We start from the raw sequence: 115343 nt of genomic DNA, 5'->3' as shown, positions 1-115343 counted from the left end.
ATTTCTCTCCCAGATGCTGAAGGGCGTTTCAATGCCGGAAGCTGCGCGGTACGCCAATGCTGCTGCGGCCATTTCGACAACGGGGTATGGGGCAGTGGCGCCGATCCCTGATCAAGAGACTGTTGAAGCATTTCTAATGAAACAGCAATAGAAGAAGAAAAGGGACGAGCTGATTGATTGCTCTGTCCCTTTATTTTTGGATGCGCCCACAGATGCAAGCTCTCACTCTTCTTCTGCTTCTACAGCGAGCCGGGCCATTTTCATTATGTTCTCGAATGATCGAGCTCCCGCAATAAACCGTCCCGTGAAGCAGAAGGTTGCATCATGAATGCCTGTGATTTCGCTAAGTTCCTCGTCTTGCTTACCCGCCCAGGCTTATGGTAAAGCCTTTCTTGCCTGAAAACCTCCTTTTTGAATTGTAAGTTCTTTCCATGTCGTTTTGGAATATGTATTGTTTTGATTTATTAGCAATATCAATAAAGAATGCGGGACAGATAACGTGCCTGCGGCCCGTTATGAGACAGTCTTTGCGAGTGTGAGAGCTGTTAGCGGGCGCCAGGCCCGTTAAACAATTGCTCAGGGTGCGGCGGTCATACAGAAAGACTGAGAACGTTAATATTAACGGTCTCAGTCTTTCTTGCTCAGCATGCTGGCTGCTAACGGATCGATGCTGACTCGTCAACCGTTTGCCGCAGCTCGTTGTTCAATCTATCAACAACAGTAAAGTCAGTGGCTTCCGTATAGAACCGTTTGATCCGTCCGTCCAACTGCCGAGCCTCTTCCAAATAGGCAATAGCCTCTTTCATTTTTTGCGAGTACCGTTGTTTGATCGGCTCCAGTTCTTCAGCGAACCGTTCATCGGTTCCGGGTACGATTAGACGTTCGTACATATCCAGAATTTCGTCACTGTCCCTCTTGGGGAAATATTCGTGAGGGGCGGTGCTGTCGAAGATGGCGGAACCGATTTCCGGGAAAATCAGCATGTCAAGACTGTTCGGATCAAAGCCGCAGTGAAACACTTCGACATCGAAGCCCCGGGCCTCGGCTGCAGCGGCCAGACGTTTGAGCAGCGTCGATTTTCCGGAACCGGGACGTCCCTTAAGCAAAATCCTTCTGCCGAGGTCTGCTGTAAGATTCTGAATATGATCGACAGAGCCTCTTGGTGTCGCTGCTCCGAAAAAGAGATGGCGTACGGATGCTTTCTGGCTTACCGTCCGGCTTCCGAATAAGGAGTCAACCAGCTCGTGCACCAGTTCATCCGCCTTATCGAAATCCATTGCCTCAATGTAAAATTTCTCCCATTCATCGTGTACCCGCAATGCTGACAAGAACGATTCATAAGCTTTACCATAGTAGGTTTGCAGCTGTTCCTGAAGCGTCTCAACTTGTTCCACAGTCTCCTCGGACAGAAGACTCCGGTTCAACGCGTTCCCAAATTCAAGATACACAGTTTCCACGCTGCTTGAAGATGGAAGTCCTTCGCATACGGTTCCATCCGCGACTCCGATCTTCAGCCCGGGAATGATCAAGGCGTCAAGTTCATCCGGATTTAACGGGGAATGGAATAATTCCACGCTCCATCCTTGGTTTATCGCGGCGTCCGCTAACCCGCGAATTGCCGTCGACTTACCCGTTCCCGGCCAACCAGTAAGGACAACCATTTTAGACAGCCCTTGAAATGCGGAATGGTATAGATAATGGACACCGTGTGCCGTATTGCCTCGGGCAAAAAAATGACGGGCGGTTCCGGTCATATGGCAACACTCCCTTGAAATCGATGTATCGCATTATATGCATGCCGCCGTTTTGGGTGTTTGCCCACTCCTGTTAACGCCTATTGGAGCTGTCAGGCCACGACCACTAACGGCCTGCTTTTGTCCTCTTGTTCATGCGCTGTCTCGGGAAATGGATGTTCTCTTTCTTTCACCCATCTGTCAAAATGATTCGTTCGATCGAAGTGAAACGCCCATAAGTGCTGCTTGTTTGTCTCCATATCCAAATACCATTCACAGACTTGTTTATAGTAGAGGTGATGTTCGAGCGTGTACATCGGGATGGGAACAAGATCGCAATACAGCTGCATGTCATATCTCCTCTCTGGGTCTTTATTCATATTGTATGGCACAACGCCCATACGGTCCGGGCATTAGCCCGTATGATACAATTAATAAAAACTTACGAGGCGGTTCGCAGATGAAGACAAGAATAGGCTGTTTGCATGCTCATTATTCAAATATCGGGTATATAGAAAAAGAATTGACCGACGAAAATGTGGAGCTGGTTCACTTTGTGGATCCCGGACTGATGTTCCGCATATCCTCGGCCGGAAATCAACATTTTACGGGAATTCAAGAGAGGGTTGCCTCCCAGCTGGAGTGGATTTCGCAGTCTGATGTGGATGCCGTTCTTATTACCTGCACGAATTACATCGCACTGTTACAAGGTGTACAGCTTCCATTGACCGTTCCCGTCATCAAGATCGACGAGCCGTTCTTTGGCGGCGTTTGCGATGTGGAAGAACCGCAAATCCTCCTGTTCACGAATCCTGCCACTGTTGCCGGCACGATGGAAAGGCTTGATGAATATGCGCGTCGACATGGGAAATCCATTAAAGTGGAGGTGCGTGTCATTGAAAATACTTTCGATCTGATCATGCAGGGCAACAAGGAAGCGTACGATACGGAGATTTCAAAATACATACAAGGTCTAACGCTTACGAACCCGAACCAAGTTATTTCCGTCGCTCAATTGTCCATGGTGGACGCAGCGCGACACGTAGAAGCCGAAATGAATGTAAGGATTCTGAATCCTTTGACCGCTCTAGTCACTCATATGCAAAGTACAGTTTTGGAAAAGAACAAATAAATGTGTGAAAGGGTGTAATCCATGAACAATGCAGCTGTGTGGGGCGGTGTATTTATCGTACTGTGTTTTGTACCTATGTTTTATAGAATTCACAGGAGATTGGCTAAAATAGAGGAGAGACTGGACCGGCTCGAAAGGCAAAAAAGGTGACAGCCAAGAAATCAGGAAAGCTGGGATCTGAAATTGTGCCTCATATTGTTTGCTTATCACGCGCATAAGAAATTCAAGCTTATTGTTGCTGCCAATCGCGATGAATTTTACAACCGACCGACCGAACCCGTTCATTATTGGGAGGATCATCCGCACATTCTTGCCGGCAGAGACTTACTCAAGATGGGTACATGGATGGGAATCACGACAACCGGGCGTTTCGCATTTCTAACTAACTACCGGAATCCTCAGGAAATAACGGAGGGGCAGCGTTCCCGCGGTGAGTTGGTCGCAGATTTTTTGAAGAAAGAAGAGACTCCCGGCTCTTACATGAATGAAGCGGCAAAAAAACGTCATTTATATCCGGGTTACAATTTACTGGCAGGCGATACAGAGGAGCTATACTACTACTCCAATATCGAGAATAAGGTTCAACAGCTGGAAAAAGGGATTTTTGGGGTGAGCAATCACCTGTTAAACTCCGAGTGGCCGAAGGTAAAGGCAGGAAAAGAGGAGCTTTCATGGATTGTAGATCGGAATGATGACTCTATCATCGATCAACTGTTAGCCCTTCTGCGAAGGGATGATCCGGTCTCTGACGAAATGCTTCCGAAAACAGGTGTGACTCTGGAATGGGAGCGCATCCTGTCTCCAATTTTTATTGCGAGTGATCGATATGGAACGAGGAGCTCGTCCGTTTTATTGATGAGCGATGAAGAAATGATCTTTACGGAACGGGTGTACTCTAAGGATGGGCTGAATGATCAGCAATATAAAATAAAATTATAACTCTGCCGCTGACTGTGAAGCCCGCCGCTCCAAGATCGCTGCGCCGACCAGAGATAGATCAGGTAACCGAGCACGAGCATCGTGCCGGTAAGTATGAACGGCGTACTGTAATCGGATTCCGCCAGAATCAAGCCGGCAGCATACGCCGCCAATGAGTTGCCTGCGCTTCGGGAGATGTTGCGCATGCCCGCAAACAGATTGCGGTCTGCTTCCGGCACTGCGGACATCGCTTCGCTGTCGAGTACGTTGCTCAACATGGAGAACAATCCGCCTCGAAGCAGCAGTAGGACAGAAAAGACGGGTGCCGGCATGGCAAGCGCGAGAAGGAAAGCGAACAAAGCATTGCACAGAAACAGGAGGCCGAATGCTCGCCGGATGCCGGCTTTTTCGAGTAAGTATGGCACAAGCAGAGAGCCCAGAAACAAGAAGAACCCCGACAGTGTCAACACGAGCGAGATGGCGCTGTCGCTCAAATCATACCGGTACTTGAGTATTACGTTCAAATAAGGGTTGAGCAAGCCGAACAATACCCCGGACATAAATATGATGGCACATAGGACGAACAGAGTGGAGTATGATTTCTTTGTCCCCGCAGCGCCGCGTGTCAGTCTTGCACTTGTCGACTTCTTTGCCGCTGTTTTTGCATCGGAAGCTTTTCCCGCAGGAAGCAGCACGCCTCTAAGTATGGAACCCAACGCAAAACATGCGGCAGCTGCAAAAAAAGGAATACTGATATACAGTTGTGGTTCCCCCGAGCCAATTCGGAAGCAAACCGCCTAACAGTGTGCCGATCCCGGTAAATAATGTGAAAACCGCGAAGAGCAGAGAATAGGCTGTGGTCTCCTCTCTCTTGTCCCGGCAATATTCGAAAATCAATTGAATTTCCGAGGTGACGATGGCAGTCATCCCTAGCGACCACACGAGTTGGCAGACTGTCACCCCGAGCGTCGAAGCGGCTGTTCCGAATCCGATCAAGCTGAGGGCGGCTGCGGCCATCCCGAACACCAGCATGGGTTTCCGCCCTGTCACTCGGATCAGAAATCCTGCCGGCAAGCTTAAAAGTCCCGTAGCCAGCGCTCCGAGGGAGGTGATTTGTCCAATCTCTTTCTCGTTAAAGCCTAGCTGCAGGAGATGCAGATTCAGAATCAACGCCAGAATGCCGGCACCTATGCCGAACAAACTCTCAGTACCTATAAAACGGCGAACTCCCGGAGATAAGTCCCCTATCATCGATTGCATATAATTGCGCATTTTCCGCCGATGCCCCTATCAAAGTCTATTAAGCCTGCCTATCATTATAACTTCTGGAAGGGGGTATGAAAATGACAACGGCAATTCACGATCCTTTCATCCGTACCCCGGAGGAAAAGAATATTGCGGCGCGTGCTGAGCGTATGGCCGCGGCGTTCGCAGAGAAAGCGGCGAAGCACGATATCGAAGGATCATTCCCGTTCGAAAATTTCGAGCTCATGAGGAAAGAAGGATATCTCAAGCTCACCGTTCCGGCGGAATTCGGAGGCGATGGACGCTCTCTCTATGAGATGCTGCTCGCGCAAGAACGGATTGCTCGCGGAGATGGCTCCACGGCCCTCGCCGCAGGCTGGCATGTCGGGCTGATCCTGCATTGGCGCACGGTACGTTCTTGGCCGCCCGCATTGTTTAAGCGGCTCTGCCATGATGTCGTGCACCATGGGGCTATGATCAACAGCTTCGCCAGCGAGCCGGCGACGGGAAGCCCCAGCCGGGGCGGCAAACCGCACACGACCGCCGTCAAGACGGATGGAGGCTGGTTCATTACCGGCAGGAAAACGTTCAGTACATTGAGTCCGATCCTTGACCAATTTATCGTCACTGCAAGTATGGAGGACACCGACTTCGTCGCTGAATTTCTGGTAAGGAAAGACGAAAGGGTGCGAATCGAAGAAACGTGGAACACGCTGGGAATGCGAGCAACCGGCAGTCATGACGTGATTTTAGAAAAGGTGTTTGTACCAAGCGATCATTTGATTACAAGTTTCGGGCAGGGACAGAGCCGGACGGCTGTCGATGACGGGGCGGGCTGGCTGCTGCATATTCCCGCGTGTTACCTGGGTATCGCTTACGCTGCGCGCGAGTATGCAATACGGTTTGCCGGCGGCTACAGACCGAACAGTTTACCGGGTCCTATAGCCGAGCTTCCCCACATCCGGCAGCTAATCGGGGAAATGGAGGAACAGCTGATCGTCGCACGAACCTACCTATATTCGCTGGCAGATCGCTGGGACAGAGTTCCGGAGGGACGGTCTCTGCTGAGAGCCGAGCTGGGTATAGCCAAGAAACTGGCGACCAATTCCGCTCTTTCAATTGTCGATAAAGCGATGAGAATCGTCGGGGGAGCCAGCTTATCCCGTTCCCTGCCGCTCGAACGGTATTACCGGGATGTTCGTGCGGGTCTGCATAATCCTCCTATGGAAGACACCGTGATTCGTTCATTGGCCGAGCGGGCCATTCAGGAAGTAATGGGCACGAACGAATAACGGATAGGAAAGCATCGGACCCTTGAGCCCATCAAGGGTCTTCTCATGTTCGATTTGGAATATATTTTGGTAGACGAGACAGGAGGTGTCTGATTGTCGATTAACAAATCCCCCTCAACGAACAAAATCAAAGTTCATTAAACGCAAATGAGATGCTTGAATATAAAGGGTATTTAAAACGGATTGCTGAAGCCACAACAGTAATAGAGGTAAATAACTATCAACAAAGAGTTATGAAGCTATTGAGAAATGCTAGTTCCGAAAGAAAGAAAGGCGTACGCCCGCTATGAAAAATGTGGTAAAATGTCAAAGCTAAGCATCTGATATACGGGTTGATTAAGCCGCTTGTGCTCGGTGTGATTGCAGGCCCAATCGCGGTGTTCAACATGTATGAAAGCTTGGCTTGGTACCAAATCTCATACCTTTCCATTGTATCCGGTATCGCTGGCGGAGCGACTCTTACTTCACTTGCCAACAGGGTTGTGAGCAGCGCCAAAAGAAATGCTGAAGCTGAGCAAGATCAGTTTGACGTTCAGCAAAAAACTGGGTAATATAGGGACAAGGAGGGGTTTTATATGAAGAATGACATCAAAACTACTGTCTTCTTGACTCCGGAAGAAATGGAGCAATATAAGGACCTCAAAGAGAAATTTGAAGCTGCCTCCAGCCGAATCGAGGTAAAGACCTATCACCGGCTGCTAGATAATCGAACGGCGAACAGAGAGCAATCTGATGATTGCTTTTTTTTATTGGCCGCTTATGCAAACAGGCTGCCCCTGACGGATTATTTCCGCCGGAGCAGCCTGTGATGGCTATATTATTCTCGCATCTTCACCCGTTGTGGGTCGAGTATAATGAAGGCATAACCATTTACTGGAGGAGTAATATGTTCAGCTATAAAAATACAACATCCGAACTCTCGGAAAGCGGAACCGAAACCGCTATTATTCCAGTAGGGGCTACCGAGCAATTCGGTCCGTTTCTTCCTATGCATTTAGATTCACTTATTGCAGAAAAATATGCCGAAGCCTACGGAAAAGCGCTTAACGCCTATGTCCTTCCCGTTCTGCCATTCAACACTTCTGAAGAACACGCCGGGTTCAAGGGTACTGTAACTGTAAGTCCTAATGTGCTTACCGCGATGCTCGAGGAGATTATGATTAATCTATCAAGGCAAGGATTTAAGAAATTTGTTCTATGCAGCGGTCACGGCGGTTCATATTGGGAAGCGGCATTTATCAAACATTTCAACTACAAATACTCCGATCTTCTGCTTATACACGCTCACCATAATCATCAAGCTTGGGAGAAAGCAATGGCCGCTGCTCAGTTTGACGAACTTAATGAACTGCATGGCGGTCTGCTGTCCGTATGTACTGCACTATGGTTATGTCCGGAGCTTGTTCACCTTGAGCCGATGGGGTCTGACATACCGATTGAGAGCCGTAAATACGCCGATTTCATGGGTTGGGAAAAGCTCACCTCTGACGGGTGCTGGGGCCATTACGAGCCGGGAATACATACTCCAGAAGAGTTGGCTGAAAAGGGGAAGATTTTTTGGACGAGCTTTATCGATAATAAATGTGCAGGACTGAAAGAAGTGCTTGAAGAGTCGTATCGTCTCAAAAATTTGACAAGGAAAAGGAACCCATACCATGAGTAAAGCAACTCTATTACGTGAACCCGCACAACGCAGATTGCTATTCAGCGCCGGACTCAGCTGGCTATTCGATGCCATGGAAGTGGGAATGGTGGCATTCGTCATTGCCGCTGTCGCTGCCGACTGGAACCTAGGCCCACAGCAAGTGGGGCTGATCTCAGCCATTAATTCGCTTGGCATGGCTGCAGGGGCAGCTTTTGCCGGCGCTTTCGCGGACAAGTACGGGCGCCGGTCCGTTCTCATCTGGACGCTTCTGATTTTCTGTGCGGCAAGCGGTTTGTCTGCGCTGGCAACGAGTTTCTTTGTCTTATGCCTGCTGCGCTTTGTGGCCGGCTTCGGACTTGGCGGGGAGCTGCCGGTGGCTTCCACATTGGTATCCGAGTCGGTACCTGTTAAAGATCGCGGGCGGGCAGTTGTCCTCCTGGAAAGCTTCTGGGCCGGCGGTTGGATCGTTTCGGCGGTGATCGCCTACTTCGTCATACCCGAATATGGCTGGAGGATGGCACTAGTGATCGGTGCGCTGCCGGCATTGTATGCCTTATATCTGCGAAGAGCCATCCAGGAATCTCCGAGGTACCGAACATCTGCGGCAAAGTTATCTTTTAGGCAGCGGCTTGCAGCCGTGTGGTCAACGAACTTCCGTAAATCCACGATAACGTTATGGGTATTGTGGTTCACTGTCGTCTTTTCCTACTACGGCATGTTCTTATGGCTGCCTTCAGTCATCATGATTTATAAAGACTTTGACCTCGTGAAGAGCTTCCAATACGTTCTCATTATGTCCATCGCCCAGCTTCCCGGATATTTTACCGCCGCCTACCTGGTTGAGAAGTTCGGACGCAAGTTTGTTCTCGTCACTTACCTGCTGTTGACTGCAGCCAGCGCCATATGGTTCGGCAACGCCGACACGTCAGGTATGCTTATTGCCGCGGGATGCTGCTTATCCTTTTTCAACCTCGGTGCATGGGGAGCCATGTATGCTTATTCCCCGGAGCTTTACCCGACGTCGGTGCGATCCACCGGTGTGGGGCTTGCCGCTTCGGTCGGACGCATCGGCGGTGTGATCGGACCCTATCTTGTGGGTATTCTAGTCGCCCAAGACACGCCGATGACAACCATTTTTACGATATTTTTCGTCACTATTATCATTGGAGCTATCACTGTCTTGTTCTTCGGTAAAGAAACAAAAGGAATCGATCCGGACAGTGTAGACATCCGGTTAAATCTGTAATAAACTCCATTATGTAACTACTTAAATTATTTTAGATGGTTACATCAAAATTATGGAGATCGGAGGGGAACGTCAACGATATGATGACCGTTCATCCTATTCAGCCAAGTCAATTGGAGCAGTTTATCCATATCGGAAGTGACACCGGCCATTGTGATGACACTAGACGATACCTTGAACAGATGCTTGCTGCCGGATCGATCCGCACCGAATGGTGTTATGTTGTGGAAGAAAATGATCATATGCTTGGCCGGGTCGCTTTTTGGTCACTGCCGAAATCAAGGACACCACAGGCGATCGTCCTGTTGGATCTGCCTTGGGAGAAGAGCAGTTACATGTCTGTCGGCACCGCGTTGCTTCAGCGCTGCTTTGCAGATATGCGTGATCTTGGTACGGCGAATGCAGAGTATGTGTTAGACGGCCCCGCTATGGCGCCGCAATGGCAGAACAACGCCGAAGAACGGATTAAATTGCTGGAACACGTCGGTTTCCGGCTATTACGTAAGACTTATCGTTTTGAATACAAGCATCAAGAACTTCCATTAGCTTTAGAGAAAGACTGCATATTCAAATCTTTACAAGAGACAGGCGAAGCGGCATTTATTGAGGCCATCGAACGAGTGGGCATCAATATCCTGGACCAGAGAGAGCAAGATGAGCAGCATCGATTAGGCCATGCGGCGCATGCCCTGGACTTATTTAGGGATCTGCAGCAGATGGATGTTGAATCTCACTGGTGGCAGTTGGCCTATACTCCGGAAGGAAACCTGATTGGCTTAGTAATGCCGGCGAAAAATCCGACTTACGCTACAATCGCATACATCGGAGTGGTGCCGGAGCAGCGGGGTAAAGGCTATATTGATGTGCTGCTCGACCGGGGAACAAGAACTCTGTTCGAGTCCGGAGCAAATATCATTCGCGCGGACACCGACCTTAACAACTTTCCGATGGCAAACGCATTCATAAGATATGGCTACGAGCAGTTCGCAATACGACATGAATACCGCTGTCTGCTGGATTAATCGACACGAAGGCGGAAACTATCGAACGATATCGTTTACAAAATTTGCTTTATTATCTAGAATTGATAGGTAAACGATTGATAATCCTCTCGCTTAGGATGGGTGTACGCTCACCATGGAAATACAATCCACGCTAGGTGGCCAATTGCAAGATGTGTCTATGTTTATGGCGTTCCAGCACGCTCCGATCGGGATAGCCATTGTGGATTGTAACGGTAAGATAAGCAAGTCCAATCGTGCTCTGGACGAACTAACCGGCCGCTCGAATGACAATGGCGACAACTATCCGCTATTCGAGGAGCTTCTGGATCCGGCGGATCGGAACGTCTATCGTCACTTGCAGACGCAGGTTATTGAGACTGCTTCCGCTGTTCCGATTTTGGTCCATATCCTCGGACAGGACGGCACCACTGTCAAAGTGGAATTATCGGCTCAACTGATACGCGGCTCCTCGGCGGAGCCGTTATTTCTGCTTATATACGCCCGGGAGACAAGCGTGGAAGAAGCGGCACAGCGTTCTGAACGTACGAACAATGAGCGGAACCAATCTCTTATTTTACATAACCCTGCGATGATTCTTACCGTATGTTTGAACGGCTTTATCTTAACCGCGAATCCTGCAGCGGAACAATTGACGGGGTATAGCTGCGAGGAACTTATCGGGCGTGACAGCCGCACCTTATTGGCAACAGGTCAGGCTGATAAGTTGTGGGAGCTGTACTCGGAAACCCCATTGGAATCTCCGGTGGCTTATGAGGCATGTATGCGCAATAAAGACGGTATCGTGGTGGAATTGGGCGTGAAGAACGTCCCCATCATTACCGACGGGTCCGTGGTCGGCCTATATATCATTGCTCGTGATATCACGGATATTAAGCGTCAATCTGAGTGGAAACACGAAGCGGAACTAGAGCTGCGGGAAACGGTGCGAAACCAGCAAGGCTTCACTTTTAAATACAAACGAATTAATGGTGCATTTATTCATACTTTATGCGATGGCGAACTGCTGTATCGAATGGGGCTTTCCCCCGACAGAATTATCGGCCGAACGCTGTACGATTTTATGCCCGCCGATCGGGCCAAGGAGAAAGAGAGCTATTACCAAAGGGCGTGGGAGGGAGAAGATCTTGTCTACGAGGGACGCAGCGGAAGCCTCTGGTATATGGCATCTCTGCGCTCGATCAAGAAGGATGGAATCATCCACGAAGTTATAGCCTCCTGCGTTGATATAACAGAGTGGAAGAAAGCCGAGCGCGAGCTGGTTGAAGCCAAAGAACAGTTCGAATCTCTCTTCATCAGCTCACCGACCGCCATCGATTTGCTTGATACGAATGGCAACGTCATTCGGGTGAATCCCGCACATGAGGCTTTATACGGATGGACGAACGATGAGCTGCAGGGTAAGCCTATGCCTATATTTCCGGATCATGTGAGGGACGAATCACGGCATCTGAGAGAGCAGCTGCTGGCTGGCCGGACTGTCGTAGATTTGGAAACGGAGCGCTTGCGGAAGGATGGGAAGCTGCTTACAGTCTGTTTAACTTTGGCAACGGTAAGAGATAAGGAAGGGCGCGTATTCGGTTTCACCGGACTTACAAGGGATATTACAGAGAGTAAGAAGGCCGAAGAAATATTGCGCAAAGCGGACAAGTTGAACGTCGTCGGCCATCTGGCGGCAGGGCTGGCTCATGAGATCCGCAATCCGCTCACATCGCTGCGCGGCTTTCTTCAGCTGCTTCGCGGCGGGCACCGGGAAAAGGACAGCTTCTACGATCTTATGCTCTCGGAGCTGGACCGCATCAATAACATTCTGGGTGAGTTGCTCATTATTGCGAAACCTCAAGTCAGCCATTTTCAAAGAAAAAATCTCAGGCAAATGCTCGTCGATGTTCTGATCCTGCTGGAGCCGCAGGCGCTTCTGCAAAAAGTCGAATATCTGACTATTTTCGACGCGGCTGAGATGCCGGTGCATTGTTCGGAAACCGAGCTTAAGCAAGTGTTCATCAATATCATCAAAAACGGAATGGAAGCGATGCCTCAAGGCGGTATTCTAACTGTCGAGCTGACGGCTTCCTGGCATGATGAGATCATCATTCGCATTTCCGACCAAGGTGTCGGGATACCCGAAGATCGGATTCCCCGCTTGGGAGAGCCTTTCTATACGACCAAGGAGAAAGGTACCGGGCTTGGGCTGATGATGTGCTACAAAATCATTGAGGCTCATAACGGAACGATTTCATTCACGAACAGGGAGAGCGGGGGAACGACCGTTAACGTAAGTCTGCCGCTCGTCCGCGATCAACTTAAAACCGATAACCTAAGCCGCAATCAATTTTAAAGCACACAACAAAGACTGCCAATCGGCAGTCTTTTTGGTATAAAGATGATCTTCTTAGGAACAATATTGGAAAAACGTGGTGTACATAAAACGATTACATTAATCTCCAACAACCTTTGCGTCAGCGAAGTACGTAACATCTATGGAGTTAGTGCCGCCCGGAATATCTTGATCCGGTTTTTCCGATGCCGCTTCCCAACCTATATGAACGACCGTCTGCTCATCATCCGTTAATAACAAATGTTCATGAGTATAAATCAATGAAAAAACCTCCTTTAACGAGATCTTCCTTAGACCAAAAATTACCCGCAGGCATTGTTTGCCAACCAGCAAAACCGATTAGAAATTTCTTATATACGACATTCCCAATCATAAAACCTTGCCGTTTGAGTTGGAGAATGGGTATCATAAATAAACGAACGTAGGAAAGGAAGGTTGCATAGTATGAATGTTACCGAAAACCCGATCGTCGTAGCTTTGGAACCTGAATATGAAACCGAATATTTGAAACTGATGTACGAATACTTTACGGCCTCTGAGCGAAACAGCCGGGCTTCCTCCATACAAGAGAAAAAGCAAGTGATGGCTATAAAAGATAAAATGGCTATGCTTTGCAACCAGAATCCGCAGAAGTTGAACATGCTGAAATCGATTATCAAGCAGGTACGCGAGGCCAGGGAAAAAGCGATTGTCATCTCGAAATCGAATGCTGTGGTCTCCCAACTGTTAGAGGAGCTTACGAAGGACGAGGAATTGAAAGGCGTCCTCATGATCAGCACACAGCTGTCCATCCATGAAGCCAATCAGATGATCGACCGTTTCAACAAGGTGCCGGAATCCACTGCTCTGCTTCTCACGGACGCGGTCAATACGGGGCTGGATGTGACAGCGGCCAACCACTTGATTCACTATGATTACCCCGCCAGATATCCTGAAATCCTGCAGCGCAATAACCGTATAGCGAGACAGACTTCGCAGCATAGAGACGCAGGCATCTACTATCTGATGACAGCCGGCAAAATCGACGAATTCGATTACCGGGAATGCATGGAGCAGAACCAACCCATAAAAGGTGCGATGTCGACAGTGTAACGCTGTCGACCTTTTTTTCAGCGCGGTGGAAGCGATTGCTCGCGCTCAGTAATTTATTAAAAAGGAAGTGGCGAGGTGCAAAATCCATCCCTCATAACCGTTGAAGAAATGATGACGGAGATCGAATTGTTCCAATCCGTATACCCGGTTTTTATAGGCGAGATTGAAAGGGTCGAGAAAGCACGCGGCAAATTGAATGATTTTCAGCTCATGCTCGCTGTATCGTACGCCAAGAATGGACTCGGTGTGCTAAGCTTTGAACGGCGTCAAACGATAAACGCTATATTCACAGCATTCACAAACCTTTATCGGAAGGAGGGCTTGAGGGCCGCCGACCGATGGGCGAATGAGCATTTCGGCTGTCAATCGGACGACTTGTACATAGAAGACACACAGACCCTCGAGGACAGTGTTGAAGCAGGAATAGAAGAGTCGACGCTGAATAATGAAGATGTGCAAGAAGCTTCAGCTCGGATTGAGGAGCTTTCCTCCATCATCAGGGAAAAGGAAACGGAGCTGCTTGAATTCTACCGTGAGCTATTTATGTGGCAAACTTATTTAGGCGGAGATCAGAGTTCGGATGGGGAGACAAATAATGATAGAAAAACCGTTAGAAATTGAGGAATGGATAGTAGAAAAGGATATTTCAGCGCTGCAGACGGCTATGCAAGAGGGAATTGTGAGCTCGGAAGATTTAGTCCAAGCCTGCTTACAGAGGATTCGCAAATATGATCGGAAGATCAACTCTGTGCTGGAGATCAATCCGGATGCAATTGAAATGGCAAGAAGCTTGGATGAGGAACGGCAAGCGAAAGGCAGCCGCGGCCCGCTTCATGGCATTCCTATTCTTCTGAAGGACAATATCGACACGCATGACAAAATGCATACGAGCGCCGGCTCCCTGGCCTTGGCGGAATCGATTGCTCCGGAGGACTCTTTTGTTGCTGCACAGCTCCGGGCGGCAGGTGCCGTTTTACTCGGTAAGGCGAACATGACGGAATGGGCCAATTACATGTCGAGCACAATGTGGTCGGGGTATAGCTCAAGAGGCGGACTTGTTCTAAATCCATACGGCCCGGGAGAGCTGTTCATCGGCGGCTCCAGCTCCGGATCCGGCGCTTCGATCGCCGCCAACTTGGCAGTCGCTGCGATCGGGACGGAAACATCGGGATCCATCATCAGCCCGGCCAGCCAGAACTTTCTTGTGGGCATCAAGCCTACTATTGGGTTGGTCAGTCGATCAGGCATTATTCCCATAACTCATAGTCAAGATTCTGCGGGACCGATGGCGAGAACAGTCGCAGACGCAGCGATTATTTTAGGCGCATTAACCGGTGTGGATGAGCGTGATCCTGCGACATTATCAAGTGTGGGTCGTTCTTATCGCGATTACTCGCAATTTTTAGATGCAAGTTTTTTACAGCAGGCAAGAATTGGAATTCCGAGATTTTATTATAAAGATTTGGATGAGGCCAGGCTCGCCATAGTTGAAGAAGCTATACGAACTCTGAAAGAGAAAGGTGCTACGATCGTCGATCCCGTGCAGCTTCCCTTCTGCGAAAATACGGAATGGGATTGGGAGGTTTTGCGATATGAATTCAAGAAAAATCTGAACGACTATTTAGCCGGGCTGCCTGAAGCCGTGCCCGTTCATTCATTGGCGGATGTTATTGCGTTTAATGAAAGATACGCCGAAAGAGCCTTGAAGTACGGTCAGGACATATTGATTCGTTCTGAGGAAACAAGCGGAACATTAACTGAACAAGAGTATCTGGACAGTAAAACGAAAAATATCGAGATATCTCGCAGCCAGGGTATAGATCACGTTCTTCAAGCGCATCAACTGGACGCATTGTTGTTTCTTGGAAATGAGGAAGGCGCTGATCTTGCGGCGAGAGCCGGTTACCCGGTAATCACAGTACCTGGAGGTTATGCCGCAACCGGTGTCATTTCGGAGGATGGCCGCACGTCAAAAGGGCCCCAAGGCATAACGTTCGTTGGCACCGAATACAGCGAACCGACATTGATCAAGATTGCTTATGGGTTTGAGCAAGCAACCAAGCATCGTTTCCCGCCTAAGTTGGATTAAGGAGCGTTCAACTGTTACAAACCAATCTGCTGCAGCATAACGGATTTTAATGTGCTGATACGCCCATTTTGTCCGCATCAAGGGTGTGTTGGGTGAGCGCGCTCGGTTTTTACGGACATTTTGGGCGTATGGTGGCTGTTCGATGCTTGCCGTGAGAGACTGCGTCTGGTCTCTCATGGTTTTTTCGCGTTCTCTCACAACGATAAAAAGTATGGTAATAAAATAACCCACGAGAACCGTGGGTCGCTTTGCAATCTTTTGATTTCGGGACTGCGCAGTCTGCTTCGGTTACTTGCTCTGTCCCGGGTCAAAGGGCGGTATAGACGCGAAGGGCGGAGCGTCTTCATTCTGCGGCTCTTTCAGCTTCTCCGGGTCGCGTCGGGACGATACATCCGGCCTGGGACTTCCCGGTCCACCCATGAGCTCATCCATCGTCTGATCGGTATCACTCATTTCAATTCCCCCTTCGGTTTGCGCGCTGACGGTAGTTTGTGGACGGACAGGAGCAATTATACATTGCAGCCAAGGTCCGCAACTTGTCAGGCGTGTCATTCGTTTGAACATGTGAGGAAAGGAGTTGTGAAGGAATGAATGATAGGACATGGCGTTGGCTGACGATCCTTCTTGCAGCGGTTATTCTTGGCGGCTGTGGAGCATCACCAGACAAGCAAGGAGCTGAGTTGGAAAGCAAGCCGCATCTCGATTCGAGACGCCCCAGTCAACCTGGAGAAATGAGAAGCTATCTTGCAGCCAAGAATATTCCGAATGGCGATATTTACTTGCAAGACGGTCTGCTTTACGTAAACGTTGTGGCCCTGAACGAACGGATCGAAGCCGAAATTGCCGAACTGTTCGTGCCGGGTTCATATAAGCTAATGAATGTAAAATATACTATTCAACAATTGGAAGCGGCACAGCAGCTGCTGCTTGATCAGAATCTCCATGAAGAGCTCAATATATATTCCTCCGGCATTGACGTGATAGGGAATAAGATTTAAATAACAATACCTGATACTAGCGAGGCTGCTGCAAAGACGAGGCTTCAAAAGATCATTGACCCGGGAATGGTTAGCTATGACATCCTAAAGCTTGGAGAACCTCTGCTGGGAACAATCGTTGAGATCGACGAGAATAGGTAACGCATCCTTATTCTTGAGCCTGGTCAAGAAGATCCGACGTTCTGGTTCTCCCGGTTGGAAGTCGATACGATCAGCACAAAATAACGCGATAAATGGCATGCGCAGGGGGCTAATGATGATCGCATTTGTCATAACACTGTTTTTCTGGCCTTTGATGATCGCTTCGATTATTTGCTCTGCTGCAGGGATTCTGTGCAAAAGCTCCCTGTCGTTATTCGTTGCCGCTTTTTTAATTATTCCGATGTCCCTGTATCTTGCGGCCACGCCTAAGTTCATGGTCTGGGGGCTGGTATTTCCCTTGTGCTATATCGCCTCTGCACTATGTATTAAGAAATCCAAGCGACTATTGGCCTTCGCAACGAGTATTCCCGTGTATAGTGTGATCGGCTGGCTCGCATATACCGTATTCGGAGGATGAGCATGCGTTTACCGGATAAATTTATAAATACGATTAAAGGCGTTCATCAGGACGCCGGAGAACAGTGGCTGGCAAACTTCGACGAACTGATCTGGTATTGCGAGTGGAAATGGTCTCTTAAAGTGATGGAGCCTTTTCCGCTATCCTTTAATTTTGCGGCGCCGGTAATACTACAAGATGGCCGGCAGGCTGTATTAAAACTGTGCGTTCCCGGCAAGGAGTTTATTACGGAGAAGGAAGCGCTCATTGCGTACAGAGGCAGCGGGATTGCAGAACTGATGGACTATGATTCTGATCGGGGCATTATGCTGCTTGAGCGATTGAATCCCGGCGAAACGTTGAAGACCATACATAATGATGAAGAGGCGACGCGAATCGCAGCGGGCGTAATGAAAAAATTACATAAACCGGCCTCGACATCTCACTTTGGGGTATTTCCGACTATTCAGCAATGGTCTCAGGGGCTTCTCAATCTGCGACAACGCTTCGACGGCGGCACGGGTCCTTTACCGGAGCGCCTGGTGAGAAAAGCTGAACTTTATTTTCCCGAGCTTATTTCAACGATGAAAGACCCCCACTTGCTGCATGGCGACTTGCATCACGAAAATATTCTATCGGCAGAGAGGGAGCCATGGTTGGCGATCGATCCCAAGGGCTTGATAGGGGAGAGAGAATATGAGGTGATCTCCTTCTTACTGAATAACTTGCCTGACTCTGATAAATCGCGTATCACCGAACGCCGGGTTGATATTTTTGCGAATGAGCTTCAGCTGCGAAAAGACAGAATTCTTTCCTGGGCTTTTTGCCACTCGATTCTGTCAGCATGGTGGTGTGTAGAGGACAATGCCGGCAGCGCCGACTCTTCCCTTGAGATGGCAATGATCTTTGACAACTTACGATCACGATCGGTAACGACTAATGGATGAGTTTTATATTGATAAGGTCAGCTTAGATCATTCGGACATATCGCATCTGTTGGAAGAGAGCTTAAGCGAGGGACATCGTCATATTAAACGGTTATTCGAAGAGTTTGCGAGCGGGAGAAATACTTTTTCCAATGAGGGTGAGGCGCTTTTTGCGGCAGTGATCAATGAACGAATCATTGGAATATGCGGCTTAAATATTGATCCTTATGTTGAAGGTAAGCATGTCGGCCGTGTACGGAGACTTTATGTGTCAAAGAAATTCAGAAGGCATGGAATCGGCAGAAGCTTGATGCAAGCAGTCATTCAGGAAGCACAGAACACTATCGGGTAATCGTGCTTAACACGGATAATCTGGTCGCTGATCTGTTTTATCGTTCTCTCGGTTTTGCTGCCACGCCGCTATATCCGAACGCAACTCATCATATGGGCTTTGGTAAACAATAATGACGGGATCTGACTACGGACGCAGGAGGAAGGAACAACTTGCCTATTACGGAAATGGATCATCTTAAAGCAGTACTTGCCGACTGGGTCGAAGAAAGCAAAAAGCTTGCGCACCATGGGCAGGTCGCCGCTTACATACCGGAGCTGTCTCACTCGCCGCACGAGGCATTGGGTATTCACATCACGAGTATCGAAGGTGACTCCGTCTCGGCGGGGAATTGCGGCACGTTGTTCACCATGCAGAGCATTTCCAAGGTATTTACGCTTATAATGGCGCTCATGGATCGAGGGGAGGATGCGGTCTTTTCTAAAGTCGGCAAAGAGCCTTCGGGGGATAATTTCAATTCCATGCTCAAGCTGGAGCTGGTCGAGCCGGGCATACCGTTCAACCCGTTCATCAACGCCGGGGCGATCGTTGTTTCTTCCTTGATTGCGGGAGACGGTCCGAACGACAAAAAAGCCCGCGTACTCGATTTCTTCAGACGGATAGCAGGCAACGACAGTTTGGATTACAATCACGCGGTGTACCGTTCGGAGTCGGATACAGGGCATCGAAACCGGTCATTAGCTTATTTTCTTAAGGAAAACGGCGTGTTAATGGACGACGTGGAAGATGTGCTCGACGTGTATTTTCATCATTGCGCGGTAGAGGTTACGTGTGCGGATTTGGCGCGAATGGCTGTGCTTCTGGCGTCGGGCGGCGTAGACCCTATTTCCGGGGAATCGCTCATACCCCGCCGTTTTGTACAAATTGCCAAAACTTTCATGATCACTTGCGGGATGTACAACGCGTCCGGTGAATTTGCAATCGAAGTGGGACTTCCGGCCAAAAGCGGCGTGTCCGGCGGAATCATGACGATAGTGCCCGGACGGTACGGGATCGGTGTGGTCGGTCCGGCCCTTAACCGCAAAGGCAACAGTGTCGCGGGCGTTCACCTGTTAGAAAGGTTGTCTTCCGAGTTCGATTGGAGTATTTTTTAGAAGTGTAAATAGAAGCAGGAGGTGTTCCTAATGTCTGATAAACAGCCTGAAATCAAGCCGGACAGTCCGCCGGAAATCAAGCCGGACAGTCCGCCGGAAGTGAAGCCGGAAACAACACAGGAAGTAAATCCGCAAGTAACGCCTGAGGTTGAACCAAATGTCACGCCGGAGGTTCCGCCCGAGACGCCGCCGGAGATTTCTCCAAATGGAACGCCCAATAACGATTAACTGATGAGGGGAACGAGCCAGTGAACAGTAAAGAACGGTTTACCGATCGAGTCGATCATTATGTGAAATACCGGCCGGGCTATCCGAAGGAAGCGATAGACTATCTGTATGAAACTGTAGGCTTTGCCTCCCATTCCGAGATCGCGGATATCGGTGCGGGAACAGGTATTTTTACGAAGCTGCTGTTGGAGCGTTGCAGTCATGTGACCGCAGTGGAACCGAATGAGGCAATGAGGGAGTACGCGGAGCAGATGCTGCAAGGCGACCCGAACTTTCGCGCTGCTGCCGGCTCTGCTGAGATGACGGGGCTGCCGGACGGCTCCGTTGATTTTATTGTCTGTGCGCAAGCCTTTCATTGGTTTGATCTTGCAGCCGCTCAAACAGAATTTCGCCGAATACTCAGAGCCGGCGGAAAAGTTGTCCTCGTCTGGAACTCACGACTGACGGTCGGCACTCCTTTCTTGACTGAATACGAAAAGCTGCTGCATACATACGGCACAGATTACGCGGCAGTCAATCACCGGAACATTTCACAGGATCATCTCACGGCTTTTTTCCAACATGGCTCATTCCAGGCTGCCCGATTCAGCAATCGCCAGATCTTTGACTATGACGGCTTAAAAGGACGGCTGCTGTCTTCTTCTTACAGTCCGCAAGCCGGGCACCAGAACTACATACCGATGATGTCTGAGTTACGAAAACTGTTTGACCGCAATGAACAAGACGGGAAAGTGTTCTTCGACTACGAGACCGAAGTGTACTGGGGCGGGATTTAGCCGCGACAAAGAAAAAGCCCGAATGCAGCCGCGCATACGGGAAACTTCAATACCTTTTGAGCTGAAAATTTGTTAATTATCAGTAGCCTCCGCTGCGACCTCTACTGCGGCCTCTGCTGCGACCTCTGCTGCGGCCGCCGGAGCGTCCTTCAGAGCGGCCTCTGCTGCGTCCTTCAGAGCGGCCTCTGCTGCGTCCGCCTCTAGTCTGGTAGCGATAGCCTCTTGTGCGGTATCCCCCACAACGACGTTCATCCCAAACGGGGTAGTCCCCCCAGAAACCGCCCCAATAACTAATCTTGACTTCCTTGTCCCGGTCTTTGCTCAACTTAATACACCTCCTGTTTAAAGATTAATTTATTTTATGAAAGGTTGTCCGTCGGCGATTGAGACAAGCGCAGGAGAGATATGAAAAGAGGCGTTTCACTTCGTTGAAATGACCGGAATCGAGTGTGAGGTAATCGACAAAAGCTCGATATCAAAACTGCCGCAGCCGAACTGGCTTGCGGCATTTTTTTGTATTTTGCGGGGTGTGAAGCACTGTGAAAAATGTCGGCTTATGGATGAAAAATGGTAAATGGGTCGTATTTCTTAAGTTTCCATAAGTTGAGAGATTAAATTTATGCGGATCTGGTTAGATAGACATCAGTACAGGCTAATCCTCCCGGTTTATTAAAGAAAGGTCGGGGTTTGAAAACCGACACCTTTTTTTCACAATGTTGTTGAAAATGAGATGAAAATCTTTCATTTTTTCGTTATAATTAGTTCGATTGTATGTTAATTATTGGTATATATGGTAAATAATTAACCGCATTAAGAAGGATTATTTTATTCTGAATCGTACAGGAGGTGACGGATTTAAATGCAAGCTCAGGCGGCACTGATTTCATCAGAGGACCTGTACTTATTCAATAGCGGACAATTATTCCGGGCTTATCACACATTCGGTGCCCATCCGGTGAAATTCAAGCGCCGCAAAGGTGTCCGCTTCGCCGTGTGGGCACCGAACGCCCAAGCCGTATCCGTCGTCGGTGATTTCAACGATTGGACCGATCCGGATCACGAAGCGCCGCTGGAAAAGGTGGGAACAACGGGCGTCTGGTGCGGCTTCGTTCCCGGCTTGGCGCCGGGTACACGTTACAAATATAAGCTGGTAAATGCCGACGGCTCCTCGCAGCTGAAAACCGATCCTTTCGGGTTTACCGGCGAATTGCGTCCGCGTACCGCATCTATTGTCAGCACACTCGATAATTACGCATGGCAGGACGCCGAGTGGATGGAACAACAAAGAAACAGCGCTCCTTACAACAGGCCGATGCTGATCTACGAAGTCCATCTCGCGTCATGGCGCATGGACGCTCCCGAGCAGTTCCGCACCTACGCGGAGCTGGCTGAAGAGCTGGTCGACTATGTGTCTTCCATGGGGTATACGCATATTGAATTGCTGCCGGTCACCGAGCATCCGCTTGATCGCTCCTGGGGATATCAGGCAACCGGATACTACGCTGCCACCAGCCGATACGGACCTCCGGAAGGGCTCAAGAAACTGATCGACTGCTGCCACCGGAGAGGAGTCGGCGTGCTGCTCGACTGGGTACCCGGACACTTTTGCAAAGACGACCATGGCTTGAGGTTATTCGATGGAACCGCTTTGTATGAGGATTCGGATTACAGGCGGGCGGAAAAGCCGCTTTGGGGAACGCTTGCTTTTGATTTCGGCAAGCCCGAGGTGCAAAGCTTCCTTCTATCCAACGCTCTCTTCTGGCTGGATATTTATCACATCGATGGACTGAGAGTAGACGCGGTGGCCAGCATGATCGATCTGCATTTCGATAAACCTGAGCTTATGAAGACAGTTAACCGATATGGCGGAACCGGGCACCTCGAAGCGTTGGCTTTTTTAAGAAAATTGAACGAAACCGTATTTCGCTACCATCCGAACAGCCTCATGATGGCGGAAGACTCTTCCTCTCACCCTGCCGTCACGTCGCCGACCTACCTGGGCGGACTCGGATTCAATTACAAGTGGAATATGGGCTGGATGAACGACATGCTCCGTTACATGGAGACAGATCCATCCGAAAGAAAGTCACGCCACTCTCTTGTCACATTTTCGCTCCTGTACGCTTTTTCCGAGAATTATGTATTACCTTTATCCCATGACGAAGTCGTGCACGGCAAACGTTCCCTTCTAAACAAAATGCCAGGTTCTTATCCGGAGAAGTTTGCCAACCTGCGCTTGTTTTATGGCTATTGGATGACTCATCCGGGCAAGAAGCTGCTGTTTATGGGCGGTGAATTCGGTCAATTCGACGAGTGGAAGGATTATACGGGCCTCGATTGGGATTTGCTGAAGTACCCGCTGCACGACAGTATGAAGAGTTATGTCCGTTCATTAAATTCGGTCTATTTGGACAATGGCCAGTTGTGGGAGAAAGACCACGATCCCGGCGGTTTCGAATGGATTGACGTCAACAACTCGGAGCAATCCATCATCTCTTTCGTGCGCACCGGTGAAGCTTCCAAATCTCCACTCGTTATCGTTTGTAATTTTTCGCGTGACAACTACCGCACATACAGGATCGGAGTCCCTGTCTCCGGACGCTATCGGCTGACGATTAACAGCGATGAAGCCGATTACGGCGGATCGGGAACGCCATTTCCCGAGGAAGTGACAGCCGAGCAAATTCCGATGCATGGCAAGCCTTACAGCATAGAAATTCCTGTTCCCGCTTTGTCCTTTCAGCTATGGAAGTCAGAGTTGCAGACGCTTGCACAGACGGATGCAGAACCCGTACTCAGCGCCTAATTGAGGAGGAGAGAAGCTCATGGGCAAGACCGACTGTATTGCCATGCTGCTCGCCGGCGGGGAGGGCCGCCGGCTTGGTGTCTTGACGAAAGATGTGGCCAAACCGGCCGTTCATTTCGGCGGTAAATACCGCATAATAGATTTCACGTTAAGCAACTGCGTACATTCCGGGATCGACACTGTCGGAGTGCTTACGCAATATCAGCCTTTGGTGCTGAATCAGTATTTGGGCATCGGCAGCCCTTGGGGGTTGGATCGCAGGGATGGGGGCATGCACGTGCTGCCTCCTTATGTACGCAAGAAGGGCGGCGTATGGTACAAGGGAACGGCGAACGCCATTTATCAGAATATGGGCTTTATCGAGCGCTATGATCCTGAGTATGTCCTCATCATATCCGGCGATCACATATATAAGATGAACTACGAATTGCTGCTGGAATCCCATAAAAAAAACAATGCGGATGCGACGATCGCCGTGATCAGCGTACCATGGGCGGAAGCGAGCCGTTTCGGCATCCTTAGCGTCGACGAGAACGAGCGTATTACCGAATTCGCCGAGAAACCCAAAAAACCGAACAGCAATCTCGCTTCAATGGGCGTGTATGTGTTTACATGGTCTGTATTGAAGGATGCCTTGATCCGGGACGAAGCGAACGCGCATTCTTCCAACGATTTCGGCAAAGACATCGTGCCCACGCTGCTCCAGGAAGACGCCCGCCTGTTTTCCTATCGTTTCGACGGCTACTGGAAGGATGTCGGAACGATCGACAGCCTGTGGGAAGCCAACATGGATTTACTGGAAACCCGGCCTGCGCTTGAACTGAACGATCGTTCCTGGAGAATCCTCTCGGTCAATCCGAATCAGCCCGCTCAATATGTCGCCCCCCATGCGAAGGTGCAAAATTCTCTTATCAATGAAGGCTGTGTCGTCGAGGGGGATGTGAATCGTTCGGTGCTTTTTTACGGTGCGAGAGTCGGCGAGGGAAGCGTCATAGAAGATTCCATCCTTATGCCCGGAGCCGAAATCGGCCGCGGTGCTCGGGTCATTCGCGCAATTGTCGGAGAAGGTGCCAGGGTCGGTGAAGGCTGTCAAGTGGGCAGCATCGATTCCGTGGAAATTGCAGTTGTCGGCAGCGGCGAAACCGTCGAGTCGCAAGCTGAGATTCAGGAGGTGGAGCCCGTATGAAGCTGCCTATGATCGGTGTCATTAACTTGATTCATGAAGCGGATGAGATGGGTTCTCTGACATCGAACCGCTGTCTCGCGACGGTACCTTTCGGCGGTCGTTACAGGCTGATCGATTTCGTCCTTTCTTCTATGGTTAATTCAGGTATCCCGAATGTTGCGGTGTTTGCGCATACGAAGTTTCGTTCGCTTATGGATCATCTCGGTTCCGGCAGCAACTGGGATCTGCATCGCAAAAAAAGCGGTTTGTTCGTGCTCCCGCCCGCGCTGGAGGATCAGACGGACTTCGGTAAAGGAGACCTGTACCATTTTTATAGAAATCGCGATTATTTCGCCCACAGTCCGCTGGATTACGTCGTCATTTCCCGGAGCCATATGGTGGCGAATGTGGATTTCGCCAAAGCGCTCCAACACCATCGGGATACCGGCGCCGATATCACGCTCATTTGTAAAGAAACAACTGATGAAGTTCCCGGATTGGCGCGCAGAGTGCGCTTGAATGCAGCAGGGCGAATTGTGGAAATGCAGCATCATTTCGGCCGGCTGGCAAGCGACATCGTATCGATGGAGATGTACATTCTCAGCAAGGAGATCCTGCTTGATCTGGTGGAGACTTCCCTCGCGCAAGGCCGGGATCATCTGGTCCGGCACGCCATCCTGCCCCGACTCGACCAACTCCATGTCAATGCATATATGCATGAAGGCGTACTTGGCGTCGTGAACAATATCGCGGCTTACTACCGTCATAGTATGGAACTGCTGCAGCCCCGCATATGGCGGGAGCTGTTCTTCCAACCCGGGACGATCTTGACGAAAGTGAAGGATGAACCGCCTACGCATTACCGTACCGGCGCAGATGTCACGAATTCGCTCGTGGCTAACGGCTGTGACATAGAGGGAACGGTTCACAACAGCCTCCTTTTCCGCGGTGTGAAAGTGGCTAGAGGGGCAGTCGTCCGCAACAGCATTGTCATGCAGAATGGAATCATACGCGAGAACGGGAGCCTGGACAATTGCATACTGGACAAGGAAGTGGAAATCCGCCCGATGCAGCAGCTCATGGGTTCACCGGATATGCCGTTCTTAGCCGTGAAACGTAAAATCATATAATCAGAAAAGGGTGGCCTTATGAAGGTGTTGTTTGCAGCGTCGGAAGCCATGCCGATCATCAAGACGGGAGGGTTAGCCGACGTTGTCGGCGCCCTGCCGAAGGCGCTTTCCAGAAAAGGCGTGGAAGTAACCGTTGTTCTTCCGAAATACGGCGAAATACCGGAGGATATTCTGGCCCGGGCCGTCAAAATCGCCGAAACGGAAGTGCAGCTTGGCTGGCGCACACAGTATTGCGGCATTGAAGAATTCTGGCAGGACGGCATCCGCTACGTGCTCATCGACAATGAATTTTACTTTAAACGCGGATATCTGTACGGCTACGGCGACGAAGCGGAGAGGTTTGCGTTCTTCAGCTTTGCGGTACTTGAAGCATTGGACAAGCTGGAAGAGATGCCGGATATTATCCATTGCCATGATTGGCAGACCGGACTCATCCCCTTCCTTCTCCGAACGAAATATAAGCATCGCGCCGGGTACACGCATATACGTACCGTATTTACGATTCATAATCTGCAGTATCAGGGTGTGTTCTCACGCGAGGTGCTGCAAGATTTGCTGGCAACGGGGGACAACTCCTTTACCCAGGACAGTCTGGATTTCTACGGAGCAGGAAGCTGCATGAAGGCGGGACTTCTGTTTGCGGACAAGCTCACCACAGTTAGTCCGACATATGCGCAAGAAATTCAGACCGAGGCTTTCGGCGAGAAGCTGGATGGAGTCATCCGCCAACGCTCGGGGGATCTCCGGGGCATATTGAACGGAATCGACACGGATGTGTATGACCCGATGAAAGATCCTCATCTAGCCGCCGCATACCGTAACTCATTAACCAAGAAGCGCTTGAACAAAATCGCGCTGCAAGAGGAACTCGGCTTGCCGCTTAACGGTTCGGTACCCATGATCGGCATCGTTTCCAGACTGACAGGCCAGAAAGGCTTCGATATTCTTGCAGAAGCGCTTTACAGCTTAATGCAGGAAAACCTGCAGCTTGTCGTCCTCGGCGCCGGCGATCAAGCGATTGAAGCGATGCTTCATGACACCTGCATGAATAACCGCGAGAAGATGGCGATCTGGTTCGGCTTCAACGAAAGCCTGGCTCGCCGCATTTATGCCGCCTCAGACATCTACCTGATGCCGTCGCGGTTCGAGCCGTGCGGTTTAAGCCAAATGATTGCCCTTCGTTACCGGACGGTGCCGGTCGTCAGGGAAACCGGCGGATTGCGAGACACCGTAGACTCGTACAACGAATATACCGGAACAGGGAACGGTTTCAGCTTTGTGCCGGCCACTGCGCACGATCTGCTGTTTACCGTGCGAAGAGCGCTTTCCTTTTATGAAAATGACGAGGCTTGGCGGAAAATAATAGCGAACGGGGCTAAGAAGGATTACGGCTGGGAGTCGTCGGCACGTCAATACCAGCAGCTATATAGGGAGATTGTCAGCTAAGAGAGGAGAGACGTACATGGCGAGACATCTGGTGATCGGAAACGGAAAAATGCTTCTCAATCTGGACAATCACTGCTTTATCCGAGATTTGTATTTCCCCTTTGTAGGCCAGTTAAATCATGTCGGAGGAAACATGTGCCGCTTCGGGGTCTGGTGTGACGGAGCTTTCTCTTGGCTGGACGATCCGGAGTGGTCGATGACGCTTGGCTACATCCCGGAATCGCTGGTCACGAACGTGATCGCACGGAATGACCGGCTCGGCATAGAACTGTATCTTAACGACGGGCTTCACCAGCGGGAGTGCATTTACCTGAAGCGTGTCGTGGTCCGGAATTTGGGAGATTCACCCAAAGATATCAGGGTGTTTTTCCACCATGACCTGATGATCGACGGCAACGAGGTCGGAGATACCGCAGCCTTCTACCCGGACAATCGTACGATATTCCATTACAAACGCTCGTCCTATTTCATGTTTAACGGACAGTCTGAAGAAGGCGGCATCTATCAGTACTCAACAGGAATTAAACGATTCCACTCGGCGGAAGGAACATGGCGCGACGCCGAGGACGGGGAGCTGATGGGCAACGCCATCTCGCAGGGTTCGGTTGACAGCACGATCAGCTTTCGCACCGTCGTGCCCCCCGGCAATGACAAAAGCATTTACTACTGGATGTCGGTCGGCTCCGACATTGAGGAAGTCAAGAGGCTCGATCAATACGTACGGGACAGCCATCCGGAAATGCTGCTCAGCCGGGTGGTCATCTACTGGAACCATTGGTTATCGCGCGTCGGCAGCCGGTTTGCGGATTTGCCGGCGGAGGTCGTCGATCAATTCAAGCACAGCCTGCTCATAGTCAGGACGCAGATCGACGAGCGAGGCGCCATTCTGGCTGCCAATGACAGCGATATTCTGCAATATAACCGGGATCACTACAGTTACATGTGGCCCCGCGACGGAGCGCTCATCGCAGATGCCATGTCGCTGGCCGGCTTTCACGGAACGATTGCGCCGTTCTTTCACTTTTGCGCACGCAATCTGGCGCCCGGCGGTTATCTGCACCATAAATACAATCCTGATGGAACGGTGGGCTCCAGCTGGCACCCCTATGTCGTGAACGGCGTCCCCAGACTGCCGATCCAAGAGGATGAAACCGCGCTCGTTCTATATGCGCTCTGGAAAGATTACGAGCGGCACGGTGAGATCGAGCTGCCGCAAGCGCTGTACAGCTCACTTGTGCGCAAATCCGCTTCCTTCCTGTGCGATTATATCGAACCTGCTCTCGGTCTGCCGCTGCCAAGCTATGACTTGTGGGAAGAAAGGTACGGAATATGGACGTACACCTCCTCTTCCGTATACGCCGGTTTGATGGGGCGTCATACTTTGCCGATCTGTTCGGAGATTATGAGCGAAGCGATGAATACCGCACAGCCGCGGAGCGGATTAAAGAGGGGATTGTCACCCACCTGTGGGAGGAAAGTGCCGGAAGGTTCGCTCGCGGCTTGATTTGGCAGGACGGCCAATGGGTGAAAGATATGACGGTGGAGAGCAGTCTGTTCGGCTTGTTCGAATTCGGTGTGCTCGCTGCGGAAGATGAGCGTGTGGCCGGAACGATGCAGGCGATCTCGGAGAAGCTCCGCGTGCAGACGGGCATCGGCGGGATCGCCCGATACGCGAGCGACTATTATTTCCGGCAATCCGACGATGTCGAGAGGGTACCGGGCAATCCTTGGATTATTTGCACGTTATGGCTCGCTAATTACCAGATCGAAAAGGCCCTGACGGCGGAGGACCTGGCAGAGCCCCGCCAAACGTTGGAGCGGTTGAATTCATTTGCGCTGCCCGGCGGGAGTTTGCCCGAGCAGGTGCATCCGGAACACGGATCTCCGATTTCCGTCGCCCCGCTTACATGGTCCCATGCCACGTATATTCAGACAGTTTGTTATTACGTGCGCAAATACGATCAGCTGGTCAGCACCGCAAGACGAGTTCCTCAATGGGAGAAAAGCATTCCTTGGTCATGAATGCGGTCAAGATGCACCACAGCCGTGTGCTGCGGTGCATCTTGCTGTTTGCGCACGAATTAAAATTCGATGAAAAACGTTCAACAGACGGAACAACGATGAAAAACATTGCACTTACGCGCCTATGCACCTCCCTTTTTGGCAGACATCTTTCTATTTGTTACAATTGATAGGAAATCTCTTGCTGGAACGCTAAATCTAAAGGAGAGAGACTATGAGATACCGGCCGCTAGGTAAAACAGGGATGAAAGTCAGTGAAATCAGCTTCGGTACTTGGGCCATCGGCGGCTCATGGGGGCAGACGGATGAAAGCGAATCTCTGCGCGCATTGGACAAAGCCATGGATGAGGGAGTCAATTTTTTCGATACCGCAGACGTATACGGGGACGGCAAAAGTGAGAGGCTGCTCGCTCAGGCGACCAAGGGCAAAGAAGACCAAATCTACATAGCTACGAAGTTTTGCCGCGCCGGGGATATACACAATCCGGAGATGTATAAAGAAAAACAAGTGCGTGAATGGTGCGAAGCGAGCCTGAAAAGGTTAAACCGCGAGACAATCGACCTCTACCAGATTCACTGTCCTCCTTTATCAATCCTTAAAGACGGTTCCGTTTTTGATGTGCTGGATAAGCTGAAGGCCGAAGGAAAAATCCGCGCTTACGGGGTCAGTGTGGAATCGGTCAAAGAAGGATTGTTCTGTCTGGAACAGCCCGGTGTGGACGCTCTTCAAATTATTTTTAACATCTTCCGGCAGAAGCCGATTGCCGAACTGTTGCCTAAAGCGCATGAGCGCGGAGCAGGATTGCTTGTACGGCTTCCGCTTGCAAGCGGATTGCTGACAGGAAAATTCGAGGAAAACTCGCAATTTGATGCTGCGGATCATCGAAATTTCAACCGTGAAGGTCAGCAGTTCAATGTAGGTGAGACCTTTGCAGGATTGCCGTTCGAAAAGGGTGTCGCCCTTTCCCGTGAGCTGGCATGGATCGGCGAAGGACGTGAAAACATGACACGGGCAGCGCTGCGCTGGATTCTCGATTTTCCGGAGATTACTTGCGTTATTCCCGGGTTCAAAAATACACGTCAAGTCGAGGAAAACTTGGCGGCACAGCATGTGCCTTCCTTTACCCCCGAGGAGCAGAAGCGCTTGAAATCCTTCTATGATGATCAGGTGCATGAGCATATTCGGGGAGCGTATTAATCGATTCGGTACCCTCTATTATTCAATGCAGGCACATTCGCAGCGTGGATTTCGCGGCAGGTGTCCTGCATTTTTATTTGCAACCTTTTAGCCGGCTGACCAGTATTTAAGATAGTGTTTCACAAAAGGATCAAGAAGCGGGGGATCGGGTTGAGCGTGATTGCGGAATGGAACGAACAACTGCAAATATGCCGGGAAAAGCTTCAATTGAAGGAAAAATGGGAGCGCAGACTGTCGAATCTGAACATTGATCTGGAAGATGAAAACCGTCGCAGGGCTGAATTGCTGGATTTGCTCCGTAAGGAAGAGGCGGATGCAGAAAAGCTGAAGACGGCATCGTTCTCTCAATTTTTCCTGAACCTGTTCGGCCGTCTCGAAGATAAGCTGCGGATGGAAGAGCGTGAAGCCGCGGAAGCGAAACTCCGATACGATGCCGCTGAGTCGGCACTTGCCGCAATACACAGGGAGAAAACCGTTGTAATCGCTCAATTGTCTGAAGTTAACGATGTGGAAAGCCAGTACGCGCGTTTGCTTACAGACAAGGAATCCTGGATAAATGAGCATGATCGTCAAACCAGTGACAGGCTGGAGGAATTATCGCTCCAGATCGGCACCACGAGGGCGATCGCCAAGGAATTGCTTGAAGCGGTTTATGCAGCTGAAGAAGTAAAGGCAGCACTGACAAAAGCGGAAGAAACACTTACATCCGCTCAGAATTGGGGAACGTACGACATGATCGGAGGGGGTTTCATCGCTACTGCCGTGAAGCATGGCAGGATCGACGAGGCCGCCGCGCATGTTCAGGATGCACAGCATGGCTTGCGAAAGCTTGACAAAGAACTGCGCGATATCAATTGGGATTCGAATGCGGCAGGTGTTAATATGAGCGGTATGCTCGTGTTCGCGGACTTTTTCTTCGACGGTCTGATCTCGGATTGGATCGTGCAGGGTAAAATCAGTTCTTCTCTTGAGTCTGTACAACGAAGGCTGGAAGAGATCAGCGGGCTGAAAGCTCGCCTCACGCAGGAAAAAGTGCGATTAGACAACAGCATCGCCGAATTAACAACGCAGCGTAAGCTTCTTTTAGAGCGGTTCGAACCTGGAAAGGAAGGATAGTTTGTCCCATTCCGGCATGCGCAAGCCTGAAATCTCTAAATTCTCGCAGCCCGTCGTGGACCCGCTTTTTTATGTTCTGACCGGAACTTCCTTATTGTGCACGCTTCTCATCGTTGTGCGCATTGTGCCGGCAGATCGGGTTCAGTATACTTTCTTACTTTGGAATCTGTTTCTGGCCTGGCTGCCGCTGCTGGTCTCCATGGCCGCCATTATCCTGACCCGGCTCAACAAGGGCGCTGAATTGGCGGCGAGCCTTGTACTTTGCGGCATTGCCTGGCTCCTTCTTTACCCGAACGCCCCTTACCTGACGACTGACTTGATCCATCTCGTGTTTAATCCGGATTATGCCGCATACAACCGTGATGGATTGCTGATCTGGTACGATCTTGTCCTTTTCTTTTTGTTTTCATGGTGCGGGCTGCTGTTAGGCTATCTGTCCATGCGGCATTTTCACGAGATCGTAAATTTTTATATGAATCCGGTCTTAGGTTGGTTATTCGTATTGAGCGTCGCGTTTCTCGGAGGATTCGGCATTTACTTGGGACGGGTGATCCGGCTGAACAGCTGGGATATTCTCAATCCGCTGCGGCTCGCGGCAGGCATCCTCGAAGGCATTAGTCTTCGCTCCGCCGTGTTTACGGTGTTGTTCGGGACATTGATCTTGATTGTCTACTTGTCACTCTACATGCTCGGTGTGAGCCGGGCACCTGCGAAGGACAAGAATCGCATATGAATGAGATTGATGGCATACTAGTAGTAAAGTACTATCATGTTCATAAGCTTCGGAGCCTTAGTGTCAACGTAACCCCGATTCGGGATTTGCGAACCATGATTAAAAGGTCCCCCTGTGAGATAATAAAGGTTAGAGAGAGGAGACGATGGTCATGAGTTTTTTGAAGAAGATTACCGACAGCGTCAGTAAAGGGGTCTCGTCTGCGACCGAAAAAGCGCAGCAAACGGTGGAAATCACCCGAATCAATTCTCAAATATCAGGTAAGCGCAAAGAAATTGAAAGATTATACGCAGATATTGGCGAAGCCGTGTACAGCGCGTATCGGGCACATGATTTGTCGTTGGCTGAGGCGAAAGTCATTCCTCTATGCGAGGAAGTCGCGGCCATACATGAAGAGATTAACGCGCTGGACGACCGCATTAAGGAGCTCCGCAACGAGAAGGATTGTGTTTGCGGGGAGCGCGTAACTTACGATGTGCGATTCTGTCCGTCTTGCGGTCATCAGTTTCCGGAGCCGGCTCAGATTCGAACGGAAGAAGCCCCTCCGGCCAGCGAAGAGCCAGCAGTTGCTCCTGCAGCAGACGCCATCGGCATGGAGCCGCCCGCAGAGGCCGCTGACGCGATACACGCGGCGGATCTGTACACAGAGGAGACGGAAGAACTGCCGTCACGTCATCAGAGGCCGCAGCTTTGCCATAACTGCGGCAGCAGGCTGGAGGCAGACAGCCGTTTCTGTCAGACCTGCGGGAAAGCCGCGTATCAATAAATAAGCCAAAAAACCTTGCCGGCGTCGGCAAGGTTTTTTAGACCAGCGGGCTCATCTTACCAGAAACCGGCCCGAAGGATGATTACCAGCAGGATGAAGAGAACGAGAGCGAATGCGGCCGTTCCGTGGAAACCATAACCTGCAACAGGATAACCCATTGTTCAAACCTCCTTGTGCCAGTAATGGTGAATCACAATGTCAGCATATGGCGGGGGGCAGAAGGTCTCCTGTGCTCTTGTACCGGAAAAGGGGATGAGACCCCATTTTTCAGCGGATGACCCGGTTGAATATCGAATGTCTAACGCCTCGCGAATGTCGCGGAGCGTTTTTTCTTTGCTTTTTTCGGTTGATTTCATTCTGCCTTTCGCACAGCCCGAAGCAAGGGCATATGTTGAAGTACAAACGAAACGCGCAGGTTGGAGGGACGGAACAATGGCTTCGTTTTTCGATGGCGGTCCGCTGCCCGACTGGGACGAGATCAAGCGAATGCTGGCACGCGATTTTCCATGGAAGCTGGTCGAGCAGTGGGAGAAAAGCAGCGATACGGACTGGCTGAGTAAGTATATTAAGGATTTTTTTAATAAGGTAAAGCCCGAGGACCAGGCCCGCACTGAGAAGGCCAGCACTAAACAATGGATCCGTATGGAAACCGTGAAGAATGCCAAGTCTGTCAGCGTAACTGTCCGGCTCCCCCCCAATACGGATATGCGGCGTATGCAGTTATTTGCCACTTCAGAACGCCTTAAAGTTACGGGACTTCCGAACGATTCGTCCCAAGCGATCCGATTTCCTTGCTTGGTATACCCCCGCTCTGGTAAGGCTCAGATGAAAGGTGACGAGCTGGTGGTGCGTTTCCGCAGAAGGCCTCCGTCGACATCGGAACACGAATTGTTTATCCGCACGTAAATGGTATAATGCTAGAGAAAACGGTCTATTCAGCTTATTACGAGGCAATGTTTATCGCATAGGGAGGCAGCTTTCGTGGAATTGGTAGATATATCAGAAGTATCTCCAGCGCTGTTTATCGTAGGCGCACTTTTTATTCTGCTCATCGGATCAGCTTTAAGTCTCGGCGTATTGAGGTTGTTCCAGGAAAAGAAAACCCAGGGCATCTGGCTGCTCGTTCTTGCCGTTGTTTCCGTTGCGGCTCTAGTTGTCGTCATGAATACATGGTTCGTATAATTTGACGGACCCCCCCTTTTTCCTGCATAGTTAAAAAAGATAAATCCTCAATACGGGAGGGTAGCCTGGTGGGAACGACTGAAGAAATTGTGCGGCAAATGTCCCAAAAAGGGCTGCGGATCACGGAGCAGCGGCGTACGCTCGTCAAGCTGTTCGACGAGACATCCGGCTATTTGACGCCCAAGGATGTTTATGAGCACATGCAGCAGCTTTATCCGGGCCTCAGCTTCGATACCGTGTACCGCAATCTTCGTATGCTTCTGGATATGGAAGTCGTCGAACAAGTGCTGTTCGAAGACGGAGTGAAGTTCAAGCTGCGATGCGAAGAGGAACATCATCACCATCATATGATTTGTCTTCAATGCCAGAAGACGCTGCCGATCCGTTTCTGTCCGATGACGGGAACCGACGTGCCCGGCGATTTTCAGGTCGTGAAGCACAAATTTGAAGTGTTCGGAATTTGCGGTGACTGCCGGGAGACTGAAGTACCCGGTTCCGCAGCCAATGAAGCTTCCTCTGCCGGAGGGTAACCGGTATGCTTCGACGAACGCTGCAGGCTCCGATCCATTTTTACCGTAAATTCATTTCGCCGCTCACGCCGCCTTCTTGCCGGTTCGCTCCGACTTGTTCCGCTTATGCGCTTGAAGCCATAGAGGTGCATGGGGCGTTGAAAGGTTCTTACCTGGCTGTGCGCAGAATCTGCAAATGCCACCCTTTCCATCGCGGCGGCTTCGACCCCGTGCCTCCGGCGAACAAAAGGGAAGGCTGAAGGTGTGCGTCGCTTGACATCGGTAAAGGAAGTCGGTAATATTTTTGGCAAATAGTTGATATTTTCCGTTGAAGGGATAAGTACGAAGAATGTGGCCTGTAGCAGAGAGCCGGGGCAGCTGAAAACCGGTACAGGGCAGCTTCGAAAAATGGTCCTCGAGGAATTGTCTCCGAGCAAGCGCAGCCGGTTTCCGCGCTTCGTAAGGGGATGACGTAGTTCCGGCGTTAACGGACAATTCTTAATGAGCCTCCAACCGGCAATACGGAGGAAAATTGGGTGGTACCGCGTGAGTAACAGCTCTCGTCCCATACGGACGGGAGCTTTTTGTTTTTTTCATCAGTTAAGGAGATGAGATCAGATGGCACAAACGGATAAAACCTTTTACATCACGACACCGATTTATTATCCCAGCGACAAGCTGCACATCGGCCATGCGTATACGACGGTTGCCGGCGATGCAATGGCGAGGTACAAAAGGCTGCGGGGTTTCCAAGTACGTTATTTGACGGGAACGGACGAGCACGGGCAGAAGATTGAGCGCAAAGCCAAGGCAGCAGACAAAACGCCGCAGCAGTTCGTGGACGATATCGTTGCGGGAATCAAAGAGCTGTGGCGAAAGCTGGAAATTTCCAACGATGATTTCATTCGGACAACGGAGTCTCGTCATAAGAAATCCGTGGAGAAAATATTTGCGCAGCTGCTGGAGCAAGGTGACATTTACAAAGGTACTTATGAAGCTGGTATTGTACGCCTGACGAAGCGTTCTTTCTGGAGCGTCAATTGGTTGACGGCAAATGTCCGGACTGCGGACGTCCCGTTGAGTGGGTGCAGGAGGAAAGCTACTTTTTCCGGATGAGCAAATACGCCGATCGCCTGCTGGCTTATTATGAAGAGCATCCTGATTTCATCCAACCCGAGTCGCGGCGCAACGAGATGATCAATAACTTCATCAAGCCGGGTTTGGAAGATTTGGCCGTTTCCCGTACAACTTTCGATTGGGGCATCCCGGTTCCGGGTGATCCGAAGCACGTCGTTTATGTGTGGATCGATGCTCTGTCCAACTATATTACGGCGCTGGGTTACGGGTCAGATAATGATGAACTGTACCGCAAGTTTTGGCCTGCAGACGTCCATTTGGTCGGGAAAGAAATCGTACGTTTTCATACGATCTATTGGCCGATCATGCTGATGGCGCTTGGTGAGCCGCTTCCCAAGAAAGTGTTCGCTCACGGCTGGCTGCTGATGAAAGGCGGCAAAATCTCCAAATCCGTCGGCAATGTGGTGGATCCTGTCACATTGATCGACAAGTATGGGTTGGACGCCGTTCGATATTACCTGCTGAGGGAAGTGCCGTTCGGAGCGGATGGAGCTTTCACGCCGGAAGGCTTCGTCGAGCGCATCAACTTTGATCTTGCCAACGACCTCGGGAATTTACTGAACCGCACAATAGCGATGATTGACAAGTATTTCGGTGGAGTGGTTCCGGAATTCGAGAACGGTTTGACCGAATTCGACCGGCAGCTGGAGGAGGTGGCGCGGGCAACCGTCGAGAAGGTGGAGGCCGCCATGGAAAACATGGAGTTTTCCGTCGCCCTGCAATCGATCTGGAGCTTCATCGGAAGAACGAACAAATATATTGACGAGACCAAGCCGTGGGCGCTTGTCAAAGACGAAGCGAACAAGGCTGAGCTTGCTTCGGCAATGGGGCATTTGGCTGAAGCGCTGCGCTTCGTTTCCATTCTCATTCAACCTTTCCTGACGCAAGCGCCCGCCCGGATCTGGTCGCAGCTTGGTATAACGTCAGGACGGAATACTTCGTGGGAGAGCTTGAGCAGCTTCGGTTCGGCACTAGCCGGTACAGCCGTAGTGAAAGGCGAGCCGATCTTTCCTCGTTTGGAGCTGGCGGATGAAGTGGCTTGGATAAGCCAATCGATGAGCGGTGGCACGGCGTCTGCTGCTGTTGAGGCGTCTACGGAGTCGGCGCCGGGAAGCGCTGCGAGTGCTGCTGAGGACGCGGCGACGCCGCAAGCTGTACCTGAGCTGAAGCCCGAAATATCGATCGACGATTTCGCCAAGCTCGAGCTTCGCGTCGCCCAAGTGGTGGCCTGTGAGCCGATCCCGAAAGCGGACAAACTGCTCAAGCTGCAATTGGACCTCGGTTTTGAAACCCGGCAGGTCGTATCCGGGATTGCCAAGCACTACAAGCCCGAAGACCTCGTCGGACGCAAAGTGATCTGCGTAACCAACCTGAAGCCCGTCAAGCTTCGGGGAGAGATGTCGCAAGGTATGATTCTCGCCGCTTCGCAAGGCGATCAGCTCACATTGGCGACCGTCCCGAACGACATGCCGAACGGTGCGATCGTGAAGTAACTAAAGGAACTGAGTTCCGCTATACGTCATGCAAAGGGGTGAATGCGCCCGATAACGGAACTGAGGTTCCGTTATTTTTCTTTTTGGGAGCTGATTAGTTGGGTTTGGGTCGACTCGCAAAAACAGCTGTAAGGCGGTAAAGCCGTCTTGCAGAGTACGAAAGGCTCGCAAAAATTGCTGTAAGGCGACAAAACCGCCTTACAGAGTGTAGGTCGCTCGCAAAAAGAGCTGTAAGGCGGCAAAACCGTCTTGCAGAGTACGAACGGCTCGCAAAAACAGCTGAAACGCGGCAAATCCGCCTTACAGAATGCAAGTCGCTCACGCAATCAGCAGTAAGTCCGGTAACGTCATGTTGCACCGAGGCAAGCTTGTTTGCGTTGACAGGGCATGATAGGGGGGATATAATCAATTTTGTTAATAAAAATGATTACGATTAAGAGGAGTTGATCATGAGTTTGAAACCAGCCCGTATCCTGCCGATCATAGCCCTGTGCGCCATGACCGTCCTGTCCGCTTGCGGCAGCGGAAGCGCAAAATCCGATCTGGTCGAGGGAAAAGTAAACGTAGTGACCAGCTTCTATCCGCTCTATTACTTTGCTTCCGAAATCGGCGGCGACCGGGCCAATGTCGTTAATTTGATTCCGGCCGGAGTGGAACCGCATGATTGGACGCCCAAAAGCGGAGACATTGACACAACTTCCAATGCTCAATTGTTCCTGTATAACGGAGCGGGATTGGAAGGCTGGATGGAAGGGTTTCTGAAAGGCCTCGGCTCTGACAGCAAAGTGGTGACGGTAGAAACCAGCAAAGGGATCGACCTTATCGAGGGAAATCCGGAAGAAGAGGGCCATCACGCAGACGAAGCAGAGCCCAATACGGGTGAACAGCATGCGTCGGCAGAACACGACCACTCCGGCCTCGAGGTGGATCCGCATACTTGGGTGAGTCCCCGATCGGCGATGGTAATGGCCGCCAATATTTTCGATGCTTACGTGAAAGCGGATCCCGATCACAAGGCAGAGTATGAAAGCAGGTATGAGGACTTAAGCAGCCGTCTAAAGGCGCTGGACAGCAAGTTTAAAGACGGTTTGGCCGGGTTCGCGAAAAGGGATATCGTCGTGTCGCATCAAGCCTTCGGATACTTGTGCAGGGATTACAAACTGAACCAGGTGGCGATCATGGGACTTTCTCCGGAGGCGGAGCCGAGAGCGCAGGATTTGCTTCAGATCACGCAGTTTGTGAAGGAACACGATGTTCGTTATATCTTTTTCGAGGAGCTTGTCTCCGATCAGCTGGCCGAGACTTTGGCGGCGGAAGCGAAAGTGGACACACTCGTTCTCAATCCGGTGGAAGGCCTGACGCCCGAGCAGGAACAAGCGGGCGACAATTACTTCACATTGATGGAACGGAACTTGGAGAACTTGCAGAAGGCTCTGCAGTGTCTACGATAGAATAGCGTTATGAAAGGAGGGACCTCTAATGAGCAACAGCGCGGTGATGGAGCCGTTGGTTCAGCAGAGCGGGTTTTGCCACAGGGAAATTATTAAATTGGACGGGGTGTCCTTTTCCTACGATTCCAAGCGTATTCTTAATGATATATCGTTTACCGTGCAAGAGCGGGATTTCATCGGTTTGATCGGTCCCAACGGCGCGGGCAAAACAACGCTGCTGCGAATGATCGTCGGCCTCATCCGTCCGCAGCAGGGCAGCATTTCGCTTTTCGGCGTTCCTGCAGATCGTTTCAAGGATTGGAATCAGATCGGTTATGTCCCTCAGCGAAATAACTTTAATCCTTTGTTCCCGGCAACGGTCCGTGAGGTTGTACTCTCAGGTTTATACGGACGCAAAAAGCTGTTTCGGCGCATTACACGGGAGGATGCCTCCCGCTGCGAGGACGCGCTCGAAACGCTGCATATCGAAGATCTGGCGGATAAGCGGATCGGCGCTCTGTCCGGCGGGCAGCAGCAGCGTGTTTTTCTGGCGCGCGCGCTCATCAACAACCCGCAGCTTCTGATTTTGGATGAACCGCTGTCCGGGATCGACAGCGAGACCCAGCAAAGCTTTTTCCAACTGATCCGGCACATGCACCAACGGCACAATATCACATTCTTAATGGTATCGCACGATATAGAGATGGTTCGTTCCTATCTCGGACAAGAGCCAAAAGAAAAGAGCGGAAAGCTGTCCTTCTATGTCCGGCACTCCCATGACCTGGAAGATTGCGCAGAGACCGACTTGCTGCATTCCCTCCGGAAAGAAGGTTAAAGCCGCTTGAATATTTTAACTCTAGAATTTTTTCAAAGAGCGCTGATCGGCGGCGCACTGATTGCGGTAACGGCCCCGTTGATGGGGCTTTTCCTTGTGCTCAGGCGGCTGGCGATGATCGGCGATACGCTCGCGCACGTCAGTATCGCGGGTGTGGCGCTCGGCTTCCTGCTTAACGTCTACCCGGTTGCGGTCGGTCTTTTGTTCGCCATTGCAGCTTCATTCGCAATTGAAGTGCTGCGGCGTGCCTATCGAACTTATGCAGAGCTCTCTATTGCCATCATTATGTCAGCCGGTATTGCGTTGGCTTCGATCTTATTTACGTTAGGGAAAGGTTTTAATTTAAACGTAAGCTCCTATTTGTTCGGCAGCATCTACACGCTGAACAGTACGGATCTGGCTGTTATTGCGGGTGTTACGGTCATCGTGCTGACGATGGTGCTCGTGCATAAAAAAAGAGCTGTTCCTGCTCACATTTGACGAGGATGCGGCCGCTGTCAGCGGTTTACCCGTGAAATATTTCAATATCATGCTCAGCATATTGACGGCTCTGGTTATAAGCGCAGCCATCAAAATCGTCGGAGCGCTGCTCGTGTCCGCGCTGCTTACCATACCGGCAGCTTGCAGCTTGGCGTTGTCACGCAGCTTTAAGCAGGCGGTCATCCTGGTCGTCATTATCGGCGAGATTGCGGTATTAACGGGGTTATGGATGGCTGGAATATGGAATTTGGCGCCGGGCGGAACGGTTGTCATGCTGTTGATCGGCATACTGGCCATGTCGCTCATGACACGCGCCTTCCGGGTATAACGGAGAGGAGGTACGGGTTTGGCTGATCTTAACATCGGAATTGCGTTTGCCGCCGGGTTTGCTTCATTTATTTCGCCTTGCTGCCTGCCGCTCTATCCGGCATATTTGTCCTATATTACAGGCGTTTCCGTAAGCCAGATCAAGACGGATACCAGCTCGAGCATGCGCTTCAAAACCATGAGCCACACGCTCTTTTTCATTCTCGGTTTTTCCGTCGTCTTCTTTGCGCTCGCGTACGGAGCCAATGCGCTGGCAGACACCTTCATAGAGTACCAAGATACAATTCGGCAAATATCCGCCATCTTTATCGTATTGATGGGCCTTTTTCTCCTGGGAATCTTTCAACCCCAGCTGCTCATGAAAGAGAAAAAGTTGAATATACGGTGGAAGCCTGCGGGATACGTCGGCTCATTCATTTTCGGAGTCGGTTTTTCCGCAGGATGGTCCCCTTGCATAGGTCCGATTCTGGGCTCGATCCTGCTGCTTGCCGCCAGTAATCCCGGTACATGGGCAGGGCTGACGACGGCCTACTCTCTGGGGTTTGCGGTGCCGTTTTTCGCATTGGCTTTTTTCCTCGGATCTACACGATGGATACTGAAATATTCAAATATGCTCATGAAAATCGGCGGCGTTATGATGATCCTTATGGGTATTCTGTTGTTTACCGACCGGATGAGCTATATCGTCATTTACTTGCAGAGAATTACACCGGTGTGGCTGGGCTGAGCCTAAGTGAAATACTCAATTCGAGCTGCGGGAAAATGTTCGAAGATCCGCTCCGTAATAAACTCCCGCAGCGCCTCTGCTTGTTCATCGGGATACACGTATTTGTGCTGCCCCAGCGCCCCATTTTTTCTTCCGCTTCGCCTCGTCCATTTCCAGCTTGCTCTTGGGATATCTTTTCTCGATCGTCGTTTTCGCCGTTTTCGTGAAGCGGTGCTGAATCAATTCGAACGTCAGATCCTGACATGCTTCTGCAGGCACAGCCTCAGCCAGCTTGGCCAGCAGCTCCCCGTAGCCTTGCTGCCAATCGTCGTACCAGATGATCGGCGCAATGATGAAACCAAGCGGATAACCGGCCCGAGCGATTTTGCCCGCCGCTTCGATTCTCTCGTGGAATCGCGAGGTGGCAGGCTCGAAATTCTTGATCACATAATCGGCGTTCACGCTGAACCGGATACGGGTGTGTCCGTTATGCCGCAGCGGCAGGAGAGAGTCGACGTGATGATATTTGGTCACGAAGCGAAGACGGCCAAGGGGCTGGTCAGCCATAAAGGTGATCGCCTCTGCCAGCGACCCGGTTAGATGCTCGAGCCCGATGGGATCAGACGTACACGCGGCTTCAAAACGGGTAATCTCCGGCGCGCGCTCTTTGATATAATTTTCAGCAGCATCTAATATGTCATCCATATTCACATAAACGCGGATATACGGCTTTCCGCCTAACGTCGTCTGCAAATAGCAATAATGGCAGTGGCCCATACAGCCGGTTGCAATCGGCAAAGCGTACTCGGCTGACGGCTTGGATTGATCGAATTTAAGCGTTTTGCGAACACCTACCACAAGCGTGCGTTTTGCAATTTTATACTTTTCAAGCTCCGTTTCTCCCGGCAGATTCGTAATCCGGTTGTGAGACGTCGTCATTTGATAAGGCAGACCCCGCTCTTTCACCCATTCCATAATTTTCCGGCCTTTCAGGTAATCGAGAGCAGCGGGCTCGAAGTATACGAGCTCCGGCACGAATAACCCGGTCTCCCTGGGAACGCGCGGAGGAACCATTACTGTAGCGGTCATCGAAAACATGTCATCCTTTCCGTATGTAACCGGTCTGTTTCCCTAATATGCGACAAAAACGTCGCACTGATTCCATATTAGGCATTGAGACTTGCTCCTGCCCGGACTGCGGTGTATGATATCTTAAGTGCGGCGATAGGGTGCAGTCTTATCCGCCGGAAACGGCATTCGAGAGGCAAGAAAGGGGGATTCGCTTTGCCGACCCCAAGCATGGAAGACTATCTGGAACGGATTTACCGGTTGATCGACGAGAAAGGATACGCCCGTGTGTCCGACATCGCCGAAGGATTGGAAGTCCATCCCTCATCGGTAACGAAGATGATCCAGAAGCTGGACAAAGACAACTACTTGATTTATGAAAAATATCGCGGTCTTGTCTTGACGAACAAGGGTAAGAAGATGGGCAAACGGCTTGTGGACCGTCATCACCTTCTGGAGTCGTTTTTGAAAATAATCGGTGTCCAGGAGGAGAATATCTATCGCGACGTGGAAGGAATCGAGCATCATCTCAGTTGGGACTCGATCACCTGTATTGAAACGTTGGTAGAGTATTTTGAACGGGATGCATTGCGGGGCGACGAACTTCGTAAAATACGATCCGAGCTGGACAACGATTGACAGTCAATCTATACATAAAAGCCGTTCTCTGCCGTACTGTGCGTGCGGAAGGAACGGCTTTTTAATTGTATTAGCGGGAAACGATGCGGCATATGTTGAAAGCGAGAGCGTATGCTAGCGCTGATCAAGCGGAGGGGATTCCTCATGCAGGTCATTCCTGTTAATGCGGTGTTCGAGGGCGGAGGAGTCAAAGGGATATCTTTGGCCGGCGCGGTACGTGCGGCTGAAATGTGCGGAATACGCTTTAACAGGCTCGCAGGCACATCTTCCGGCAGTATCGTCGCCGCTATGATTGCAACCGGGTATTCCGGTGCGGAAATGAAGCAAATTATCGAATCCACGCCTTTTAGCTCCTTCTTGAAGCGGGCGGCCATTTTTAACACGAAAATTATCGGGCCTGCCGTCCGTTTATTTTTGCGTAAAGGATTATATTCCGCTGACGGCCTTGAACAGTGGGTGAGCGAGCTTCTGGCCGCGAGAGGCGTTCGTGTGTTCGGGGATCTGCCGCCGGGGAAGCTGCGGATCATCGCTTCGGATATTACGAACGGCAAGCTGCTTGTCCTGCCGCAGGATGTTGCGGCCTACGGACTGGATCCCAACCGGTTCCCGGTGGCAAGAGCTGTTCGAATGAGCTGCAGCATTCCTTATTTTTTCGATCCGGTCGTCCTCCGGGAGCCCCTCCGTTTTAAAATTCACCGGTCCAAAGGGGCTCTGAAAGCCGCGAAAATATCGTATGTTGTCGATGGGGGGCTGTTAAGCAATTTTCCGCTTTGGTTGTTCGAGAACGATGTCCTGTCGGGGTCCCCGATTCCGGTCATCGGCTTCCAAATGGTTGGGCGTTCCGAAGCTCAGCCGCATCGTATATCAGGACCGTTCACCATGCTTCAAGCGATGTTCGATACGATGATGAGCGCCCATGACGAGCGGTATATCGAACGCCAGAACCGGATTCGCACGATCAAAATACCGACGCTGGGCGTTTCTACGACACAATTCAATGTTAGTCCTGAAATGAGTGAAAAGCTGTATCAGTCAGGTCTGTCGGCGGGTCAGAAATTTTTCAACTGCTGGAACCCGAGATCCGGTATGTTGAACATTTCTATCAAATCGCAGCCGCAAAAAAAACGCGTGACCGGCAGCTCTGCATATGCCGGTCACGCGTTTTCTATGCTTATATTCAGTGGTACCGCGGCGGTTCATCTTCTTTGTTCTTGCGCCCCTCGATCACGGTAAAAGGCGACGCTTTACGTTTGGCCGGTTTAGCGGCGGTCCGCAAAGGTTGAGGACGGTTCGGACCCGGAGAATAACCCCGGTAGCGGGGCTTCCTCCAACGGTCAGGCGGAAATTTATACAGCAGGAATACGATAGCCACAATTATCAGGGGAATGATTAAACTCTGGGCTCCCCCGTTAAGCAACATGCTTACTAGTCCGATTGCCATCAGCGCGAGCACGATGGTGAACCAGGGGTGAATTCGGCTTCGCATAGGATTACCTCCCTTAGGATGGGTTAACCTGCCGGTCCAACTCTCTCATCCGGTTAAACGAAGCAATGGATACGGCGACCTGATCGTCACTCGGTTCTTTGGTCGTGAGCAGCTGCAGCCACAGACCCGGTGCGCCTAGCCATTTCAAAACCGGTATATCCCGAAGCGCGTTCGTCCATCTTAGAACCTCATAGGAGACTCCCAACACGACCGGCAGCAGTACGATCCGTTGTATTACGCGTTCGGTCAACGATTGCCAATCAAAGAACGAATAGATGATAATGCCGACCAGCACTGTGAAAATAATAAAGCTGCTGCCGCACCGGTAATGCAGGCGGCTGTACTTCTGCACCGAGTCCACGGTGAGTTCGGATCCGGCTTCAAAAGCGCTGATGACTTTATGTTCCGCGCCGTGATATTGAAACAGTCTTTTGATGAGCGGAGTCTGTGAAATGAACCAGAGATAGATGAGCAAGAATATGATTTTGATAACGCCTTCCAACAGGTTGTGCAATATCTTATTCGTAAATGCGTGTCCAAAGATCATACTTTCTAAAAATGTCGGAACAAGAGTGAACACGAGTTTGCCTATAATAAAAGAGAGTACACCCACAACAGCCACGCCGAGGATCATCGTAAGGTTCCAACCGCTCTTTTCCTTCTGTTTGGCGGCTTCCTCAGGGCCCGACTCGTCTTCCGCGTACATTTCGGCGGAATAGGTCAAATGCTGCGACCCTTTGGCTGCGGATTCAACAATTCCGATGATTCCCCGGATAAACGGAATCTTCTTGAGCTTTTGCAAAAAATTCTGCGGCTTTTTCGGTACTTCAAAAAAACTGATCTGCTGGTCCTTGCGGCGTACTGCCGTTACATGAACATGTTTACCGGCAAACATAACGCCTTCTATTACAGCCTGTCCGCCATAGACTGCGGTCGGTTGTTGAGACATTCATCTGTCACCTGCTTCTAATAGGCTCTGGGGCTGCCCGGAAGCAATACCCAAGTATATCTATTTTACAGGATTGCAGTGCAGAATGCCACCGGATAGTTTTCTTGGAAGCGCCCCGTATGATACAATCTCTGGAGAGGTTTACCGGAAGCGGATCGGCGATCAACATTCATCCGTGATACCGGTAACGGGAGGAGAAAGGTCATGCTCAGCATTTTGGTGTTAAACGGTCCGAATCTCAACATGTTGGGCGTCCGGGAGCCCGGCGTCTACGGATCTTTCACCCTCTCCGAGATCGAATTGCGGCTGCGTGCGCTGGCAGAAACACTGGGAGTCGAATTGCATTTTTATCAGTCCAACCACGAAGGTTCTCTAATCGATCAAATTCACGGGGCACATGGGAGGCATGACGGCATCCTTATCAATCCCGGAGCATTGACCCATTACAGCTATGCGTTACGAGACGCTTTATCGTCAGTAAGCGTTCCTGCTGTGGAAGTACATATGTCCAACATTCATCAGCGGGAACAGTTTCGGCACACCTCCGTAACAGCGCCGGTAACGATCGGACAAATTGCCGGTTTCGGCCCTCATAGTTACGAACTGGGGCTGCAAGCGCTGTGCCGGCATATTAAATCATAGCTCTGGCTAGAGAGTGAGGGAATTGTATAATGTCAAACGCTCGTGTAACCCGGTTACGGGAACTGATTGCCAAATCAGGCGGAGACGCTCTGCTCGTAACCCACGCGATTAATCGCAGATATTTGACCGGCTTTACGGGTACTTCCGGTGTCGTGCTCATTTCTCAGGACCGTGCGGCGTTTCTAACGGATTTTCGTTATCGGGCGCAGGCCGCCGAGCAAGTGAAAGGCTTCGACATTGTCGAGCATGGTGCAGACGTCAATGTAACGGTAGCGCAACTATTGCGGCAATGGGGCGTACAGGTTCTATTGTTTGAAGACCGGGATGTCACCTTCGCCGCCTATTCCAATCTGACGAAAGCTTTCGATCCTGTGAAGCTTAAACCTGCAAGGCGGAATCGTCGAAGGCTTGAGGATGGTCAAGGACGAAGGCGAAGTCGCGATCATGCAGGAGGCCGCCGATCTGGCGGATCGCGCATTCGCACATATTCAGAGCTATATCAAACCCGGTGTTACTGAAGCCGCAATCGCTCTGGAGCTGGAAGTGTTCATGCGCAGTCAGGGAGCAACGAGCTCTTCATTTGACACAATCGTAGCTTCCGGCGAACGTTCTGCGCTGCCGCACGGCGTCGCAAGCGACCGTGTTATCGGCCGAGATGAATTCGTGAAACTTGATTTTGGGGCATATTACAAAGGATATTGCTCGGATATTACTCGTACGGTAGTTGTAGGCAAACCTTCCGATAAGCATAAAGAGATTTATGACATCGTCAAAGAAGCGCAGCAGTACGCACTCGACCATCTGGCTCCCGGTATGACGGGGATGGAAGGCGATGCCTTGACGCGGGATATCATCACAAGGTATGGTTATGGTGAATATTTTGGCCATGGGACGGGCCATGGACTCGGAATGGAAATTCATGAGGCGCCTCGGCTGTCGTTAACAGGCGATATCGTTTTAACCCCCGGCATGGCGGTTACGGTCGAGCCCGGCATTTACCTCCCCGGTTTCGGAGGGGTAAGGATCGAGGACGATGTAATACTGACAGATACCGGAATCCAAATACTTACCCGCTCACCTAAGCACCTGATCATTCTGGACTAATTGGGAGCGGCGTCTCTACAGGAGGGAATTTTGCAGTGATTTCCGTAAACGACTTTAAAACAGGCGTATCAATTGAGGTGGACGGCGATATTTACTCCGTTCTCGACTTTCAGCACGTAAAACCGGGCAAAGGCGCGGCGTTCGTCCGCTCCAAGCTGAAGAACCTGCGTAACGGTAACGTTGTTGAGAAAACCTTCCGTGCCGGCGAGAACGTCGGACGCGCTCACGTCGAGAACCGCGGCGTACAATATTTGTACAACTCCGGTTCCGAGTACACGTTCATGGACAACGAAACCTACGATCAATTCAATCTCGACAAGAAGCAATTGGAGTGGGAGGTCAACTTCCTCAAGGAGAACATGACCGTTAACATCTCCAGCTACCAAGGTGAAATTATCGGGATCACGATTCCCAACAGCGTAGATCTCAAAGTTATCGAGACCGAGCCCGGAATCAAAGGCAACACCGCAACCGGCGCAACTAAGAATGCTAAGCTGGAGACGGGATATAGCGTACAAGTCCCTATGTTTATTAACGAAGGCGACGTACTCTCCATCGACACGCGTGAAGGACGTTACATGTCCCGCGCATAACAAGCTCGAAAAAACCTTGTTACTGCCGCATAGCCGCGGTATTAACAAGGTTTTTTTATTTTGTTTTTTCTTTTTTTGCGTGTGTGCTGCGCTCAAATTCTTAGATAAAAGTTATAGTTTTTGGCCCAATATTATTATGTTATAATAGACTGCTGTATGCAGAAGTTCTTTTGAGGAGTGACTATCGGTGTCGTTGATCGTGATGAAATTCGGCGGAAGTTCCGTCGGCACCACGGAGCGGATGGCACGCGTTGCGCAGCGGATCGTAGACAAGAAGCTGCAGGGCCACCGAGTCGTTGTCGTTGTGTCGGCGATGGGAGATACAACGGATGATCTCATTGATAAAGCGAGAGAATTGAATGATAACCCGCCATCCAGAGAAATGGATATGCTGCTGACAACCGGAGAGCAGATCTCGGTTGCACTGTTATCGATGGCGATCCATAAGATCGGACATGAAGCCAAGTCTTTTACAGGCTGGCAGGCAGGAATCGTCACGGAAGAAGTCCACAGCAAAGCCAAGATCAACGATATATCGCCGGCGCGTATTCATACCGCGCTTGATCAGGGCTGCATCGTCATCGTTGCCGGATTCCAAGGAATGTCGGAGAACGGAGAAATCACGACACTCGGCCGGGGCGGCTCCGATACGACTGCCGTAGCGCTCGCCGCAGCGGTGGGCGCCGATGTATGCGAAATCTACACGGACGTAGACGGCATTTATTCAACGGATCCGCGTGTCGTTAAATGTGCGCGGAAGTTAGATGTCATCTCTTACGATGAAATGCTGGAGTTAGCTCATCTTGGCGCTGCGGTGCTTCATCCCCGCGCCGTGGAATATGCGAAGCTTTATAAAGTCAATCTTGTCGTACGCTCAAGCTTCACGCAAAATGAAGGAACGTTGGTCAGGGAGGAAGCGGAAATGGAACAGGGCATTGTGGTACGGGGAATCGCATTTGATAAGAACGTTGCCCGCATCAGTGTGTTGGGCGTTGAGGATACTCCTGGCGTGCTCGCCAGAATGTTCGGAGCCCTCGCGGCGGCAGGCATCGATGTCGATATTATCGTTCAAAGTGGTGTAATGCACGGCAAAGCGGACTTTTCTTTTACAGTATCGTTGGCTGACCGGGCTCGCGCACTTGATGTAATTGCAGGTATTAATACCGAAGTTCCTTACCGCGAGGCGACTTTCGAAGAGAACCTCGTCAAAGTGTCGATTGTCGGCGCGGGCATGGTGTCGAATCCGGGGGTAGCCGCAAAAATGTTCGAGGCGATCTCCAAGGCCGGTGTCAGTATCAAGATGGTAAGCACTTCTGAAATTAAAGTTTCGTGCGTCATTGCCGCCGAACCGGTGCAGGAAGTCGTTCGTGCGCTTCACACCGCTTATGGCTTGGATACGGCTGAAACAGCTTTCGTCGGCGGTCCTCAAGAACGCAGGTAACCGAATATTCATGTTTTAACAGCCCTTCTCCTTGTCGTAAGACAAACGGGAAGGGCGTTTTTGTTGTCTACTTGCCGACAATGAACGAGATGATCTTGAGCAGCAATGCGGTCAGCCCGGCAGCCATCAAAGGTCCGACGGGAATTCCTCTTAAGAAAATGATACCCGAGATCGACCCGATCACAATGCCCACGATGAGCTGCGGGTCCACTTTCAACAAGTCTAATCCCCGGCTGTTAAGATAAGTGGCAATCGCGCCTCCCGCAAGCGCAACCCATCCTACCCAGCTGGTCAAGGCTCCAACGATGTCCTTCAGCTGGACACGGCCTGATGCGAAAGGAACCAGAACCGCCAAAGTGAGGAACAGCAGTCCGAATTCCATGCCGCGCCTTTCAATGGACGGCAAGTATCTTTGCAGGTGCACCAGCTTGACGATTAATAGGATGCAGGCGGCGGTCGTGATAATAGGTGAACGGCCTAATAGACCGATTACAATAAGTGCGACCAGCACCAGCTCTCCGTTCATGTATGCGACACGCTCCCTCAGTGGGTGCCGCCCGATGGGCGGTATTTCTTTTTAACACGATATGGAACAAGCCCCGCGTTTAGAACGCGAGGCTTGTAAGCCGTGTGGATCAGATCATATAATCTACAGCCACGGTGCGCTGTAATTCAAACGTATCGGATCGCAGTCCGCGCCGCATCGTCTCCAATGCGATCACGTCCTGTACCGGAATATTACCCAGATGCACATCCGGGCCGAGTGATTTGATCAACGCCACTTGCTGTTCCTTCAACGGGGCTTCCCACAGAACACGGTTCAAATTAGGCATTACATTCAAGATCACGTTCAGGTCCCCCTCGCGGCAGTCACCCCTTTCGTCGAACAAGCCGACGCCTCTGCCCGATTCCCTGGCCTCAACCGTGACCAGATCCGCGCCGCACAATAAATCCTGTTCGGCGGTTTCGGCGAAATCCTTCACATTAATGCGCGAGCCGAATATCTTTTTTCCGTATTCCGTAAACACCCGCAGCCCGAGAGCCACCCCTTCCTTTATCAACTCGTTTCGCTGCTCGCGGTCCAATGAGATCGTGCCGTCTGAAACTTCAATGCCGTTAAAGCCCACAGATGTCACCTGGTGGAAGAACGCCGGCACTAAATCCAGCTTCACGGCGGTTTCCAGCAGTGTCCCGCCCGGTATTACCGTCATTCCATGACGCAAAGCAAGCTCGATCTTTTCGCGCAATATATGCAGCGGGTACAGCGGTGATGTGCCGAAGCCGAATTTGACGATGTCAATATAGTCTCCGGACGTGTCCAGTAAATCCGCAAAAGCTCCAAGTCCGAGGCCTTTGTCGATTACCATCGTGCAGCCCTTATCACGAGGTTTAGCTTGCCTGCGTCCGCTGGGATCGCACAAAGCTTTAGGCCACGCGGGGCTAAGTGTCTTTTCCATAGGCGTCTCTCCTCGCTTGATCAAAGAATGGGAGGGGTGGATTTCACAAAGCCAATATATGCATCAGCCTATTGTTAGGTGCCCTGACAAGCGCCGCCGGTAAGCGCAGAAAATCGCAGGACTCAGACAAGTTGCCCGGCCTGCCTGCATACAATCGGAGAAGGACAAGATCAGAAGGGGAAATGCGTATGGATAAAGCGGCTTTTAGTATGGCGTTGCTTCGGATATTATCCGGCAGTATCGAGCTGACAGCGGCATTCGTGATGCTTCGGTTTAATGACGTTCAAAAAGCGCTGATCATTAATTCGATGCTCGCTTTAGTGGGACCGCTCATTCTTATCTCGACTACGACAATCGGGCTGGTCGGTTTGTCGGACAAGCTTTCGCCGGTTAAATTCATTTGGATCGCGGCGGGGGTATCCTGCTTGCTGATCGGAATTTTGCGAAAGTGAACGATAGCCGGTTCGGCGCCGGCCAAGCATGCATAATCCTTTTGTCCGAGCCATACATATGAACAAGCAAAGGACAACTTCTGTCGGAAAGGGGGTCCCCGATGCCGCAGGCCTTAATGGATTTATTCCCGGCTGCGCTGCGCACCGTGTTGGAGAAAATTCCGATACAGGCGTCTGATACGTTGGAGGAAATACGCATACGCGAACAACGTCCGCTTGAAATCAGCTACGGAAGCCGAACGTCTTTTGTTCGAGCGGATGGAACGCTGACAGACGACCATCGAGCGAGTTTTATTCCTGGGCGCGAAGAATGCCGGGCGTTCCTCGAAAGAGTTACGAACCACTCCCTTTACGCGGTGGAGGAAGAGCTGCGCAGAGGTTTCGTTACCGTGTCGGGAGGTCATCGGATCGGTCTCGCCGGCAGGACGGTGCTGGAAAAAGGGTCTGTCGCCTACCTGCGGGACATCGCAGGTTTTAACGTTCGAATCGCGCGTGCGCGGATCGGTTTTGGTTCGGGGGTGCTGCCCGGCTTGCTGGACTTTAAGGCGAAGACGATTCGGCACACACTCATCGTATCCGCTCCGCAGCAAGGGAAAACAACGCTGATCCGGGACTTGGCGAGATGCATCAGCTCGGGAGAGTGGAATCATCCTTCGGCAATGGGCTGGGGCGGACGCAAGGTCGGCATTGTAGACGAGCGTTCGGAAATCGCAGCCAGTGAGCGGGGGGTTCCGACATTTGATCTAGGCCCGCGCTGCGATGTGTTGGATGCATGTCCGAAAGCGGAAGGCATCATGATGATGGTCAGATCGCTTTCTCCGGAAATTATCGTCGTCGATGAAATCGGACGGACTGAGGATGCGGCGGCTCTGAATGAAGCCATTCATGCCGGCGTTCGAGTACTGGCTACCGCACATGCTTCGGATCTTGAAGACGTGTTTGCCCGCCCGGTATTGTCGCGTCTCGCGGCGGACGGTGTGTTCGGTTCCTATGTTCTTCTGTCGCGAAGCGGAGGGAAGGTGCTGCACCGGATCGTATCGGCTGAAGAAGCGGCTGCAGAGGCGGCGCGCCGGTACCGTTCGCGTGCCGGAGCGGCTCCGCGCGATGCTCCTAACGTGCGCATTCGTGCTCCCGATCCGCATGCTGGAGCAGGTGACGGCCATGATTAAGTTCGCGGGTATCCTTTTGATTCTCTTCGCGGGTACGATGATCGGTTTCCTTCAAGCCGCAAAATTCGCGGCCCGCCCGCGGCAAATCCGGCAGGTGCTTCATGCGCTCCAGCGGCTTGAAACGGAAATCAGCTACGGACAAACCCCGCTTGCCGAGGCTTTGTCCAGAATATCGGAACTGGTTCCTGTCCCCATGAGCCGTATTTTCGCCGACATTTCCCGGTCCCTTCGTCCTGAGGCCTCCGGGGCCGGAGAAACCGTCAGCGAATGCTGGCAAAGGGCGGTTAACGCCGGATGGCCCTCCACCGCAATGAAAGAGGCGGAGCGGGAAGCTTTCCTCCGGTTGGGAGCCACACTCGGCGGCAGCGGCCGTGAGGAACAGCTGAAACATATCCGGCTCGCCATGCTGCAGCTGCAGGCGGAAGAAACGACCGCACGCGAGGATCAGCAGCGATATGAAAAGCTGAGCCGCAGTCTGGGGGTGCTCGGGGCCGCCCTGGTCGTCATTCTGCTCATTTAATACAGGGGGGCCGCAACGATGAACATCGACGTCAGCACCATTTTCCAAATCGCCGGCATCGGCATTATCGTGGCGATGATTCATACGGTGTTGAAGCAGATGGGCAAGGAAGATATGGCACATTGGGTAACCGTAATCGGATTTGTAGTCGTGTTGTTCATGGTTGTTCGCCTGCTGAACGATTTGTTTCAGGAAATCAAAACGATATTTCTTTTCCAGTAGGTGAGGATCGGTGGATATCCTTCAAATCGTCGGCATCGGCTTTCTCGCAACCGTACTCATTCTGGTCATACGGGAACAAAAACCGATGTTCGCCTATCTGCTCGCGGTGTTTGTCGGTGTGGCCATCTTTCTATCGCTCATCGGCAAGATCGGCGACGTGGTATCCGTATTGGAAGATCTGGCCGATCGCTCAGGCATACCTTCCGTATACCTGAAGACGATGTTAAAGATTATCGGAATCGCCTATATCGCGGAATTCGGGGCTCAGATCGTCAGGGACGCCGGATTGGAGAGCATTGCATCCAAAATTGAGTTTGCCGGTAAGATGCTTATTCTCGTCATGGCGGTGCCCATTATCAGCGTCATCGTCGAAACGGTGTTGAATTTGCTGCCGGTGTGACGGGATTGCGAGGAATGGGGGGAGAACATGCGCCGGCAGACGAGGATTTGGATACGCAGAGGAATCCTGCTGCTTGTGACGATGTTCTTCATCTTGGCTGGAGGCTTGACAGCGGACGCTTTCACCGGAGAACCCGGCGCCGGCGATGCCGTTCAAGGGACAACCTCGCAGCCTGAAGTTGCGGAGACACTTGCCAAACGGCAATCGGAGGATGTCAATCTCCAGCAGATCGAGAAATATTGGATGGACTTAAAGGCTCAATACGGCGGGTATTTCCCGGAAGGCAAGCTGCCCGAGCTCCGAAGGTTGATGTTTCCCGATGGAGAGAGTTGGAGCCTCGGCCAGGCACTGTTCGGAGTCGTCAGGTTTTTTCTGCACGAAGTGCTGTACAGCAGCAAGCTGCTCGTAACGATCGTGCTCCTTACGGTCTTCACCCTGCTGCTCGAGACGATGCAGAACGCTTTCGAACGCAACACCGTCAGCAAAGTGGCGTACGCCATCGCTTACATGGTACTTATTATTCTCGCCGTCAACAGCTTCCGCACCGCCACCTCCTATGCCGGCGATGCGATCGGCAATATGGTCCAGTTCATGCTGGCCATGGTTCCGCTGCTGCTGACCTTGCTCGCCGGCACCGGCGGTGTGACCTCCGTCGCTATAATGCATCCTCTAATCGTCTTCATGGTCAATGCGATCGGCACATTCATTCACCTGGTCGTGTTTCCCTTGCTGTTCTTCTCGGCGGTGCTTCACCTTGTGAGCTCCATTACGGATCGGTACAAGGTCACTCAGCTGGCGAATTTGCTTCGCAACGCCGGCACTTGGATCATGGGCGGAATGCTTACAGCGTTTTTGGGAGTACTCTCGATTCAAGGAGCCGCCGGAGCCGTAACGGATGGAGTCGCACTGCGCACCGCCAAATTCGTCACCGGCAATTTCGTGCCGGTCGTAGGACGTATGTTCTCGGATGCCGCAGACACCGTAATGTCAGCCAGCTTACTCGTGAAAAATGCCGTAGGATTGGCAGGCGTAATCATCTTACTCTTTCTTTGCGCGTTCCCGGCTCTCAAAATATTAACGCTGGCACTGATCTTCAATGTTGCGGGAGCGGTCATGCAGCCTATGGGAGATTCGCCGATCGTGCAATGCCTGCAGACGATAGGAAAAACCTTGCTGTATGTGTTTGCGGCTCTCGCGGCGGTAGGATTGATGTTCTTCCTTGCCGTAACGATCATTTTGACTGCCGGCAACGCCGCGCTGATGATGCGCTAGAGGAGAGGGGAATACCGATATGGCATTGATGGATGCGCTGGCCGGTTGCTTCGCCAAATCATTGCCGTCATCCTCCTCGCATCGCTCGTGGATCTGCTGCTTCCCAACCGCACCATGCAGCGTTATGTGCGGCTGGTCGCCGGGCTGTTCATTTTGCTGACTGTGGCAGGACCGGTTCTGCAATGGGTGAAAGGCGATTTCAGCAGCCAGTTGGCGGCAGGAATGGAAGGCGTGCAGCAAGTGCCTGCAGGATCCGCCGATCAGCTGGCAATGATCGAGAAAGAAGGTGAGAGGTTGCGCGACAAGCAAGACATACAGGCCGCTGACCTCGTGTCTGCGAGACTTGCGGCAGCGATCCAGAATGAAGTGGAGCAGAATGAGAATTGCAAGGTTCGCAAAGTTGACGTGCAGACGACACGAACTGCCGACGGCAAATGGACGGTAGACACGGTGACGGTTCTGCTTGAGCCGGAACAGGATGATTCCCGGCCCGCCGGCGAACCTCCCCCGATCGGCGACGTGATACCGGTTGCGGAAGTTAACATAGACGTCTCAGTGAACGCCTGGCCGCGGGATGAAGAGCAGCCAGCCGCCGAGACACCGCAAGACTCGGAGGAAACGCCCGCCGATCGTCCGACCCAGCTGCGTATATCGGAGTTCATCTCCAGCAGATTCGGCATTGCAGCCGAGATCGTTGAAGTCCGGCAAGCTCTGCACCGTTAGGCGGCCCGTCATCACAAAAAGGGAGGTGTACGATGGCAAAATGGCTGCAGCAATTGGAATCGTTCATCAGCGGAGGTTCCGGCGTAGGTTCAGGCGGAGCTCGGAGAGTCAAAGCTTTCCGCCTGCTCATCCTGATCGGTTTGATCGGAGCGGCCTTGCTGCTCGCCGCCTCCCTGCTGAACGTCAAAACGGTTGACCCGGCTCAGGATCCGGACTTTTCTCCGCCGCATGACGAAGATGTTCCTCAAGCGGAGGCGTTCTTACCGAAAGAGGACAAGAGCAATCCTTTTACCGACATCGAAACCCAATTCGAAGGCCGGCTGAAAGATTTGCTGGAATCGATGGTCGGCGTAGGCACCACGGATGTTATGGTGAACGTCGACTCGACGGAAGAAACGATCGTGCAGCTCAATGAGAAGCAAATGTCTGAAATCACCGATGAAACGGACCGTAACGGAGCGCGCAGACACATCACAAATATAACCAAAGACGGCCAGGTTGTGTTGTACGATATTTCCGGCGACGGCAAGCAGTCTCCCATTATAGTGAAGAAGCTCAAACCTCGTATAAGGGGCGTTATCGTTGTCGCCAAAGGCGCAGAGAACGGCACCGTTCACAAGCTGATCGCCGAAGCGGTATCCCGCGGGCTCGACGTGCCGATCCACCGGATCTCCGTCGTTCCTCGTAAAACCTGACCGTTCGCATTTTATAAAATCTGGGAGGAATGAACGAATGAATAACAAACGCCAAACAATCTGGCTGGTGTCGATGCTGAGTCTCATGGTCATACTATCGGCCTATTACTTGTTCACGGAAGACGTATCGCCGGCTCAGAACGCAAGCGACAATACCGAACAGACGGGTGCTCTTGGCCCGACAGGCTCGCCGGACACGACGCAGGACGGGATGGAGCTTTCGGAAATCAATCCGATCACGGAGCTGGGTACGGATGACGTCTCCGACACTGCCGGCACTCAAGACAATGCGAAGGATGAGGCGAAGGGCAATACGAAGGATGAGGGTAGTATAGACGAAACGGCCACGTTGTCGCCTGAAGACGAAGCGGTCTTAGAACAGGTGGGAAATTCTAAAGGCAGACAGCTTCTGGATAACCTGCAAAGAGAAAGGAAAGAAAATCTGAGCAGGATGGAGGAGCAGTTGGAGGCCATTTACGCTGCAGGGAAGTCCAGTCCGGAAGAAGCGAAGACTGCGGCTGAGGAGCTTACCCGTCTGCAGGATATGGATGAGAGAATCACGAGTCTGGAAGACAAGCTGCTTCTGGACTTCGATAACGCCGTCGTCACGGAAGAAAAGAGCAATTACAAGGTCATCGTCTTGTCCGATAAGCTGGAGAAAAAGCAAGCGGTCGGCATTCTCGATCTGGCTTTGAAGGAACTCGCTGTTACGCCTGACCGGGTGACGATCGAGTATGTGAAGACAAGTTAAGTTATCGTCAAAGTTTAAAGCAGAACAAGGGATACCGCTCAGCAGAATCGCTTATGCTGAGGGTGTCCCTTGGCGCATTTTCGGCATTATTCAAATGTTTTCGTGCGATCTGAGCGGTTGAACCCAAGCGCTCTCTACTATTTACGGCTCTTTCCATTTCAATCGAGTGTGGTATAATAGTTCCGTTATGGCAACGAACAGGCTTTCTTTAGACGGGGCAGCCCCGAATCAAGGAGTGACCGACATGTTTAAGCTTAGTGAAATCAAAGAATTGATCAAATTGTTAGACCAAACATCCGTACACGAATTGGAAATCGAGAATGAAGCATGCGTCTGGCGATCCGCAAGCCGGGACGTACAGAGATCGTGAATGTGCAGACCGCGCCGGCTTCTCATACATATCTGCCTGCAGCTGCGACCCCGTCGTTACCGCCTGCTGCTCAGGGCGCACTGGTTCCGGACGCGAAACCCGCAGCTGCCGACACCTCTCATTTGCATCGCATCGTGTCTCCGATGGTCGGCACTTTTTATCGCGCCCCATCACCGGACGCAGCCGATTTCGTTAATGTAGGCGACAAAGTGACCGACAAAACCGTCGTCTGCATCCTCGAAGCGATGAAGCTGATGAATCCGTTGGAAGCGGAAGTAAAAGGCGAGATTGTGGAGATTCTTGTGGAGAACGGCCAGCTGGTAGAGTTCGGACAGCCGCTCTTCCTCGTTAAACCGGAATAATCGCCGAGGAGGCTCTCACCTTGAAATTTCAGAAGATTTTGGTGGCCAACCGCGGTGAAATTGCGGTACGCATCATTCGTGCTTGCCGGGAGTTGGGCATATCCACCGTTGCGGTATATTCCGAAGCCGATCGTGAATCTCTTCACGTGCGAATGGCGGACGAAGCGTATTGTATCGGACCCACAGCGTCCAAGGACAGCTATTTGAATATAACGAATATTATGAGCGTCGCCACGTTGACCGATTGCGACGCCATTCATCCGGGATACGGCTTTCTTTCCGAGAATGCCGATTTTGCGGACATTTGCGAGACTTGCAACATTACTTTCATCGGTCCTTCCTCGGAAGCGATCGGCCGTATGGGGGACAAGTCGGTAGCCAAGCTAACGATGAAAGATGCCGATGTTCCGGTTATTCCGGGCTCGGACGGCTTGGTGGAAGATATCGACGAAGCTGTTCGCGTAGCGCGGGAAATCGGCTACCCCGTCATTATCAAAGCAACGGCCGGCGGCGGCGGACGCGGCATTCGGCTGGCGGAGAACGAAGAAATGCTCGTTCGTGAAATTTCGACCGCCCAGCAGGAAGCGCAGAAAGCGTTCGGCAACGCGGGTGTTTACCTGGAGAAGTACCTTACCGGGATGAAGCATGTGGAAATACAAATTATTGCCGACAAACACGGGAATGTCGCGCATTTGGGCGAGCGCGATTGCTCGGTACAGCGCCGCCGTCAGAAGTTGGTGGAAGAAGCGCCGTGCCCGGTCATGACACCGGAGCTGCGCGATCGCATGGGCGACGCCTCCGTGCGCGCTGCACGTGCGGTTAACTACTCCGGGGCCGGTACGATTGAATATCTTCTTGGACCTGACGGGCAATTCTACTTCATGGAGATGAATACCCGGATTCAGGTCGAGCATCCCGTGACGGAGATGATCACGGGTATCGATCTGATCAAAGAGATGATCGCCGTCGCCGAAGGCGAGCCGCTTTCATTCAAACAGGAAGAAGTGCGATTCGACGGTTGGGCGATTGAATGCCGTATTAATGCCGAAGACCCTGAGCGCGGCTTTATGCCTTCGCCGGGACGGATCGGTTTTTATTTACCGCCGGGCGGTCCGGGAGTCCGGGTCGACAGCGCGGCCTATCCGCAATATATGATTTCACCTCATTACGATTCCATGATTGCGAAGCTCATCGTATGGGCGCCGACGCGGGATGAGGCAATCGCCCGGGCTCGAAGGGCGTTGGGCGAGTTTGTGGTGGAAGGTGTCAAGACGACGATTCCATTCCATCTCAAACTGATGAACCACCCGATCTTTGCACAAGGAACGTTTGACATCAAGTTTCTCGAGGAGCACGATCTGGACGCCGCTGAAGAAATCTAGTGCGGCTGCAGCTCACTCGACGCTTGATGCGGGTCAAGCGTTTGTCATAATTATCCGCGAATGCTATATTTATTAATAGTGACGGCGAAAGCTCGGACTTACCCAAGTTGCGCCGGGCCAATGGAGGTGGAACTGCGCATGGAAACGATAGCCCCGGATTACGAACGGACCGATATGGGCACCATTGAGATCGCGCCGGAAGTGATTGAAGTGATAGCCGGATTGGCGACAGTGGAAGTGGATGGCGTGGCTGGTATGAGCGGAGGAATATCCTCCGGGATCGGCGAGCTGCTCGGACGGAAGAACTTGTCCAAAGGCGTCAAGGTGGAAGTCGGCCAACGTGAAGCGGCTGTAGATGTCTCCATTATTATTCAATACGGACGAAGGATTCCGGAAATATCCGCGGAAATTCAACGGAATGTCAAGCGATCCATCGAGACGATGACAGGTCTGAATGTCGTGGAAGTTAACGTACATATTCACGACGTTCATTTCAAATCCGTCGACAAAGTCGATGAGGAAGAGCCGCAAGGACGAGTTCGATAATTAACGGTCTCGCACGCCGGCATCTGCGGTGACGGGAAGGCTGCGGCCTGCACAAGACGGTCCTCTGACGAGAATTTCCCTCAGGGAATCCTCGCAGAGGCCTTTTGCAATCAATCGGCATTTATCGCTGCGTTCTTTGCCTATTCAAGGACAGGGAGGACTCTACCGTTGATCAAAATATTGGACAGGCTGCTGTTATTTCTTTATAGTGCTGCAATCGGGGCATTGGCTGTTTTCACAGTCATTGCCGCAAGCGGCGGGTTAATTGAAAGCGGTTTGCATCGCTGGGTGGACCAGTTTACCGGCGGATCGCGCGCCGTACAAGGTGCGGTGATTATCTCTGCTATCGTTATATTGCTGGTCAGCTTGCGCTTTTTTTATCTTGTCCGTACGCCGCGGCGGCAGTGCCGCTCCGTCGATCAATCAGCGGACCGAGCATGGCGAGATCCGGATCTCCGTTGAAACGGTAGAGAATATTGCGCTTAAGGCCGCTTCCAGAACGCGCGGTGTTAAGGATTTGCGCGCACGGGTAAAAGTAGCTGAGTCGGGCCTCGAAATTCTCATTCGGGCGTTCGTGGACGGTGACGGGTCCATTCCCGCACTGTCGGAAGACATGCAGCGCACGGTATCGCAATATGTCGAAGATGCTACCGGTATCCCCGTGGCCGCCGTTTCCGTCTACATCGCGAATGTGACGCAAGCGCCGACTACCTTTAAGAGCCGTGTAGAATAGGGGGAGCACCGCCTATGTGGAGAGTTTGGGAAACCTACGGAGGACGGATCTCCGGTATATTGACCGGCCTCTTTTTCTTTTTTATATATGTATGGATAGGTTTTTGGGACATGTTGTTTTGTGCTCTTCTGGTGGGACTTGCATTCTGGATCGGCAAGCAAAAGGACGAGAAACGAGGCCCGCTTTTTCCTTGGGAACGCCTGACGGAGTGGGTAACGGAGCGGTGGCCGGGCCCGCGATAATCCCTGTGAAATGTTCATGCCATGACCGGACTGTGGAGTATCGGTTCCACAGTTTTCGGCGGGAAGGACGGTCATAGGTTTTTTTGTATCCGATCATCCCCATAATAGATTCAAGACGGTATAAAGCGCACATTTCGGGAGGACTCATGAAACGCAGACTTGCAAGGGAAATAGCGATACAGAGCCTGTATCAGGTTGAAATGAACGGTGTGTCCGGCGAGGATGCGGTCAACAGCGTGATGGAGGAAGCCCGCCAGGATAACGAGATCGGTGCGGAAGTTGCAGAGCTCGAGGGGATCAATGCGTTCACTCGCGAATTGGTTCAAGGCGTGCTGACTGAGAAAGAGATGCTTGATCGGAAACTTGCGGTTTTTCTGACCGGCTGGCAAGTAGACCGCCTTTCACGCGTGGACCGGCAAATTTTGCGGCTGGCCGCTTACGAAATGATTTTTCGTAAAGACGTTCCGCCTAAAGTCATCATCAACGAAGCGATCGAACTGGCTAAGCACTTCGGCCTTGAAGAGAACGGGAAGTTTGTGAACGGCGTATTGGGACGGATGCTGCGGGAGAGGGAAGAAGACGGGCAGCAGGAGAGTGACAAACGATGAGCGCACGGATTAATCGACGGCAAAAATATTTCGGACTCGATTCGCGAGGAACTGAGACGGGAAGTGGAAGGTCTCCGGCAAAAGGGAATCACTCCGGGACTCGTTGTCATTCTGTTGGGAGAAGATCCGGCGTCGCAGGTGTATGTGAAGAATAAAGCCAAAACCTGCAATGAGTTGGGTTATTACTCCGATGTGGTGCGGCTGCCTGCCGAGACTTCTCAGGAAAAGCTTCTCTCCGTTATTCGGAAATATAACGAAGACTCCCGATTTCACGGGATTCTCGTTCAACTCCCGCTGCCCGAGCATATCAAAGAAAAAGCTGTAATAGACGCGATATCGGTAGAGAAAGACGTAGACGGATTTCACCCGGTTAGTGTCGGAAACCTGATGATCGGGGACGATGCGCTGCTTCCGTGTACGCCGACTGCAGTTATCGAACTGCTGAAGCGTACAGGTAACGACCCTGCCGGCAAGCACGCGGTAGTGATCGGCAGAAGCAACATTGTCGGTAAACCGGTGTCGATGCTGCTTCTGCGTGAGAACGCAACCGTAACGATTTGCCATTCGCGTACGCCGAATTTACCCGAAATGGCTCGTCAAGCCGACATCCTCGTTGTGGCGGTTGGAGTCGCAAAGCTGGTGAAGAAAGACTGGGTCAAACCGGGTGCGGTTGTCATCGACGTGGGAATGAACCGTTTGCCGGACGGCAAATTGTGCGGGGATGTGGATTTTGACGACGTTGTGGAGACGGCCGGCTGGATTACGCCGGTTCCGCGGGGTGTCGGACCGATGACGATCACGATGCTCATGGCTAATACTTTAAAATCCGCCAAACGTTCTATCGGCCTCGTTTAATTTCGATACGCGTGAAAGGAGCCGTGTTCATGGAACCGACGCGTGTGATCAGCATCCGCGATATTAATCGTCTGATCAAGATGAGGCTGGAAGGCGATGGGAGCCTGCAGGACATCTGGCTTCGCGGTGAAATTTCGAATTTCACCAGGCATTCCAGCGGTCATATGTATTTTACTTTAAAAGATGAAGGTTCCCGGCTTAAAAGCATCATGTTTGCCTCCTACAACCAACGGCTCCCTTTTGCCCCGAAAGACGGGATGAAAGTGTTGGCGCGTGGAGGCATATCCGTTTATGAACGGGATGGACAATATCAATTTTACGCGACGGCGATGCAGCCGGACGGCATCGGCAGCCTCTATCTTGCTTTCGAGCAGCTGAAGAAAAAGCTCGAAGGGGAAGGATTGTTCGCAGATTATGCGAAGCGTCCGATTCCGCGGTATCCCCGGACTGTCGGCGTCATCACTTCTCCTACGGGAGCGGCCGTACGGGATATCATTATCACGATCGGACGGCGGAATCCTGCCGTTAACGTGCTTCTCTATCCGGTATCGGTGCAAGGAAAAAGCGCAGCTCCGGCAATCGTTAAAGCAATCAAAGAGATGAACAGCCTGGCCGAGGCGGATGTGCTGATCGTCGGACGCGGAGGCGGGTCGTTGGAAGAGCTGTGGGCTTTCAATGAGGAGATCGTAGCCCGGGCGATTAGAGCCTCCGGCATTCCGGTCATATCGGCGGTCGGCCATGAGACCGATTTTACGATCTCGGATTTTGCCGCAGATCTAAGGGCAGCTACACCTACAGCTGCGGCCGAGCTTGCGGTGCCTCACGCGGGCGAAATGAAGCAAGGGCTTGATCATTTGCAGCAGCGGATGGCCAAGTCGCTCCGTATTCTGCTTGGGAAATCACGTGAGCGCTGGCAGCATGCCGCGAGGTCTCCTTATTTTACACAACCGCGCCGCAGCTTACTCGTCCAGGCTGAACGCTTGGACAGACTGCGGGATCGGCTGCAATATCGCATTGAAGCCGGCCATGCCCGCGCGCAAGAAAAGCTGGCGAGGCTCAGCGGCAGGTTGAGCGCCGTAAGTCCCGCACAGCAAGCGGTCTATGCGAGAAAGCGGATTATTGCGTCCCGGCGCGGGCTGGAGTTGGCTATGGGCGGATTGCTGCGTCAGCGGGCCGGCCAATTCGGCTCGACGGTGCGTCATTTGGATGCATTGAGCCCGCTTAAGATCATGTCACGAGGATATAGCCTGGTTTATGATGAGCGGCAGCAATCCCTGATCCGTACGGTAAACCAGGTTCAGCCGGGAGATTTGATCCGGGTACGGCTTGCGGACGGTAAATTGGATTGCCAAGTCTGGGGTATTCACGGAGAGGAGCAGCCTAATGGGGAAAAACAGCGCGGATCCTAATACAAAGGATTATTCAGAGGTCACGTTCGAACAAGCGATGGAATCGCTCGAGTCGATCGTGGCGAGACTGGAGAGCGGAGATGTGCCGCTCGAGACGGCCATCGAGCTGTTTCAGGAAGGCATGATGCTTTCCAAGCTCTGCGGACAAAAGCTCGAACAGGTTGAACGCCGTATCGAAATGCTTGTAGAGGGCGATACAGGGCTTCAGCGCAAACCGTTTGCGCCGGCTCGGGAAGAGGGTTCAACAGATAAAGGGGAATAAGCGTGAGCATACCGGGCGATTTAGACATCTTTTTACAACAGCAGCGTGATTTGGTGGAAGAAGCTTTGAGAACTGCAATACCGGGCGATTGGCAGGTCCCAGACCGTTTGCGCGATGCGATGGGATACTCGCTGCACGCAGGCGGCAAGCGGCTGCGGCCGATTTTTGTTCTGACCGCCGCTGAAGCTGTAGCCGGCCACGAGTCGGCAGCGGATCGGGCGATGCCTTTCGCTGTCGCAGTCGAGATGATCCATACCTACTCGCTCATCCATGACGATCTGCCCGCGCTCGATAACGATGAGCTGCGCCGCGGACGACCGACGAATCATATGGTACATGGGGAAGCAATGGCGATTTTGGCGGGAGACGGGTTACTGACTCATGCGTTCCATGTGGTTACACAAGCATTCAGACGCGGTGTTCCTGCTGAACGGGTAGTTGCGGTGGTTGAGGAACTTTCGCGTTACGCCGGAATTTCGGGCATGGTAGGCGGGCAAACCGACGACATGTTCGGGGAGCAAGGGATCACGTCACTGGACCAGCTGGAAAACATCCATTTGCACAAAACAAGCGATCTTATCGCTTTTTCACTTAGAGCAGGCGGCCATGCGGCCGAAGCGGACGAGACGCAGCTGCATGCGTTAAGCTTGTTCGGCAGAAATGTCGGACTGGCTTTTCAGATACAAGATGACATTCTTGACGTTACCGGTAACGAAACCATTCTCGGTAAGCCGGTTCACAGCGATGAGCGCCAGGAAAAGGTGACATATCCCTACCTCATCGGCCTGGAAGAGAGCCGCAAACGGGTTGCCCGGCTCACGGCGGAAGCTAACGAAGCACTTCTTGAGGCGAGACTGGCTAAGCCGGATCGATTGCTGGAAATCGCCGAGTACATGATGTCGCGCGACCATTAGGTTGGAAATAACGGAACACAGTTCCTTTATTTTACAAGGGTCCTTCCCACCGTGAAGGGCTCTTTTTTTAGGCGCTTGGGGTATTCATTTGGCTTATGATATAATGATCCTAATATTGATTCGGGGAAAGCGGGGAACAACACTTGCTGCTCGAAAAGATCGACAGCCCAACTGACGTGAAAAAACTGGCGTTACCCGAACTTCCTCAGTTGGCACAAGAGATACGTGAATTTCTGATTGAAAAGTTATCGGCAACCGGCGGCCATTTGGCACCCAATCTGGGTGTCGTGGAGCTGACATTGGCGCTTCATTATTTGTATGACAGCCCAAAGGACAAGCTGATCTATGATGTAGGCCACCAGGCTTACGTACACAAAATTTTGACCGGACGCAAACACCGGTTCGACACGCTTCGGCAGAAGGACGGGTTGTGCGGCTTCGTGAAACGGAGCGAAAGCGAGCATGACGTCTGGGAAGCCGGGCACAGCAGCACATCCTTATCCGCTGCGATGGGGATGGCTTTGGCGCGCGATTTGAAGGGTGAAAGCAACAAAGTTATTGCAATCATCGGGGACGGAGCCCTTACAGGGGGCATGGCTCTCGAAGCCCTTAACCATATCGGCCACGAGAAACGAAACCTGATGGTCGTCTTGAACGATAATGAGATGTCGATCGCTCCGAATGTAGGGGCGCTGCATGATTATCTAAGTAAAGTACGCACTGAAAAAATATATCGAAAAGCAAAAGAGGAATTGGACTGGCTGCTTCGTAAGGTTCCGGCAATCGGCGGCAAGCTGGCCAAGACCGCCGAGCGTGTGAGAGACAGCTTGAAATATCTCGTCGTGCCGGACGGAATGCTTTTTGAAGAGTTTGGATTGAAGTATTTCGGCCCTGTCGACGGACATGACCTGCCGAAGCTCATCGAAACGTTCAAGCAGGCGGACACCGTGCAAGGGCCGGTACTGGTTCATGTCATCACCACCAAAGGTAAAGGATATTCCCATGCCGAAGCTGATTCCCACAAATGGCATGGTATTACCGGCACGTATAAAATCGAATCCGGACAGGTCGTCAAACCGGTCGGACCCCCCATGTATACCGAAGTTTTCGGGAATGTGCTGATTGAACTCGCTGAGCAGGACAGCCGGATCGTTGCCATTACCCCGGCTATGCCCGGAGGTTCGGGACTGCTGAAATTCGCCGACAAGTTCCCGGATCGCATGTTTGACGTCGGGATTGCAGAACAGCATGCGGCCACAATGTCCGCAGCATTAGCAATGGAGGGGATGAAGCCGGTGTTTGCGGTTTACTCCACTTTCTTGCAGCGTGCTTACGATCAAGTGGTTCATGACATCTGCCGCCAGAACTTGAATGTGATCTTCGCCATAGACCGAGCGGGTTTTGTCGGTTCGGATGGGGAAACACACCACGGCGTATTTGATATCGCGTTTTTGCGTCATATTCCGAATATGGTTCTGATGATGCCCAAAGATGAAAACGAGCTGCGAAATATGATGAAAACGGCTGTGGATTATTCGGATGGCCCAATTGCGGTGAGGTACCCTCGGATCTCCGGTATCGGCGTCGAAATGGATGTCCTTCCGTCACCGATCGAGATCGGCACTTGGGAAACGGTTAGAGATGGCGACTATGCCGCAGTATTAGCCGTCGGGCCGATGGTGCAGGTGGCGGAGGAAGCAGCCGATTTACTCAAGCGGGAAGGGTTGAACGTCCGCGTCATTAACGCCCGTTTCATCAAGCCGTTGGATGAGGCGATACTGCTGTCGCTGGCCAAGGAACGAATTCCGATGATGGTCCTGGAGGAAGGTTCGGTGCTGGGCGGCCTGGGCAGTGCCATTCTGGAGTTTTACTCTTTCCAGAACATTCAATCGGTGCCGGTTCAGATTGTCGGTGTGCCTGACGTGTTCGTAGAGCATGCGAGCATCAAGGAGCAGCGGGCGATGGTCGGTCTGACCGCTGAAGCTGTAGCGCAGCAGTTGTCCTCCTTAGCTGTGCGCAAGAGGCAGCGGGCCACCTGATGGACAAGACGACAGCCTCGGCTAAGGAACGATTGGATGTGCTGCTGCTGGAGCTCGGCTATTTCGACAGCCGAGAAAAGGCGAAAGCCGCAATCATGGCAGGTTTGGTGTATGTTGGAACCGAGCGCGTGGATAAAGCCGGTACGAAAGTGCCGCGCGACGCGGCGCTCAACGTCAAAGGAGCGCCGCATCCGTATGTCAGCCGCGGAGGTCTGAAGCTGGAGAAAGCGATCAAGGAGTTCGGAATCGACTTGACCGATATCGTCATGCTCGATATCGGCGCATCGACGGGCGGCTTCACCGATTGTGCGTTGCAGCATGGTGCCGCACAGGTCTACGCGGTCGACGTGGGTTACAACCAATTGGATTGGTCGCTGCGGCAGGACAAGCGTGTACATGTAATGGAACGGACGAACTTCCGGCACATGACGGCCGATCAGCTTGAAGGACCAAAACCGGGATTCGCCACAATCGATGTGTCCTTTATCTCGCTGAGGCTGATCCTGCCGGTACTGGCCGGGATGCTGCGCGAGGACGGGGAAACCGTAGCCCTGATCAAACCGCAATTCGAAGCGGGCAGGGAGCAGGTAGGCAAGTCCGGTGTCGTCAGGGACCCGGCGGTGCATGTCTCCGTACTTCGTGAAGTGTTATCGTTTGCACATGAGCTGGGCTTCGCGCTTCAAGGACTGACCTTTTCCCCGATCACCGGCGGAGAGGGAAATATCGAATTTTTGGCCTACTGGCGGTTGTCGGGAGAACAGGCGGCAGCTTCCGATTTTAGGGAACGCATGCCGGATCTGGTCAAGAAGACTGTGGAAGAAGCAACCTCCACGTTTCGCCGTACTGCGCATTGAGCTGATTGCCCGGTTGTACCCGGAGCTGCCGAAGAACGGCCGAGTGATTCGCCGGGCCTTCTTGGGCGGCTGCGGGTTTTGCTTTTTACATAGGGAAACAGGAAATGACCGATTGATCGCGAAAGGAAAAGAGAGCACTCAGCGCAGGCACGATTCGACAGCTTTTCCAAGGGCGACAGAAGCCGGTTACTTGGGAGGTTACATCGTGGAAAGGTTTGGCGATTGGATCCTCACGCTGGCTGCCGCCGGTGTGATGATTTGGTGGGTGTGGCGGCGCTTCAATCGATGGCTGCATGAGCCGCCGGGTGCAAAGCTGCGGAGGCTTGCGGTAGCCGGAGGCGTCGACCGGGATGAAACCGTTGAGTTGATCGAAAATTATGGATATCAAGTTTTGTCGGGGAAGCACAGGATTCCCTTGGGCGTGGCGATAGACGACGGGCCTACACAGGCAACGCGCCTATACTTCGATTACTTGGCAGCGAAGGATGACAAATATTATCTCGTGAAGCTGGACCGGGCGCGGCAGCCGCTGGAGTGGACGGCCAGCGGACTGCGGGAACGCCTGCTTGTATACGCTTTACTGTTCCCGGACTGTGAAGGCATCCTGGTCGTGGACTCCCGGGACGGACTTGTTAAGACAGTGCGATTTAAGGTGGAGGATGACGAATGAAGGGACAAAGACAGCGTAAAATTCGGGAAATTATCGGAACAAGAGAAATCGAAACGCAAGAAGATCTTGTCGATGCGTTGAAAACCGAAGGCATGCAGGTTACGCAAGCGACGGTATCTCGTGATATCAAAGAACTCCAGCTTATTAAAGTCCCGCTTGAAGACGGTCGTTACAAATACTCCATGCCTCAAGATCAGCGGTTTAACCCGGCACACAAGCTGAAACGCGCTTTATTAGACCACTTTCTCGGCGCTGAAGCCGCGGAAAATCTACTTGTGCTGAAATGTCTTCCTGGTACGGCCAATACGATCTGCTCACTGATTGACGGTATGGATTGGCCTGACGTGATGGGAACGATCGGCGGAGACGACACGATCCTGCTGATCGCCCGCAGCAAAAGCCAGGCGCAGAGCATTGTGACACGGCTTCACGATATGATGGAATAACGGAATCCGCATTTGATTATTTTTTCGATACAGAGGGGGCTTTTCATGCTTCAGGAACTGCGTATCCGGAATTTGGCGGTTATAGAGAATATTTCGGTTCACTTTCATCCAGGGTTTCATGTGCTCACAGGGGAGACCGGCGCCGGAAAATCGATTGTCATCGACGCGTTAGCGCTGGCCGCCGGAGGAAGAGGATCTGCCGATATGATTCGTCATGGCAGCGACAGGGCGGATATTGAAGCATTGTTCGATCTGCCTCATCATCATCCCGCCTGGGACACACTGGAGCGCCTCGGCGTCGAGGCTGACAGGGAAGATGGGCTTGTTATACGCCGGGAACTCCAGAGCCAGGGCAAGTCATCGGCCCGCATCAACGGGCAGAACGTCACGCTGTCGATGCTGAGGGAATTGGGCGAGCATCTAGTGAATATTCACGGACAGCACGAGCATCAATCGCTTCTCCGCATCGAGCGGCATTTGGATTGGCTGGATTTGTTCGCGGGCGAAGAAATGGCGAAGCACAAGAACGCCTATCGGGCGGTTTTTCATAATTATCAAGCGGTCAGCCGCGAGCGGCGCGAGCTGGAGGAGAAATCGCGGCAAGGCATGCAGATGCTGGACCTATACCGTTTTCAATTGGAGGAAATCAGCAGCGCAAGGCTAATGCCGGGAGAGGACGAATCCATCGGGGATGAAAAGCGGAAGCTGACCCATGCGGAGAAGCTGTCCGAATCCGTGAACGAAGCGTTCGAGCACTTATACGGGGATAAAGGATTATCGGCCATTTCGCGCGCGCTTAGCCGGCTGCAGGACATTGCGCAGGTTGATCCGTCGATTCTGGGGCCGCTGGTTGAACAATTGCAATCCGCTTACTACAGTGTTGAAGACGCCGCGTTCCAGCTGCGCGATTATAGGGAGAATATCGAGTTTAATCCGCAACGGCTCGCACAGATTGAAGACCGTCTTGATCTCATCCATTCATTGAAACGCAAATACGGTGAAACCGTCGAAGATATTTTGGTTTATCAGACGAAAATTCAATCGGAAACGGAACAGTTGGAAAACCGTGATGATCTGCTGCGCGAGCTCGCAGACAAGGAGGAAGGTCTTTTACAGGATCTTAGAGCCAGGGCTGAGCTGTTGTCCTCCATTCGCCGCGATGCGGCGCGCGTTCTGGCATCCCGCATCGAACAGGAGCTTTCCGACCTCCAAATGAACAGATCTGTGTTCGAAGTCAAACTGACAGCCGGCGCCCTTTCCGTGAATGGAACCGATAGCGCCGAGTTTCTGCTTTCCACAAATCCCGGAGAGCCGCCTAAGCCGCTCGGCAAGATCGCTTCCGGCGGTGAAATGTCCCGCGTCATGCTCGCGTTGAAGGCCATTTTCGCCAGAATTGATGAAATTCCGGTATTGGTATTCGACGAGGTGGATACCGGCGTGAGCGGCCGAGCGGCGCAAGCCGTCGCTGAGAAATTGTCCATCCTTTCGCGTTATTGTCAGGTATTCTCGATCACCCATTTGCCTCAGGTGGCTTGTATGGCCGACCACCAATACGAAATCAACAAAAAGGTCACAGGGGACGAGCGTACGCAAACATCGGTCACGGAACTGAAGCCGGATGAGCGGGTCGAAGAACTCGCCAGAATGCTCGGAGGGGTGGAAGTTACGGAAAAAACCCGTCATCACGCACAAGAAATGCTTGCATTGGCCGAACGTCAAAAAAACGCGTAATGACGGGAAAAATCAAACATGTAGGAAGCTTTTCGGCAACATAAAAGGGATGGGGCAAGGTTACCTTATAGGTACGCCATCGGCGCCTGCGCACGCCGGTCACGACTGTAAGGGAGCGTGAAACCTTGAATCAGAATCCGTCCAGAAGACGACGATTGGGCCTTGTCCTCGTTCTATTTTTAAGTTTCGCCGTTTGGTCCGCCCCCATTCAACATTTTGCCGCTTTTCCGGACAAAGTGCGTATGTTTCAGGGACAACCCGTGTCTCTCCATTATGCGATGCCCGTGCACGCACAAGGCAGCCTGAACCCCCGGGTTGCCGTCATTAACGGCAGCAACAAGTCAAGGGTGCGCGTAGACCTTAGAGAGCCGTTATCCATCCAGCCGAGGCACAGCGGCGTTACCGATTTGAAGCTGCGCCTGTTCGGCAAAATCCCATTCAAAACGGTCCGTCTTCAAGTGATCCCCGATTTACGGGTAATACCGGGAGGGCAAACGATCGGCGTTAAAGTAAAATCCGCTGGTATTATGGTTGTCGGCCATCATTTGGTGCAAAACAGATCAAGCAAGATTTCACCGGGCGAAGATGCCAAGCTTAAGCTCGGAGATCTGATTGTCGAAATCAATGGAGAAATATGCAGCGACATCGGCAAGATTGCGGAATACGCGGAGAAATCCGGACGTACAGGCCAACCTCTGCAGTTGCTTGTCCAGCGCGGTAAGGAACGGTTCAGAACAAAGTTGACGCCTGTTTTCGATGAACAAGCTAAAGCTTGGCGGCTCGGCTTATACATTCGTGATTCGGCTGCGGGTGTAGGCACATTGACATTTTACGCACCGGATCAAGGAGTGTACGGCGCATTAGGCCATGTGATCACGGACATGGACACGCAAACCCCGATCGTGGTGGGCAGCGGCGAAATTCTGCAGTCGAACGTCACCTCCATTTCAAAAAGCCAGAACGGCGAACCGGGGGAGAAGAGGGCGCAGTTCATCAGAGAAGGCAAGACGCTCGGCAGCGTAGAACGCAATACGCCTTTCGGCATCTTCGGTCAAATGAAACAAATGCCAGACCACTCTTATCACCGGTCGGCGATTCCGATCGCTTTCGCCGAAGAGGTGAAAGAGGGACCTGCTCAAATCTTGACGGTCGTTAACGGTCAGAAGGTGGAACGATTCAACATTGACATTGTCCATGTGTCGAAGCAGGCTGCGCCGGCTACCAAAGGAATGGTCATACGGATAACGGATCCGAAATTGCTGCAAAAAACGGGCGGTATCGTCCAAGGTATGAGCGGAAGCCCCATCATTCAGAAGGGGAAATTGGTGGGAGCCGTTACACATGTATTCGTCAACGATCCGACATCGGGCTATGGCTGCTTTATCGAATGGATGCTGCAAGACGCCGGTATTATGCTGGACCCTGAGCAAACAACTTCTAAGGCGGTTTAACGCCTTAGAATTGCTCATTTTTATAAAAGGAATCATCGCGATGTCGAAAAAAAGCGAAAAAAATCAACATTTGCCGCTCTATGACGTAAATTATTAATTATATTCCAATTGCCGAAAAAAATAAAGAAATATTTTCTAATTCAGAAGGAATAACGAAATGCAGTGTCGAAAACGGATATACAGAGAAACGATAAGCGTTTTTCACTCATGATAATAATAAATCTCGCCCAGAGAAAGGGAGGACCAGACATTGCAGCGGATTGAAGTGTTTCTTGCAGACGACAACCGAGAATTTACGAATTTGTTATCAGAATACATCCAAGAGCAGGATGATATGACGGTCATCGGAGTGGCGTACAACGGAGAAGAGGTCATTCGTCAGCTGGAGGAATCCCGCAGGATTCCGGATGTAATGATCCTCGATATTATTATGCCGCATTTAGACGGCCTTGGAGTTCTGGAAAAACTGCGCGACATGAATTTGCCCGGCTTGCCTAAGATCATCATGCTTACGGCGTTCGGACAAGAGAACATTACACAACGGGCGGTTCAACTCGGGGCTTCCTACTACATACTCAAGCCGTTCGATATGGACGTGCTGGCCAACCGTATCCGCCAATTAGCGGGCAGCGCCTCTTCCGCGCAGATAACGACAAGTTCTGCAGGTAACTCGATGCGATCCAATATCGTTCCGCTTGGCAAACCGAAGAATCTTGACGCGAATATTACAAGCATCATACATGAAATCGGCGTTCCGGCACATATTAAGGGGTATCAGTATCTCCGCGAGGCCATCACAATGGTGTACAACAACATCGAAATTCTCGGGGCGATTACAAAAACGCTATATCCTGCAATTGCTGAAAAATTCAAGACAACTCCATCCCGCGTCGAACGGGCGATTCGTCATGCGATCGAAGTAGCCTGGACGCGCGGCAACATCGACAGCATTTCCCACCTTTTCGGCTATACGATCAGCATTGCGAAGTCGAAGCCGACGAACAGCGAGTTCATCGCGATGGTTGCCGACAAGCTGCGTATCGAGCATAAGGTAAGTTAACAGCGATAAATCGAAGAGCCCCGGCAATTTGCCGAGGCTTTTTTGCTCTATACGTATGGATGCCGGCGGAGTATACAATTATTTTGAGGAGGATATAGAATATGATCGAAACAAAGACATTACGAGGACTCACCACTGTTAGTTTTTGGACGGATGATCTAGAAGCAGCTAAGAAGTGGTACTCTGAGTTGCTGGGCATACAGCCATACTTCGAAGTCCCAGGAGGTTATGCCGAGTTTCGTCTTGGCGATTACCAGCACGAGCTGGGCCTGATTAATAGCCGGTACGCACCCAAAGGTTCGGCGACCAACCCGGGAGGTGCGATCGTGTACTGGCACGTCGATGATGTGACAGCAACTTTCGAGAAGCTGCTTTCAATGGGAGCGAAAGAGTACGAGGCAATTAATGAACGCGGCGAGGGGTTCATCACTGCTTCCGTGGTTGATCCCTTTGGGAACATATTAGGCATTATGTACAATTCACACTATTTGGAGATGCTGGCATCGATAAGAAAAGTGTGACCTGTCGCCGTCGGCGTTCGCTTCAAGCATGACCTTTTTTTACAGATTCGGGGGAGAAACGTAATGGATGAAAATGCAAATGCGGAATGGGAACAGCGGATATCGGCTCTGTGGGCATCCATCAATAACTACAGCGAGGAACAGTTCGTGGGCCTGATGGAGCAACTGGCCGCTGAATTACCCGCAGACAGCGCGGTGGCGATGTTCGAACGCGCGTCCTCGTTGGACACGACCGGCCATTCCGACCTAGCGGTGCCGTTGTATCGGCAGGCACTTCATCTCGGGTTGCAGGGTGAGCGTCGACATCGGGCTGTCATCCAGATGGCGAGCTCCTTACGAAACATCGGCCGCGTATCAGAGAGTGTCGAATTGCTGACCACCGAGCGGAACGCAGGTTCTGATCAACTGAACGACGCGGTCACTGCTTTCCTGGCGCTTGCTCTCGTTGACATCGGGCGTCAGCGTGAAGCAGTCACGCTCGCATTGACGGCGCTGTCTCGTCATTTGCCCAGATATCAGCGTTCGCTGGCGAACTACGCCAGAATGATATCAGACAGCCCAGTGAATGAAAAGTCACGAAGGAGTTGCCGTTGCGGTCCCTTCATCATGAATTAAGCCGCTGCCGGCGGTTTAAAAGCAAAGAAAACACGACACCGGATGAACTAAGCCGCTGCCAGCCGCTTACATCTAACGGATCACAATAAACGGTCTCATCATTTCGTAATCCTCGTGCTCCATGATGTGACAGTGCCATACATACAACCCTGTATAAGGACCAAACTTCATAATAATTCGAGTTACCTGGTTCGGATTCGCTCTCACGGTATCCTTTCCTCCTCGCTCTTGAGGTTCGGGAGGCATCGCAGGACCCGTATAATGAATAACTTTTTCCTTGTTGTACTTTTCTACATCGAAATTTCTGCGGTCTAAGATTTGAAAATCAATCAAGTGAATATGGATCGGGTGTGAGTCCGTCGTTAAGTTGATGAGATACCATATTTCGGTTGCGCCCAATTTCGGATTTTCCGTGATGGGGGCATCCCACTGTTTGTTATCCAACAGCATGAATTCACGGCCGTACTTATCCATATTATCGTTTAAGGTCAGGTATCGTATTTTCGAAGCTGACTCTTCTTTCACGGGCACAAAAGGTACCATATAAGCCGGAATTACACTCGTATCCACACTGGACAGCGGGAGCGTCACTCGAAATTGCATTACGGTGCCTGTATTTTCATTTGTAGGATCTCCGGTGGGGAAAGGAGCGGGGGCATCATTTGTCATGATAATGTTCTTGCCCGCAAGATTGCTAAAATCAATGATCACCTCAGCTCGTTCAGCAACACCCAGCATGATTTCCTTCACTCCGATCGGGTGCTGCATGAAGCCTGAATCCGTTGCGATTTGATACATAAGCTGCCCCGAATCCAGCTTCAGCCTATAGAACCGGGTGTTGGACGCGTTTAACAGCCTAAATCGATATTTGCGGGGTTCCACATTGAGATACGGCCATACTTTGCCATTCACCAAGATCGTATCCCCAATAAATTCCGGAACGATCGACGTCTCTAATTCCGGTACCGGCGGGTCCGGCTGTTTCGGGTAATATAGAGAACCGTCTTTATTAAAAGTCTTGTCTTGTATAATAAGAGGAACCTCATACCGCCCGCTCGGTAAATTCAATGAACGTTCCCGCTGATCTCTTAAAAGGTAAAATCCCGCCAATCCCGCGTATATATTTAGCCGTGAGATCCCGATCGTATGGTCGTGATACCAGAGGGTGACAGCCCGCATGTAATTATCATATCGATAGATTTGCTTTCGGAAATAGGGACCGACTTGTTTGAATCCCTTGGTAAACCAAGCGTCCGGATAGCCGTCGCTTTCCGACTCGACACTAGCGCCATGTACGTGTACCACTGTTCGTACTTCCGGTTTATTTAACTCGGCACCATGCACGGTATGGTCAATCGGCAAAAAATGCTTATCCGGAAGATCGTTGATCCATTTTATAAAAACTTTTTCCCCGCTCTCCACTTCAATTGTAGGTCCCGGATAGCTGCCTTCATAGCCCCATACAGTCGTATCATTCAGCTCACTATGGAGAGATTGCTTAAATTCCGTCATTCTCACTTCATAATAAGTATGAGACGCATCTTTCCATCGAGCTTGTAAAATAGGGGGAATGGGGAGTTCATCCGCAAATTTAGAGAGTGTCATATTCCCGCTCCTTTTTAACCTGCTCATATTAATGATCTTCTTTCTAAAGGTTATAAAATAGACAAGCCATGTATGATAAATTCGAATGGGGAAGTGTTGACAGTTCTATTTTTTGCAATTGTTTCACAACCCCTTCTTCCTGTTTATATGTTTGGAAAGCAAGCAAGCCAGTATTTAGGCTCCTAGGGAGCGATTCACTATTGGGGGTAATGACATTGGAAAACCTAAATAAAGAACAGCTGTTGGACAATTTGTATCGTGAAGTGGGCGACATGCTTTATAGAGCCAAACAGAACGTTCACGGCCGGGCGGAAGATTTGCAAGAGCTTGACCTGGTATATGGAGGGGTTGAGACGATCAAGCACCTGAAACCGGACTCCGATGCCTGGTGGAAAGAAGCGGCAGTCGGGCTCGAACATATACGCAATCGCTTAGTTACGATGAGTGAAGATCAGTTATTTACCAATTAAGCTAAGCAGCTCGCCGCAGCCGGATCGCCGGTTCGCGCGGGCTTTTTTATTAATTTTTCATCTCGATTTAAGGTAATATTCTTAATTTCTGATATAGTTAATAGGCAGTTGTCATAAATAAGGAGGCAAATTACAGAATGAGTGATTTTCAAAAAGAACCGCCAAACGACGAAATTAAGGGAACATCAACACCGGAAAACAATATCGGCGAACCTAAGGCAGCAACGGCCGGTACGTACCGCGAAGTCCAATCAGGTGTTAAAACGGCCCGAACCGGTATGCCGGTTTGGCCTTGGATATTGGTTTCCGTTATCGCATTGGCAGCACTGGCGTTCGTTCTGCTGCGGGATGACTCCAGCGCAGGTGCGATGAATAAAACCGTTGCCACAATGGACGGCGCTTCGCTGACAAAATCCGATTTGTACGATGAAATGGTCAAACAAATGGGAGAGGAAAATCTGACCAGAATGGTCGGAAGCATGGCCGAGAGCAAATTGATCAGCTTGGAAGCCGACAAAGCCGGCATTAAGGTAACCGAGGCAGATATACAGAAGGAAATCGATAAGCTTAAAGAAGGTATGGGCGGGGAAGAAGCCTTCAATCAGGCTATGCAGCAATACGGGATGACTCCCACGATGCTGAGCGCTCAAATGAAGCAAGGGTTGGAGCTTCGCAAAATTTTCGAAAAGCAAAATCCCGTGAAAGAAGAGGATTTGAAAGCTTATTTCGACAAAAACAAAGCGATGTTTGAAACTCCAAAGCAAGTAAAAGCATCTCATATTCTTGTTCCGACACAAAAGGAAGCGGACGCGATATTGGCTGAGTTGAAAGCGGGCAAAGATTTTGCGGCGCTCGCGAAAGAGAAATCCCAAGATCCCGGTTCCAAGGATCAGGGCGGAGATCTCGGATTCTTCGGCCAAGGGCAAATGGATCCGCAGTTTGAAGAAGCCGCATTTGCATTGAAAAAAGATGAGCTGAGCAAAGTTGTGCAATCGCAGCACGGTTTTCACATCATCAAGGTGACCGACATTAAAGAAGCGGTAGCACCGACTTACGAAGCGAAGAAAGACGACGTGAAACAAGCCTACCTGGAAGAACAAGTGCAGACCAAGCGGCAAGAGTGGATGGACAAAGTCAAGAAGGAACGCAAATTTGAGAACCTTCTCGACAAGAGCAGCGGTGCGTCTGCGACGCCTGCACCTTCACCTGCGGCAACGAAATAAGCGAAATAATTGAGCCATATAAACAGCTTTCCGGATCCGGACGACGGGTTTCCGGGGAGCTGTTTTTTTGTTTATTTTTAAAGTAAACCTTAAGGCTTCCTTAAGAAATGTAAAGACTTGACCTTGCTGCGGACAGAAATCGGGTACATGAGGTATAGTGGGGAATGAAACGCAGATAAAGGAGAAGTTTCCTATGAACCGACGCATCCTTATTGTCGACGACGATCGAGAAATCGCAAATTTGATCGCGATATATTTGAAGAATGAAGGTTTCGAGACCGCTCAGGCCCATGACGGCGACGAAGCGCTGGAAATGCTGCAGCAGCAAGACTTTCACCTTATTGTGCTGGATGTCATGATGCCTAAGGTGGATGGGATGGAAGTCTGCCGAAGGGTTCGTGAAACAGGCGCGATTCCCATTCTGATGGTCAGTGCAAAAGCCGAGGATATGGACAAAATACTCGGTCTGATGACCGGCGCAGATGATTATCTGGTCAAACCGTTTAATCCGCTGGAGCTGGTCGTCAGAGTAAAAACATTGCTTCGGCGCGCGTACCAATATGCCCAGCCGGCAGCTTCGAGCGCAGAACAGGACGGTATCCTCAAAATCGGCGAGCTGACCATAAACAAGTCTACCCATTCCGCGGAGGTGGATCGCCGTAAAATCCATCTCACTTCAACGGAGTTCGGGATTCTCTTCCTGCTGGCGAGTAATCCCGGCCGGGTTTTCAGCGCAGAGGATATCTTCCAGCAGGTGTGGAGAGAGAAATATTTTGAGTCTAACAATACCGTAATGGTACATATCAGCAAGCTGAGAGACAAGCTCGAGCAAGAACTTGGACGTAAGCTGATCACGACAGTGTGGGGGGTAGGCTACAAAATTGAAGTCTAACATCGCATTTCGAATGGCTTGGCGTTTAGTGTTGCAAATCCTGCTGAGCACCGTGCTCGGCATCGTTACTTTTGTGCTGACTGTCGTTGTGCTTGAGCGCATCACCTATAATACGACCTCACCCATTAGGTCAATCGGGAGGCAACTGGTCCACGTTTATGGTGAGCTTCCGATAGGAATTGTCGGTTCGTTTCTATTATTCATTGTATATATGGTGATCCTTAACTGGAGACGTTATCGTTACTTCGGAGAACTTAGCCAAACAACGGAGCATATTTCACAAGGAAACTTCGAGGTCGTCATTCCTGTAAAACAGCGAAATGAAGTCCGTTTTCTCGCAGAGGATATCAACCTGCTGGTTGCGGAACTCAAACGTTCATTGGACGAAGAAAGGAAGGCCGAGCAGACTAAAAACGAACTCGTGACGAATGTCTCCCATGATCTTCGCACGCCGCTCACATCCATCCTCGGATATCTGGGTCTCATTGAGCAAGACCGGTACCGTGACGAAGTGGAGCTTCGGCATTATGTGCAGATCGCCTACGCCAAAGCTGAACGGCTTAATGCGCTTATCCATGATCTATTCGAATATACCCGCATGAGGCATGATGTCATTCCTTTGCATAACAAGAGATTTAACTTGGTCGAGCTGTTGAACCAACTGCTTGTTCATCACCATCTGGCGTTGCAGGAGGCCGGGATGGAAGGGAATCTGATCACCTCAGAGCACGAGCTCATCGTATACGGCGACCCGGACAAACTGGTCCGCGTATTCGAAAACCTATTGGTTAACGCAATTAATTATGGGCGCGACGGCCGAAAGCTCGACATTTATGTCACTCGCACAGAGCAAAACGCGGCGATACAGGTTGTGAACTATGGTGAACCGATTCCTGCGGCGGATTTGCCGCATATTTTCGAGCGATTCTACCGGGTGGATAAGTCGCGTACGGAAAACAGCGGCGGCACTGGGCTCGGATTGGCTATCGCGAAAGGGCTGGTCGAAAAGCATGGCGGTACGCTGACGGCTTCGAGCAACGGCGGCAATACGAGTTTTGAAGTTCGTCTGCCGTTATCTTAAGGAAATATTATGAATTGCTTTCAGTTTGTTTAAACATTGCCCTCTACAATGAACATTATCGAAAGATGTTCAGGAGGGTATCAAAGTGAAATTAATCAAAATTGTTATTATCGCTGCATTGATCGGTGTGTTTGGATGGGCCAATGGGCTATGGGGACAAATCAGCGCATCACGCGGCTCGCAGCTGCAGTTGGCGGCTGAATCGGCCGTTCTGTTGGACGCATCGACCGGCGAATGGCTTTATGTACATAACGCTCAAGAACCTCTGCCTCCTGCAAGCATGTCTAAAATGATGACGGAGCTGCTCGTTCTGGACGCCATCGAGCAAGGGAAGATCCACTGGGAGGACAAGGTCACAATCAGCGCTTATGCTGCGGGAGTAAACGGCGCTTCAATGCAACTTCTATCCGGTCAATCTGTGGGCGTGAGGCAGCTTTTTGAGGCAATGGCGATTCATTCCGCTAATGATGCCTCCGTTGCGCTTGCCGAATTCACAGCCGGTAGTGAAGCGGAGTTTGTAGAACAGATGAATGCCAGAGCAAATAAGATCGGATTATCGGATGAAACTCATTTTGCCAATGCGACCGGTCTCTCCAGCCGGGATCTGGACAGTTACGCTACCGCAGCCGCGGATGGGGAAACGATAATGACCGCGAAGGATGTCGCGCTGCTGGCTCGGCATTTGATCAAGAGTCATCCGGAAGTGCTGAAGGTGACCAAGAAATCGTCGGCAGGCGGCGGATCAAAGGCGGCGAATCTCCGGACCACGAACGAAATGCTGCCGGGGCAGCGCTTCGGAACGAAAGGGAATGACGGCCTGAAGACGGGATATACGCAGAAAGCCGGATACTGTTTCACAGGAACGACCGTGAGAAACGGCAAACGATACATTACGGTCGTCATGGGGACGGACACACCCGAAGCCCGATTTGAGGAGACGAAGAAGCTCCTCGCCTATGGGGAGGCTAAGTCATGAACCGGTTCGAGCAGCAAGTCGATGTGCTGAAATCCGTCGAAGGCTTCTGCTACTCGGTTTGTGTCCATCTGCTGAACGAAGAAGCGATTGCTGCCAAAGCCGCGAAAGCCGCGCTGCTGGACTTATACAGGGACAAGCAATTCTGGACCCTTGAAGCGTCTGAGCGGGAGAAGGCCGTGCAGCGAAAAGCCGTATCTCGTGCGGTTGAACAGCTGAAGAGCAGGTAGCCGAGATAAGAAAGGCTCCGACGCCGCTAGGGCGAAGGAGCCTGTTTGTTGTTTATTCCGTTTTGCTTCCGGAATCCGGACGGGGAGGGCGCGGCCTTTTGGCGCGAAAACGCGAAGACAAATAATTGCGTTTGCGATCCCGGTAGAAAGTCCAGCCGCCGATAAATGCGATGCCGCATAAAAATAAAATAGCGCCAAGTATGAACATGCCCCAAGCGAAAACGGGATTTTGCAGTTCCACATTGCCCGTCTGAGCGAAATAGTCGTAAAGAGCGTCTTTCATCAGCAGAAAACCGTAAGCGGCTCCAATCCCGGGTATGACTAACAGCAAGACGGCGATCAGCCGCGAGATAATTAATTTCATAGGATGAGCCTCCCAACATTCTTTTCTATCATACTGATTTCACGGAGGATTGTCCACGAATAGCCAACATTGCCTCCCAAATGCCCTATTATCCGACAAAAACGTATGTTATTATGGCACAAGATACTAGCGTGGAAGGAGTCGCCGCAAGTGGTATTTTCGAGTTTGTTTTTTCTATACCTATTTTTGCCTGTCTTACTGATGGCCTATTTCGTATTCAAAAATACGACATATCGGAACTGGGTTCTGATCCTGTTCTCCTTTGCCTTTTACGCGTGGGGGGAACCCATCTGGATCATACTTTTGCTATTAGCGTCCATAATCGGATATGTATTTGCTTTGGGTATCGAGAGGTACAGGGGAACCGGACTTGCCAAACTGCTCTTTGTTCTGGCGGTCTCGGTCAATATCGGGATATTGGCCTTTTTCAAATATGCCGGTTTTCTTGTCGATAACCTGAATGCCGTATTACCGTTCCATATTCCCCATCCGGAAGTTACTTTGCCGATCGGGATTTCTTTTTTCACATTTGAAATCATTTGTTACCTTACCGACGTCTATAAGGGTGTAATCGAAGCGCCAAGATCGCCGAAGAAGCTTCTGCTCTATGTTTCCTTCTTCCCGCATCTGGTCGCCGGACCCATTATCCGTTACACCGATATTCAGCAGCAGATCGATAACCCGAAGGTTACTCTGGCGGGGTTCAGCGAAGGCATTACACGGTTTATGATCGGTCTCGGTAAAAAGGTCATTTTCGCCAATCTGCTTGGAGAGAGCGTGTCCGTCATCCTTAATCCAAGCGCCGATTCATCCGTTCTCGGTATATGGTTCGGTGTCTGCCTTTTTGCTTTGCAAATTTATTTCGACTTTTCCGGATATTCGGACATGGCAATCGGTCTGGGCAAAATGTTCGGATTTAATTTGCGGGAGAATTTCAACTATCCGTATATTTCCAAGAATGCCGGCGACTTCTGGCGCAGGTGGAACATGTCTTTGGGCGGCTTTTTCCGCGATTATGTGTACATTCCGCTAGGCGGAAATCGCAGATTCCACGTCCGCAACTTGTTCGTCGTTTGGTTCCTGACAGGCTTCTGGCACGGAGCCAGCTGGAACTTCATTATCTGGGGTCTATATTTCGGCTTGCTCATCTACCTTGAAAGCCTGTTTCTGCGTAAATGGCTTGATGCCGCTCCAAAATTTGTCGCTCATATCTACATGACGTTAGCGATGCTTGTCGGTTGGGTGTGGTTCTATTTCACCGACCTGTGGGCCGCTGTTAAGGCGCTGGGCATCATGTTCGGTGCAAGCAGCCTGCCGCTTACAACGGTTGAGCTCGAAATCTACTTTAAAGAAAACTTACTTCTGTTCCTTATTGCGATTATCGCATCCACACCGCTTGCCAAATGGACGATTGGCCGGATCTGCCAAGCAAACCCAAGGCTTCAGACGGGATTGCAAGATTACGCGGTGCCGGTGTTTAACGTTGCTCTGTTAATTGCCGCTACCATTTTGCTCGTAGGCAGCACTTATAATCCGTTTCTTTATTACCGGTTTTGACGAGGAGGGTCCACATGAAACGACAGGCCAAGCTTAATATCATATTGTTTCTCGTATTCATATTCGGCCTTTCCGCCGTCAATTTGCTGGGGGCGAAGTCCCAGACGGTATCGCAGCTCGAGCAGCGCGCCATTCAACAAAGACCGGCATTTACGATCGATCGGTTTTTTGAAGGCAAATTTACACGTGAATACGACAACTTTTTTGCCGACAACTTTGCATTCCGCACCTCGTTAGTTCAAGTAGGTACAGACATGAAACAATTGAAGGGAATGCCGGTCGGCGACACTGCATCCATTGTTGTACAAGGCGGCGACAATATGGCGGTCAACATGAACGCCACCGGCGAGGCGACGGAGGCCGGGGCGACGGCCGCGAGCTCGACGACAAGCAAGTATCTGATCTTGAACGATCGGGCGTTCACCTTGTTCGCGTACTCCCCATCCGCCGCCGAGAAATATGCGGAAGCGCTGAATCGTTTCAAGTCGTCGGTCGATCCTAAAGTGCGCGTATATTCATTGCTCGCGCCGACATCCATAGAATTTTTGGATAACGAGAAATATAAACAGATGTCAGACTCGCAGAAAGTCGCCTTTGATCATCTCAACGAGCTGCTTGATCCATCAATCGGGCGCGTTGATGCTTATGGAGCGTTGAACGAGCATCGCAGCGAATATATCTATTTCCGCACGGATCACCACTGGACGGCTTTGGGCGCTTATTACGCCTATACCAAGTTTATGGATACGATAGGGGATAAACCGGTTCCGCTCGATCGGTATGAATCGGGCGAGATCGAAGGGTTCCTGGGCACCGCTTATAAAGGGACACTGAATGTTGACCTTAAATCGAACCCGGACACGATCACATACTATACGCCGTTTGTTGACAACACCTATACGATGTATACAAGCAAAGGGAAAGCTGCTGTCAAAAAAGTGGTGGATCCCAACTATGCCAAGAGAGGCAACGGGTTCTACGCGGTATTCCTGGGCGGCGACTATCCTTGGGGCGAAATTAAAACCTCTAACAAAAACGGTAAACGCATCGCAGTGGTGAAAGACTCGTACGCCAACGCTTTTGTGCCGTATTTGCTGCCGCATTTTGAGAAAGTCTATTATCTTGATCCGCGTCACATGAATGAGAATATGCTGGATTTCGTGAAGCGGGAGAAAATTACGGACGTACTCTTCCTGAACAACTCAACGGTGGCCCGTAATGACGGCATCGCCAAGCTGTTGAACGAGAAAATGGATCTCGGCAAGTAATCTTGAGCGGTACCCGGTTACAAAATCCGGGGTGCCGCTTTTTTGTTTTTGTTCCCGGCGCGAAAAAAAGGTACAATAGGAGCGTCAGTTGACATATGGAGGGGAAAATATGCCAATCGAAGTCGATGTCGCCATATTGGGCGGCGGGCCGGGCGGCTATACGGCAGCTGTCAGAGCGGCGCAGGCCGGCCGCAGCGTTGCTGTCATTGAACGGGATAAGTTAGGCGGAACGTGTCTGCACCGCGGCTGTATCCCGAGCAAATCGCTTCTCAGAAGCGCGGAAGTGTTCGCCACGATCGGGGATGCTGCAGCATACGGGGTGGCTATGCCGAAGGGAAAGCCTCTGTCGATTGGAAGGCTGTCATTACCCGCAAAAATAATATCGTTGAGCAGCTCCATCGGGGCGTACAGTCTTTAATGAAGATGAACAAGATTCAAGTCGTCGACGGCACCGGCCGAATTATCGGTCCTTCCATCTTTTCTCCCCGGAGCGGGGCGGTGGCAGTCGAGCTTGCGGACGGTGAATCCGAGACAGTTGTGCCTAAGAATCTGATTATTGCGACGGGCTCACGCCCTCGCAGGTTAGAAGGGCTTCCTTATGACGAAGTGAATATTGTGACCAGCGACGAAGCATTGGACTGGGAATCGCGGCCATCATCCATCCTTATTATCGGGGGCGGCGTCATCGGCGTCGAATGGGCATCCATGCTGAGCGATTTCGGTACGGACGTGACGCTGATCGAGACTGCGGAGCGGCTGCTGCCGGGAGAAGACAAGGACATCGGCGCAGAGCTTTCCAAGGCGCTCGCGAAACGGGGCGTTAAAGTCATTACCGGGGCTTCACTTGATCCTGCTTCATGTATGGTGACCGACTCCGGTGTTTCGGCAGTCGTCCAGGTCAAAGGCGAAGAGTGTACGCTGACGGCGGAGAAAATGCTCGTTTCCGTCGGCAGGCAGGGCAATGTGGAAAACTTGGGCTTGGAAAACACCGATATTAAAACCGACAAAGGGTTTATACTCGTCAACGCGCACACCTTGCAAACGGGTGAGCCGCATATCTACGGCATCGGCGATTGTATCGGCGGCGTGCAGCTTGCTCATGCGGCGATGCATGAAGCGGCCATCGCGGTACAGCACGTGCTCGGCGGCAAGCCGAAACGCGCGATGGACAGGGATATTCCCCGCGCCATTTATTCGCGTCCCGAAGCGGCAGCGATCGGTTGGACGGAAGCGGATGCTAAGGCGAACGGATTTGAAGTTAAAACGGCAAAGCTTCCTCTGCGGGTATTAGGCAAAGCCTTGGTATACGGCGAAAGCGACGGCTTCGTCAAAGTGGTGGCGGATGCCGCCAGCGGCGATCTATTGGGTGTGCACCTGGTCGGTGCGCACGCCACTGAACTGATCGCGGAAGCGTCACTTGCCAAACTGCTGGATGCCGTGCCATGGGAAATCGGGCGCACGATTCATCCGCACCCGACTCTTTCGGAAGCGATGCAGGAAGTGATGTCCGCTTTGGATGGATCAGCTGCGCACAGTTAAATAAAAAAAATGCATAACGGCCAGCTCGGGAAAAAGTAACGATTCCCGGCGGGCCGTTTTCTTTCTTTTTGCCGATAAGCGGGTTATAATAAGATTTAAGTTCAAGTATTAAGACCAGGTTACAAAAAAACTCTGTCAGCTAGGAGGACCCGACATGAAACAAGCAGGTTCGGTCCAACAAAAGCTTCGCCACAGCGAGCTGGGACTTTCCGATGAGCGGGTTATCTCGATGTACAAGACGATGATGCTCGCCCGCCGTTTTGATGAAAGAGGACAATTGCTGCAACGTGCAGGCAAAGTGAATTTTCATGTTTCCGGCATTACACAGGAGCCGTCGCAGGTTGCGATGGGTTTTGCTATGGATAGGGAGAAGGACTGGTTCCTTCCGTATTACCGCGACTATGGATTTGTTCTTAGTCTGGGCATGACGGTCAGAGATTTGCTGCTGTCCATCTTCGCGAAGGAAGAAGATCCGAACAGCGCGGGCCGGCAGATGCCGGGACACTTCGGAAGCAAGCGTCTGCGGATCGTGACGGGCTCGAGCCCGGTCACTACCCAGGTGCCTCATGCCACCGGATTTGCGCTTGCCGCGAAGATGAGAGGCGAGCCGTCTGTAGCCATCGTGACGTTCGGGGACGGATCAAGCAATCAGGGAGATTTCCACGAGGGCTGCAATTTCGCAGGGGTTCATCAGCTTCCCGTTATTTTCGTATGTGAAAATAACCAGTACGCCATCTCGATGCGTTACGAGCAGCAGACGAGAGGGCGTATTTGCGACCGCGCCTTGGGTTACGGTTTCCCCGGCATTCGCGTGGACGGCAACGATCCGCTGGAGGTTTACCGCGTCGTGAAGGAAGCGCGTGAGCGCGCGGTTGCCGGACAAGGCCCGACGCTCATTGAGATTATGACTTACAGGGTCACCGCACATTCAACCTCAGACAATGACTTGGCGTATCGAACCAAGGAAGAGGTCGAGTTTCACAAGAGCAAGGATGCGCTCCCCGTGTTCCGGCAATATTTGACGGATGCCGGTCTTTGGTCGGAAGAAGAGGAAGCGACGCTTCAGTCCGAGATTCGCTCGACGATTGACGAAGCGAATGAGTATGCGGAACGCGCGCCCTTTCAATCGCCGGAAGATTCTGTCCGTTATGTTTACGCTGAGGAGGGCAACTGATGCCGGTTATTGAATACATCGAAGCCATTCGGCTAGCTATGCATGAAGAGATGGAACGGGACGGCGACGTGTTCGTCATGGGCGAAGACGTCGGCCTCAAAGGCGGAGTGTTCGGAACAACCAAAGGGCTGCAGCAGCAGTTCGGGCAGCAGCGTTCGATTGATGCTCCGCTAGCGGAGTCTGCTATTGCCGGTGTAGCAATCGGTGCCGCAATGGCAGGAATGAAGCCGATCGCCGAAATGCAGTATTCCGATTTCATGTTCCCGGCAACGAACCAGATTATCAGTGAAGCCGCGAAAATTCGCTACCGTTCCAATAACGACTGGAATTGTCCGCTCGTCATCCGCGCCCCGATCGGCGGCGGAGTATTCGGCGGTCTGTATCATTCCCAGTGTCCGGAGTCGGTCTTTTTTGGCACGCCCGGACTGAAGATCGTAGCGCCTGCCACCGCCTATGACGCTAAGGGATTGTTGAAAGCGGCCATCCGGGATCCGGATCCGGTGCTTTTCTTCGAGAACAAGAAATGCTACCGCCTGATTATGGATGAGGTTCCCGATGAAGATTACGTCGTTCCGATCGGCAAGTCGAATGTGATGCGGGAAGGCAGTGATCTGACCATTATCGGATACAGCATGCCTTTGCATTTTGCCATGCAGGCTGCAGAGGAGCTTTCCCGTGATGAAGGGATCGAAGCGCATATTCTGGATTTGCGTACGCTGCAGCCGCTCGACCAAGAAGGTATTCTCGAGGCGGTTGTTAAGACAGGCAAAGTACTTATTATCCATGAAGACAATAAGACCGGCGGTATCGGTGCGGAAGTCTCCGCTATTATCGCCGAGCATTTGTTGTATGACCTGGATGCCCCGATCCGCCGTTTGTGCGGGCCCGATGTGCCTGCGATGCCGATCAATCCTCCGGGTGAGAAGCATTTTCTGTTGAACAAAGACAAGGTTAAAGCGGCCATGCTGGAGCTCGCACGGTACTGACCGCGCCGCTTGCCGGGGAGGAGAAACTACAATGGCGAAACAGGTAATTGAAATCACGATGCCGCAGCTGGCGGAATCGCTCGTATCAGCAACGATTGACCGCTGGCTGAAGCAGCCGGGCGACAGCGTCGATATGTACGAGCCGATATGCGAACTTATAACCGATAAAGTGAATGCCGAGCTTCCTTCGACGGTTCGAGGCAAGATTGTGAAAATATTAGCGGGCGCAGGAGAAACGGTCGAGGTCGGTGCGGCGATTTGTCTGGTCGAGACGGAAGTCTCTGCGGCTGGAAATACGTCTGAGGAGAGAGCGCCTGAAGCGGCCGCCCCTGCTCCTGAACGGCCGGCCGTCGCTGTTTCTTCCGGCACATTTGACGCCAGCGCTCCTATGCGTCACCGTTATTCCCCCGCCGTTCAGAAGCTCGCGGCCGAGCAGGGTATCGACTTAAGCCGTGTATCAGGTACGGGAGAGGGCGGACGCATTACGCGAAAAGACGTATTAGCAGCAGCAGCCAATGGCTTATCCGGCTTGCCGGCCTCGGATAACAGACCGTCTGCCATGACAGGACAAGCCTCTGCCGGTGCAGGCTTTGGAACGATGGACCCGAACATTCAGGTACGTTCCGGCGGTATGCACCTATCCGAATCTCCTCGAATCCCGTCAGTCGAAGTACAGGGACAGGAAATGCCCGGACGCGGAGAATATTTTATCGATGTCACCCCGATCCGGAACACCATAGCAACCCGAATGCGCCAGAGCGTTAGTGAAATTCCGCATGGATGGATGATGATTGAAGTCGATGTGACGAATCTCGTCGTTCTGAGAAACAAGTTGAAAGAAGAGTTTCAGAAGCGTGAGGGCATAAACCTCACTTATATGCCGTTCCTTATAAAAGCGGCTGTTAATGCCATTAAAGATTATCCGATTATGAACTCCGTCTGGGCCGTCGACAAGATTATCGTAAAACGGGATATCAACATTTCACTTTCGGTGGGCACAGAAGATTCGGTAGTTACTCCTGTCATTCGCCAAGCGGATCAGAAGAACATTGCCGGCATTGCCCACGAAATCGATGATTTAGCTTGGCGCACCCGTGATAAGAAGCTAAAGCTGGATGACGTTCAAGGCGGTACCTTTACCGTCAACAACACCGGTTCTTTCGGAGCCATTCTGACGCAGCCGATTATCAACTACCCGCAAGCTGCCATACTTACGTTCGAATCGATCGTGAAGCGGCCGGTTGTGATCAATGACATGATCGGCGTCCGGTCGATGGTCAACCTGTGCTTGTCGTTGGATCATCGGATTCTTGACGGCGTCATCTGCGGCAGGTTCCTGCAGCGGGTCAAGGAAAATCTCGAGAGCTATACTCTTGACACGAAGCTATATTAAAAAAATGGTAGCCCGTTTGGTTGCTTCACAGCAATTAAACGGGCTATTTTTACGGAGTGCGGTCCCGTTTATTGCAGTTGACGATTTCATTGCGATACAATGGGAGGAGCAGTTGCAAGGAGGAATACGGTTATGCATGCGCTGGAAACCCGATGGCTGTCACGAATGAATTATGGAGAAGCTTGGGATTTGCAAAAAGAGCTTGTACGTGCAATCGATCGCGAGGAGCGCGGCGACACCCTGTTGCTGCTGGAACATCCCCCGACGTACACGGTAGGTTCGGATCGGCATCCGGAGCACTTGTTGTACGAACCTGAAGAGCTGGAGGAGCGCGGCATCGGGTTGTTCGAAATCGACCGCGGCGGGGATATCACCTACACGGACCCGGCCAGCTTGTGGGTTATCCGCTGCTTTATCTGGATGCTGTCGGACTGGACTTGCACGGGTATTTACGCAAGCTTGAAGAAGCCATAATCGGCTTGCTGGCGGAATTCGGCATAGAAGGCGGCAGAAAACCGGAATATACAGGGGTCTGGGTCGGGGATGTGAAAATAGCAGCCATCGGCGTCAAATTTAATAAAGCGCGCACCCGGCGGGGATTCGTCACCAGTCACGGATTTGCGCTGAATGTGAAGATCGGCGTCGAGCAGGAGGGATTCCAGGGAATCATCCCATGCGGAATTGCCGAGTACGGAGTAACTTCACTGGAAGCTTTGACCGGATTGTCCCTCAGTGTGGAAGAAATCGGGCGGCGACTCGTCCCTCATTTCTGCCGGGTATTCGGCTACGACTCTTCTATTGCATCAGAAAGCCTAAGCTCATAACAAGCGTTGAGAGCAGCATGGCAAGCAGCGTTACCCACACAACGACTTTGATCCAACGGTTATTCATGCAGTCAGCACCCTTTCACAAAATTTATGATTCTTCTATTGTAACCAAAGCTTGTACAGGAGGAAAGATCATGGTGAACAGAGAACGTCTTCTCGCGGAATTCATGGAATTGGTACAGGTGGACAGCGAGACGAAACATGAACAGGAAATCAGTAAGGTTCTAAGAAAAAAGTTTGAGGATTTGGGTCTCGAGGTCACCGAGGATGATTCGGCAGAAAGAACGGGGCACGGCGCAGGCAATATGTTTGCTTGGCTTGCGGCCTCCGAAGGCAATGAGAACGTTCCCGGACTGCTGTTCACTTCCCACATGGACACGGTGTCACCCGGTAAAGGCATTAAGCCCAGATTGGACGATGACGGATACATACGCAGTGACGGAACTACGATTCTCGGAGCTGACGATAAAGCCGGTTTGGCAGCGATGTTCGAAGCCCTGAGATGCATGAAGGAGCAGGGGACGCCCCACGGGTCGATTCAATTTGTCATTACGGCCGGCGAAGAGTCGGGCTTGATCGGATCCCGGGCGATGGACGGTTCTCTTTTACGCGCCAAAATCGGTTATGCGCTCGATTCCAATGGTGAGATCGGAGCGATCGCAATTGCTGCTCCGACAAATTCCCGCCAGTACATTACGATCCGCGGCAAAGCCGCTCATGCCGGCGTCAATCCGGAAGACGGAATCAGCGCGATCCAGGTCGCTTCGAAGGCTGTTTCCCGCATGAGGCTTGGCCGCATTGACAAAGAAACAACGGCCAACATCGGCCGTTTCGAAGGCGGCGGCGAAGTGAACATCGTCACCGACAGCATCAAGATCTACGCCGAGGCCCGCAGCCAGGTTCAAGAAAAGATGGAGCGGCAGATCGAGTCCATGCGGGAAGCTGTGGAAAGCGCCTGCAAGGAAAACGGCGCCGAATTTGAATTTATCAGCAACATCATTTATCCGGCGTATTCCTATGGAGACGAGGATGAGGTCGTGCAAATCGCTCAGTCCGCAATCCGTTCCATCGGTGCGGCTCCGCGTACTTTTGCCTCCGGTGGAGGCAGCGATGCCAACGTATTTAACGGACATGGCATTCCTACCGTGAATCTGGCCGTCGGATATGAAGATATCCATACGACCAACGAGCGCATCAAAGCGGATGACGTCGTGAAGGTGACGGAGCTGGTTCTGGCGATTGTGCAAGAGACTGTGAAGCGCGGATAAAGTATGTTTACGATAAGGCTGCCCGACATCGGGCGGCCCTTTTTGCGTGCTTGGATAGCCATGCTGTAAGTTCGATTGGCGGACTTAGAGATGGATTTGGCGGAAGCCAGCTGTGCTGTAAGTTCGATTGCTAGACTTAAAGATGTTAGCGGGAGGATTAAAGCGCTATCATCGAAACGTTACGTGTTAATTATTTTAATAAACAAACTGTAGATATCGTATATTGACATCGTTTTAGAACTTAATTATGATGATTTTATAAAACATATCGAAACGTTTCGATTTGTTTTGATTATGAAGGCTAACGAGCTTCATCGATTGATTATGAACGGGGGAGGGATATGGCAACCATCAAAGATGTCGCCAAACTCGCAGGGGTAGCGTTATCCACTGCTTCGCTCGCATTGGGTGAAGGCGGCAGGGTGAGCCCGGCAACAAGGCAAAAAGTATTGGAAGCCGCCCGCGAACTCAACTATCAGAAAAACGGTTTTGCGATGGACTTGAAAAGAAGCCAGACCAGAACAATCGCTTTGATTTTGTCCGATTTGTCCGGTCCTTATTTCTCGGAGTTGATTCAAAGCGTCCAAGATTTCGCCTTATCGCGGGGTTACGACTTGATCGCATGCAGCTCAGTCGGCGGACAAGATTCAACCGCGGTTAAATTTCTTCGCGAGAAACGGGTAGACGGCGCGATCGTGCTTGCGCATAACGTCTCTAACGAAGTGCTGCAAGAATCCGCGCGGGAAGGATTTCCGATCGTTGTTCTGGACCGTGTCGTTCTGGGGGACTACCTGATCAACGTGCTGGTTGACGGAGAGCAAGGCGGCTATGAAGCAACCAAGTATCTCATCGAACAAGGTCATCGGCGAATTGCTTACATAAGCGGTCCGGTGAACTCCTACGACAATATTCAAAGGTACAGCGGCTATCAGCGAGCGCTAAGCGAGCACGCTCTCCAGGAACTAAAGAAATGGAATGTGATCGGGCATTTCACGCAAGAAGGCGGCTTTCAAGCAACGAAGATGTTGATCCTGCAAGGAGATCTTCCGGAAGCGATTTTTTACGCAAATGATGAGATGGCTTTAGGCGGAATGAAAGCGCTTGCCGAATCCGGTATTCGAATACCGGAACAGGTATCGGTAATCGGTTATGACGATATTTTTCAGTCGCAATATGTACAGCCGTCATTAACAACGATCCGGCAGCCGAAGTATGAAGCCGGTTCCATGGCTGCGCACTTGTTATTTCAAGCATTGGAAGGTCAATTCGTGAACAAGAGCTACAAGTTTTCGGTGGAGCTTGTCGAGAGAAATTCTTGTGCGCCAAGCTTGGTTCGAAAGTAAGTGCAATCATTCGCATATTTAGGGGGAAATCAGTTTGAAAAGAAAATCATGGAGCATGGTATTGGCGTCAATGGTAGCGGTAACAACTCTTTTGAGCGGTTGCGGCGGTAAAAATAACAGCGCGGAAAGCAGTGCTCCTGCAGTGAGCCCGTCGGCTTCGGCGTCCGCTTCCGCATCGGCTTCGCCGGCTGAATTGTCCGGCGAGCTGAAAGTGATGGTGCCGGGCGGCGGCAACTACTTGAAACATGTGAATGATTATGTAGCGAAGAAATTCAACGAAGAGCACCCTGGCGTTAAAATTGAAGTCGTTCAAGAGCCGGAAGGCGGAAACCTCGCCCCTCTGATCTCGGCCAACAACCTGCCTGACATCTATATCGGTGTGTTCGGCTACCAGCCTGCGAAGTTCGCGAAAGACAAGCTGATTGTCGACATGAAAGATATGCCGGGTTCAGAAGATTTGTTCAGCCGCATTCAACCGCAGTTCGTTCATGAAGATTTCGGCGGACGTTACTATGTGCCTTGGAACGCAACGACTCAGCTGATGATTTATAACAAAGACCTTTTCAGAGAAGCCGGCCTCGATCCTGAAAAACCGCCGGTAACGTTTGACCAATACCTTCAGTATGCGAAGCAAATCAACGAGCTGCCGAAACGCAAAGACGGTGCCAAAGTATACGGAGATTACTTCTGGAACGAGGCGCTCACTTGGGGCGGCTGGTACTGGACGATGAACGCGCAAATCTATTACAACTTTAACGACGGCAAATTCGGCTTGATGAACGGTCTGGGAACCGATGTCGTTCTCGACAAGCCGGAAGCCAAAATGGCGGAATTCCTGAACTTCATGAAAGAAGCTCAGAAATACGCTCCGCAAAGCTCCAAGGACAATGATTTCTTCAAGCGCGACAAAGGGATGTGGCTGCAATTCGGTTACGGCTGGATGGCCAACCTCGCAACCGCTAAAGACAAGCCGATGGAAATCGGCAAAGACGTAGGCATCGCTCCGATTCCAGTCCAAAAAGAAGGCGACACGAGCTGGTCCACGCTTGACGGACGTTCACTCATGATCTTCAAGAGCAATCCTGACCGTGAGAAATTGGCATTCGAATTCATCAAGTTCATGATGAAAGATGAAATCAACCTTGAATCTCTGAAAGTAATGGCTCAATTGCCGACGTTGACTTCCCTGGTGAACGATTCTTATTTCCAACGTCCTGAAGTGAAACCTTTTGTCGATCAACTTGCACATGTCATTCCGAACGAATCGATCCCGGCAGTTGACGATGTAGCGAACGCATTCCTTAGCAACTACACGTTGTTCGTTGTTAAAGGCGAAGGCACGGCTGAAGATACGGTCAAGAAAATCGCTGCAGAAGCACGCACCAAATTGAAGCCGTAAAACTCGTTCTAACCAAAGACTTCTAACGTAATGGATTGGACAGTCTGCGAACGTTCGCAGGCTGTCCAATTCTTAGGAAGGGTGTGAGGCAAGTTGACACCGCTCAAAAAGCGCCAGACCGTAACCGGTTATCTATTTTCTCTGCCTTGGATCGCGTATTTTCTCGTGTTCATGTTATATCCGCTCATTCTTGCTTTTAAAATCAGCTTTCAGAAGGTCAGCGTCACACAGCCTCACAAAGCTGAATTCGTCGGCTTCGGCAACTGGGTGAAGGTCGCAGCGGATCCGGTGTTTTGGAAATCCGTGTTTAACGTCATTTATAACCAGTCGATCTTTATTTCACTGCTGTTTGTTATCTCTTTGGGACTGGCGCTTCTGTTAAAGGAAGTGACCAAAGGCGGCGCTATTTTCCGCACTCTTTATTTTCTCCCGGTCATTACATCCGTTACAGTGGCCATTGCGGTATTTATCGTTCTGCTCGGCGTTAACGGACCTGTTCAACAGTTGCTTGTGTCAATCGGTATTTTGGATAAACCCACGGACTGGATGATCACCAAATGGTGGGCGATGCCGATTGTTGCCATATTTAACAGCTGGAAATGGTTCGCGATCCAGATGATCATTTTCCTCGGCGGTTTAATGACCATCAATCCTGAGATTTATGAAGCTGCCGAAATCGACGGTGCCGGTTGGTGGCAGCGCTTCTGGAATGTGACCATTCCGCAGCTGAAGCCGCAGATCGTGTTTGTGAGCACGATGAACATCATTAACGGCATGCAGATGTTTACCGAATCTCTTATGTTCTTCGGTTCCAGCGGAGGTCCTTACAAGGCCGGTATGACTCCGGTTCTTTATCTGTACAAAACCGGCTTCAATGACATGGATATGGGCTATGCGTCCTCGATCGGACTTTTCTTGATGCTCATCATTGTCGTTCTGACAACGGTGCAGTGGAAAATTATGAACCGCAATGAAACGAAAGCATAGGGGGTGAGCAAGCCGTGACACGCAAACAAAAATCAAAAGTTCTGGTGTATTTGGTCCTTGCCCTCTGTTCGATCGTCGTTGCCTATCCGTTCGTATTTATGCTTCTCAACTCGTTCAAGACGGGACAGGATATCATAAATTCGCCTTACGGGCTGCCTCATGTTTGGACAGTGCAAGGATATGTCAAAGTCATTCAAGAACTGAATCTGGGCGTCATGTTCAAAAATTCCATCATCATCGCCTTATCCGTTACCGGTTTGAATGTCGGATTGAATGCTATGGTGGCTTACGCGATGAGCAAACTTGAATTTCCGGGACGCGGCCTTTTATTCAGCGTCATTGTCGGATCGATGATGGTTCCTGTCGTCCTTTTGATGATTCCTACTTATTCGATGTACTACAATTGGGGCTGGATTAACAATTTTATCGTCGTGATTTTGCCCGCCGGCTTGAGCGCGTACAACATATTTCTGGTCCGGCAGTTCATGATCACGATTCCGAACGAATTGCTGGAAGCTTCACGGCTTGACGGCAGCGGCGAATTTCGCACGTTCTGGAGCATTGTGCTTCCGCTGTCTATGCCCGTGTTGTCCACGGTTGCGATACTGGCCTTTATGGGCAGCTGGAATGACCTTATCAACCCTCTTCTCTATTTGGAGGACCGTTCCAAGTTTACGCTGCAGCTCGGCATCTATTCGATCCGGACGGAAATTCCGGGGCAGAACGTGGATCAGCTATGGGCCGGACTTGCCATTACGACCGTTCCCGTCGCCATTGTGTTCTTCTTTCTGCAGCGGTATTTCGTTAGAGCCTTTACGGGTATCGGGCTGAAATAGGAGGGAAGAAACGGTGAAAAAACGTTATGCGTTAATAGGCTTGATCGTCGGCATCGCCTGATCTACGGCTATGTATGGTTTGAAAGCTATCAGGATTCGAAAACCTTCTATACGCAAGCCGAAAAGAATCTGTCCAAAAAGGACTACGGAGTTGCGATTAAAGGCGACGAAGCTTACAGCGAAAAAACCGGAAAGTATGAGTATGTCGGCGGATTCGAGCAAGTCACCAACATCTGGAGAAATTCATGGGCATGGCCGAAGCCGGGCGTCTATGCAGATGCCAAGTCGAAAATTGATGACATTATCAAAAAGCAAATATCGCCGGAAGAAGGAATGGCGCTTGTCCAGATGTACATGGGGCAGAGCAACGGATATTTGCCGGAAATCTTAGTCGAAAGCGCGAGAAAATTGATCGATCAAGAGCGCGGGGATGAAGCGAAGGATGTCATTGCATTCCTGACTGAAGCTTTCGGCAGTAACCCGGAAGTAAAGAAACAAGCGGAAGAGCTTTCCGCACTTATAAAGAAATAGCTTGCGGATAGGGACGTTGGGAGGAGCCATATATGGGAGAGGTTAGGTCGCAGCAGGGCAAGTTCGTTATCGATGGCAAAGATGTGTTCCTCTACGGAGGAGAATGCCATTATTTCCGCGTGCCGAAGGACGAGTGGAGAGACCGTCTGGAGAAGCTGAAGGCAGCGGGCTGCAACTTGGTAAGCACTTATGTGCCTTGGGTGTGGCATGAGATTGAGGAAGGCCGGTATGATTTGACAGGAACGACGCGCGGCGAACGCGATTTGAAGTCGTTTCTCGAACTTGCCGGTGAAATGGGTTTATATTGTATTGTGCGTCCGGGACCTTATGTCATGGCGGAAGTCCGCTATGAAGGAGTGCCGCAATGGGTGCACGACCGCTATCCGGAGGTCGTAGCGAAGCAGCGCGACGGATCTAATCACCCGGCCCGCATCGTATCCTATCGGCATCCGAAATTCCTGGAGAAGGTCCGGCACTGGTATGAGGCCGTCAATGAAGTGATCGCGCCGATGCAGATCGGGCGGGGCGGACCTGTAATCATGTACCAGCTGTGCAACGAGATCGGCATGCTTCACTGGGTGACGAATACATCGGACTTTAATCCGGACACTCTCGCGCGTTTTGGAACCTATCTGGCAGAGCGTTTCGGCAATGTTGATCATTTCAACAAAGAATTCGGCGTACAGCAAGCGTCTTTCGACGCCTTTGTTCTGCGCTTCGCGGCAGGATTGTCTGAGGACGATCCTTCGTTCCACACCTTATGGGGCGAATTCTGGCGCGACTATATTCACGACTATGTCGGCGACCTGCGATGTTTCGCCAAAGAAACGGGCATCGAGGTGCCGTTTATCATTAATGTTCACGGCTTTAAAGACTATTCGATCTACAGCCGCGGCGTGGATTACCCCATTGGGTTGTCTCAGCTCTATAGGACGGCGGATTTTGAAGATGTCATACTTGCAGGCGACTTCTATCCGGGACGTATCGGTTATGACAACTACCATGACCTCGTGTTGGCTTCGGCTTATACGAAAGCCGTGTCCAATCCGGACCAGCCGCTTTTCTCTGCGGAGTTCCAATCGGGAAGGCTGTCGGACCGTCCGCGTTTGTACCCGCAGGATTTGGATCTGAATACGCGCACTTGCGTGGCACATGGCATGAACGCTTTGAACTATTACATGTTCGCGGCAGGGGAGAACTATGAGCATATCGGCCTGTTCGGACGCCGTCATGAATGGCAGGCACCGCTTGATTCCGAAGGCAATCCGCGCCCGAATTACGAGAAAGCCCGTCAGTTGGGTCATATGTTTCAAGCCATCGGCGGCGCACTTCTGGATGCTCCCAAGCGAATTCATACGCATGTAGGCTTTCACCCGAATGACTATATGACCGAGGTTGTGGAAGAACGGGAGAAAGGCATGATCCGCGAGATTGCTGCCAAGCGTGAGCATTTCGCTTTCGACGGGATGCTGCGATTGCTGACTGCGGCGAACATTCAATTCGAAGCGGTAGATTTGCTGAAAACATTTACTCCGGCAGCGGTACCTTCTCTTTGGGTGTTTTCAACCGCATATATGGAAGAAGATTTGCAGCGCCGGTTAGCCGAGTATGTGCTGCTGGGCGGACAGTTGGTGCTGTATCCGGAAATTCCGACGAAAGACCGCCGCGGAAATCCGTGCACGCTGCTTGCCGATTCGCTTGATCTTGGCGAGTGGGATATTGTTTCGGCTTATGCCGATTATGTGGACGTCCTTGATATCGATTCCGTTATGGTTCGTCAGCGCTTGAACTTCAGCCGCTTTGAAGGACGCAAGGTTGCGTCCTTCACGAGAACGGGCGGCGACGAAGTGGCAGCCTATATCAATCAAATCGGCAGAGGCAAGATTCTCGTATTTGGCCTGGCGATAGGACAAGATTACGGCTATCAATTGGATGTGATGAAAAAACTAGCGTCTCTTATCGGCGTTCATGGTCATATTCAGTCAGACAACCCGCATTTGTCTCTTGTCGAGCGAACGGACGGCAATGTTTCTTTCATTTTCGTGAGCAACTACGATGAAACAACGCAGCAAGCGCATTTGACTTTAGATGGGCAGCCGTTGTTCGACGGTGAGAGAATCAGCCTGGAGCCCCGCAGCGGCGCAATCTTCGTGCGAAACTTACCCATAACCTCCGAGCTTAGTGTAGAATACGCAACAGCGGAAATAACAGGCTTGTCTGTTCAAGAAGGAGAAGTGAGTATTCAGTTGTGTCCGGTTGCGGGACAAGGCCGCATCAAGCTTCGATTCGAAGGTGAATGGATAGATCGGTCCGGCGTGCGCTACAGCGACGAAACTGTCGTACTGGAAGCCGCTGAACTGCCAACAGGGATCATTTTAACTAAAGTTTGAATTTTTCGGGGAGGAGCTGCAAGCAATGACTAACATGACATTCCCGGAATCTTTTCGCTGGGGAACCGCAACTTCCGCTTTCCAAATAGAGGGCGGAGTTCATGAGGGGGGACGGGGAGAATCCATATGGGACCGGTTCTGCCATACCCCCGGTAAAGTGGCGAATGGTGATCACGCAGACATCGCCTGCGGACATTATCACAGGTACAAGGAAGATGTTGCGCTCATCGCCGAACTCGGCATACCGAACTATCGTTTCTCCATCGCTTGGCCGCGTATCTTTCCTCGGAAAGGCGAGCTGAATCAAGAGGGACTGGAATTCTACTCGCGCGTGCTGGATGAACTCGAACGGCATGACATTGAGCCCATGGCCACGATCTTCCACTGGGATTTGCCGCAATGGCTGCAGGACGAAGGCGGCTGGGCGAACAGGAACATCATTCCGCAATTTCTGGAGTATGCGGAAGTGTTGTTCAAGGCATTCGGGCATCGCGTTAAACGGTGGAATACGATCAATGAACCTTGGGTCGTAGCCATGCTTGGTCACGGTGAAGGTGTGAATGCGCCGGGACATACCGATTGGTATGAAGCACTCGCCGTTTCTCACCATGTGCTGCTTGCGCACGGTTTGACCGTACAGCGTTACAAAGAGCTTGGATATAAAGGCGAAATAGGCGTTGTGCTGAACTTTACGCCGATTGAAGCGGCTACGGACAGCCACTCGGATCGTGATGCTGCGCTACGCAAAGACGGATACTTTAACCGCTGGTATTTGGATCCTATTTTTAAAGGCGCGTATCCGCAAGACATGGTAGCTTTGTATGAAAAGAAGCTGCGGCCGTTGGATTTTATTCAGACTGGCGACCTGCAGAACATTCGGACGCCCGGCGATTTTCTCGGATTCAACTACTACACCCGTTCGGTCGTGAAAGAAGGAAATCAATTTCCTCTTATTGACGTCGATTACGTGCAAACGGACGCTGCAAAAACCGATATGGGCTGGGACATTTACGAGGAGTCGCTTTACCGGTTGCTGACAAGACTGAAAGTGGAATATACGGATTTGCCGCTCTACATTACAGAGAACGGTGCGGCATTTGACCACCCGGTTGAAGACGGACAAGTTCATGATCGGAATCGCATCGAATATATCGCAGCACATTTGGAAGTATGCCACCGGTTCATTCAGGAAGGCGGCAACTTGGCAGGTTACTTTGTGTGGTCTTTCATGGACAATTTCGAATGGGCGCTCGGGTACCAGAAACGGTTCGGCATCGTGCATGTCGATTACGACACCCTTGAGAGAACGCCTAAAGACAGCGCGAAGTGGTATGCGGAAGTGATACGCAACAACGGATTAGTGTAACACGAAGGGTTGTGCAGCATACGCTGCACAACCCTTTTTCATAATACCAAGACTGACAATCGCGAATAGGAACAGCAACTATTTTGACTCATACCGGTCACTTCTCGGCGGAGAAAGCAGTTCACATAACGGCGTGTCCGCGCCGCGCAGCTTCTTCTCTTGGCGGAGCGCGTGCCGGATCTCCCAGGCTTTTCCCACAAACTGCAACGAATCCGGTCTGACATATTTTTTTAACATGAAGCTGCCTCCTCTGGCGACTGCCGCTTGCAAATCGGTGGACAAGTCTATATTTTGAACCTATGAGCGTTGAAGTGATTTCATGACTGGAGGATTTGCAAAAATGACTGACAATGAGCAGCAGCGTCACCGATTCTACGAAGAAACTTTGGAGGTTAAGCCGATTTTCCAAGGGCGGATGATTTCGTTAGAGGTTGATACAGTACGATTGCCTAACGGTGAAACGTCGACAAGAGAAATTGTCCGCCATCCGGGAGCGGTCGCGGTATTGGCGTTAGTGGACAACAAGATGCTCGTCGTGGAACAATTCCGCAAGCCTCTGGACAAAGTGCAAGTGGAGATCCCCGCAGGCAAGCTGGATCCCGGGGAGGCGCCTGAAACGGCGGCAGTGCGCGAGTTGGAAGAGGAGACCGGTTACAGGGCGCGTTCAATCAGCCATCTTCATTCTTTTTCAACCTCTCCCGGTTTTGCGGAAGAAATTCTTCATGTTTACTTCACGGACGATGTTGAAAAAGGCGAGCTGAAATTAGACGAAGATGAATTTCTTACGTGTGAGGCAATCACGCTGGAACAAGCGATGGAATATATCCGGCAGGGCCGGATTTGCGACGCCAAAACGCTGTTGGCTGTTTATGCGTGGCGGCTTCGTACTGTGACGGGGTCATTCTAAGCCATGTCCGGGAACTGCAAGCTAAACCCTTACTTTGCGGATTTGCATGTGCATATCGGGCGGAGTGAGAGCGGACAACCGATAAAAATCAGCGGCAGCAAGGAGCTGACGTTTCGCTCGATTGCCAGAGAAGCCTCACAGCGCAAGGGCATTCAACTGATCGGGATCATCGACTGCCACTCGCCGGCCGTTCAGACCGATATTATGAATTGTCTCGATTCGGGAGAAATGGTGGAAGTCGCAGGCGGGGGCATCAGGTACGGCGACACTACGCTCTTGCTCGGAACGGAGATGGAAGTTCGGGAGTCGACGGGCGGGCCGTTTCATCTGCTCGGTTACTTGCCTGACTTGAAGTCGATGATGGAATGGACGAGCTGGATGAAGCCAAGGGTAACCAATATCACACTGAGCTCTCAACGTATACGCGTGACTGCGGCGGAACTGCAAGCGGAGCTGCTGGCAAGGGGAGGTCTGCTCATTCCGGCCCACGTCTTCACCCCTCATAGAGGGTTGCTCGGTTGCGCGGCGGATCGGCTCGATGAGCTTCTGGATCCGGCCGGAATCGCAGCCATCGAGCTCGGACTAAGCGCGGATACCGAGATGGCGGGCTATTTGTCCGAGCTTGACAGGTATTCCTTCTTGACGAATTCCGACGCTCACTCCACCGGAATGATCGGCCGTGAGTGCAATGAACTGCTCCTCGCCGAGCCCTCATTCCAAGAGTGGGCTATGGCGCTAAGAGGAGAGGCAGAACGCAGGATCCTCGCCAACTACGGTCTGCATCCTCAGCTGGGGAAATACCATACGACATTTTGCACATCGTGTAATAAAGCTTTATCCGACAAGAGCTCCCCCTTGTCCGTGTGTCCGCTTTGCGGCAGCGCAAAGCTCGTGCGCGGTGTTTCAGGCAGAATCGCTCAGCTGGCGGATCGTGAGAATTCCGTTCAGCCTGCGAATCGTCCTCCATACCGCCAACAGGTTCCTCTGTCTTTTTTTTCCTGGAGTGGGGCGCGTCATGCGGGATCGGCTGCTGTCCGAAATCGGAACGGAAATGCAGGTGCTCCATCAAGTGCCTCGTGATACATTGGCGAGTGTCACCGGTGAACGCATAGCCGATCTCATTATCCGCGCAAGGAAAGGCGAGCTCGCATTTACGCCTGGCAGCGGCGGCACGTACGGACGCATCGGTCATTCATAAAAAAGCCTTGTCCATCATACTAATAGGCACGAGACATTGGCGGATGACGGATGGTCAAGGAGGCGTGCCTGTGAATTTTCGGCTATGGAACTTGTCGGCTCGCAACAATCTGAATTTATACGTGTTCATGGGTGCCTTGATTGTCGTAGGCGCAATTTTCGGAGCGCTCTTGGTTAATGCGCTGACGTTGGATCAGCAGCAGGAGCTGGCGGACGAAGTCGGGGTTTATTTAACGACTGTACAAGATTCCGACAATATCGCGGCATCCGCGACATTTTGGGACAGCTTCCTGTTTTACGGCAAATGGCTGGGACTGATCTGGCTGCTGGGCTTGTCGGTGATCGGTTTGCCGATCGTCCTGGCGCTTGATTTTCTCAAAGGTGTGCTGATCGGGTTTGCGGTTGCTCTGCTTGTCCGGCAGCTGGCGTGGAAGGGGTATTCTTCTTCCTGGCTTCCACGGCTCCTCAGAATGCGATTGTCATACCGGCGATCATGATCGCAAGCGTATCTGCTTCGCGGTTCGCCTATTTTGTCGTGAGGGAGCGTTTGTTTCGCCGGAAGGGCCAGCTTCTGCCTCCATTCCTGGCGCATACCGGTGTGGCAGCGCTGATGCTGCTTATGCTTTGCTGCGCGTCTTTATATGAAGCTTTTATTTCACCGTACGTTCTGGAACGGATAACACCGATGATTGTGCCTGCCGACAGCTCATCCTTATTGGTAGTTTCGGACCATTTGTGAAAATTGACTTAATGAACAAGCACCCCCTATAATGGAACCATGTGTAGCTGTGACCGGAGGGGGAAACGCATGGAAGCCCGCATTGAAAAAATCAAGCAGCATCTGCAGTCTCAGGGCTACAAGCTGACTCCGCAACGGGAAGCAACGGTGAGAGTACTTCTGGAGAACGAAGAGGATCATCTTAGCGCGGAAGACGTTTTTATGCTCGTAAAGGATAAAGCTCCGGAGATCGGCCTCGCAACCGTGTATCGGACTTTGGAGCTTCTGAGTGAAATGCATGTCGTAGAAAAGATGAATTTCGGCGATGGCGTCGCTCGTTATGATTTACGTACGGATAATAACAAACACCATCATCACCATCTCATATGCGTGAAATGCGGCTCCATGTCGGAAATTATGGAAGATTGGCTTTTACCGCTGGAAGAACGTGTGGAGCGGGAGTACGGCTTCACGGTGCTCGATCACCGGCTGGATTTTCAAGGGATCTGCGCCAAGTGCCAGAGCGACCATCCGCCGCAAACCGAAACTAATTAATGATAGATAGCAGGCTATCCGGAAGAGAGATCTTCCGGGTAGCCTGCATTTTTGTTCTTCGGGTTAGTGGAGGATATAATTGTAAAAGCAGGAGAAATTGCAAACAGCTTAGAAATTAAAAATGTATAAAACCTGCAGATAAAAAGGAGGTCTGAAAAATGTCGATCTATGATTATTCGGTCCGGCAGCTAAATGGTGTAGAAACGGGTATGAGCTCCTATCGGGATAAAGTGCTTCTCATTGTGAATACAGCCAGTCAGTGCGGATTTACGCCGCAATACGCCGAGCTTCAAAAGCTGTACGAAACTTACCGTGAGCGGGGGTTGTTCGTGCTCGGATTTCCATGCAACCAATTCGGAGCACAGGAGCCGGGCAGCGCTGAGGAAGTTGCCGAGTTTTGCAGCATCAATTACGGCGTCACTTTTCCGATGTTTGAGAAGACGCTGGTGCAAGGACCGGACGCCCATCCGCTATTTCAGTACTTGACCGGCGAAACGGACGGGGAGATCAAGTGGAATTTCACGAAGTTTCTCGTAGACCGCAATGGCCGGGTCGTGCAGCAATACGATTCTTCGGTGAAACCGTTGGAAATTGCACCTGATCTAGAAAAGCTGCTGTAATAATATCATTCTTACTTAGCATTAAGAGCAAAGTGAGTCTACATTTTCTGGGAGGAATTCATTTTGATTATCGGAGTACCGAAAGAGATCAAAAATCAAGAAAACCGGGTGGCGTTGACGCCGGCCGGGTGCAGTATGCTTCAGGAACAGGGTCATGCCGTCATCGTGCAGCACGGTGCGGGAGAGGGCAGCGGCTTTTCGGATGAAGAATACGCGGCAGCGGGTGCGGAGCTGGCCGCGCAGCCTGCAGATGTTTGGGGTCGCGCTGAAATGATCATCAAGGTTAAAGAGCCGCTTCCTGAGGAGTACAACTATTTTAGGAGTCAGCAAATCCTTTTTACTTACCTTCATCTTGCCGCGGCGCCGGAGCTGGCTCAAGCATTGGCTGATCGGCAAGTGACGGCCATCGCCTACGAAACGATCCAAATGCCTAACGGCAGCCTGCCGTTACTTACGCCGATGAGCGAAGTGGCGGGGCGCATGTCGGTGCAGGAAGGCGCCAAATATCTGGAGGCGTTCCAAGGCGGTCGCGGCGTTCTGCTCGGCGGTGTGCCGGGTGTTCCTCCGGCGGAAGTCATCATAATCGGCGGAGGGATCGTTGGAACGAATGCGGCCAAGATGGCTCTCGGTTTGGGTGCCGATGTCGTCGTTCTGGAGAAAAACGGCGACCGGATCCGCTACCTGGATGATGTGTTCCAAGGACGCCTCCGTACGCTGATGAGCAACCCTCACAACATTGCCAACGCGGTACGCAAAGCGGATCTATTGATCGGCGCTGTCTTGGTTCCGGGAGCCCGCGCGCCTCGTTTGGTGACGGAAGAAATGGTTAAGACAATGAAAAAAGGCGCCGTTATCGTTGACGTTGCAGTAGATCAAGGCGGCTCCATCGCGACGATAGACCGGACGACAACGCACGAGAATCCTATTTATGAGAAGCACGGAGTTATCCATTACGCTGTCGGGAATATGCCTGGCGCTGTGCCGCGCACATCAACCTTGGCCTTGACGAATGTAACGATTGACTATGTCATGCAGCTGGCAGCAAAGGGCTTTAACGAATCCGTAAAGGCAAATGCCTCGCTGGCACTTGGTGTTAATAGCTATAAAGGGGCGCTCACTCACCCCCAAGTGGCGGATGCGGTTGGAATGCCGTATACGCCGATTGCAAGTTTGTTGTGACATGATTTGGCCCCGTCTGTCATACCGTTTAGAAGCAAGCGGACTAGGCGGGGGGACGGGAAATGAAGGATCCGTTGGAAAAATGGTGGGAGCGTCTGCAGTTCACGCTCCTTTTTCTTGCGTTAACCGTATTTATCCATGGCTTATTCGGCTGGTTTAACAGCTGGCTGAGGGTTGAGGATCCTTACAAGGTGCCGGAAGGGAGAGCCGCCAAAGTGTTTCAATCCGGACAAGGCAACGACCCTTCCGGGTCGCCGGGGGATCGGCTGCGCTTATTTTTCTGGTACGGGGAATAAGGAATGCTTACAGGGAGAGAAATATGTGAATATGCAAAGCTGGCTGCAGCCATTCGCGGCTTATTTAATAGAAAAGCGGGGAGTCGCGCCAAGTACGGGGCAGAGCTATCAAAGCGATATGGCTGATTTTCTGGCCTATACGGATTTGCAGCAAATTCGCGAGCCGGATGAACTTAAACCGCACCATATTACAGCCTATTTGAACGAGCTTCGGCAGCAAGGAAGGTCGACAGCGACGATATCCCGCCGTATGGTTACCATTCGGACTTTTTGCAAATTTCTAGCGCTGGAGAGAGCTGTGAGCTATAATCCTGCGATGCAGCTGGAGAGTCCGAAAGCGGACAAAAAAACCCCGGCTGTTTTGACCTCTTCGCAGCTGGACAAGCTGCTGCAGCTGCCGGATACGGCAAAGGAGCACGGACTTCGGGACCGTGCGATATTGGAGGTTCTTTACGCGACGGGCTTGAGGGTTTCCGAGATGACGTCGCTGAATGTGGAGCATGTCCGGCTTGATATGGGCTTCTTATTATGTTTGGGTTCCGGCGGAAGGGAAAGAATGGTACCTATCGGTTCGCATGGGGCGTTCTGGGTTACAAGGTACTTGAAAGACGCCCGGGGCCGGTTATTGTACGATGCCGAAACCGAACAAGACGCATTGTTCGTCAATGCTGCGGGTCGGCGCTTGACCCGCCAAGGATTTTGGAAGATCATAAAGAAATACGCGGATCAACTCGGTGTTCAGATGACACCTCATACGCTCCGGCACTCTTTCGCCGCTCATATGCTGGAGAATGGCGCGGACGTTCGTGCGGTACAGGAGATGATGGGGCACTCGGCCCCGTCGTCGACTCAGATCTATCAGGCGGCGGCGAAGCTGAAGATCAAAGAGGTGTATGACCGCAGTCATCCGCGGGCGCGTTCCGATTAAACTCTCTTATTTCTCTAACAAAAAAGGGGAACACCGGCAATGGCATTCAAAAAATAACCGTTATTGTGTTAGACAGCGTTGGAATCGGTGAGCTTCCGGACGCCGCCGCTTACGGTGACGTCGGAGCTCACACGCTTGGGCATATTGCTCAGCACGTCCCTGAGCTTGCTTTGCCCAACCTGAGACGGATGGGCTTGGCGAATATCGCGCCGATCGGGGACTGGAAACCTGAGCTTTCACCGATCGGCTATTATGGCAAGATGGCGGAGGTATCCGTAGGCAAGGATACGATGACCGGCCATTGGGAGCTTATGGGCTTGCGCATCGATACGCCTTTTCGCACCTTCCCGGACGGTTTCCCCCAGGCGCTGCTGGAAGCATTCGAGAAGGAAACGGGAAGGCCTGTGATCGGCAACAAGCCGGCATCCGGAACGGAAATCCTGGACGAGCTCGGTGAGCAGCAAATGAAAACCGGCTCATGGATCGTGTATACTTCGGCGGACAGCGTTTTTCAATTGGCCGCGCATGAAGAGATCATACCGCTCGAAGAGCTGTTCAGGGCGTGCGAGATTGCGCGGAGATTGACGCTGACTGACGAATTCTCGGTTGGCCGAGTCATTGCCAGACCATACATAGGACAGCCGGGAGCTTTCAAACGGACTGCCAACCGCCACGACTACGCAGTGAAACCGCCGATGCCAACCGTTCTGAACGCACTCAAAGATAACGGTCGGGACGTCATCGCTGTCGGCAAGATCAACGATATTTTCACAGGGGAGGGCATCACGCGCGCAATCCATACGAAAAGCAACGCGGACGGAATAAGCGTGACGATACGAGAAATGAAATCGGACTTCCATGGACTGTTGTTCACCAATCTTGTCGATTTCGACTCCCTGTACGGTCATCGCAGAGATCCGGAAGGCTATGGGCGGGCGTTGGAAGAGTTTGATCGAGCCGTGCCCGATTTAATGTCGGCGATGAGCGAAGACGACTTGCTGGTCATTACCGCCGATCACGGTAACGATCCGGTTCATGCCGGCACGGATCATACCCGCGAATATGTGCCGCTTCTGGCGTGGAGTCCGGGCTTGGGGTCCGGATCGCTTGATGTTCGTCCCAGTTATGCTGATCTGGCTGCTGCGATTGCGGATAATTTTAATGTCGAGTTCAATACACACGGTCAAAGTTTTATGCACTTGATCAAATAACGAGTGAGGGAGAGAGAGGTTCATGGTGCACGCATCATCCAAAGCGGTCATTGACGAGGCGGCTCAATTCATTTCATCCAAAACGAGCTTGCGGCCGGAAATCGGTCTGATTCTAGGTTCCGGTTTAGGTGTTCTGGGAGACGATCTGGAAGACGCCGTAACAATCGATTATGCCGACATTCCTCATTTTCCGGTCTCCACGGTGGAAGGCCATGCCGGAGAGCTGATCATCGGAAAGCTGCAGGGAAGGAACGTCGCTCTCATGCGGGGGCGCTTCCACATGTATGAAGGATATGAACCGGAGAGAACCGCGCTGCCTGTGCGGGTAATGAAAGCGTTGGGCGTAACCGCGCTGCTGGTCACCAATGCGGCCGGCGGGGTCAACCTTGATTATAAAGCCGGAGATTTGATGATCATTTCGGATCATATCAACCTAACGGGGCGCAACCCTCTTGTCGGTCCGAATGACAACGCGCTGGGCGTGCGGTTTCCGGATATGTCGGAGGCATACAGCCGCCGATTGCGGCAAATTGCGAAGCAGACGGCTTCGAGCTTGGGTTTTGAAGTACAGGAAGGTGTGTATGTCGGCTTGCTCGGACCGAACTACGAAACGCCGGCGGAAATCCGCATGCTTCGCACATTGGGCGGGGATGCCGTCGGCATGTCGACCATCTCGGAAGTTATCGTGGCGAGACATTCAGGCATGGAAGTGCTGGGAATATCCTGCATCAGCAACATGGCGGCAGGTATTCTCGACCAGCCTCTATCGCATGCGGAAGTCATGGAGACAACCGAACAGGTAAAAGAAAAGTTCCTGTCCCTCGTGCTCACGCTGCTGCCGCAAATGTAAAAGAACTTCGCGAAAAAGCCAGGCTATGTCTGGCTTTTTCTATGCCCATTTTACAATTACGTTCGGGCAGTTTAATCCCGCTGATGTCCCGGCACGCAGACCTGGGCGCAAGCATACGATGTGTTATGCGATGGCAGCCGAAAGGGGGGAATACGGGATGCTTACGGGTGTGCAGGTCGTCCTGGTTGGCGGAGATGCCCGCCAATTGGAAGTGATACGTCGTCTTACGGAGCTGGATGCCGCCGTCATACTGGCCGGATTCGATCGGCTCGATACACCGTTGAACGGAGTTTTGAAAACGGAATGGACGCCGGACATATTAGCACATGCCGACGCATTGGCTTTACCTGCGGTGGGAACGGAAGATGACGGTACGATTCCGACCATTTTCACCGAACAGGAAATGAGATTATCGGATGCGCATATGGCCGCTATGCCCAAGAGCTGCAAAGTGATTACAGGAATGGCTAAGCCGTATTTACGTAAGCTTTGCGAGAAACATCACGTAGAGCTGATCGAGCTGTTCGAACGCGACGACGTAGCCATTTACAACTCGATTCCGACGGCTGAAGGCGCTTTGATGATGGCGATCCAGAATACGGATATCACGATTCACGGCTCATACTGTATGGTGCTCGGTCTTGGAAGAACCGGATTTACGCTAGCTCGCACGTTACAGGCTTTGGGTGCTCGTGTGAAGGTTGGAGTGAGGCGGGACGACTCGTTCGCACGTGCGTTCGAGATGGGTTTCGAACCGTTCAACATGCCTGATTTGGCGCGCCAAGCGGGGAATATCGACTTGATTTTTAACACAATTCCGACTATGATAGTCACAGCACAAGTGATCGCTCAACTTCCCCTTGGCGCATGCATTATCGACCTGGCATCGAAGCCCGGCGGCACCGATTTCCGCTTCGCCGAGAAGAGAGGAATCAAGGCGCTGCTAGCGCCCGGATTACCCGGAATCGTGGCTCCGAAGACAGCAGGTCGGATCATCGCGAATAGTCTTATCCAGATCATTCTGGAAGACAGCCGACGGGGGAATATACAATGAATTGGAATGGAATTACAGTAGGGTATGCGCTGGCCGGTTCACATTGCACATTGCCTGAAGTGATGCCGCAAATTCAAAGATTCGTTGATGCCGGAGCCAATGTTGTGCCGATCGTCTCCAGTACAATCATGACTACCGATACGCGCTTCGGCACATCGGCTCATTGGCAGGAGACGCTTCGTAATATCACAGGCAACGAACTCATAGCTTCAATAGTAGATGCAGAGCCGCTCGGACCGTCCAAGCTTCTGGACGTGCTGACGATTGCGCCCTGCACCGGCAATACGACAAGCAAATTGGCGAACGCGATGACGGACGGACCGGTATTGATGGCCGCTAAAGCCCAGATGCGCAACCAGCGCCCGCTGGTGCTTGCCATCTCTACTAACGACGGCTTAGGGCTGAACGCTGCCAACATTGCGAAACTACTAATTATGAAAAACGTATATTTTGTCCCTTTCGGACAGGACAATCCGCAAGCGAAGCCCAATTCTCTCGTAGCTCGAATGGATTTGGTGATGGAAACTTGCGAGGCTGCCTTACAAGGCAAACAACTGCAGCCTTTACTCATTGAGCGGTTCCAATACGCTTAAATTATATCTGCGTTACCTGAGGGGAGAAAGAAACCAAATGTCGACACAAACGTTGTTTAACGTCGCCGTCGTTGGAGCGACAGGCGCCGTTGGGGAACAAATTCTGAGGTTGCTTGAACAACGCAATTTTCCGATTGCAACGATAAAGCTGCTCTCTTCAGCGCGTTCCGCGGGTAAGACGATTGAATTTAAAGGCCGGCAGCTGACGGTTGAGGAAGCGACGCCGGAAAGCTTTCGCGGTGTAGATATCGCTCTGTTCAGCGCCGGCGGTGATGTGAGCAAAGCGCTCATTCCGCATGCGGTGGAACATGGCGCCGTATGTATCGATAATACGAATGCATACCGCATGGATCCTGAAACTCCGCTGGTCGTACCTGAAGTGAACATGGACAAAATCAGCGGCCACAAAGGGATTATCGCGAATCCGAACTGTTCCACGATTCAGATGGTCGCCGCATTAAAGCCGCTTTACGATCGCTACGGCATCTCACGGATTATCGTATCCACTTACCAAGCGGTATCGGGTGCGGGCTCACGCGCTATAGACGAGCTGCAGCGCCAATCGCAAGAGGTATTGTCAGGCAATGACGTGAAGCCGGATATGCTCCCCGTTTCTTCTTTGCCGGTCAAGCATCAAATCGCTTTTAACGTGATTCCGCAAATCGACAAATTTCAGGACAACGGATTTACACTAGAAGAGATGAAAATGATCCGTGAAACGCAAAAAATCATGGGTGACGACTCCATTGAGGTAACGGCGACTTGCGTGCGCGTACCGGTCGTCTACGGCCATTCCGAGTCGGTATATGTCGAGCTGAAAAAAGACTTCGACGTACAGGAAATCAAATCACTGCTTTCCGATGCTCCCGGCATTGTGCTTGTCGACGATCCGTCGACCCAGCAATACCCGCTGGCCACAGATGCTGCAGGCAAGAACGATGTTTTCGTCGGGCGTGTGCGCCGCGATCTGTCGAATCCCCGTGCGCTTAACATGTGGATCGTTTCAGACAATTTGTTGAAGGGCGCCGCTTGGAACGCAGTTCAAATCGCAGAATACATCGCTATTCCACAAAGCTAATCAAGATGAGTCGCCACAATCCTTTCTTTTCTACCTCATCGGTTGGAATTGGGCAGAGCGGAGGAAGATAAGATGGACATTATCGTGCAAAAATTCGGCGGGACGTCGCTGTCCGACGAACAGAGTCGGCGCCACGTCCTCCGTCATATTTTGAGGGAGAATCGAGCGGGACGGAGTGTTGTCGTCGTCGTATCCGCTATGGGAAGACGCGGAGAACCTTATGCCACGGACACGCTTTTGGATCTCGTCAGCCAGAACGGCGGCACGCTCCCAACGCGGGAAAGAGATTTGCTCCTCTCTTGCGGCGAGTTGATTTCCGCTGCGACCCTATGCAGCCTGTTGAACTCGGAAGGTCTGCCGTCGGTCGTATTAACGGGAGGACAGGCCGGGATCGTTACGGATGATCGCTATGGCGCTGCCCGGATCGTGAAGATCAATACAGATTCGATCGTTCAGCATTTGACCGAGGGCCGGATAGTGGTCGTCACAGGTTTTCAAGGAATGACGCCTGAGGGTGAAATTACGACACTTGGCCGTGGCGGAAGCGATACTTCCGCAACAGCTTTGGGAGCGGCGCTGGGAGCGGTCGTTGTCGACATTTACACGGATGTTGACGGTATCCTCACTGCGGATCCTCGCTGGGTCAGCAACGCTCGTCATTTGCCTGTGGTGAGTTACGAGGAAATTTCAAACATGGCGCAGAACGGCGCGAAAGTTATTCACCCTCGGGCTGTAGAAGTTGCGATGAAAGCCGGAGTGCCGATACGCGTGCGCTCTACCTTTTCGGATAGTGAAGGTACACTGGTGACACGCGGTGAGTCGCTTCGCAACGGCGGAGTTTGGACGGACCGTACGGTTACGGGTCTCGCTCACGTCAGCGGGGTTACCCAGCTCTCGGTTGTCGATGAAAACGGGCCGGCGGATTTGCAGATGCGGGTGTTTCGAACGATGGCCAAGAATGGAATCAGCGTGGATTTGATCAACGTCATGCCGACCGGCGTATATTATACGGTATCTAAGAACGATACCCCATCCGCAATACAGCTGTTGAGTGAACTCGATTTTAAGCCGCAAGTTCGTGAAGGATGCGCGAAAGTATCTGTCATCGGGGGCGGAATGAACGGAGAGCCCGGTGTCATGGCGGTGATCGTGGAAGCGCTGACGAATGCAGGTATCCGAATTTTGCAATCGGCAGACTCGAATACGACAATATGGGTGCTTATATCTGAAGCGGATTTGGCTCCTGCGCTGGAAGCTCTGCACACGGCATTCGGACTTCATCTTTCTTAAAGAGGCAGGGACAATTTAGAGGAGGAAAGGCGTATGAGTTTCGGACGATTGATTACGGCAATGGTTACTCCTTTCAACGAACAGCTGCGAATCGACTGGGATACGACGGCCAAGCTGATCGATTATTTGATCGAAGAGCAGAAGTCGGACAGTCTGGTTATCGCGGGGACAACCGGGGAATCCCCGACTTTGAAGGACGAAGAGAAGCTGGAGCTGTTTCGTTTTGCCGTGAAGAATGCTGCGGGAAGATGCCGAATCATTGCCGGCACGGGCAGCAACGATACGGAGCATTCCGTTCATTTGACTCAAGCTGCGGAAGAAGCAGGGGTAGACGGCGTATTGCTTGTCGCTCCTTACTATAATAAGCCCAACCAGGAAGGGCTGTACCAACATTTCAGCACGATCGCCCGGTCCACGAATCTGCCGGTCATCCTCTATAACGTGCCTTCGCGCACTATAGTGAGCCTCTCCGTTGAAACGACGCTGCGTTTGGCCGAGCTGCCGAATGTGGCGGCTACGAAGGAATGTGCCTCAATCGAACAAATTACGGAAATCGTCAAAGGTGCTCCTGAGGGCTTCCTTGTATACAGCGGAGACGACGGGATTACCCTGCCTGCTTTGGCCGTAGGCGGTCACGGCATTGTCAGCGTGGCAAGCCATCTTATCGGAGCGCAAATGAAACGAATGATTTCCGCTTACTTAACGGGGAATGTGCAGGAAGCTGCTGCTCTTAACAGCGAATGCTTTCCCTACTTTAAAGGCTTATTCAATTGCCCGAACCCGGTACCGAACCCGGTTGCCGTCAAATACGCGCTGACGCTGCGCGGCTTGCCTGTCGGGGGCGTACGTCTCCCGCTGGTCGGCGTGAACGAAACGGAAGCTCAATTCCTGAAACAATTGGTTCAACAATAGCTGTGGTGTCGTCGGCCGATCGCCTCTGTCCTCCTTGGGAAAACCGACGTCCTCCGGATGTCGGTTTTTCGGTTTCTTTAAGGGAAATATGGGGACATTATTACGGATGAACTGCTCCACCCGGCGATCTTGTATTTGGTGTTTTGCTTCATGTATAATGATTGAGAGTGATTGGGTGCGGCGAAAAATTTGCAAATTGACAATTTCATATCGATCGGGATCGTCGAAACAATTTGGGAGGTACTAGACTTGTCCAAGAAAAACAACCAAGACAAATTACTGATTTTCGCGCTCGGCGGCGTTGGCGAAATCGGCAAAAACATGTATTGCATCCAGTATGGTGACGACATTGTGGTCGTTGACTCTGGATTGAAATTTCCGGAAGAAGAGATGCTCGGAATCGACGTCGTTATCCCGGATATCACGTATCTCCTGGAGAATCGTGACAAAGTACGGGCGATTCTGCTCACCCACGGCCATGAGGACCACATCGGCGGTCTGCCGTATGTGCTGAGGCAGTTGAATGTCCCGATCTACGGAACCAAGCTTACGCTCGGTTTGGTCGAAAACAAGCTGAAGGAAGCCGGTCTGCTCGGTGACACGAAACGGCATCTGATCAATGAATCGTCCGAGCTCCAGCTTGGTACGATCAAAGCCACGTTCTTCCGCACGAACCACAGTATTCCGGATTCCGTCGGCGTGTGCATGGAAACACCGGAAGGTATTGTCGTTCACACCGGAGACTTCAAGTTCGACCATACTCCAGTCAACGAGCAGTATGCCGACTTGCAAAAGATGGCGGAGATCGGAAGCCGCGGAGTATTGGCGTTGCTGTCGGACAGCACAAATGCGGAACGTGCCGGGTTTACTCCTTCGGAGAGCAATATCGGCAAAGAATTCGAAGAGATTTTCCGCAGCGCCAAACAGCGTGTCGTTGTCGCCACTTTTGCGTCGAACGTGCATCGCATTCAGCAGGTTATCAATGCCGCAATGGAAACCCGCCGCAAAATGACGGTTATCGGCCGGAGCATGGTGAACGTAGTGACCATTGCGTCCGAACTCGGCTATCTTAACATCCCGGACGGAATGCTGATCGAGCCTGAGGAAGTGAACAAGCTTCCTGCGGATCGTGTCGTGATTCTGTCAACGGGCAGCCAAGGCGAGCCGATGTCGGCGTTGACCCGGATGGCGCGTTCGACTCACCGCAAGGTGGATATTTTGCCGGGAGACACAGTCATTATTGCTGCCACTCCGATTCCAGGCAACGAGCGTTATGTCGGGCGTACAGTGGATGAATTGATGCGCCTCGGCGCCAGCGTTATCTACGGACCCGGCTCGATTTCCGGTGTTCACGTTTCCGGTCACGGAAGCCAGGAAGAGCTCAAGCTGATGCTGAATCTTATTCGTCCGCAATATTTTATTCCGATTCATGGTGAGTACCGCATGCTGCGCCATCACGCATTGCTCGGAGAAGCGGTCGGCATTCCGAAGGATAATATTTTCCTGCTGGATAACGGCGACACAGTGGAGCTGCAGAACGGCCAGGCCCGCAAAGCGGGTAAAATTCCGTCAGGTAACGTCCTGATCGACGGGCTTGGCGTCGGAGATGTCGGTAACATCGTGCTTCGCGATCGGAAGCTTCTGTCACAAGACGGAATTCTTGTCGTCGTCGTTACGCTGAGCAAGCAAGACGGGACGATCCTGTCCGGTCCGGATATTATCTCGCGCGGCTTTGTATATGTGCGCGAATCGGAAGGCTTGCTCGAAGAAGCGAATCGGATCGTAACCGGAACCCTGCAGAAATTAATGAGTGAGAAAGTGAACGAATGGGCGTCACTGAAGACGAACGTCAAAGATGCGCTCGGCCGTTTCCTGTATGAACAAACAAAAAGAAGACCGATGATCTTGCCGATCATTATGGAAGTGTAAACGGATTTAAGATCACCCCACACTCGCTAAAACCGTTCCTGTCCGCGCCAGCGGATCGGAACGGTTTTTTTTATTTTGCGTCTGTGCTGTCAAGAAGCCCGCCTGGCTGAACGGATTAAATTGGCGGCGTCCGCCCATACTATGTCAAGCTGTCAGACCGTATGCCCAAGTCCAGCGGTATGATGTCAAGTCCCTGATTCGTGAGAATTGGAAATTTTCTTGGCTATAGTGCGCACGAGTCAAAGAAAATAGACGCATCAAACCAAGCCCAGCAGAAAATGAGGTTGAATACCAGATTTTTACTGGGAATTCATAAAGGACTTTGGCAAAGGAGGCCGTTATTCCTCTTCGCGATTCACCTTCCTTCGAGGCGTGTAGAGTTGGCCGTTGCGTAGCAGCACATCGACCAGACGCACAAGTTTTCTTGCCGTTAAGACGAGGGCGCGTTTGTGTTGGTGCTTGGGTACTTCTTTGAACTTCTTCCGGTAGTACTCACCGAATTCCGGATCGCGGTTTTTCACCGAGT

Annotated in this window: 116 protein-coding genes and 12 pseudogenes (1 of these 128 running past the window's edge); 109 read left to right on the top strand and 19 right to left on the bottom strand. The window is 51.6% G+C overall.

All coding sequences use genetic code 11. From position 1 onward, the window contains the following. Positions 1-151, top strand: the 3' end of a protein-coding gene (locus tag SD71_RS20295; protein ID WP_041067379.1) for a sugar kinase. 773 nt of this gene lie to the left of the window's left edge; the window shows 151 of its 924 coding nt (coding positions 774-924); its start codon lies off the left edge, out of view; the stop codon is at positions 149-151. Positions 152-222: 71 nt separating this feature from the next. Here SD71_RS20295 and SD71_RS26330 read toward each other — a convergent pair. From SD71_RS26330 to SD71_RS20285, 3 genes and pseudogenes are all read right to left on the bottom strand, one after another. After that, positions 223-363, bottom strand: a pseudogene (locus SD71_RS26330) (MYG1 family protein); the annotation flags it as partial. A gap of 293 nt (positions 364-656) precedes the next feature. Beyond that, a complete protein-coding gene (locus SD71_RS20290) occupies positions 657-1754 on the bottom strand; it encodes a PRK06851 family protein (RefSeq protein ID WP_041067374.1) in 1098 nt (365 codons plus the stop codon). A gap of 92 nt (positions 1755-1846) precedes the next feature. Further along, positions 1847-2083: a hypothetical protein gene (locus SD71_RS20285; RefSeq protein WP_041067370.1), complete on the bottom strand. Its 237-nt coding sequence runs from the start codon at positions 2081-2083 to the stop codon at positions 1847-1849. A 110-nt stretch (positions 2084-2193) separates the two neighbouring features. Here SD71_RS20285 and SD71_RS20280 point away from each other — a divergent pair, with 110 nt between their 5' ends. Together SD71_RS20280 and SD71_RS20275 are read left to right on the top strand one after the other, a co-directional pair. Next, the gene (locus SD71_RS20280) at positions 2194-2865 is read left to right on the top strand and encodes a hypothetical protein (RefSeq protein ID WP_041067367.1); all 672 of its coding nucleotides are present in this window, start codon (positions 2194-2196) and stop codon (positions 2863-2865) included. Positions 2866-3048: 183 nt separating this feature from the next. Continuing rightward, the gene (locus SD71_RS20275) at positions 3049-3804 is read left to right on the top strand and encodes an NRDE family protein (protein ID WP_041067364.1); all 756 of its coding nucleotides are present in this window, start codon (positions 3049-3051) and stop codon (positions 3802-3804) included. Here the strand turns inward: SD71_RS20275 and SD71_RS22660 are convergent. Both SD71_RS22660 and SD71_RS22655 read right to left on the bottom strand, forming a co-directional pair. After that, positions 3780-4499 carry an MFS transporter gene (locus tag SD71_RS22660; RefSeq protein ID WP_152619528.1) on the bottom strand — a complete coding sequence of 240 codons (720 nt, stop codon included), beginning with the start codon at positions 4497-4499 and terminating at the stop codon, positions 3780-3782. The genes SD71_RS20275 and SD71_RS22660 overlap by 25 nt on opposite strands. Next, positions 4483-5055: an MFS transporter gene (locus SD71_RS22655; RefSeq protein WP_052476453.1), complete on the bottom strand. Its 573-nt coding sequence runs from the start codon at positions 5053-5055 to the stop codon at positions 4483-4485. Before SD71_RS22655 ends, SD71_RS22660 begins: the two co-directional genes overlap by 17 nt. Before the next feature lie 71 nt (positions 5056-5126). On the opposite strand from SD71_RS22655, the gene SD71_RS20265 reads away from it, so the two are divergent. The 6 genes from SD71_RS20265 (at position 5127) to SD71_RS22650 (ending at position 12571) form a co-directional block, all read left to right on the top strand. Next, on the top strand, positions 5127-6320 hold the full coding sequence (locus tag SD71_RS20265) for an acyl-CoA dehydrogenase family protein (protein WP_041067361.1): 1194 nt from the start codon (positions 5127-5129) through the stop codon (positions 6318-6320). Positions 6321-6895: 575 nt separating this feature from the next. After that, positions 6896-7129 (top strand): hypothetical protein, encoded by a 234-nt coding sequence (locus SD71_RS20255; RefSeq protein ID WP_041067355.1) that lies wholly within the window; start codon positions 6896-6898, stop codon positions 7127-7129. A 77-nt stretch (positions 7130-7206) separates the two neighbouring features. Beyond that, positions 7207-7983: a creatininase family protein gene (locus SD71_RS20250; protein ID WP_041067352.1), complete on the top strand. Its 777-nt coding sequence runs from the start codon at positions 7207-7209 to the stop codon at positions 7981-7983. After that, entirely contained in the window at positions 7976-9211 is a 1236-nt protein-coding gene (locus SD71_RS20245) for an MFS transporter (RefSeq protein WP_041067349.1), read from the top strand. The genes SD71_RS20250 and SD71_RS20245 overlap by 8 nt, the downstream gene beginning before the upstream one ends. A gap of 80 nt (positions 9212-9291) precedes the next feature. Next, on the top strand, positions 9292-10233 hold the full coding sequence (locus tag SD71_RS20240) for a GNAT family N-acetyltransferase (RefSeq protein ID WP_041067346.1): 942 nt from the start codon (positions 9292-9294) through the stop codon (positions 10231-10233). Between the two features lie 115 nt (positions 10234-10348). Continuing rightward, entirely contained in the window at positions 10349-12571 is a 2223-nt protein-coding gene (locus SD71_RS22650) for a PAS domain S-box protein (RefSeq protein WP_082034376.1), read from the top strand. Between the two features lie 99 nt (positions 12572-12670). Here SD71_RS22650 and SD71_RS24095 read toward each other — a convergent pair whose 3' ends face one another. After that, the gene (locus SD71_RS24095) at positions 12671-12832 is read right to left on the bottom strand and encodes a hypothetical protein (RefSeq protein WP_161793425.1); all 162 of its coding nucleotides are present in this window, start codon (positions 12830-12832) and stop codon (positions 12671-12673) included. Between the two features lie 183 nt (positions 12833-13015). On the opposite strand from SD71_RS24095, the gene SD71_RS20230 reads away from it, so the two are divergent. The 3 genes from SD71_RS20230 to SD71_RS20220 all read left to right on the top strand — a co-directional run bounded on the left by SD71_RS20230 (position 13016) and on the right by SD71_RS20220 (position 15752). Further along, positions 13016-13663: a helicase-related protein gene (locus SD71_RS20230; RefSeq protein ID WP_041067343.1), complete on the top strand. Its 648-nt coding sequence runs from the start codon at positions 13016-13018 to the stop codon at positions 13661-13663. Between the two features lie 75 nt (positions 13664-13738). After that, a complete protein-coding gene (locus SD71_RS20225) occupies positions 13739-14284 on the top strand; it encodes a hypothetical protein (protein WP_041067340.1) in 546 nt (181 codons plus the stop codon). After that, the gene (locus tag SD71_RS20220; RefSeq protein WP_041067338.1) at positions 14259-15752 is read left to right on the top strand and encodes an amidase family protein; all 1494 of its coding nucleotides are present in this window, start codon (positions 14259-14261) and stop codon (positions 15750-15752) included. The genes SD71_RS20225 and SD71_RS20220 overlap by 26 nt, the downstream gene beginning before the upstream one ends. Positions 15753-16040: 288 nt before the next feature. On the opposite strand, the gene SD71_RS24090 is transcribed toward SD71_RS20220, so the two are convergent. Continuing rightward, positions 16041-16205 carry a hypothetical protein gene (locus tag SD71_RS24090; RefSeq protein WP_161793424.1) on the bottom strand — a complete coding sequence of 55 codons (165 nt, stop codon included), beginning with the start codon at positions 16203-16205 and terminating at the stop codon, positions 16041-16043. Positions 16206-16339: 134 nt separating this feature from the next. Here SD71_RS24090 and SD71_RS20215 point away from each other — a divergent pair, with 134 nt between their 5' ends. From SD71_RS20215 to SD71_RS20185, 7 genes are all read left to right on the top strand, one after another. Continuing rightward, a complete protein-coding gene (locus SD71_RS20215; RefSeq protein WP_041067335.1) occupies positions 16340-16750 on the top strand; it encodes a hypothetical protein in 411 nt (136 codons plus the stop codon). Between the two features lie 253 nt (positions 16751-17003). After that, a complete protein-coding gene (locus SD71_RS22645; RefSeq protein ID WP_152619527.1) occupies positions 17004-17309 on the top strand; it encodes a hypothetical protein in 306 nt (101 codons plus the stop codon). A gap of 2 nt (positions 17310-17311) precedes the next feature. After that, the gene (locus tag SD71_RS20205) at positions 17312-18235 is read left to right on the top strand and encodes an aminoglycoside phosphotransferase family protein (RefSeq protein ID WP_041067332.1); all 924 of its coding nucleotides are present in this window, start codon (positions 17312-17314) and stop codon (positions 18233-18235) included. Beyond that, complete coding sequence (locus tag SD71_RS20200; RefSeq protein WP_052476450.1) at positions 18228-18566, top strand: GNAT family N-acetyltransferase; 339 nt, start codon at positions 18228-18230, stop codon at positions 18564-18566. The genes SD71_RS20205 and SD71_RS20200 overlap by 8 nt, the downstream gene beginning before the upstream one ends. Before the next feature lie 167 nt (positions 18567-18733). After that, on the top strand, positions 18734-19660 hold the full coding sequence (gene glsA, locus SD71_RS20195) for a glutaminase A (RefSeq protein WP_041067610.1): 927 nt from the start codon (positions 18734-18736) through the stop codon (positions 19658-19660). 30 nt (positions 19661-19690) lie between these two features. Further along, positions 19691-19888: a hypothetical protein gene (locus SD71_RS20190; protein WP_041067329.1), complete on the top strand. Its 198-nt coding sequence runs from the start codon at positions 19691-19693 to the stop codon at positions 19886-19888. Between the two features lie 20 nt (positions 19889-19908). Further along, positions 19909-20664, top strand: a complete 756-nt coding sequence (locus SD71_RS20185) for a class I SAM-dependent methyltransferase (protein ID WP_041067325.1) — start codon at positions 19909-19911, stop codon at positions 20662-20664. 72 nt (positions 20665-20736) lie between these two features. Here SD71_RS20185 and SD71_RS20180 read toward each other — a convergent pair whose 3' ends face one another. Then, entirely contained in the window at positions 20737-20916 is a 180-nt protein-coding gene (locus tag SD71_RS20180; protein ID WP_041067321.1) for a hypothetical protein, read from the bottom strand. A 607-nt stretch (positions 20917-21523) separates the two neighbouring features. On the opposite strand from SD71_RS20180, the gene glgB reads away from it, so the two are divergent. The 9 genes and pseudogenes from glgB (at position 21524) to SD71_RS22635 (ending at position 33046) form a co-directional block, all read left to right on the top strand. After that, entirely contained in the window at positions 21524-23470 is a 1947-nt protein-coding gene (gene glgB, locus SD71_RS20175; protein ID WP_052476449.1) for a 1,4-alpha-glucan branching protein GlgB, read from the top strand. Between the two features lie 19 nt (positions 23471-23489). Next, on the top strand, positions 23490-24656 hold the full coding sequence (locus tag SD71_RS20170) for a glucose-1-phosphate adenylyltransferase (protein WP_041067319.1): 1167 nt from the start codon (positions 23490-23492) through the stop codon (positions 24654-24656). Further along, entirely contained in the window at positions 24653-25765 is a 1113-nt protein-coding gene (glgD, locus tag SD71_RS20165; RefSeq protein WP_041067316.1) for a glucose-1-phosphate adenylyltransferase subunit GlgD, read from the top strand. Before SD71_RS20170 ends, glgD begins: the two co-directional genes overlap by 4 nt. Before the next feature lie 18 nt (positions 25766-25783). Then, a complete protein-coding gene (gene glgA, locus SD71_RS20160) occupies positions 25784-27211 on the top strand; it encodes a glycogen synthase GlgA (protein ID WP_041067313.1) in 1428 nt (475 codons plus the stop codon). A 16-nt stretch (positions 27212-27227) separates the two neighbouring features. Continuing rightward, a pseudogene (locus SD71_RS20155) lies at positions 27228-29233 on the top strand (glycoside hydrolase family 15 protein). A 214-nt stretch (positions 29234-29447) separates the two neighbouring features. Beyond that, positions 29448-30431, top strand: coding sequence for an aldo/keto reductase (locus tag SD71_RS20150; RefSeq protein ID WP_041067311.1), 984 nt, complete (start codon positions 29448-29450; stop codon positions 30429-30431). A 150-nt stretch (positions 30432-30581) separates the two neighbouring features. Continuing rightward, a complete protein-coding gene (locus SD71_RS22640) occupies positions 30582-31547 on the top strand; it encodes a hypothetical protein (RefSeq protein WP_052476448.1) in 966 nt (321 codons plus the stop codon). A gap of 1 nt (position 31548) precedes the next feature. Continuing rightward, positions 31549-32280, top strand: a complete 732-nt coding sequence (locus tag SD71_RS20140) for a DUF1361 domain-containing protein (RefSeq protein WP_052476447.1) — start codon at positions 31549-31551, stop codon at positions 32278-32280. A 151-nt stretch (positions 32281-32431) separates the two neighbouring features. Continuing rightward, positions 32432-33046, top strand: coding sequence for a zinc ribbon domain-containing protein (locus SD71_RS22635; RefSeq protein ID WP_052476446.1), 615 nt, complete (start codon positions 32432-32434; stop codon positions 33044-33046). Positions 33047-33102: 56 nt separating this feature from the next. Here SD71_RS22635 and SD71_RS23330 read toward each other — a convergent pair whose 3' ends face one another. Continuing rightward, on the bottom strand, positions 33103-33204 hold the full coding sequence (locus tag SD71_RS23330) for a sporulation protein YjcZ (RefSeq protein WP_082034374.1): 102 nt from the start codon (positions 33202-33204) through the stop codon (positions 33103-33105). A gap of 274 nt (positions 33205-33478) precedes the next feature. Here SD71_RS23330 and SD71_RS20130 point away from each other — a divergent pair, with 274 nt between their 5' ends. The 9 genes and pseudogenes from SD71_RS20130 to SD71_RS20090 all read left to right on the top strand — a co-directional run bounded on the left by SD71_RS20130 (position 33479) and on the right by SD71_RS20090 (position 41166). Further along, a complete protein-coding gene (locus SD71_RS20130; RefSeq protein WP_152619525.1) occupies positions 33479-33952 on the top strand; it encodes a hypothetical protein in 474 nt (157 codons plus the stop codon). A 75-nt stretch (positions 33953-34027) separates the two neighbouring features. Then, positions 34028-34228, top strand: a complete 201-nt coding sequence (locus SD71_RS20125; RefSeq protein WP_041067305.1) for a hypothetical protein — start codon at positions 34028-34030, stop codon at positions 34226-34228. A gap of 68 nt (positions 34229-34296) precedes the next feature. Continuing rightward, positions 34297-34758, top strand: a complete 462-nt coding sequence (locus SD71_RS20120) for a Fur family transcriptional regulator (protein ID WP_041067302.1) — start codon at positions 34297-34299, stop codon at positions 34756-34758. Positions 34759-34763: 5 nt separating this feature from the next. After that, entirely contained in the window at positions 34764-34997 is a 234-nt protein-coding gene (yidD, locus tag SD71_RS20115; protein WP_041067299.1) for a membrane protein insertion efficiency factor YidD, read from the top strand. A gap of 358 nt (positions 34998-35355) precedes the next feature. Next, positions 35356-37367 (top strand): annotated as a pseudogene (gene metG / locus SD71_RS20110) (methionine--tRNA ligase). A gap of 449 nt (positions 37368-37816) precedes the next feature. Further along, positions 37817-38818 (top strand): metal ABC transporter substrate-binding protein, encoded by a 1002-nt coding sequence (locus tag SD71_RS20105; protein ID WP_041067296.1) that lies wholly within the window; start codon positions 37817-37819, stop codon positions 38816-38818. A 28-nt stretch (positions 38819-38846) separates the two neighbouring features. Next, entirely contained in the window at positions 38847-39632 is a 786-nt protein-coding gene (locus SD71_RS20100) for a metal ABC transporter ATP-binding protein (protein ID WP_407637561.1), read from the top strand. A gap of 6 nt (positions 39633-39638) precedes the next feature. Continuing rightward, positions 39639-40440, top strand: a pseudogene (locus SD71_RS20095) (metal ABC transporter permease). A gap of 18 nt (positions 40441-40458) precedes the next feature. Next, complete coding sequence (locus SD71_RS20090) at positions 40459-41166, top strand: cytochrome c biogenesis CcdA family protein (RefSeq protein ID WP_041067294.1); 708 nt, start codon at positions 40459-40461, stop codon at positions 41164-41166. A gap of 2 nt (positions 41167-41168) precedes the next feature. On the opposite strand, the pseudogene splB reads toward SD71_RS20090, so the two are convergent. Continuing rightward, positions 41169-42234, bottom strand: a pseudogene (splB, locus tag SD71_RS20085) (spore photoproduct lyase). A gap of 195 nt (positions 42235-42429) precedes the next feature. Here splB and mntR point away from each other — a divergent pair. Continuing rightward, positions 42430-42852: a transcriptional regulator MntR gene (gene mntR / locus SD71_RS20080; RefSeq protein ID WP_041067291.1), complete on the top strand. Its 423-nt coding sequence runs from the start codon at positions 42430-42432 to the stop codon at positions 42850-42852. A gap of 144 nt (positions 42853-42996) precedes the next feature. Beyond that, positions 42997-44085, top strand: coding sequence for a patatin-like phospholipase family protein (locus SD71_RS20075; RefSeq protein ID WP_326998798.1), 1089 nt, complete (start codon positions 42997-42999; stop codon positions 44083-44085). Here the strand turns inward: SD71_RS20075 and SD71_RS20070 are convergent. Then, positions 44030-44338 (bottom strand): hypothetical protein, encoded by a 309-nt coding sequence (locus tag SD71_RS20070; protein WP_041067288.1) that lies wholly within the window; start codon positions 44336-44338, stop codon positions 44030-44032. The two genes, SD71_RS20075 and SD71_RS20070, sit on opposite strands and share 56 nt — an antisense overlap. Positions 44339-44351: 13 nt before the next feature. Further along, positions 44352-45287, bottom strand: coding sequence for a DUF1385 domain-containing protein (locus SD71_RS20065; RefSeq protein ID WP_041067285.1), 936 nt, complete (start codon positions 45285-45287; stop codon positions 44352-44354). A gap of 204 nt (positions 45288-45491) precedes the next feature. Here SD71_RS20065 and aroQ point away from each other — a divergent pair, with 204 nt between their 5' ends. The 4 genes and pseudogenes from aroQ (at position 45492) to SD71_RS20045 (ending at position 49067) form a co-directional block, all read left to right on the top strand. Further along, complete coding sequence (gene aroQ / locus SD71_RS20060) at positions 45492-45929, top strand: type II 3-dehydroquinate dehydratase (protein WP_041067282.1); 438 nt, start codon at positions 45492-45494, stop codon at positions 45927-45929. A gap of 29 nt (positions 45930-45958) precedes the next feature. Beyond that, positions 45959-47033 (top strand): annotated as a pseudogene (locus SD71_RS20055) (M24 family metallopeptidase). A 35-nt stretch (positions 47034-47068) separates the two neighbouring features. Next, complete coding sequence (gene efp, locus SD71_RS20050; protein ID WP_041067279.1) at positions 47069-47626, top strand: elongation factor P; 558 nt, start codon at positions 47069-47071, stop codon at positions 47624-47626. A gap of 187 nt (positions 47627-47813) precedes the next feature. Next, entirely contained in the window at positions 47814-49067 is a 1254-nt protein-coding gene (locus SD71_RS20045) for an aspartate kinase (RefSeq protein ID WP_041067276.1), read from the top strand. A gap of 67 nt (positions 49068-49134) precedes the next feature. On the opposite strand, the gene SD71_RS20040 is transcribed toward SD71_RS20045, so the two are convergent. Both SD71_RS20040 and comA read right to left on the bottom strand, forming a co-directional pair. After that, positions 49135-49593 (bottom strand): DUF441 domain-containing protein, encoded by a 459-nt coding sequence (locus SD71_RS20040; RefSeq protein WP_041067273.1) that lies wholly within the window; start codon positions 49591-49593, stop codon positions 49135-49137. Positions 49594-49702: 109 nt separating this feature from the next. Then, positions 49703-50524, bottom strand: coding sequence for a phosphosulfolactate synthase (gene comA / locus SD71_RS20035; RefSeq protein WP_041067270.1), 822 nt, complete (start codon positions 50522-50524; stop codon positions 49703-49705). Between the two features lie 182 nt (positions 50525-50706). Between comA and SD71_RS20030 the strand changes: the two genes are divergently transcribed. From SD71_RS20030 to SD71_RS19895, 28 genes and pseudogenes are all read left to right on the top strand, one after another. After that, positions 50707-50976, top strand: coding sequence for a YqhV family protein (locus SD71_RS20030; RefSeq protein WP_041067267.1), 270 nt, complete (start codon positions 50707-50709; stop codon positions 50974-50976). A 101-nt stretch (positions 50977-51077) separates the two neighbouring features. After that, on the top strand, positions 51078-52145 hold the full coding sequence (gene spoIIIAA, locus SD71_RS20025) for a stage III sporulation protein AA (protein WP_082034373.1): 1068 nt from the start codon (positions 51078-51080) through the stop codon (positions 52143-52145). Further along, positions 52138-52665 (top strand): stage III sporulation protein SpoIIIAB, encoded by a 528-nt coding sequence (gene spoIIIAB, locus SD71_RS20020; protein ID WP_041067264.1) that lies wholly within the window; start codon positions 52138-52140, stop codon positions 52663-52665. The genes spoIIIAA and spoIIIAB overlap by 8 nt, the downstream gene beginning before the upstream one ends. An 18-nt stretch (positions 52666-52683) precedes the next feature. Continuing rightward, positions 52684-52887: a stage III sporulation protein AC gene (gene spoIIIAC / locus SD71_RS20015; RefSeq protein WP_019007235.1), complete on the top strand. Its 204-nt coding sequence runs from the start codon at positions 52684-52686 to the stop codon at positions 52885-52887. A 10-nt stretch (positions 52888-52897) separates the two neighbouring features. After that, entirely contained in the window at positions 52898-53287 is a 390-nt protein-coding gene (gene spoIIIAD / locus SD71_RS20010; RefSeq protein WP_041067259.1) for a stage III sporulation protein AD, read from the top strand. Positions 53288-53314: 27 nt separating this feature from the next. Beyond that, positions 53315-54559 carry a stage III sporulation protein AE gene (gene spoIIIAE / locus SD71_RS20005; RefSeq protein ID WP_041067256.1) on the top strand — a complete coding sequence of 415 codons (1245 nt, stop codon included), beginning with the start codon at positions 53315-53317 and terminating at the stop codon, positions 54557-54559. Positions 54560-54604: 45 nt separating this feature from the next. Then, complete coding sequence (locus SD71_RS20000; RefSeq protein WP_041067254.1) at positions 54605-55282, top strand: stage III sporulation protein AF; 678 nt, start codon at positions 54605-54607, stop codon at positions 55280-55282. A gap of 32 nt (positions 55283-55314) precedes the next feature. After that, positions 55315-55977, top strand: coding sequence for a stage III sporulation protein AG (gene spoIIIAG, locus SD71_RS19995; protein ID WP_041067251.1), 663 nt, complete (start codon positions 55315-55317; stop codon positions 55975-55977). Between the two features lie 37 nt (positions 55978-56014). Continuing rightward, entirely contained in the window at positions 56015-56728 is a 714-nt protein-coding gene (locus tag SD71_RS19990) for a SpoIIIAH-like family protein (protein WP_041067249.1), read from the top strand. 244 nt (positions 56729-56972) lie between these two features. Continuing rightward, positions 56973-57460 (top strand): annotated as a pseudogene (gene accB, locus SD71_RS19985) (acetyl-CoA carboxylase biotin carboxyl carrier protein). Positions 57461-57480: 20 nt separating this feature from the next. After that, positions 57481-58842 carry an acetyl-CoA carboxylase biotin carboxylase subunit gene (gene accC, locus SD71_RS19980; protein ID WP_041067246.1) on the top strand — a complete coding sequence of 454 codons (1362 nt, stop codon included), beginning with the start codon at positions 57481-57483 and terminating at the stop codon, positions 58840-58842. Between the two features lie 138 nt (positions 58843-58980). Beyond that, on the top strand, positions 58981-59388 hold the full coding sequence (locus tag SD71_RS19975) for an Asp23/Gls24 family envelope stress response protein (protein ID WP_041067243.1): 408 nt from the start codon (positions 58981-58983) through the stop codon (positions 59386-59388). A 168-nt stretch (positions 59389-59556) separates the two neighbouring features. Next, positions 59557-60121, top strand: a pseudogene (gene amaP, locus SD71_RS19970) (alkaline shock response membrane anchor protein AmaP). A gap of 14 nt (positions 60122-60135) precedes the next feature. Then, positions 60136-60363, top strand: coding sequence for a DUF2273 domain-containing protein (locus tag SD71_RS19965; protein WP_041067240.1), 228 nt, complete (start codon positions 60136-60138; stop codon positions 60361-60363). A 146-nt stretch (positions 60364-60509) separates the two neighbouring features. Beyond that, positions 60510-60971 carry a transcription antitermination factor NusB gene (nusB, locus tag SD71_RS19960; RefSeq protein WP_041067237.1) on the top strand — a complete coding sequence of 154 codons (462 nt, stop codon included), beginning with the start codon at positions 60510-60512 and terminating at the stop codon, positions 60969-60971. A 12-nt stretch (positions 60972-60983) separates the two neighbouring features. Next, the gene (gene folD, locus SD71_RS19955; protein ID WP_041067234.1) at positions 60984-61826 is read left to right on the top strand and encodes a bifunctional methylenetetrahydrofolate dehydrogenase/methenyltetrahydrofolate cyclohydrolase FolD; all 843 of its coding nucleotides are present in this window, start codon (positions 60984-60986) and stop codon (positions 61824-61826) included. A 29-nt stretch (positions 61827-61855) separates the two neighbouring features. Further along, positions 61856-63235 (top strand): exodeoxyribonuclease VII large subunit, encoded by a 1380-nt coding sequence (gene xseA / locus SD71_RS19950; protein WP_041067231.1) that lies wholly within the window; start codon positions 61856-61858, stop codon positions 63233-63235. Then, positions 63210-63497, top strand: coding sequence for an exodeoxyribonuclease VII small subunit (gene xseB, locus SD71_RS19945; RefSeq protein ID WP_041067228.1), 288 nt, complete (start codon positions 63210-63212; stop codon positions 63495-63497). Before xseA ends, xseB begins: the two co-directional genes overlap by 26 nt. A 2-nt stretch (positions 63498-63499) precedes the next feature. Continuing rightward, positions 63500-64411, top strand: coding sequence for a polyprenyl synthetase family protein (locus SD71_RS19940; RefSeq protein WP_052476445.1), 912 nt, complete (start codon positions 63500-63502; stop codon positions 64409-64411). 143 nt (positions 64412-64554) lie between these two features. Beyond that, a complete protein-coding gene (gene dxs / locus SD71_RS19935; RefSeq protein ID WP_041067225.1) occupies positions 64555-66450 on the top strand; it encodes a 1-deoxy-D-xylulose-5-phosphate synthase in 1896 nt (631 codons plus the stop codon). Beyond that, the gene (locus SD71_RS19930; protein WP_041067222.1) at positions 66450-67304 is read left to right on the top strand and encodes a TlyA family RNA methyltransferase; all 855 of its coding nucleotides are present in this window, start codon (positions 66450-66452) and stop codon (positions 67302-67304) included. The genes dxs and SD71_RS19930 overlap by 1 nt, the downstream gene beginning before the upstream one ends. Positions 67305-67416: 112 nt before the next feature. Next, a complete protein-coding gene (locus SD71_RS19925; RefSeq protein ID WP_052476444.1) occupies positions 67417-67974 on the top strand; it encodes a hypothetical protein in 558 nt (185 codons plus the stop codon). Continuing rightward, positions 67971-68420 carry a transcriptional regulator AhrC/ArgR gene (gene ahrC / locus SD71_RS19920; RefSeq protein ID WP_041067219.1) on the top strand — a complete coding sequence of 150 codons (450 nt, stop codon included), beginning with the start codon at positions 67971-67973 and terminating at the stop codon, positions 68418-68420. The genes SD71_RS19925 and ahrC overlap by 4 nt, the downstream gene beginning before the upstream one ends. Positions 68421-68465: 45 nt before the next feature. Further along, on the top strand, positions 68466-70151 hold the full coding sequence (recN, locus tag SD71_RS19915) for a DNA repair protein RecN (RefSeq protein ID WP_041067217.1): 1686 nt from the start codon (positions 68466-68468) through the stop codon (positions 70149-70151). A 125-nt stretch (positions 70152-70276) separates the two neighbouring features. Next, entirely contained in the window at positions 70277-71602 is a 1326-nt protein-coding gene (gene spoIVB, locus SD71_RS19910) for a SpoIVB peptidase (RefSeq protein WP_041067214.1), read from the top strand. Positions 71603-71852: 250 nt separating this feature from the next. Beyond that, on the top strand, positions 71853-72662 hold the full coding sequence (spo0A, locus tag SD71_RS19905) for a sporulation transcription factor Spo0A (RefSeq protein ID WP_041067211.1): 810 nt from the start codon (positions 71853-71855) through the stop codon (positions 72660-72662). 101 nt (positions 72663-72763) lie between these two features. Next, positions 72764-73183 (top strand): VOC family protein, encoded by a 420-nt coding sequence (locus SD71_RS19900; protein WP_041067208.1) that lies wholly within the window; start codon positions 72764-72766, stop codon positions 73181-73183. Between the two features lie 63 nt (positions 73184-73246). After that, on the top strand, positions 73247-73798 hold the full coding sequence (locus tag SD71_RS19895) for a tetratricopeptide repeat protein (RefSeq protein ID WP_052476443.1): 552 nt from the start codon (positions 73247-73249) through the stop codon (positions 73796-73798). Between the two features lie 72 nt (positions 73799-73870). On the opposite strand, the gene SD71_RS19890 is transcribed toward SD71_RS19895, so the two are convergent. Beyond that, positions 73871-75403, bottom strand: coding sequence for a multicopper oxidase family protein (locus tag SD71_RS19890; RefSeq protein ID WP_041067205.1), 1533 nt, complete (start codon positions 75401-75403; stop codon positions 73871-73873). Between the two features lie 215 nt (positions 75404-75618). On the opposite strand from SD71_RS19890, the gene SD71_RS19885 reads away from it, so the two are divergent. The 6 genes from SD71_RS19885 to SD71_RS19860 all read left to right on the top strand — a co-directional run bounded on the left by SD71_RS19885 (position 75619) and on the right by SD71_RS19860 (position 80272). Continuing rightward, a complete protein-coding gene (locus SD71_RS19885; protein ID WP_041067202.1) occupies positions 75619-75873 on the top strand; it encodes a hypothetical protein in 255 nt (84 codons plus the stop codon). 137 nt (positions 75874-76010) lie between these two features. Beyond that, complete coding sequence (locus SD71_RS19880; RefSeq protein ID WP_052476442.1) at positions 76011-77096, top strand: foldase protein PrsA; 1086 nt, start codon at positions 76011-76013, stop codon at positions 77094-77096. Positions 77097-77289: 193 nt separating this feature from the next. Further along, complete coding sequence (locus SD71_RS19875) at positions 77290-77988, top strand: response regulator transcription factor (RefSeq protein ID WP_041067199.1); 699 nt, start codon at positions 77290-77292, stop codon at positions 77986-77988. Beyond that, on the top strand, positions 77978-79069 hold the full coding sequence (locus SD71_RS19870; RefSeq protein WP_152619523.1) for a sensor histidine kinase: 1092 nt from the start codon (positions 77978-77980) through the stop codon (positions 79067-79069). Before SD71_RS19875 ends, SD71_RS19870 begins: the two co-directional genes overlap by 11 nt. 85 nt (positions 79070-79154) lie before the next feature. Then, entirely contained in the window at positions 79155-80045 is an 891-nt protein-coding gene (locus SD71_RS19865; RefSeq protein ID WP_235427258.1) for a D-alanyl-D-alanine carboxypeptidase family protein, read from the top strand. Further along, the gene (locus tag SD71_RS19860; RefSeq protein ID WP_041067193.1) at positions 80042-80272 is read left to right on the top strand and encodes a hypothetical protein; all 231 of its coding nucleotides are present in this window, start codon (positions 80042-80044) and stop codon (positions 80270-80272) included. Before SD71_RS19865 ends, SD71_RS19860 begins: the two co-directional genes overlap by 4 nt. 52 nt (positions 80273-80324) lie before the next feature. Here the strand turns inward: SD71_RS19860 and SD71_RS19855 are convergent, their stop codons facing one another. Continuing rightward, positions 80325-80636 carry a DUF2627 domain-containing protein gene (locus SD71_RS19855; protein WP_041067190.1) on the bottom strand — a complete coding sequence of 104 codons (312 nt, stop codon included), beginning with the start codon at positions 80634-80636 and terminating at the stop codon, positions 80325-80327. A gap of 150 nt (positions 80637-80786) precedes the next feature. On the opposite strand from SD71_RS19855, the gene SD71_RS19850 reads away from it, so the two are divergent. The 7 genes and pseudogenes from SD71_RS19850 (at position 80787) to lipB (ending at position 89377) form a co-directional block, all read left to right on the top strand. Then, the gene (locus SD71_RS19850; protein WP_041067188.1) at positions 80787-82193 is read left to right on the top strand and encodes an MBOAT family O-acyltransferase; all 1407 of its coding nucleotides are present in this window, start codon (positions 80787-80789) and stop codon (positions 82191-82193) included. Between the two features lie 14 nt (positions 82194-82207). After that, positions 82208-83461 (top strand): DHHW family protein, encoded by a 1254-nt coding sequence (locus tag SD71_RS19845; RefSeq protein WP_041067187.1) that lies wholly within the window; start codon positions 82208-82210, stop codon positions 83459-83461. Positions 83462-83570: 109 nt separating this feature from the next. Next, positions 83571-85000, top strand: a pseudogene (gene lpdA, locus SD71_RS19840) (dihydrolipoyl dehydrogenase). Between the two features lie 154 nt (positions 85001-85154). After that, the gene (locus SD71_RS19835) at positions 85155-86174 is read left to right on the top strand and encodes a thiamine pyrophosphate-dependent dehydrogenase E1 component subunit alpha (protein ID WP_041067185.1); all 1020 of its coding nucleotides are present in this window, start codon (positions 85155-85157) and stop codon (positions 86172-86174) included. Further along, entirely contained in the window at positions 86174-87160 is a 987-nt protein-coding gene (locus SD71_RS19830) for an alpha-ketoacid dehydrogenase subunit beta (RefSeq protein ID WP_041067183.1), read from the top strand. Before SD71_RS19835 ends, SD71_RS19830 begins: the two co-directional genes overlap by 1 nt. A gap of 31 nt (positions 87161-87191) precedes the next feature. Then, entirely contained in the window at positions 87192-88553 is a 1362-nt protein-coding gene (locus tag SD71_RS19825; protein ID WP_041067181.1) for a dihydrolipoamide acetyltransferase family protein, read from the top strand. A 99-nt stretch (positions 88554-88652) separates the two neighbouring features. Then, positions 88653-89377 (top strand): annotated as a pseudogene (lipB, locus tag SD71_RS19820) (lipoyl(octanoyl) transferase LipB). Here lipB and prli42 read toward each other — a convergent pair. Continuing rightward, positions 89349-89444, bottom strand: a complete 96-nt coding sequence (prli42, locus tag SD71_RS23775; RefSeq protein ID WP_152619522.1) for a stressosome-associated protein Prli42 — start codon at positions 89442-89444, stop codon at positions 89349-89351. The pseudogene lipB and the gene prli42 overlap by 29 nt on opposite strands. A gap of 70 nt (positions 89445-89514) precedes the next feature. Between prli42 and SD71_RS19815 the strand changes: the two genes are divergently transcribed. The 8 genes from SD71_RS19815 (at position 89515) to SD71_RS19775 (ending at position 99500) form a co-directional block, all read left to right on the top strand. Then, entirely contained in the window at positions 89515-90648 is a 1134-nt protein-coding gene (locus SD71_RS19815; RefSeq protein WP_041067177.1) for a M20/M25/M40 family metallo-hydrolase, read from the top strand. A 341-nt stretch (positions 90649-90989) separates the two neighbouring features. Continuing rightward, entirely contained in the window at positions 90990-91991 is a 1002-nt protein-coding gene (locus SD71_RS19810; protein ID WP_041067174.1) for a LacI family DNA-binding transcriptional regulator, read from the top strand. Positions 91992-92025: 34 nt separating this feature from the next. Continuing rightward, complete coding sequence (locus SD71_RS19805) at positions 92026-93390, top strand: extracellular solute-binding protein (protein WP_052476441.1); 1365 nt, start codon at positions 92026-92028, stop codon at positions 93388-93390. Between the two features lie 93 nt (positions 93391-93483). After that, a complete protein-coding gene (locus SD71_RS19800) occupies positions 93484-94377 on the top strand; it encodes a carbohydrate ABC transporter permease (protein WP_041067171.1) in 894 nt (297 codons plus the stop codon). Between the two features lie 14 nt (positions 94378-94391). Next, positions 94392-95213 (top strand): carbohydrate ABC transporter permease, encoded by an 822-nt coding sequence (locus SD71_RS19795; RefSeq protein ID WP_041067168.1) that lies wholly within the window; start codon positions 94392-94394, stop codon positions 95211-95213. A gap of 333 nt (positions 95214-95546) precedes the next feature. Beyond that, on the top strand, positions 95547-95744 hold the full coding sequence (locus SD71_RS19785; protein WP_041067163.1) for a hypothetical protein: 198 nt from the start codon (positions 95547-95549) through the stop codon (positions 95742-95744). A gap of 32 nt (positions 95745-95776) precedes the next feature. After that, positions 95777-98134 carry a beta-galactosidase gene (locus SD71_RS19780; protein ID WP_052476440.1) on the top strand — a complete coding sequence of 786 codons (2358 nt, stop codon included), beginning with the start codon at positions 95777-95779 and terminating at the stop codon, positions 98132-98134. 25 nt (positions 98135-98159) lie between these two features. Next, entirely contained in the window at positions 98160-99500 is a 1341-nt protein-coding gene (locus SD71_RS19775) for a GH1 family beta-glucosidase (protein ID WP_041067160.1), read from the top strand. A gap of 78 nt (positions 99501-99578) precedes the next feature. Here SD71_RS19775 and mciZ read toward each other — a convergent pair whose 3' ends face one another. Further along, positions 99579-99737: a Z-ring formation inhibitor MciZ gene (gene mciZ / locus SD71_RS23325; RefSeq protein ID WP_082034371.1), complete on the bottom strand. Its 159-nt coding sequence runs from the start codon at positions 99735-99737 to the stop codon at positions 99579-99581. Between the two features lie 103 nt (positions 99738-99840). Here mciZ and SD71_RS19770 point away from each other — a divergent pair, with 103 nt between their 5' ends. From SD71_RS19770 to SD71_RS19695, 17 genes and pseudogenes are all read left to right on the top strand, one after another. Continuing rightward, positions 99841-100407 carry an NUDIX domain-containing protein gene (locus SD71_RS19770; RefSeq protein ID WP_041067157.1) on the top strand — a complete coding sequence of 189 codons (567 nt, stop codon included), beginning with the start codon at positions 99841-99843 and terminating at the stop codon, positions 100405-100407. A gap of 3 nt (positions 100408-100410) precedes the next feature. After that, positions 100411-101605, top strand: a pseudogene (locus SD71_RS19765) (endonuclease Q family protein). A 70-nt stretch (positions 101606-101675) separates the two neighbouring features. Beyond that, positions 101676-102101 (top strand): stage II sporulation protein M, encoded by a 426-nt coding sequence (gene spoIIM, locus SD71_RS25710; protein WP_052476439.1) that lies wholly within the window; start codon positions 101676-101678, stop codon positions 102099-102101. Continuing rightward, a complete protein-coding gene (locus SD71_RS25705) occupies positions 102032-102343 on the top strand; it encodes a stage II sporulation protein M (RefSeq protein ID WP_268747770.1) in 312 nt (103 codons plus the stop codon). The genes spoIIM and SD71_RS25705 overlap by 70 nt, the downstream gene beginning before the upstream one ends. Positions 102344-102412: 69 nt before the next feature. Next, a complete protein-coding gene (gene fur, locus SD71_RS19755) occupies positions 102413-102877 on the top strand; it encodes a ferric iron uptake transcriptional regulator (RefSeq protein ID WP_041067154.1) in 465 nt (154 codons plus the stop codon). Between the two features lie 158 nt (positions 102878-103035). Then, positions 103036-103497, top strand: a complete 462-nt coding sequence (locus tag SD71_RS19750) for a glutathione peroxidase (protein WP_041067151.1) — start codon at positions 103036-103038, stop codon at positions 103495-103497. Positions 103498-103560: 63 nt separating this feature from the next. Next, complete coding sequence (ald, locus tag SD71_RS19745) at positions 103561-104676, top strand: alanine dehydrogenase (RefSeq protein WP_041067148.1); 1116 nt, start codon at positions 103561-103563, stop codon at positions 104674-104676. A gap of 62 nt (positions 104677-104738) precedes the next feature. After that, entirely contained in the window at positions 104739-104972 is a 234-nt protein-coding gene (locus SD71_RS19740) for a DUF4227 family protein (RefSeq protein ID WP_041067145.1), read from the top strand. 31 nt (positions 104973-105003) lie between these two features. After that, positions 105004-105900: a site-specific tyrosine recombinase gene (locus SD71_RS19735; RefSeq protein ID WP_041067566.1), complete on the top strand. Its 897-nt coding sequence runs from the start codon at positions 105004-105006 to the stop codon at positions 105898-105900. Between the two features lie 44 nt (positions 105901-105944). Further along, the gene (locus tag SD71_RS19730) at positions 105945-107111 is read left to right on the top strand and encodes a phosphopentomutase (RefSeq protein WP_041067142.1); all 1167 of its coding nucleotides are present in this window, start codon (positions 105945-105947) and stop codon (positions 107109-107111) included. Positions 107112-107133: 22 nt separating this feature from the next. Then, complete coding sequence (locus tag SD71_RS19725) at positions 107134-107961, top strand: purine-nucleoside phosphorylase (RefSeq protein WP_041067139.1); 828 nt, start codon at positions 107134-107136, stop codon at positions 107959-107961. Positions 107962-108118: 157 nt separating this feature from the next. Continuing rightward, on the top strand, positions 108119-109015 hold the full coding sequence (gene dpsA / locus SD71_RS19720) for a dipicolinate synthase subunit DpsA (protein ID WP_041067136.1): 897 nt from the start codon (positions 108119-108121) through the stop codon (positions 109013-109015). Beyond that, positions 109012-109608 (top strand): dipicolinate synthase subunit B, encoded by a 597-nt coding sequence (locus SD71_RS19715; protein WP_041067132.1) that lies wholly within the window; start codon positions 109012-109014, stop codon positions 109606-109608. The genes dpsA and SD71_RS19715 overlap by 4 nt, the downstream gene beginning before the upstream one ends. A gap of 37 nt (positions 109609-109645) precedes the next feature. Further along, positions 109646-110686: an aspartate-semialdehyde dehydrogenase gene (locus SD71_RS19710; RefSeq protein WP_041067129.1), complete on the top strand. Its 1041-nt coding sequence runs from the start codon at positions 109646-109648 to the stop codon at positions 110684-110686. Between the two features lie 72 nt (positions 110687-110758). Next, positions 110759-111976: an aspartate kinase gene (gene dapG, locus SD71_RS19705; RefSeq protein WP_041067126.1), complete on the top strand. Its 1218-nt coding sequence runs from the start codon at positions 110759-110761 to the stop codon at positions 111974-111976. Between the two features lie 33 nt (positions 111977-112009). Further along, positions 112010-112888, top strand: a complete 879-nt coding sequence (dapA, locus tag SD71_RS19700; protein WP_041067123.1) for a 4-hydroxy-tetrahydrodipicolinate synthase — start codon at positions 112010-112012, stop codon at positions 112886-112888. Positions 112889-113137: 249 nt separating this feature from the next. Beyond that, a complete protein-coding gene (locus SD71_RS19695) occupies positions 113138-114817 on the top strand; it encodes a ribonuclease J (protein WP_041067120.1) in 1680 nt (559 codons plus the stop codon). A gap of 338 nt (positions 114818-115155) precedes the next feature. On the opposite strand, the pseudogene SD71_RS19690 reads toward SD71_RS19695, so the two are convergent. Then, a pseudogene (locus SD71_RS19690) lies at positions 115156-115343 on the bottom strand (IS110 family transposase); the annotation flags it as partial.

The organism is Cohnella kolymensis (genome assembly GCF_000829465.1).
In the GTDB taxonomy this organism is placed as follows: Bacteria; Bacillota; Bacilli; order Paenibacillales; family Paenibacillaceae; genus Cohnella; species Cohnella kolymensis.
Note: the sequence above shows the minus strand (reverse complement) of the source record. Positions and strands in the feature narration are given on the sequence as shown.

Bases quoted from the DNA above. Each gene is read 5' to 3' on its own strand.
- SD71_RS19930 (WP_041067222.1), top strand. From the start codon at position 66,450: ATGGACAAGACGACAGCCTCGGCTAAGGAACGATTGGATGTGCTGCTG.
- SD71_RS19750 (WP_041067151.1), top strand. From the start codon at position 103,036: ATGTCGATCTATGATTATTCGGTCCGGCAGCTAAATGGTGTAGAAACG.
- SD71_RS20220 (WP_041067338.1), top strand. From the start codon at position 14,259: ATGATAGAAAAACCGTTAGAAATTGAGGAATGGATAGTAGAAAAGGAT.
- SD71_RS20240 (WP_041067346.1), top strand. From the start codon at position 9,292: ATGATGACCGTTCATCCTATTCAGCCAAGTCAATTGGAGCAGTTTATC.
- SD71_RS19845 (WP_041067187.1), top strand. From the start codon at position 82,208: ATGAAACGACAGGCCAAGCTTAATATCATATTGTTTCTCGTATTCATA.
- SD71_RS19710 (WP_041067129.1), top strand. From the start codon at position 109,646: ATGTCGACACAAACGTTGTTTAACGTCGCCGTCGTTGGAGCGACAGGC.
- SD71_RS19855 (WP_041067190.1), bottom strand. From the start codon at position 80,636: ATGAAATTAATTATCTCGCGGCTGATCGCCGTCTTGCTGTTAGTCATA.
- SD71_RS20200 (WP_052476450.1), top strand. From the start codon at position 18,228: ATGGATGAGTTTTATATTGATAAGGTCAGCTTAGATCATTCGGACATA.
- SD71_RS20230 (WP_041067343.1), top strand. From the start codon at position 13,016: ATGAATGTTACCGAAAACCCGATCGTCGTAGCTTTGGAACCTGAATAT.
- xseB (WP_041067228.1), top strand. From the start codon at position 63,210: ATGGGGAAAAACAGCGCGGATCCTAATACAAAGGATTATTCAGAGGTC.
- SD71_RS20130 (WP_152619525.1), top strand. From the start codon at position 33,479: ATGGCTTCGTTTTTCGATGGCGGTCCGCTGCCCGACTGGGACGAGATC.
- spoIIIAC (WP_019007235.1), top strand. From the start codon at position 52,684: ATGAACATCGACGTCAGCACCATTTTCCAAATCGCCGGCATCGGCATT.
- xseA (WP_041067231.1), top strand. From the start codon at position 61,856: ATGGAACCGACGCGTGTGATCAGCATCCGCGATATTAATCGTCTGATC.
- comA (WP_041067270.1), bottom strand. From the start codon at position 50,524: ATGGAAAAGACACTTAGCCCCGCGTGGCCTAAAGCTTTGTGCGATCCC.
- SD71_RS19740 (WP_041067145.1), top strand. From the start codon at position 104,739: ATGAAGGATCCGTTGGAAAAATGGTGGGAGCGTCTGCAGTTCACGCTC.
- glsA (WP_041067610.1), top strand. From the start codon at position 18,734: ATGGATCATCTTAAAGCAGTACTTGCCGACTGGGTCGAAGAAAGCAAA.
- SD71_RS20040 (WP_041067273.1), bottom strand. From the start codon at position 49,593: ATGAACGGAGAGCTGGTGCTGGTCGCACTTATTGTAATCGGTCTATTA.
- SD71_RS19900 (WP_041067208.1), top strand. From the start codon at position 72,764: ATGATCGAAACAAAGACATTACGAGGACTCACCACTGTTAGTTTTTGG.
- SD71_RS20215 (WP_041067335.1), top strand. From the start codon at position 16,340: ATGAATGATAGGACATGGCGTTGGCTGACGATCCTTCTTGCAGCGGTT.
- SD71_RS20190 (WP_041067329.1), top strand. From the start codon at position 19,691: ATGTCTGATAAACAGCCTGAAATCAAGCCGGACAGTCCGCCGGAAATC.
- SD71_RS22645 (WP_152619527.1), top strand. From the start codon at position 17,004: ATGATGATCGCATTTGTCATAACACTGTTTTTCTGGCCTTTGATGATC.
- SD71_RS19895 (WP_052476443.1), top strand. From the start codon at position 73,247: ATGGATGAAAATGCAAATGCGGAATGGGAACAGCGGATATCGGCTCTG.
- SD71_RS19975 (WP_041067243.1), top strand. From the start codon at position 58,981: ATGGAAACGATAGCCCCGGATTACGAACGGACCGATATGGGCACCATT.
- spoIIIAA (WP_082034373.1), top strand. From the start codon at position 51,078: ATGCCGCAGGCCTTAATGGATTTATTCCCGGCTGCGCTGCGCACCGTG.
- SD71_RS20030 (WP_041067267.1), top strand. From the start codon at position 50,707: ATGCGTATGGATAAAGCGGCTTTTAGTATGGCGTTGCTTCGGATATTA.
- SD71_RS19860 (WP_041067193.1), top strand. From the start codon at position 80,042: ATGAACCGGTTCGAGCAGCAAGTCGATGTGCTGAAATCCGTCGAAGGC.
- SD71_RS20105 (WP_041067296.1), top strand. From the start codon at position 37,817: ATGAGTTTGAAACCAGCCCGTATCCTGCCGATCATAGCCCTGTGCGCC.
- prli42 (WP_152619522.1), bottom strand. From the start codon at position 89,444: ATGAATAACCGTTGGATCAAAGTCGTTGTGTGGGTAACGCTGCTTGCC.
- glgB (WP_052476449.1), top strand. From the start codon at position 21,524: ATGCAAGCTCAGGCGGCACTGATTTCATCAGAGGACCTGTACTTATTC.
- SD71_RS19875 (WP_041067199.1), top strand. From the start codon at position 77,290: ATGAACCGACGCATCCTTATTGTCGACGACGATCGAGAAATCGCAAAT.
- ahrC (WP_041067219.1), top strand. From the start codon at position 67,971: ATGAAGGGACAAAGACAGCGTAAAATTCGGGAAATTATCGGAACAAGA.
- SD71_RS20290 (WP_041067374.1), bottom strand. From the start codon at position 1,754: ATGACCGGAACCGCCCGTCATTTTTTTGCCCGAGGCAATACGGCACAC.
- recN (WP_041067217.1), top strand. From the start codon at position 68,466: ATGCTTCAGGAACTGCGTATCCGGAATTTGGCGGTTATAGAGAATATT.
- SD71_RS22655 (WP_052476453.1), bottom strand. From the start codon at position 5,055: ATGCGCAATTATATGCAATCGATGATAGGGGACTTATCTCCGGGAGTT.
- SD71_RS20180 (WP_041067321.1), bottom strand. From the start codon at position 20,916: ATGAACGTCGTTGTGGGGGATACCGCACAAGAGGCTATCGCTACCAGA.
- SD71_RS20100 (WP_407637561.1), top strand. From the start codon at position 38,847: ATGAGCAACAGCGCGGTGATGGAGCCGTTGGTTCAGCAGAGCGGGTTT.
- glgA (WP_041067313.1), top strand. From the start codon at position 25,784: ATGAAGGTGTTGTTTGCAGCGTCGGAAGCCATGCCGATCATCAAGACG.
- SD71_RS19965 (WP_041067240.1), top strand. From the start codon at position 60,136: ATGTGGAGAGTTTGGGAAACCTACGGAGGACGGATCTCCGGTATATTG.
- SD71_RS19810 (WP_041067174.1), top strand. From the start codon at position 90,990: ATGGCAACCATCAAAGATGTCGCCAAACTCGCAGGGGTAGCGTTATCC.
- SD71_RS19775 (WP_041067160.1), top strand. From the start codon at position 98,160: ATGACTAACATGACATTCCCGGAATCTTTTCGCTGGGGAACCGCAACT.
- SD71_RS20070 (WP_041067288.1), bottom strand. From the start codon at position 44,338: ATGCGAAGCCGAATTCACCCCTGGTTCACCATCGTGCTCGCGCTGATG.
- SD71_RS20065 (WP_041067285.1), bottom strand. From the start codon at position 45,287: ATGTCTCAACAACCGACCGCAGTCTATGGCGGACAGGCTGTAATAGAA.
- SD71_RS19815 (WP_041067177.1), top strand. From the start codon at position 89,515: ATGGTGAACAGAGAACGTCTTCTCGCGGAATTCATGGAATTGGTACAG.
- SD71_RS20255 (WP_041067355.1), top strand. From the start codon at position 6,896: ATGAAGAATGACATCAAAACTACTGTCTTCTTGACTCCGGAAGAAATG.
- SD71_RS19770 (WP_041067157.1), top strand. From the start codon at position 99,841: ATGACTGACAATGAGCAGCAGCGTCACCGATTCTACGAAGAAACTTTG.
- mciZ (WP_082034371.1), bottom strand. From the start codon at position 99,737: ATGTTAAAAAAATATGTCAGACCGGATTCGTTGCAGTTTGTGGGAAAA.
- SD71_RS20205 (WP_041067332.1), top strand. From the start codon at position 17,312: ATGCGTTTACCGGATAAATTTATAAATACGATTAAAGGCGTTCATCAG.
- SD71_RS19780 (WP_052476440.1), top strand. From the start codon at position 95,777: ATGGGAGAGGTTAGGTCGCAGCAGGGCAAGTTCGTTATCGATGGCAAA.
- spoIIIAE (WP_041067256.1), top strand. From the start codon at position 53,315: ATGCGCCGGCAGACGAGGATTTGGATACGCAGAGGAATCCTGCTGCTT.
- dapA (WP_041067123.1), top strand. From the start codon at position 112,010: ATGAGTTTCGGACGATTGATTACGGCAATGGTTACTCCTTTCAACGAA.
- SD71_RS22650 (WP_082034376.1), top strand. From the start codon at position 10,349: ATGGAAATACAATCCACGCTAGGTGGCCAATTGCAAGATGTGTCTATG.
- SD71_RS20150 (WP_041067311.1), top strand. From the start codon at position 29,448: ATGAGATACCGGCCGCTAGGTAAAACAGGGATGAAAGTCAGTGAAATC.
- SD71_RS22635 (WP_052476446.1), top strand. From the start codon at position 32,432: ATGAGTTTTTTGAAGAAGATTACCGACAGCGTCAGTAAAGGGGTCTCG.
- SD71_RS20280 (WP_041067367.1), top strand. From the start codon at position 2,194: ATGAAGACAAGAATAGGCTGTTTGCATGCTCATTATTCAAATATCGGG.
- SD71_RS19830 (WP_041067183.1), top strand. From the start codon at position 86,174: ATGCCGGTTATTGAATACATCGAAGCCATTCGGCTAGCTATGCATGAA.
- dapG (WP_041067126.1), top strand. From the start codon at position 110,759: ATGGACATTATCGTGCAAAAATTCGGCGGGACGTCGCTGTCCGACGAA.
- SD71_RS19715 (WP_041067132.1), top strand. From the start codon at position 109,012: ATGAATTGGAATGGAATTACAGTAGGGTATGCGCTGGCCGGTTCACAT.
- spoIIIAG (WP_041067251.1), top strand. From the start codon at position 55,315: ATGGCAAAATGGCTGCAGCAATTGGAATCGTTCATCAGCGGAGGTTCC.
- SD71_RS23330 (WP_082034374.1), bottom strand. From the start codon at position 33,204: ATGGGTTATCCTGTTGCAGGTTATGGTTTCCACGGAACGGCCGCATTC.
- SD71_RS24090 (WP_161793424.1), bottom strand. From the start codon at position 16,205: ATGAGTGATACCGATCAGACGATGGATGAGCTCATGGGTGGACCGGGA.
- SD71_RS19890 (WP_041067205.1), bottom strand. From the start codon at position 75,403: ATGACACTCTCTAAATTTGCGGATGAACTCCCCATTCCCCCTATTTTA.
- SD71_RS19880 (WP_052476442.1), top strand. From the start codon at position 76,011: ATGAGTGATTTTCAAAAAGAACCGCCAAACGACGAAATTAAGGGAACA.
- spoIIIAB (WP_041067264.1), top strand. From the start codon at position 52,138: ATGATTAAGTTCGCGGGTATCCTTTTGATTCTCTTCGCGGGTACGATG.
- SD71_RS19835 (WP_041067185.1), top strand. From the start codon at position 85,155: ATGAAACAAGCAGGTTCGGTCCAACAAAAGCTTCGCCACAGCGAGCTG.
- SD71_RS20285 (WP_041067370.1), bottom strand. From the start codon at position 2,083: ATGCAGCTGTATTGCGATCTTGTTCCCATCCCGATGTACACGCTCGAA.
- fur (WP_041067154.1), top strand. From the start codon at position 102,413: ATGGAAGCCCGCATTGAAAAAATCAAGCAGCATCTGCAGTCTCAGGGC.
- yidD (WP_041067299.1), top strand. From the start codon at position 34,764: ATGCTTCGACGAACGCTGCAGGCTCCGATCCATTTTTACCGTAAATTC.
- glgD (WP_041067316.1), top strand. From the start codon at position 24,653: ATGAAGCTGCCTATGATCGGTGTCATTAACTTGATTCATGAAGCGGAT.
- SD71_RS19785 (WP_041067163.1), top strand. From the start codon at position 95,547: ATGGCGCTTGTCCAGATGTACATGGGGCAGAGCAACGGATATTTGCCG.
- SD71_RS20265 (WP_041067361.1), top strand. From the start codon at position 5,127: ATGACAACGGCAATTCACGATCCTTTCATCCGTACCCCGGAGGAAAAG.
- SD71_RS20075 (WP_326998798.1), top strand. From the start codon at position 42,997: ATGCAGGTCATTCCTGTTAATGCGGTGTTCGAGGGCGGAGGAGTCAAA.
- SD71_RS19725 (WP_041067139.1), top strand. From the start codon at position 107,134: ATGGTGCACGCATCATCCAAAGCGGTCATTGACGAGGCGGCTCAATTC.
- SD71_RS19825 (WP_041067181.1), top strand. From the start codon at position 87,192: ATGGCGAAACAGGTAATTGAAATCACGATGCCGCAGCTGGCGGAATCG.
- SD71_RS20250 (WP_041067352.1), top strand. From the start codon at position 7,207: ATGTTCAGCTATAAAAATACAACATCCGAACTCTCGGAAAGCGGAACC.
- SD71_RS19735 (WP_041067566.1), top strand. From the start codon at position 105,004: ATGCAAAGCTGGCTGCAGCCATTCGCGGCTTATTTAATAGAAAAGCGG.
- aroQ (WP_041067282.1), top strand. From the start codon at position 45,492: ATGCTCAGCATTTTGGTGTTAAACGGTCCGAATCTCAACATGTTGGGC.
- SD71_RS20245 (WP_041067349.1), top strand. From the start codon at position 7,976: ATGAGTAAAGCAACTCTATTACGTGAACCCGCACAACGCAGATTGCTA.
- SD71_RS19990 (WP_041067249.1), top strand. From the start codon at position 56,015: ATGAATAACAAACGCCAAACAATCTGGCTGGTGTCGATGCTGAGTCTC.
- nusB (WP_041067237.1), top strand. From the start codon at position 60,510: ATGAAACGCAGACTTGCAAGGGAAATAGCGATACAGAGCCTGTATCAG.
- dpsA (WP_041067136.1), top strand. From the start codon at position 108,119: ATGCTTACGGGTGTGCAGGTCGTCCTGGTTGGCGGAGATGCCCGCCAA.
- SD71_RS20170 (WP_041067319.1), top strand. From the start codon at position 23,490: ATGGGCAAGACCGACTGTATTGCCATGCTGCTCGCCGGCGGGGAGGGC.